Source organism: Janthinobacterium longum (assembly GCF_051380735.1).
GTDB lineage: Bacteria > Pseudomonadota > Gammaproteobacteria > Burkholderiales > Burkholderiaceae_D > Janthinobacterium.
This window is the reverse complement of the sequence record NZ_JBNYXQ010000002.1, coordinates 423,345-536,288: the sequence shown is the minus strand read 5'-3', so window position 1 is coordinate 536,288 and position 112,944 is coordinate 423,345. Positions and strand designations below refer to the sequence as shown.

Below are 112,944 nucleotides of genomic sequence, written 5' to 3'. Positions count from 1 at the left end.
CCACCAAGAACGTTTTGTATCGACGCCAATCCTTAGTGATTGGCGTCTTTGTTTGCGGACTACCCAGTCCTCACGTACGGTCTATTTCCGGCATCGTTCTAGTTGCGAGTTACATCCGAAGTTGGAGTGTTGAGCATGGAATTAGCGCCACGCATCATCATCATCGCCGGCCCTAATGGCGCTGGAAAGACGACTTTTGCACGTGAATTCCTCACGAGCGAGGTGGCGTGCCCAGTGTTCGTCAATGCCGATCTGATCGCAGCAGGACTCGCTCCTTTCGCACCAGAAACCGCCTCACTACAAGCCGGACGCCTGATGTTGCAAGAACTAAAACGTCACTTTGCTGCTCGCACCAGTTTTGCCTTTGAAACCACGCTTTCAGGTCGAGGCTATCTGCGCCAGATTGGTGAATGGCAAAAAGCTGGATATCGCGTTAAGCTTATTTTCCTGCAATTAGCGAGCGCCGAAGAAGCCATCGCACGCGTGGCGCAAAGGGTCAAGCAAGGTGGGCACCATATTCCCGACGACGTAATTCGCCGCCGCTTTGCTGCTGGCAAACGTAATTTTGAGCAGTTCTATGCGCCCGTCGTAGATGCTTGGGCCTTGTATGACAACGCCGGCTCCACGCCGGCTCTCATCGACTGGAGCGAACGACCATGAACAAACAACCCATTGATCAAGCTCAAGATCGTGATTTACGTCTTTCCGAGGTTGCGATGCAAAGGGCTGCGCAGCGTGCGCATGAACTGGCAAAAGCCACTGGCACAACAATCGTTGTCAGTCATCACGGCATCATAGAATACATGAAGCCAGCACCTGATGAATTTGCAACGCCCAAATAAGCACGATTATTGAAAATCCTTGTGTCGGTGGTTCGATTCCGCCCCGGGCCACCAAGAATATGTTTGACGAAACGCCCGCTTCTACAAGCGGGCGTTTTTGTTTTCGGGCCATGCTTGTGCATGTCAGACGAGGCCGGCAAGATTGCTGGCCAACAGGCTGAGCACGGCAACCACCGACAGCCTGCGGCGCAGCGGCAAGTACCAGCCAGGCACACCAGCATCGCGCAGCAAACGCCAGTCCTGCAGGTAGTGCGCGGCAAAGCCCAGCACCAGCAATGCGCTGCCAGCCCCATGTCCAAGCGCCAGTGCCAGCCAGCCCAGCAAGGCGGGGATCACGCTCCAGATAAAGCAGACCTGGCGCTTGCGCGCACTGAGCGCGGGCAGGCTCATGGCCACGCCCCAATGCAGCGCACCGACGAAACTGAGGATCACGGCGCCATAATTGAGCAACATGCGCTGCCACAGCGCGCCATGCAACGCATCGATGACGCTCGCCCCCGCCAGCACGACAAATGGCAGCAAGCCGCCATAGCCCAGCCACGCCACCGTGCGCGGCGCGCTTGCTGGTGCAGCGCTGTCAGCCTTCTCTTGCATTATTTCTCCCTGTACGCACATTGCGCCGCCTATTCGCCGCAAGCTGCCCGCGCCCCGATTCTAGCCAGAACACCGAGCCCGCATGCAGGCTATTTACGGTTCATGTCCGGTTCGCGACAGCAGCAAAATGAACCGCTACTGAACCGTTTTTATCTCGAATATCGAAGCGAACACGCTAGACATAGTGAATTGTTCGCTATAGTCTAACACTTCAGCAGTTCAATATCGGTTCACACCACATCGCCGGCGCATGGTGCGACGGCATAACCACTACTGGAGCAGACTATGAAAAAATTGATCATGGCAGTTGCATGCAGCATGACCTTCGGCATCGCCAGCGCAGCCGATATCGTCGACACGGCCAAGGCAGCCGGCAGCTTCAACACGCTCGTCACGGCGGTCGAGGCGGCAGGCCTGGTCGACACCCTGAAAGGCCCGGGCCCATTCACCGTCTTCGCGCCGACCGACGCAGCGTTCGCCAAGATCCCGAAAGCCAAGCTCGATGCGCTGTTGAAAGACAAGGCAGCACTGACCAAGGTGCTGACCTACCACGTGGTATCGGGCAAAGTGATGGCCGCCGATGTCAAGCCAGGCATGGTCAAGACGGTCGAAGGCGCGTCGCTGACGGTCAAGGCAGCCAAAGGCAAGGTCATGGTTGACAAAGCACAAGTCACCCAGACTGATATCGCCGCCGACAATGGCGTGATCCATGTGATCGACACGGTGCTGATGCCGAAGATGTAAGCCGGCCCTCGCCACACTGCGCACTGCGCGCTGGCGTTGCAATCGCGCCAGCGCGCAGCCGGCGCAGACCAACGCCACGCATTTGACTGGAGCCGCATGCCATGATGGACAGCCTTCCCGAGCAATTTCACGCCCTGGTGATCGGCGCTTCCGGTGCTCTGGGCGCAGCGTTTGTCGACTTGCTGCGCGATACTCCACATTGCGCTTCGGTGCAGGGATTGCACCGCAACAGCAGCATAAGGCTTGATTTCGCCGACGAAAACACCATAGCCGAAGCGGCACAGGCACTGGCCGGCGGCCCGCGCTTTCACCTGATTATCAATGCCACCGGTATCTTGCACGACGGCACGATCAAGCCGGAAAAACGTCTGGCAGACCTCAGCTATGCAAACATGCAGGCGCTGTTCCAGGCCAACACCATCGGGCCGGCGCTGTTGATGCGGCATTTCCTGCCGCTGCTCGATGGCGAACGCGCGATCATGGCGATGCTGTCGGCCAAGGTCGGCAGCATCGGCGACAATCGCCTCGGTGGCTGGTACAGCTACCGCGCATCGAAGAGCGCGCTCAATATGCTGGTCAGGACGGCGGCCATCGAACTGGCGCGCAGCCAGAAAAACAGCGTGCTGGTGGCACTGCATCCGGGTACCGTCAACTCGCGCCTGTCACGGCCGTTTCACGGCGAAGTAATTGGCCGCCCCGCTCACGTGGCCGCGCGCGACATGCTGGACGTACTCGACAAACTGACACCAAACGACACCGGCTCGTTTCGCAGCTACGACGGCGCCAGCCTGCCCTGGTAAGCGGAGGGCGCACGCCCTCAGGCGCGTTGCGCGATAATCTGCCGCGCCAATTCATGGCCGCTCAGCCAGGCGGCCTCGACGGTCCCACCATTGAGCCAGTCGCCGCACAAGCCCAGTTGCTGGTTTGCATCCCAACAGAACACCTGTGTGCATGACTGTGGCGTGCTGGCATAACGCCAGCGGTGCGCGCTCCAGCGCTGCGGTGCCGGCCCGCCCAGGCGGGCAAATGCGGCCAGCATCAGTGCGGCCACGCTGTCGCTGTCGAGTTCAATATGCGCCTCGCTCCATTGCGCGCTGGCGTGCAGCAGCCAGCTTTCGCGACCGGCGCGGCCAGGCTTGGCGCTGTTGCGCGCCACCCAGCGCAGCGGACCGTCATTGACGAACGCGGCGTCAAACCCCAGTGACAGCGGCGTGGCATACTCAAGCATCAGCGACCAGCACCCTTCCATGGCCGTTGCGCAAGCCAGTGCGGCCTGCTCCGGCGCAATGTCGCGCAGCAATGGCGCCGCCTGCGGCGCCGGCACTGCCAGTACTACCGCATCAAAGTGCTGGGCCAGCGGCGCCGCGTCCTGCACATGCAGGCGCCAGCCGGCTTCTTCACGGCGCAAGGCGCTGATGGTGGTGCCGGTGTACAGCGCCAGCGACGACGCCAGCCAGGCAGCAACCGACGACATGCGTGGGGCGCCGACGAAACGCTCGGTGCCGCTGTCGCCGGGCGAGCCGACGCTGGCGCCATCGGCGTCCACGCTGCGCAGTGCCGGCTGCCACTGCGCCGCCACGCCGGCCTCCTCCCAGCGCGCCACTTCGGCGCGAAATGCCGGTGCGCGCGCAGTGAAATACTGCGCGCCATGGTCGCATTGCCAGTCTTCGCCGCGGCGCGTGCTCATGCGCCCGCCGGCGCCGCGGCTTTTGTCGAACACGCTCACATGCAAGCGTGCCTGTTGCAGTGCCGAAGCACAGGCAGCACCGGCGATGCCGGCACCGATCACGGCGATATGGGGCGTGGCAGTCATTCTGATGTACTCCTTACATGCCAGCGGGCAAAGGCAGGGCTTCGGCGCGCGCCAGGCGTTCCAGCGCTTCTTCCAGCAACACGCGGGCGCTGCCCGCAGCATGGCTCAGTTGCTCATGCAGCAAGGCGTCGGCAGCATCGCGGGCCGCACATTGCTGGCTGTAGCGTTCGAAACTGTTGAGCATCAGCAGGATTTCCGACAGGTGGCGCGGACACTCGCAATAAATGCTGCTGCTCGCGGCCGCCAGCTCGGCCAGCGCCTGGTCGTCGAAGCGGCGCGGCGCAGGTGATGGCGATGGCGCCGCCTGCTGCGCCTGCACCGGTACCTGGGGCAGTTGCGGCAGCGCGGAATGGCATAACAGCACGATTTCAGCCACATCGGCAGGAGCGCGGGCCACCAGGCAGCCTTGCGTGCGCAACTGGCGGATGGTGGCGCTGGCGCAGAAACGGTACAGCACCACCACCGCCACACCCGACTGCGCGCGCAGTGCGCAAATGGCCGGCACCATGCCGTCATCGAGTTCGGACATTTCCAGCAGCACCAGCTGCGCGCCGCTCCCTGCCACGGCGGCACCCGCGCCATCGAGGTGGGGGATGCGGGCAACGATATCGAGCGCCAGCAGTTCGCGCCCGCCAGGGGCCAGGCGGCGGGCAAGCGCCGTTCCCACCAGCGCCACGCGCGGTGGCTGCGAAGCGTTTCCGGGCACCGGCACGATTGCCAGCTGGGACAGTTGTTCCAGCGACAAACGCGCCAGCGCGCCGATCGGGTGGCCCTGGTCCACCAACTGCTTCATCAGCCGCAGGCGACGCACTTGCGCCTCCGAATACAGGCGCTGACCGCGCGCGCTGCGGCCCGTGTCCGAAATGGCGTAGCGCCGCTCCCACACCCGCAGCGTTTCAACCGGCAAGCCGGCCAGCCTGGCGGCGACGCCGCTGCGATAGTGTGCTGCCTGGGGTTGCCCATCGTGGGCGGGAAGTGAGGAGTGCGACATAAAATGACCCGATATTGAACCGATGATTCTTCATTATATCGCTCAAACCACAAGCAAATGCACCGCTTATGTAAATATATTGAGACAAAATCGGTTCAATGATCAGTGCTGGCAGCACGCCGCAGCGGCAAGTCTCGCTCCGGCTCGCGGCTGAACGAATCGAGCAGCTCAACTGCCTGCTCAATTACCTGTCACTTCAGCCGGCGGCGCTCCAGGCGAGGTTCATGCCATCAGAAGCTGGGCGTACCGGCGGACACTTTCGGCACCTCGGTGGCCGGGATGGTATACGTGGTCTTCGTGTTTTCCTTCAGCATCTGCGGCATGGCGAGGATGGCATCTGGCGCCCGCGCAAGATCCATCAGCATCAAATCTGTCTGGGTGAGGTTGTAATACAGCTTGTGATCGAGATTGTTTTCCACCCACAAGGCTTTGCCGCAGGCCTTCCACTGCTTCGCGCGATTCAGGGCGAAGCCGCTGCGGTCCGTGAGCTGATAGTACATCTGGCGCGGATCGAACTGCTCGCCAAGGTAAGACAGCATCTGGCCCCAGCATTCCGGATACGGCGCGGTAGTACCGAAGTCGGTCAGCCTGGTCGTCCCACCTTGCACATATTGAGTGCCGACCAGCGAAAGCCCCGGCAGCATGGTGTTCGACCACATGCTCTGGTTCGCGAAGCGGCTATTGTGATCGGAGACGTAATACACGGGATTGCCGTATTTCGCCGTCAAGGTATTATCGAGATCAAAGGACTTCTGCTTTTGCGGCACGTAGCGGAGCTGACGCCGGATGCCCAGAAGTGTATCGTCCGGCAAGAAGACCAAGGTCAGGACATCCTGCTCGACATTCGCCTGATTTTTCTGGGTAATGACGATCTTGAGCTGCGCGTCGTAGAGCAGATCCGCGTCGCCGAGCATGACTTCGCGTTGCGTCGCGGTCGTCCTGGAGCCAGGAAATTTCGACTTGATCAGGGCCATGGCCTCTGAACGTTTCATGCCCAGCTTCATCCCTAGTACGTCGGGGTCCGCCATCTGACTCGACTGCGCCTGCGCAAAGTTAGTTGCAAACAGCAGGACGCACGTGAAAAGGGCCTTCGCGGGAGTTGGATACATGGCTCGATTCCTATAGTGTTGTTGATACGGATTACAGCAAACGTTCGTCGATCAGAATGCCGCCGCTCCTCATGCCTTCCTTGTGGCACAGCGCGATGAAACGGTCACGGAGATTTTGATCGAAGGGCAGCTCCCTGCATCGTGCCGGGAAGTTGTCCGTGAGCTCCTTGGCCCGTTCCACTGACATCCCTCTAACCTCGAGCATCTCGATGGTTGCCTGCTTGAGCAGCACCATTTGCCGTCGCGCGACGCGCTGCTCTTTCGGCTTGCGCACCGCACTGACGACGAAGCTCAGGATGAGCAGGACGAAGGCCGGAAGTATCAGGATGTACAGCGCGCTGAAGAACACTGCCAATGCGCCGAGCACGACGGCAGCGATCAGCAGGGGCTTGTTGACCCTGGAGCGCCGCTTGTTCAGCGTTGACAGTTCTCGCAGTTGAACGAAGGTTTCGAACAGTGACTTTTCCATGGTAGTCCTTTAGTAAGCAGGGGTTGTCGCCGCGATTTCATCCAGCAGGGTCTGGCGCTCTTGCGGCGAGAGTTTCGTGTCATCGAGCTGCTTGACCAGGCAGGCGTACGAAGTGAAGACGAAGGCTGTGTCCTGATGGGCGCACAGCAGGACATGATCTTCCATTTGCGCATCGCTCATCAGCGTGGTTTCTGGCATATAACGACGAAGATACAGGGACTTTCCGTACCATAAACCCAGCCTGGTACGCGGGTGATACGGGGTATTGATCACCTTGAAGAAAGCATCTTCGTCGAACTTGAAGGGCTTTTTGATGGCAGGCTTCAAGAACCTGCTCAGAATGGCCAGCGCACAGAAGGTGAAGAACAACCAGCGGACAAGCACGCCTGCAATGGTACCCATGTAGAACCACTGGTTGAGATGAAGCGTGCGCAGAATATCGACGAGCAGCGTGCCACTGACGAAAAAGTTGGCAAGCGTGCCCAGCGCGATGCCGCCGCCCAGCCACGCCTTGTTGACCTCGCCGCTTACCTTCTGCGGCATGCCGAAATAGTCGTCGGTCTTGACTGGCTTGTATTTCGTAATCGGCCACAGGAGACGCTCAAGGAACGAGGCGTCGCCGGGCAAATCCTTTTTGTTGCGCGGCCAGGGCGTCCAGTTGTAGCGCTGGCCAGTTGCTGTCTGCGCATCGGCCATGAGGACGCCAAGCCGCGCGGCAGAAAGCAGCGTGCGCGGCGTATTCTTGCCTATCCTGTCCAGGTAGGAGCGGATCGGGTAGTTGGCGGCGCGCAGGTCCAGTTGCGCTTCCGCAGACTGCAGGTCAGCGCCTGTTCCAGACCACGGGAGCGAGGGGGCGGCCTCGCCGCCGGGAGGTGCGCTGATGACCACTTGCGGCCTGGCCATGCGCTCGTACTGGAATACCCAGTATTCGGCTTCGATGCCGAGATAGATGACCGTACCCGGCAAGACGATCTGGTCTTCGGCCAAACTGAATCCAACGGTATGGCCGTCCGGCGCTTCGAACAATGCGGTAAAAAAAGTGACGATTCCACCGTCAACCTGTTCAAGCACGCTGTGGGTCTGCTGGTGCACCGTGACGCTGCTCATGGGGCCAACAACAGCCGTCACGGTGCCGGGAACGGTGCGTGTTTCGAACTTGGTGATAGTTTGACAAGCGACTTTCGTCGAGCGATAGACGAAGGGAACCAGCTTCGGGTGAATGTGTGGGGGAATCTCGTGGGTCATCGTTCAATGGCTCAGGTTGGGAGGCTGATGCGTGTTTCGACCAGGATCGCGAGTTCGAGCAACCTGCGATCTCCCTCTCCAAGGTGTTAGCAAAAAGAAATTAAGCAGATTATGGCATATTCCCCTTCGAGCAACTAACAATCTGAATACGCCGAGCAATACGATTCCTGGCTGATCTCGCCGCCGGCTTGATGACAAGGATGTCGGCCAGCGTGGACTGCGGCTTACCGCACAAGGTCGCCAGGACATCCCACAAGTACATCGGAAGCACTGATAAGCGCCAGTGGCGCCACCCGCGCTATTTGCTCAAAATTTCAGCAAACAGCTACGGGCTGCATGAAACAATGCTATCCGTTATTGACAGCAAACCTCGGGCCTCGATTTTCTTGATCAGCGCATTGAACTGCTTGCTGCCTGGTTCAGCGATGCAAACGGAATATCAGGCAGCCAGTTTCATCGGGCAGCCCCGCCACTACCACATCAAATCATCAGGAATCTGGAACGCCGCATACGGATCGTCTTCTTCCACCTGCGTGCCGGCCTGCTTGACGCGCACCACGATGGCCGGGTCGCGCTCGGCGATCTTGTCGGCAATCACGCGCGGCACCAGTTCCACCGCGCCCGCCAGGCAGACGATTACCAGGCGCCCTGCCACCAGATGCGCCTGCACGGCCGGTGTCACGTAGATGCGCTCGATCTTGTTGTTGAAAGTGAAGTTGTATGGCAGTTCGGCATGGTTGCCCTTGCTCTGGCGATTTTTCTTCACCATCTCGGCGATCTGCGCCACGATGGCTTTCTGGTTGGCCGCCGCGTCGCGCTGGGCGTTCAGTTCACGCGCGCGCTCGGCATTCTTGCGCTGGGTTTCCAGCGCGGCGAGCCGCACTTCATCGACGCTTTGCGTGCCACTCTTGCGCTCCTCCTTCTTCTGCTTGCTCTTGTCCTGATTGGCCAGCTTGACCTTTTTCTTGTCGACCAGGCCGGCCTTTAAAAACTGCTCTTGCAACGAAACCATGATGACTACTCCGTATTGAAGATGCGTCGGCATTGGCCAGCGCAAAGGCGTAAGCATAGCGCAGGACAAACGGCCGGCTAACAAAAAGAAACAAAATAGACCACTTTACCCGCCAAAGTTGTTGATAAATGTCATATAGTTAGTTACGTACCGCATATCAATGCGTACACTCAAGCCGCATTCACTTACCGCCTTCTTGCAAGGACCTGCCATGAAACAACTGATCGCTCTGTGTATCGCCGCCTCGTTTGCCAGCACGGGGTTTGCCCTCGCGCAGGATGCGGCTCCGGCCGCCAAGACGGCGCAACAAAACAAGATGACCACCTGCAATGCTGATGCTGCTGGCAAGAAAGGTGACGAACGCAAGGCGTTCATGAAGGTGTGTCTGAGTGCCAAGCCGGCGCCAGCGCCTGCTACCGGTACGGCACAGCAAAACAAGATGAAAACCTGCAATGCCGACGCCAAGGACATGAAGGGCGATGAGCGCAAGGCTTTCATGAAGTCGTGCCTGAGCGCACCCAAGAAATAAGCGCGCCGGTGCCACCACGAAGCCAGCCATCGGGCTGGCTTTTTTCATGATCAGGATGACATGCATTCCATTCACGCGTAGTATTTATCCAGCAACAAACACCCCTCATGTGAAGGATGGCAGCGTGGCGTCATCGAACGATCTCGCGCACTGGCGCGGCCAGATTTTTTCCCGCCTGCTGCAGGTAGTCGTGGTATTGGGCATCGTGACGGCAATACCCAGCGCCCTGCTGGCGGCCCGCGAAGGTATCTGGGCTATCGTCGCAATCGATATCGGCTCGATTGCCTGGATCATCGTCCTATGGCAGCGCAGCAATGTTCGCTACCGCTGGCGCGTTTCGCAGTTTCTTGGTGTTACCTACATTGTCGGTATCGGCCTGCTGCTGAAAATCGGGCCAGTCAGCCAGATCTACATGATGGTTATTCCCGTGCTCGCCGCATTGCTGCTGGGTTTGCAGCCGGCCTTGTATATGCTGGCTTTGACCACCACGTCCCTGTTCCTGCTCGGCCTGCATCCGGACATCAGCCTGCAGCTTGCGGGCGTGCCCGCGTCACTGCTGCTGCGCTCGCTGATCGTGGCCCTGAACTTTCTGTTCATTGCCGCCGTGCTGACCTTGTCAACCGCTTTTTTGCTGCGCCACCTGGAGCAGTCGCTCAACCGACTGCATGCCAGCACGCTGTTGCTGGAACGCGAAATTGCCGAGCGCAAGAAATCGGAACAGGATATCCACCAACTGGCGTTTTATGATGTGCTGACAGCATTGCCGAACCGGCGCCTGCTGATGGACCGCATCGGCCAGTTGCTGGCAGCAGCGCAGCGTGAACATACAGTCAGCGCGCTGATGTTCATCGACCTCGATCACTTCAAGCATATCAACGACGCGCGTGGCCACGCTACCGGCGACGCGCTGCTGCGGATCGCCGGCGAGCGCCTGGCGCAGCTGATGCGCAAGGCCGACACGGTGGCGCGCATCGGTGGCGACGAATTCGTGGTGTTGCTGGCGCACCTGGCGCCGGAAATGGAAGCTGCCGCCCAGGCGGCCGGCCTGGTGGCGGAAAAAATCCGCGCCGCCATCGCGCGCGATTTCGACATCGACGACCATTCTTACCACTGCTCGGCCAGCATCGGCGTCACCTTGCTGCCCAAGCGCGGCCAGCAGGCCCACGATTTGCTGCGCGAAGCCGACATCGCCATGTACCGCGCCAAGGCCGAGGGGCGCAACGGCATTGCCTTTTTTGAAGTGACCATGCAGGCTGGCGTGGAGCACCGCCTGACCATAGAGCGAGCATTGGCACACGCGCTCGATGCCAGCGAACTGCGCATGCATGTGCAGCCGCAGCTGGACCGTCACGGCCAGGTGACGGGCGCCGAGATGCTGATGCGCTGGCCACAGGCAGACGGCAGCATGATCGCGCCGTCGCTGTTCATCCCGATTGCCGAAGAAACGGGCCTGATCGTCAAGTTGGGCAACTGGGCGCTGCGGCAGGCATGCAAGGCGGTGGTGCAGCTGGCGCAGGCCGGCCACCACTTCGCGCTGTCGGTCAATGTCAGCCCGGCGCAGTTTCGCCAACCAGATTTTGCCGCCCGCGTGCGTGCCGCGCTGAGCGAATCGGGTGCGCCAGCCGGCGCTCTGGTGCTGGAACTGACGGAAGGGCTGCTGGTCGACAAGCGCGACGCAGCGCTGGCGCGCATGCGCGAACTGGCCGCGCTGGGCATCCGTTTTTCCATCGATGATTTCGGCACCGGCTATTCCAGTCTGGCTTATCTCACCTCGATGCCGCTGTACGAACTGAAAATCGACAAGAGCTTCATTGACGCTACCCCGCATGACGCCAGCAGCACGGCCATCGTGCAGGCAATCCTGGGCATGGCCGGCCACCTGGGCTTGCGGGTGGTGGCCGAAGGGGTAGAAACGCAGCAGCAGGCCGATTTCCTGATCGACCACGACTGCGACGGCTTGCAGGGCTATCTGTATGCGCGGCCGATGCCGATGGACGACCTGCTGAAGTGGCTGGCGCAGCGGCCCTGATCCGTCATTCAGCCGTGCCTTTCGTGCGCCTCGTGCCGCTCGCGCTCCTGATGAGCCTGGTGATCCTGATGAGCATGGGCGCCTTGCTCGTGTTTTTCCCCATGGTGATCCGCGTGTTGCGCGGCCGCATGGGCTTGCGCGACGCGCATGGCCTGCATGTCCTGATGGTTGCGCTGGGCCTGGGCCTGGTCATGGGCAGGATCGGCTTCGCCGTGCCTTGACGGCGCCTGCGGCATGGCTGGCGCCATGTGTACAGGGGCACTGCTTCTGTCCTGCTCCATGCGAGCAGCCATGGCGTCGGCATGCTGGCGCTGCATCTGCATCTGCACCGGCATCCGCTCAACGCCGCGCTGTTCATGTGCGCTCTGCACGGCTTCAGGCGGCGCCATTCTTGCCGCCTGCAAGGCATGCTGCTGCGGTGACTGGTGCGGGTCCTGGTGCTGCTGATTCTGCAACTGAAGCTCATGCTGCGCCGGCAGATTGTGCTGTTGCGCCGCGAATGCATGCATCTGCGGTGCGGTGGCCAGGTGCACCGGCTGTGCCGCTGCCGCAGGCAAGGGACGTGCGCCGGGAACCGCGTCGCGCGGCGTGAAGTGCGGCATGCTCATCATCGCCGGCACGCGCGGCACGCCATTGTTGACGAGCATATTCTGCGAGCGATTGACCTCGTTGTGATTGACCACGTTGTTGATGTTGTTGACGGTGTGGTAGTTGTTATTGCTGACGTTGATATTGTTGATATTGTTGACATGATTGACGACGGTGACGGACTTCGAAACATACGTCGCATTGTTGTAGACCACCGCAGGACGATGCCAGCCGCCACCGTAGCCGGAATACGGCCCCGGTCCGCCCCAATTGACGCCCCACGCATTCCAGCCTGGGTCATGGTGATGGCTAACCGCTGCCCCCACCAGCACGCCGATGCCGAACGACAGCGCGCCGGCCGTCACCAGCGTTTCGGTGCTGTACGCCGGCCTAGACTCGACCCAGCCCGGATACACCGGCACCGGCGCCCCGTAGACCACGGTCGGATTGTAATGCGGCACATAGACGATATCGGGCGCTGCCGGCTCGATCACGATGGTCTGCTGCGGCGGCGCGATGACCGCCGGACCATCGTAGACCGGCGGATACGACGTCGAACGCGTGACATAGGCAGGGTCGGGTTGCGCAGAACGCGCCACCGTCGACACCCGCAGGTGCTGCGAAGTTTTCAGGTTGCCCGACTGCTGGGCGCGCGAGCGCAAAAGCTGTATGGCATTCATCACATCCATGGGATCGTTGACGTAGGCCGTACCAAGCGCCGTGGTCCACTGGAGGTTGTTGGCCATCTGGCCCAGCACGGTGGGAAAGGTGGTCAGCGACTTGACACTGACGTCCCAAGGCTGGCCGGCTTCGGCATTTTGCAGCGCCGCCCCTTTCAACGACGGGTTCTGGCCCAGCCACTGATTGGCAGCCGAGATCTGCTCCGGATACGTGGCGCCGGCAAGCACCTGGCCCACCAGTTTATCGGGAAACAGGGCGATCGGCGCGACCATCTGCGCCAGCTGATCGGCGCTCGGCGGCGTGTACGGGGCCGGCTGCGGGGGCTGAGCCGGTTGCGGGGGCGTGGTGGCGACCGCGCCAGTTTGCTGCGGCACGCCGGTAGGCTTGTTGCAACCGGCAAGCACCAGCAAGCTCAGCATCAATGACGACGACACCGCTGTTTTGAAACGCATGGCATGAGCACCCATGATCCACATCCTTACTTGTTGAAAGCATGGATGGAAGAGTAGCAGGCTCGTGCCATTGAAACTGTTACCTGTTGTATCGTGCGTGTAACCTTGGTGACCAAGGCAACAGCCTGGCTGATCCGGTGGCGGGTGAACACACCCGAATTCGATCCGCTGGCCTATCAAATTACGCCGCCAAAATCCACGCGGACCTCGCCACGGGTCAGGACTGCACCTGCAAGACCTTGACGAGCTTGGTTTCCACTTTCTCGCCCGCACCAGAGATCGCATTCCTGCTTTCCTTGCGCAGCAACAGCAGATGGTCGCCAGAAACGCCATACTGGCGCGTCTCGTCCGTCTTTTGCGCAAAGTTGACCACCACAAAGGCGCGCCCGCTGACATCGACGCGGAAGCTGCTGGCCAGTGGCGTGCCATCGGCCGCGATCCACACGTCGATGCCACCGTCGAACTTCTTCACGTACTTGCGGTCTTTTTCGGGCACCTTGTCGATCGACAAGGTAAAGCTCAGCTTGCGCGCCGGCTTGCCCTTGTAGCTGTCCATCTTCTCGCCGCTGAACACGGCCTCGTCCAGCTCGCGCGACAAGGCGCCCGCCGCCGACACCATGCCGCGCAATTCCGTCCCTTTCAGCTCGCCCAAGGCGAAATCGTTGGAAGTCTTGGCCTTCGGGTCCCTGGCCTTGGCGCGCTGCTCGGCCTCCACCTTCGCCAGCAACTCCTTGCTGTACAACACCTGCAATCCCGCCGCACCGCTGTCGACCAACACGCTGGCCTGACCGCTGTCCTCCTCGGCATCCTTGCCCTCGCCTTCCCTGCGCCAGGTGCTTGACTCCACCTGTGCTTTCACGGGCGACTGCCCCTGCAACCTGGCCAGCGCCGCTTTCATATCGCCCAGCCCATCAGCCCGCGCCGCGCCGCAAACCCCACTCAACAGCCCGGCCGCAGCCAGGCATTGCCAACCACAACGTAACTGCATCGCCGTATCCCTTCAGGTCACACAGGGATGCCAAAACACCATGTTTTGGCCATCTGTTGCATTTGAACACAGGATGCACTGGTCAGGTAGAAACTCTTTCTGCTATAATTCGCCGCCTTGGCCTGGTAGCTCAGTCGGTAGAGCAGAGGATTGAAAATCCTTGTGTCGGTGGTTCGATTCCGCCCCGGGCCACCAAGAATATAGTTCACGCAACGCCCACTCATGCTAGTGGGCGTTGTCGTTTGCGGGATTCGCGTCTCAACTCTGGCCTGTTTGCAGAGCGTGGGCGCCAGAATATGCAAAACGGATTAAGCCACAATCGCCTGCACAGGCCCACCGGGCCAAGCGGGTCCGAAAAATGTCGAGGGCAAGGCGCAGCGACGACGACAGTACGCATGTACGGCCAGGAGCTGCAACGCAGCCATCGGCATTTTCTCGGGCTCGCGTATCCGGCCCGCCATTTTTAGGTTTTTACGCTTTTCGGTTGCGTTTTTACCATCTGACTCACGTAGCATGCGGCGGCACAACCTCCGCCCCATGCACAGTATCGGCGCCCATCCCCATGCCGCCACCACCCCCGCCATTGCCACCACCCCCGCCCTTATTGCCCGACCTGTCAGCATCCGCCTTGCCGCGCCCGGCACTGCCCTGCGTGCGTGTCGGCCCCTGCAGCGGAATTACCACATCGTCCGGCATCGGTCCAAGGTCAAGTGCGCTGCGGATAAAGCTGCGCAGGCTGACGACCAGTTCGGCTGTATGAATAGGGCGGCCCGCCGCCAGGTCACTGGCAGCTTGCCCGGCCAGCCGGCAGTGTTCTTCGGTGCCGAGCAGCAGTATGTCTGCCAGCGCCGCTTCGACCGCGTCACGGATGCGGCGCGCGCGTTCGGAAGTGGCTGCCGCGCTTTCCTGCTGCCCTTCCCCGGTTGGCGCACGCTCGCGCATGTCGCGCAAATGGGTCGGGTCGACCGTCAGCTGGCCGGTAAACGAGCCGCCAAGGGTGCGGTAGGCAGCCATCAGGGTTTTCACGCGCTCATTGATCTGCCGGTTCATCCGTTCGCGGCGCTGCTGGATGGTCTGCATCATCAGCATGCGGATGCCCACGCCCAGCAGGGTGAACACCGCCAGGCCGACGATGGTGGTCATGGCGGCTTCCCAGGAACTGAAATCCATACTACGCATTGCGGCCCCGACAGTAATTTGCGATGGCGCCAGTGTAACGGATCCCAGCGCGCCACCAGCAGCGCTGCCGCGCTAGCGCTCGAAGCGGAACACGCTGACAAGCTGCAACAGCTGGGCCGATTGTTCCTGCAATGAGGCGGCCACGGCGGCGGCCTCTTCGACCAGCGCGGCATTTTGCTGGGTCACGCCGTCCATCGCGCCGATGGCCTGATTGATCTGCTCGATGCCTGATTCCTGCTCCAGCCCTGCGGCGGCGATATTACCCATCATGCTGCTGACCTGCTGCACGCTGCTGACCACCTCGTCCATCGTGCTGCCGGCCTGCGCCACCAGGCGGCTGCCCGCCCCTACCCGTTCGACCGAGGCGTCGATCAGGGTCTTGATTTCCCTGGCCGCAGCAGCCGAGCGCTGCGCCAGCGCGCGCACTTCCGAGGCGACGACGGCAAAGCCGCGCCCCTGGTCGCCGGCGCGCGCCGCTTCGACGGCGGCGTTCAGCGCCAGGATATTGGTCTGGAAGGCGATGCCGTCAATCACGCTGATGATCTCGACAATCTTGGACGACGAAGCATTGATCTCGGCCATGGTGCCCACCACTTGCGCCACCACCTGGCCACCGCGCACCGCCACCTGCGCCGCCGACTGCACCAGCTCGTTGGCCTGGCGCGCGCTGTCGCCATTGTTCTTGACAGTGGACGTCAGCTGCTCCATCGAGGCAGCCGTTTCCTCGAGCGAGCTGGCCTGCTGCTCGGTGCGTGCCGACAGGTTCAGGTTGCCGTTGGCAATTTCCGCCGAGCCGGTGGCAATCGTGTCGGTGCTGCTGCGCACCTCGGCGACGATCTTGCGCAAGCTGTCCTGCATGTCCTGCAGCGCTTGCCTCAGGCGGCCGATTTCGGTCTCGTCACCGGACTGCTGCGACAACCGGGTACCAAGATCACCGTCGGCAATACTGGCCGCAAAGACGATGGCCTGGTCCAGCGGCTGTGTGATCGAACGCGAGATCATGTAACCCATGCCCAAGCCGAGCACGCCGGACAGCAAGGCTGCCAGCAGCATATTGCGGCGGGAGCTGATGTCTGTGGCGTCGCCCTCTGCTTGCGCAGCATCGGAATTTTTTTCGATCAGTTCGCTCAGCTCGGCCATGCTTTTCTCCAGCGTACGAAAGGACGTCATGAAGGTGCCGAAGCGCGCCTGCGCAGCGGTGGCGTCGGCCAGCGCCGCCGGCACGATGCTGGCACAGGCATCAAGGTAGGTGACGATATCGGGCCTTACGTGCTCGATGGCCTTGAGTATGGCCGGATCGGAGATGCCGCTTTCCAGCTCCTTGATGCGGCTGCGCAGCAAGGCCATATGTTCCTGCGTGTCCTCGCGTACTTGCTGCATTTCCTTGGGGTCCTGGCGCGCGCTGGCAAGAAAGGCGGCCAGCACGTCGGCGCGCAAGGCGTCATGGGCCATATCGGCCTGCAACTGGTTCTTGAGCGCCGCGCCGTTGGACTGGAGAGCGTCCATCGAGTCGTTCAACGTCTGCATGGCAGCATAGCCGATCACGCCTACCAGGGCGACAAAGACCAGGTTCGCGAGGTTGGAAAACAGCAGTTTTTTCTTGATGGTCAGATTCATGGCGCGCTCGCAGGTGGGATCAATGTCAGGTAGCCGGGGAATGGGCCAGCGAGTTAGAGCTTGAGTGACAGGCCGATGGTCCAGCTCCAGTCGGCCGTATTGCGGTTCAGCCCGCGCGAAATGGCCGTGTCCAGCTGGCACTGCTTGGTCAGCAAGTAAGCGGCCCCGACATCGAGCGTGACGACGTTGCCGCCGTTGCGGGCGCGTGCGATTTGCGGTGCAGCCACTTCGACAAAACTGCGCCAGCGCTCATTCCATTCTTTACCTACCACCACGCCCAGAATGCCTGCCGTATAACGGCGTCCTGTATCGTTCTTGTCGAACAGTACGCCGGGCATAATGCCCAGCGACATGTCTTGCGGCAGCTCCCACTCCGCCACCACGCGCAGCGAGGGGCGCGCACCGTTGCCGCGGAAACGGGCCGAGCCGGAGTCGAGATCGACATGGCCCAGCACCCCCATCGACGGCGTCAGGCCAGCTTGATCGATGGCGTGCCATTTGACGCCCAGCGACAGGTCGCCGTAGCCGCGTTCGGTGGACCGCGTGCCGGCACCCAAATCGTCAGTCCTGGCAATCAGGCGGCCATCGGTCTCGGCACGCAACTCGAACGTATCGCTGATGCCGTAGCGCAGCAAGGTAGGCGTGCTGAACGTGCGTTCCCTGACACCATCAGCTTTGTTGCGCTCGGTGGCCACGCTCGTTTCAATCTGGAAGCGATACTTGCCGACCACCGCGCTCGATTCGACGAAATCGGGCCGGTCAGTGGCGATCTGGTCATCCTCGGCGCCCACTTCGGCCGCAGGCGCCTGAAGGCTCCACAGACAGCTACTGAACAACAAGACTGCGCGCGCGGCTATGCTCAACTGCATGTTCATATTCGTCTCCCTATCGTCGCGGGTATGCGCTGGCGGACGGTTGTCGCCAGTTGCCGATATGAACTAATATTGATGCATATTTGATAGCTACACCAGCATAATCTGAGAATCGCGGCGAAATGCCACAGAGGAATCAGATTGTGTCGTTTATGCGCGGCAGCAACGTTTCAAGGAAGGCCACTCACCGCGCGCGTTCAAGCCTGGCGCACCTGTTCGTGCGGCTGCTTCCACAACTGCCGGTAGGCACCGTCGCGGTCGTGGTCATGCACTTGCTTCTGAATATTGAAGCGCCGCCCATTGCGCGGGTCGGTGCCACGGCCGGCAATATACAGCCAGTTTCCCTGATTGCTGTAGACGTCGTAATCGATCAGTTGCGCCTCGAACCAGGCGGCCCCGGCGCGCCAGTCGCAGTGCAGGTCATGGATCAGGTAACTGGCAACCACCTGGCGCAGGCGGTTTGACAGATAACCGGTGGCGCGCAGTTCCGCCATCGCTGCATCGACCAGCGGCTCGCCGGTGCCGGCCTGGCACCACGCCTCGAAGCGGCGCGCATCGTGGGGCGGCCGGGGCAAGCTCGTCAGGCCCTGTGCGCGGTACAGCCGTACGCCGTACTTCAGGTGCAGCAGGCGGAAATAGTCGCGCCACAGCAGCTCGAACCAGATCCAGTAGCTGCTGTCGCTGGCGCCATGCGCCGCCTCGAAATCCTTCAGCGCAGCATGGGCCTGGCGTGCCGACATGGCGCCGCAGGCCAGCCACGGTGAAAACTTGGTGGAATAATCGGTGCCGGAAAGGCCGTTGCGCGTGAGCTTGTAGGCATGCGCCAGCTGCGTGCCGAAATAACGCTGCAGATGGCCGGCGGCAGCGCTGGCACCGCCGGAAAACGCCGGCAAATAATACGGAAACGAAGAGCGGCCCAGCGCGTGCAGTTGCACCGCAGGGTCGGCCCGGAAGGCAGGCGGCACCGGCCAGGTTTCTGCCAGCCGTGCAAACTGCGGCGGCAAGGCCGGTAGCTGCGCGGGCCTTGGCAGCGGCGCCGGCGGCAGCACCTGGGCGCGTTCGACCAGCTGGCGAAAGGTGGTAAAGACGTCGGGCAAGTCGTGCGGCGCAAAAGGCAGGCTGGCCGGATCGAGCAAGGTCGATTGCCACACCGTGCTGACGTGCAGGCCGCTGGCCCGCAAGGCGGCAACTTGCTGCTGTTCTTCAGGAGCGGCTACCTCTTCGCAATGCACTGTGGTCGCGCCAACCGCCTCAGCCAGTGCCGGCAGCAACTGCACGGGGTCGCCCTGCAGCTCCAGCAACTGGCTACCGCACGATTGTAGTTGCTGCGTCAGGTCGGCCAGGCTGGCCGCCAGGAACTGCTGGCGATGGCTGGCGCAGCGCGGCACATGCCACGGCTCTGCGGGCGTGGCGGTATTGCCGTGGCAGTACACCAGCAACAAATGCTGCGCTTGCCGGCAAGCCTCGATCAGGGCCGGATTATCCTCGACGCGCAGATCGTTGCGGAACCAGTAAATATGGGTGTTAGGCCCTGGTGCGGCGCTCATGCTTTGCGCTTGCTGTCCTGGCGACAGCGATCCGAACAGTATTTCACTTCCTGCCACACCTTTTCCCATTTTTTCCGCCAGGTAAAGGGCAGCTGGCATTGCTGGCACAGCTTGCTTGGCAAATCAGATTTTTTTCGCATGCGCATGAAGTCCTTCCGACAAATGGCACCAGCGCCGTCCGGGTTGGTCAGGTGATTATCATACCTTGCGCCAGCCGGCGCCGCTGGCCTGCCATCTCAGCGGCCCTTGCCTTCTCCCTTCGGCAACACCTTGACCACCGCCATGTCCCGCGCCAGCCTGAACTCGCTGGCAAATGCACGCATGCTGTCTACCGTCAACGCACTGGCCAGCTGCTGGCTGTCTGCCAGGTAGCGCGCGTCGCCAAATTGCGTATAGCTCAACTGCAAGCGGTTAAATTGCGTGGCGCTGTCGCTGACCCGTTTGGCTTCGTCGCTGCGCATCCTGGCGATTTCTTCCTGCAGCATGGCCGTATCCAGTTGCTGCGGCAAGCGCTCAAGCACGCGCCTGGCCGACGCCCACAAGACGTCCAGGCGTTCTGGTGCGGCGGTAAACGACAGTTCGCTGTTGGCATGGTGCTGCGGATCCAGGCTCAGCTTGTAGTTGAGGCGATAGATGCCGGCCTCTTTTTCGCGCAGCTCCTGGCGCAGACTGCGATAGATGATGCGCGACACGATCGCCGTGCGCATGGCACGTTCCGGTGACCATTGCATCGCCTGGCTGCCTTCGGCGCGCACGCTGCCTTGTGGTTCGATGCCGATGGCCAAACGGCTTTCCCGATAGCCGGGGCGCTGCACCAGCGCCTTTGGTGCCTGTGCCGCTGCCTGGCGCGGAATGCCGGCCAGGTAGCGCCCGGCCAGTTCCTGCACCTGCGCCGCCTCGAGCGGGCCACTGACAAAATACGTCACCGGCTGGCGGCGCAACTGCAGCCATTGCCCGCGCACCGTCTGCAGACCCTGCTCTGTCATCAGTTGCTTCAGGGCGTCCAGGTCGGGATAGCCGTCCAGCGGCAATTCGCCATAGCGCAGCGAACTCATTTCGCGGCCGGCGCGTTCGCCGGCACTGTCCGGACGGCGTGCCGCCTGGCGCGCCAGTTGCTGGCCAGCGCTGCCCAAGGCGTCAAGGCCGATCTCGCTTTGCAGCTGGCGCGCCGCATACAAGCGCAGCAAGTCTTCCAGTTGCGCCGCAGGCACTTGCGCGGTGTAGCTGAGCTGGGTAGCGGTTTGCTGCTGCGACAATTTCACCTTGTGCTGCGCTGCCCAGCGCGCAAGCTCGCCCGGCGCCTGGCCGGGCAAGTCGGCATCGCGGCCCAGCTGGGCCGCCAGCTGCCATTGCCACGCCGGCGCACCGGGCATGCGGTAGCCTGCCGGCGCATGGGCAGCAAAGCGCACCAGTTGTTCCTTCTGCTCTTGCGCAGTTTGCTGCCATACCAGCACGTCGCCGTTGCCCAGGGTCCAGCGCTGCACGCCGCTACCCAGTTCGTCCTGGCGCACGATGTCGCCATCCGACGACAACTGCGGCAGGCTGGCAGTTGTCGCTGCTGGCGCTGCTTTCAACAAGGCTGGCAAAGGTTCCGTGGCAATTTTTTTCTGAACCGCCAGCACCTCTTGCTGCGATGGCAGCGCCAGCGCACTGAGGCCAGGGGCCAGCATGAACAGCGCGCGGTCCGGTGCGTTGACCCATTGCAGCACACGTGCATTGATATCGGCGGGGCGCAGGCCAGCCAGTATGCGGCTGATCTGTGCCTGCTTTTGCAGCGGGTCCTGCAGCGCCCGCCCGGCCTGCACGGCTTCACCCAGCAATTGCAGCCAGCCAGCGAGGTCGCGCGCTGCGCGTTGCTGCGGTCCCTTGTCGTTCAGGCGCTGCACATCGGCGATTTCGCGCGCAATCACGGCAGCATCGAGGCCATTGCGCCGTACCCTTTCCTGCAGCAGCAGGATCTGCTGCATGCCGGCCCGGTGGGCATCGACCGCCACGCTGGCGGCAAAGCCCAGCGACGCCGTCGAGGCGCCTAGCTCGCCCTTGCTGACGTTCAGCGACGACACGCCTGCCGGCAGGCTGTCGGCGCAATCACGCACCAGCGCACGCAGGCTGCGCTCGGCAATGCGGTCGATAATGCGTGCGCGCAAGCCGTCCTCGTCCTGGCGCTGGTCGACCGTAAAGCGCGTGACCCAGCCCACCTGGCTGGTGCCGCTTTCGGCATCTTGCAAGCGCGTGATGCGCAACTGGTCGCGCAGCGCGGGATCGGGTGAATTGCGCGCCGGCAAAGCGGCCGGCACCAAGGCGCCAAAGTGGCGTTCGATGGCCGGCTTCAGTGCCTGCGCATCGACCTTGCCGACGATCAGCAGGGCCATATTGCCGGGACGATACCAGTCGCCATAGAACTTGCGCAGGTTTTCCGCCGGCTGCTGGCGAATACTCGCCTCCGTGCCAATGGTCGGGCGCTGCGGATACAAGGAACCCTCGCGCAGCATGGCGCGGCGCTGGCGGTCCATCCGTTCGCGCACGCCGAGCTTGGTGCGCCACTCCTCGAGAATAATCTGGCGCTCGCGTTCAAGACCGTCAGCGGGAATTTGCGCACCGCCGGCAATCTCGGCCAATACGCCCAGGCCTGCGTCGACGCGGCTTTGCGGCGCCGTCAGGAAGTACAGCGTGCGCTCGAAATTGGTCTGCGCGTTGTAATGCGTGCCGATGCGCCAGCCCAGGCTTTCCATATAAGTCTTCAGACCTTCCGGATGCGCCCTGGTGGCATGAAACACCATATGCTCGACCATATGCGCCACACCGGACTGGTCATCTTTCTCGTCGAGCGAGCCGACCCGCACCAGCAATTGCAGCGCTACCTGCTTGCTGGCCTGCTGGTCTGCCCCCCCATCGCCATCGACGATGTAATAGTTCAGCCCATTGGCCAGCTGGCCGCGCTGCACCTTGCTGTCCCAGCGGAATGCTTCGGCGGTGGCGGCGATGGCTGGCGCCACGACGGCGATGCATAATGCAAAGAAAGCGATGCCGTGCAGCTTTTTGCGCTTCGTGATCATGTTAGAAACCATAGCCGATCTCCAGCGCAAAGGTACGGCCCCGTTCATAGGTAGCGTAGGTGTCGTTGACGGTCATCTTGTTTTTGGCATTGGTCAGGTTTTCGATGGTCAGTTTCACATCGAGGCGCTGGTTGCGCACCACGCGCGGATTCCAGTTGATGACGGTATCGATGGCATTGGCCTGCGGCAGCCGGGTCTTCTCGTAGTTTTCCAGGGTGGCGCCCTCGTAGACGAAAGTACCGTTGCGCAAGATCTGCTCGTAGCCGCCGCGCAGACGCAGGATATTGCTGATGGTCAGGCTGTGCGCAGGCCAGGTGCTCATGGCGCCGATGCGCAAGGTCCACGGACGGTTGTAATTTTGCGCTGGCTGGTCCGAGTAGCGGATGACCTTGCCATCGTAGCGGATCAGATCGTCGCGCAGCATGGCGCTGCTGTAGTTTTCGGCATAGCTTGCATAGTTCGATTTGACATCGCTTTTGTTGAACGCCACCCACAGCCGGTTGGCCACATCGCCGATCTTGAAGGCGCGCGCATTGGACCAGCTGATGGTGACGTCTCTGGTGACGCTGCCGCCGTCATTGCTGAAGATATAGCAGCTGTTGCTGTTGCAATCGGTCTGGCCCGAGCGCAGCAAACGCACTACCTGATCCTTGCCGTCACGGTGCGTGAAGCGCACGCTCAGGGGGCCGGCCAGCAGGTCCGATTCGTACGTGGCGCCGGCGGTCAACTCGTCGTCATATGGCGACTTCATGTCTTCCAGGCGGTTCAGGGGCTTGCTGGTGGTGGCTGCGCCCCACGCCAGATTGCTGGTGCGCGTTTGCGTGGTCAGCAGGGTATTGGCTTTTTCCTGCAGCGCATAGGCAAACAGATTGCGGCCGTAATAGCGGTTGGCGCCCACATCGAGGTACAAGGGATCGCTGACCTGCCAGCCCAGCTTGAGGCGTGGCGCGAAGTTGGCGCCGCCCGCCAGGCTGTCCTTGTCACCGCGCACGCCGACGCGCAAGCTCAAGCTGCGCCAGCTTGCTTCGTCTTCCGCATAGGCAGCCCAAGAATTGCTGGTGACGTCGAACTTGCCTGCATGATAGAGCATCAAGCGGTTGAAATACTGGCCGGCGTTGTAGCGCAAGGTCCTGGTGGCCGAACACGCTTCGGTATCGACGGTGCCGTCTGCCAGGGTGCAGCGCGAGGCAGCGCCGGTAGTGGGCAGGTTGGTGGGCGTCAGATAGTAAAAATGGTCTTTCAGGCGCTCGTAATTGGCTTCCTGATGGCGCAGTTCGGCGCCCACCGTTGAGCGATGCCGGGTCTGGCCAAGGCTGAATGGCTCGAATGCAGCGCGCAGCTTGTACTGCATGGTCTGGATTTCCTGGTCGATATCGCCGCGCGCACCCTCGCCACTGGTGGGGTTGGTGCTGCCAGCCGGGTCGCCCCAGTTCTTGTCGGTCGACCAGCGCCAGGCGCGGTAATAATCGACATCGCTGCGGCGCGACTGTTCGTTTTTCGAATACGAGAGCTGGTGCGTCAGCCTGGCCAGGTCGTAGCGCGATTCCCACTTGCCGCTCAGGTTCAGGCCGCCGCTATCGATGGTGTAGTTGCTGTCGCGGTAGTTTTCCATGAAATAGGTATTCGACGATGGCGCATACACCACCGTCACTTCGCCCTTGTGGCGGCTGCCGGCCGGCGAGTAGTCGGCTTTCAGCAGCAAGGTGTCTTGCTGGCGGGTCTGCGTGACTTCGCGGCTGGCGGTGGTGCCGCTGTTTTCGGTTGTAAAGCGCTTGAGCGGAATTTCGGACTTCCTGCGCATCACATTCATCAGCACACCCCAGCTATCGCCCGGCCGCGCTTCCACCGTGGTTTTATAGGTCCATTTTTTGAAACGCGGCTGCAAGTCGGCATTGCTTGAGTCTTCAAATTCTTCCTGGCGGGCCGGATCGATAAACAGCTTGCTCCAGCTCGAAGACGAATAACCGACCGACACATTGCCGCCGAATTTCTTGCGCGCCGAACAGACGGTAGCGCTGACCACGCCGCCCGTAAAACGGCCATATTCGGCCGAGACATTGGAGTCCTTGACGTCGATCTCGCACAAAATGCTGCCGTCGATGGCCAGCGCCTGCGCGCCGCCCGGGATCTGGTCGACGCTGGTGGTGGTGACCTTGTTGCCGGGATCGAGATCATTGGCAATCGAAATGCCATCGACCAGTATTTCATTCTGGTACGGTTTGGCGCCGTGGATGCTGATTTCGGCTGGCGCGATTTCACCGCCGGTGGCCGACGACAGCGACGCTTCGGCGTACTGGATATTCGGATTGAGTTTCAGCTGGCTGGTCATGTCGCCATTGATGGCCGGCATATTGCGGATCATTTCGCGGTCCATGCGCTCGACCGTCGGCAAGGTCGTCGCTTCAACGGTAATGCCAGACAAAGTGTGGGCCGGGCGCTTTTCGGCGGCCGAGCGCGCATCGCCGGCGGAGGCAGCGGCACGGGCGCGCAGGATATAGCCGCCCGAGGCCCCCATCACCACTTCAAATTTCGAGTCGGCCAGCAGGGACTGGAAGCCCGACGGCACATTATATTTGCCTTGCAAGCCCTTCGACTGCACACCCTGCAGCAAGGCAGCGTCAAACACCAGGATGACGCCGGACTCGGCAGCAAAACGGTTCAGCACATCGGCCAGCGGTGCAGAGCCCAGCGCATAGGTTTTCGCCGGCGCCGCACGCACGTTGGCGGCGACCGGGTCGGTAGCAAAGGCAGGCAGGATCACGCCAGCGCTGAGCAGGGCCGCCAGCAGGGGACGTAGTTTGCGTACAGGAAAAGAAACGGGGACAGCGCTATCGGCAACAGGATTCATTTTTCGTCTACAAATAATGGGCTTATCTGTAGGCCGTAGCAGCAGCGAAAAAGTACAGTCGCTGGCAAAGAATATTGGCTATGTCACCGAAAAGAGTGGAAACCATCTGAAATTGCCGACGTCTAACTGATCAGAATTCTTCTTTCAGGAGACGATCATGGACGCAGTTCAATGGCACACGTTGATCGGACAGTTCTCGCAATTGTCGCAGCGCCAGCGCCTGGCTGGCATCGCGCTGTTGCAGGGCAGCACCGGGCAGGATGCGGCCATCGCCCTGATCGAGCAGACGGCGCTGGCACACCTGCATTGCCCGGCCTGTGGCGCCACGCGTGTCCACCGGCACGGCCCTGCCCATGGCTTGCAGCGTTATCGTTGCGTGTCCTGCCGGAAAACATTCAATGCCTTGAGCGGCACGCCGCTGGCGCATCTGCACCACAAGACACGCTGGCTGGCCTACGCCAGTTGCCTGCTCGAATCGTTTTCCGTGCGCAAGGCGGCCGACCAACTGCAGATCCATCGCAACACCAGCTTCCGCTGGCGCCATCGTTTTCTTGCGCTGGCAAAAAACGACCGGCCGCGCTGCCTGCACGGCATTGCCGAAGCCGATGAGATGTATCTGCTTGAATCACAGAAAGGATCGCGGCACTTGACCCGTCCGGCACGGCGGCGTGGAGGTACAGCACGCCAGCGCGGAATATCGAATGAACATGTCTGCATCCTGGTGGCACGCGACCGCACCGGGCAAACCGTTGATTTCGTGGCCGGCCGTGGCCAGCTCAGCAAGGCAAAATTGCATGCCTGCCTGCCCGCAGTGATCGACCGAGAGATTCTGCTGGTCAGCGATGGCCATCCGGCGTATCCCGTGTTTGCCCGGGAAATTGGCGTCATGCACGCCGCAGTGAACTTACGGGCCGGCATCCGTGTGCGTGGCACGATCCATGTGCAAAACGTCAATGCGTATCACAGCCGCCTGCGCGGATGGCTGCGCCCATTTCATGGCGTAGCAACACGCTATCTGCCCAGTTATCTGGGCTGGCGGTGGATACTCGACGCCAGGAGAATCTTGTCCCCGGAAAGCTTGCTAAAAGCCACCATGGGATCCTTTCCACACTTGATGGTGACATAGCCAAGAATATTTTAGCGGGGACGCAATCGCCAGCCAGCCCCACTGCGTTCGGCGCGGATCGCCAGCACCTCGGCCAGCGTTTGCAGCGACACTTCCGGCGCATCGATCTGGTAGGTTCCGGAAACACGGCGGCTGGCAAGTAGCGGCGCCACCTCGACCGCCTGCCCCGAATGCAGGGCAAACTGGGCCGCAAACTCGGGCAGTGGCGTATCGAGCGCCATCAGCAAACCTTTGGTCCAGGCGTCGTCGGCCACCGGCGAGCGCTGTACTCGGCCGCAGCCGCTGCTGGCAAAGCGCACGCGCTGGCCGGCGTTCACCGTCACCACCGGGCCGCCGGGCGTTTGCACCTGGGCCGCATGCTGCTGCACCGTCAGCATGGTATGCGCGGCAAACTGGCTGATCGTCAAACGCGTGCCCAGCGGCCGCACCACGCCATCGCGCGAAATAATACGCAAGGGCCGCTTTTTCGCATCGCTGCCGGTGGTCAGCTGCAGCACACCCTGGGCCAGGTAGATAGTGCGTTTGTCACCATCGTAGTCCAGGCCCACGCGTGTGTTGGAACCGAGCCAGGCACGAGCGCCGTCCGGCAAGGTCACCAGGCGGCGCTCGCCGCGCGCGCTGGCCAGCCAGCGTATCGGCGCGCGCTCGGGTGCGGCCGGCAGCAAGGCCCAGCCCATGCCGGTGGTGAAGGCCACGCCGATGCAAGCCATCAACTGGCGCCGTGATTGACGTTCAGGTTTTCTTTTGCGCGATTCATGCACAGGCGTACGCAGAATATGGGCGGCCTGCAAGGGCGCACCGGCAAGCAGGCTTTGCAGCCGCTCGACTTTTGCCCACGCCTGCTGATGCGCGGGCGCCGCGTCAATCCACAGCTGCCAGCGGCGCAGCGCATCGGCACCGCCGTCTTCGGCCAGCGTCACAAACCAGTCCGCCGCCGCTTCCAGGTGCCGCTCGTCGACGTCCGCCGGGACTAAAGACATTTCAGACATTGCAGCACTGCCTTGCGCATATATTGTTTGACGCTGCTGACCGATACATCAAGCTCCAGGGCAATGGTCGCATAGTCAAGGCCGTCGATCTGCGCCAGCAAAAAGGCCTGCCGTACTTTCGGCCCCAGCCCGGCCAGCATGCGGTCGATGGCCAGCAAGGTTTCCAGCAGGATGGCGCGCTCTTCAGGTGACGGCTGCAGCGCTTCGGGCATCAGCGCCAGTTCGGCCAGGTAAGCCTGTTCCAGATCGCTGCGGCGGAAATGGTCGACCATCAGCCCGCGCGCAATAGTGGCCAGGTAAGATTTCGGTTGCGTGATCTCGGCAGCTTTGGTACCGGACTGCAAAAGGCGTACGAAAGTGTCCTGCACAAAATCGGCGGCGCGATGCGAGCAATGCCCTAGCCGCACGCGCAGCCAGCCATTGAGCCAGCCGTTGTGCTCACGATACAGACTCTCATAACTGACCTCCACCCGACACCCTCCGCCATTAAATGAGAACTATTATCATTTAAAACTGAGGCTGTCACAAGCTTTCGTTTACCACTTGTCACTTCCTGGCCACGAAATGCAATAGCAATTCATTGATCCAAGGCAAAGCACTGACGCCGGCACCGGCCTACAATCGTCGGCTTTGCCGATTCCACCATGCGCCACGCTCCCGAATTACTCCTGCCTGCCGGCTCGCTGGACAAGATGCACGCCGCCTTCGATTACGGCGCCGACGCCGTCTACGCGGGTCAGCCGCGCTACAGCCTGCGCGTGCGCAATAACGACTTTTCCACCTTGCAGGCGCTGCAGGAAGGTATCGACGGCGCGCATGCGCGCGGCAAGCAGTTTTTTGTTGCCAGCAATATCTTCGCCCATAACGCCAAGCTGAAAACGTATTTGCGCGATATGGAACCGGTGATCGCCATGCGCCCCGATGCGTTGATCATGGCCGACCCCGGCCTGATCATGATGGTGCGTGACAAGTGGCCGGAAGTCCCCGTGCACCTGTCGGTGCAGGCCAATGCCGTCAACTGGGCTGATGTGAAATTCTGGCACCGCATGGGCCTGACGCGCGTGATTTTGTCGCGCGAACTGTCGCTCGACGAGATCGAGGAAATCCGCCAGCGCTGCCCGGAAATGGAACTGGAAGTATTCGTCCACGGCGCGCTGTGCATCGCCTATTCTGGACGTTGCCTGCTGTCGGGCTACTTCAATCACCGCGATCCGAACCAGGGCACCTGCACCAATTCCTGCCGCTGGGATTACAAGGTGAAAAACGCCAGCGAGGATGCCAGCGGCGACCTGGGCGCGATGCAGGTGATAACGCTGAAATTTGAACAGGCACTGGAACAGGCGAATGGATTTTCCGCCCTGCACCAGCAGCCGCGCCACCCGCTGGCCGACCAGCCCTACCTGATCGAAGAAGCGCAGCGCCCGGGCCAGCTGATGCCGATCCTGGAAGACGAGCACGGCACCTACATCATGAATTCGAAGGACTTGCGCGCCGTCGAGCATATCGAACGCCTGGTGAAAATCGGCGTCGACTCGCTGAAGGTCGAAGGGCGCACCAAGTCGCTGTACTACGCGGCGCGCACCGCGCAAGTGTATCGCCAGGCAATCGACGACGCCGTGGCCGGCCGTCCGTTCGACATCTCTCTGCTGGGGCAATTGCAAGGGCTGGCCAACCGCGGCTACACCGACGGTTTTTACCAGCGCCACCATACGCAGACTCACCAGAACTATATGCGCGGCGCCTCCGAGACAGACCGCAGCCAGTACGTGGGCGATGTATTGAAAGTGGAAAAAGGCTGGGCCAGAGTCGACGTGAAAAACCGCTTTGCCGTCGGCGACCGCATCGAGGTTATGCATCCGTCGGGCAACCGCGATATCACCATTGCGCGCATGCTGAACGATGCCGGTGAAGACATCGGCGTGGCGCCGGGCAGCGGACACTTCGTGCGCATCGAGCTCGACGGGGCGCTGGAACGGGCTTTGCTGGCGCGTTACATGTAAGTGCATTGCAAGTGCGGTGGCAGGCCTGAAAATATAAGAGCAGCAGCAACATTGTTATACGATACGGCCAAGCCACGCCCGGGGCCGCTATCCGCATCCCGGTCGTCCCTGACACGTCCACCGGAATCGCCGATGCCACCTGCCACACCAGCCCTGATCACCAACGACGCCGTTGTCCTCGGCCTGCTTGCCATGACCCTGGGGCCCGTATTCTGGTCTGCCTCGCGCACCTCAGGCTTCTGGAAAAAATTCTATGCCTATGTGCCGTCGCTGCTGATGTGCTACCTGATACCGGCGCTGCTCAACACCTTCGGCATTATCGACGGCAACGCCTCTGGCCTGTATGCCATGGCGCGCGACTACCTGCTGCCCAGCGCGCTGGTACTGCTGTGCGTGGCCATCGATTTCGGTGGCATCATCCGCCTGGGACCCAAAGCCATTATCATGTTTCTGACCGGCACGCTGGGCGTGATGTTGGGCGCCCTGGTATCGTTCGAAGCCATGCGTTTGATTCACCCGGAAACGGTGGCCGGCGACACCTGGCGCGGCATGACCACCGTGGCCGGCTCGTGGATAGGCGGCGGCGCCAACCAGGCGGCGATGAAAGAAGTGTTCGAGGTAGACGCCACCCTGTTCGGCCAGTTTGTCGCCGTCGATGTGCTGGTGGCCAATGTCTGGACTGCCGTGCTGCTGTTCCTGGCCGGCCGTGCCGGCGCCTTTGACCGCTGGACGGGCGCCGACCTGTCCGCCATCAATGCACTCAAGGACAGCATTGAAAGCTACCGCGCCCAGCACGCGCGCATCGCCACCCTGACCGATGTGATGATCATCCTCGGCGTGGGCCTGGGCGTGACCGGGCTGTCGCACTTCATGGCCAGCCCCACCATTGCCTGGATCACTACCCTGCCCGCTGAATGGCGCTTGCAGGATTACAGCCTGACCTCGAACTTTTTCTGGATCGTGGTGTTCGCCACCACCTTCGGCCTGCTGCTGAGCTTTACCCGGGCGCGCAGCCTGGAAGGCGCCGGTGCCTCGACCATCGGTTCGGCCATGCTGTACGTGCTGGTAGCCACCATCGGCATGCACATGGACTTGAAAGCCCTGCTCGACAAGCCTTTCCTGTTCCTGCTGGGCCTGATCTGGATCGCCGTCCACGGCGGCCTGATGCTGCTGGTCGCCAAACTGATCCGCGCGCCTTTGTTCTTTATGGCGGTGGGCTCGCAAGCCAATATCGGCGGCGCCGCATCGGCCCCCGTGATCGCCAGCGCCTTCCATCCGGCACTGGCGCCGGTAGGCGTACTGCTGGCCGTGCTCGGCTACGCGCTGGGCACCTACGGCGCCTATATCACGGGCCTGATACTGCGCGCGATGGCCGCCTGACCTTGGCGCGTGACTTATTCCACAGGCAGCCCAAGGGCTGCCTGTCATATTGCGACTGCGGCTTTGATCTGCTGGACCGGCCCGGCTTCACAACGCAATGTGCAAGCCGCCGAGCGCAAAACTCAAGCGGTCACGCAGTCATCAACGCCACTTTTGATTTCTCGTCATACGTTAGATAGGCAAACCGGCACAATTGCAGAACATATTGACCTCTTTTTCAGGAGGAACCATGCTGGAACTGCAGCCCAAAGATTCGCGCGGTTACTTTAACCTTCCACAATTACCTGAAGGTGCAGCTTATTACACCTATGGCACCCCACCACTGGGAGCCGGCCAGTATGCTCATCCACAGTTGCTTTCCCTGCTCTTCATGGTTGAACGTCAATGGCAAAGTATCGATAGCCGGAAAATCGGTTTTGGAAATATCAGCTTGGCCGGTGGGGTAAGATATAGCGGCCATAACAGCCACAGAAGTGGGCGTGATATCGACGTTCGCTTGCTGCGCAAAGATAGAAAAGAAATTGCCGTGACCAGGTTTGACGCACAATATGACCGTGATGCGACTGCTCAGTTAATCAGCATTTTTTTTGAGTTCAGCGACATCGAGATTATTTATTTTAATGATCGTACGATCCCACGGATCAGGCCACTGATACGACACGATGATCATTTTCATGTCTCGATTAAATCGCCGAGAGGGTGACATGAAGCGCATCTTCGTTGTTATCTCTTTCCTCGTCCTCGGCGTTGCCACCGCTCAAACGGCACACAAGTGGATATTTTCTTATCAGCCTGTCAAAGGGCGCTATTTGATCTACGGTGGGGGGCTGGCTGATCCTTTACCACCGACCAGCAAAGACAAGCGCATCGCTTTCTGGATTGAAGGCAAAGCCGCAAAACAGCTATTCGATGCCATGGGTCCGGACTTGCGCAATACGTGCGGAGCGGACGGCGATTATCGGGTGCGGCAACGGGCCGAAGTGAGCTGTACTTACTATCCCGGAGATGGCTATCATTGCGACTTCGGTTTTGATTTGCTGACAGGGCGCAGCGTCGGTGGCTCGGTATGCTGAAACGCGCCAGCCTGCTGTTAGCCGCAACGCTATGCCTGCTGCTCGCACAGCATGCTCACGCAGTCTGGGACTATGTCCAGAAAGATATTTCTGGCTCCTGGACTATTTACGGTGCGTATCTCGATGCACCCGTGCCACCTGCTCCCGGCGATAACAAGGTAGCCTTTCGTTTGACAGGAACGGCCGCAAAAAACATGTTCGACGCCATGGGTCCCGATATGGCCGACGGCTGTGCCGACCCGACAATTCGCCTGCGCAACCGCGATATGCTGCTGTGCCGCCATCGCTTGCATGATGGCTACCGCTGTGAATTCGGTTTTGATTTGTCGACCGGGCTGAGCATCGGCGGTTCGGTGAGCGGCGCGCTATGCAAGCCGTGAGCGGGGGCGCAGCAGGTTTGATGAGCTGACCTACAACATTTCCGGCTTCATCAAGCTCTTGCGGCTGATGGTCCGGCCCGACACCATGAACTCGCCATTGCCCCGGTAATGCAGGGTTTCGGGCAGCTTGGGCGAGGTCGCCACGTGGGCTTTCACGCATTCAAAAATGAAAAATCCGCCTCTCGGGTTGCCCGCCACTTGCGCCAGTTTGCATTCGAAGTTGGCGTAGCATTCGGCGATGAGAGGCGCGCCGACTTTCTCGGCAGCTTGCGCCGTCATGCCGAAGGCGGTGAATTTATCGGTGTCTTCACCGCTGCAGTTGCCGATCGCCACCACTTGGTCGACCATGTCGGCGGTCGGCAGGTTGATCACGCATTCCATGCTGCGCTTGATCATCTCGTAGCTGTGGTTGGCATCGGAAATAAAGCAACCCAATAGCGAGGGCGTAAATTCCATCATCATGTGCCAGCCCATGGTCATGATGTCGCTTTCGCCCTTCCAGGTGGAGCTGACCAGCACCACCGGCCCTGGTTCCAGAAAGCGGCGGATATTGTCGACGGGGTAATCTTCTTTGTGATAATTTTTCATGGCAGCTCCTGGACTCGTCAGCCTCCAGCATAGCCCAACAGTAGCTGCCGGGCGCGCAGCTGAAACCACAATTCTTGCCATTCGTCGCAAATTTTCCCATTTGCTCAAATTGCAACCTAGAATACATGGATCAACCTTCCAAGGAACGCCATGCGCCACTTACTGCTGTTCGCCGCCCTCGTTGCCAGCCCGCTCGTCCATGCTGACGAGCAAACCAGACCAGTTACGGCGTTCAACGCAATCGATATCCGTGGCCCGATCAGCATCGAGGTGGAATCGGGCAAGGAGCACAGCCTGCTATTGCGCGGCGACCAGAAATTTCTCAGTGGCGTGATCACGGAAGTGGTCAACGGCGAGCTGAAAATTTCCATGAAGGACAAGAACATCAAGAAAACCGAGGGCGATCCGCGCGTGATCGTCACCATGCCGCAACTGCGCAAGTTGATCGCCGATGGCGCCGGTGAAAAGATACTGACCAAGCTCAATGGCCCGCGCGTCGATATCAGCTACCAGGGTGCGGGGCGCCTCCTGGCCGACGGCAAGATCGACTGGCTGCGCCTGAAAGCGCAGGGCGTGGGCGAAGTCGATACACAGGCCTTGCTGGCAAAAAACGTTGATGTCAATTTCGATGGCATCGGTTCGGTCAAGGTCTATTCCTCGGGCGAACTGAACGCCGTGGTACGCGGCATGGGCGAACTGGTGTACTACGGCAAGCCGAAGGTGGTGCATAAATCGGTAGCCGGCATCGGCAGCGTCAGCGCCGCAAAATAAGCCGCAGCCAGCTTCCTGCGGTGCGCCGCCATCGCTGATTTTTCACCACACTCCATGGAAGGGTCCGGCATTGCGCCGCGCCATTCATGGAGGACACCATGCCCGAAGGACCGTCTATCGTCATCCTGCGCGAACTGGCCATGCCGTTTGAAGGCAAGACCATCGCGCACGCCAGCGGCAACAGTAAAACCGTCCATATCGATGAACTGGAAGGCCAGCCGCTGCTGGGCGTCGCCAGTTGGGGCAAGCACTTTCTGCTGCGGCTGGCGGACCGCTCGCTGCGCATCCACTTCCTGCTGTTCGGCAGCTACCGCATCAACGAGCGCAAGGATGCCGTCGCGCGCCTGCAACTGATTTTCGATGATGGCGACGAACTCAATTTCTACGCCTGCTCCATCAAGGAAATTGGCGAGGATCTCGACGCTGAATATGACTGGCGCGTCGACGTGATGAACGACGCCTGGGATGCGGCGCTTGCGCGCAAGAAGCTGCGCGCCCGGCCCGACATGCTGGTCTGTGACGCATTGCTGGACCAGGAATTGTTTGCCGGCGTCGGCAATATCATCAAGAACGAAGTGCTGTTCCGCATCCGCGTCCATCCTTTATCCACCATCGGCGCCCTGCCCGCCCCCAAGCTGCGCGCACTGGTCGAAGAGGCGCGGCAATACAGCTTCGATTTCTTGCAGTGGAAAAAGGAATTCACGCTCAAGGCGCACTGGCTCGCCCATGCCAAAAAAATCTGCCCGCGCTGCCATATTGCGCTGCACAAGGCCTACCTTGGCAAGACCCAGCGGCGCAGTTTTTTTTGCCCCCGTTGCCAGAAGCAATACGGTAGTGACAATGCGCTATCATCTTCGAACAACCACCATACGAAGGAGACAGCATGAACACCGATGAGTACGGGCCACTGGTACTGCGCGACAACGCCGCTGGCCTGGTCACCCTGCGCCTGAACCGGCCGCTGCAATTGAATGCCTTGTCGGAAGCCATGCTGGCGGCACTGCAAGCTGAACTGGACATCATCGCCAACCAGCCCGAGGTACGCTGCGTGATACTGGCCGCCGATGGCAAGGCGTTTTGCGCCGGCCACGACCTGCGCGAAATGCAGGCCACGCGCGAGCTGGCGTATTACCAGGCGTTGTTTGCGCAATGCTCGCAGGTGATGCGCTCGATACAGGAGTTGCCGGTACCGGTGATTGCGCGCGTGCATGGCATCGCCACGGCGGCCGGCTGCCAGCTGGTAGCCAGCTGCGACCTGGCGGTAGCGGGCGCATCGGCGCGCTTTGCCGTATCCGGCATCAATGTGGGCCTGTTCTGCGCCACGCCATCGGTGGCACTGTCGCGCAATGTGTCGGCCAAGCGCGCCTTCGAGATGCTGATGACGGGCCGCTTTGTCGATGCGATCACGGCCGCCCACTGGGGCCTCATCAATACCGCCGTGCCCGACGAAGCGCTCGACGAGCAGGTAGCGCTGCTGGCGCAAAGCATCATGGACAAAAGCCCTGCTGCCGTACGCCACGGCAAGGCAATGTTTTACCGCCAGCGCCAGATGGCGCTGGCCGATGCCTATGCGTATGCGGGTGACGTGATGGCGAAAAACATGATGGAGGAAGACGCCAATGAAGGCATCAATGCCTTCCTGGAGAAGCGCTCGCCGAACTGGCGAGCGCAGGCGGCTGACTAACGGTTTTCCTTCATCTGCTGCTGCGCCGAGACACTGAGCTTGTTCAGGTCGTCCGGCCCCAGCATCGGCAGTTGCGACAGCAGGTGCGACAGCGTTGAACTGCCCTCCATGTCCAGTTCCGACGACTGCACCAGCACCGTGCCGGCGCCCGTGAAATCGATCTGCTTTTCTTCGCCCGACAGGGTAAAGCCCGTCAGCGCGCCGGCCGCCGAGGCCCAGCCCTGCACGTGGGCATAATCGTAGTGATACGACGGGCTGGGGCAATCGGCCCAACCCAGCACGGCCTGCTCGTCGACCCGGCACGGCAATTCCAGGAAATGCACCGGGCCATTCGAGGAAGCGATGACTTTGCCTGTGCCTATCATGGTCAGATAGCCGGGCAGAGTCGATTCCTGGCAGATCACGTCCTTGGTAAAACCCAGCAGGTTCTTGGCGCGGATGGTCATGTTGGCGTTGTCGAGGTCGTAGCAGGCCAGGTCATTGCCGTTGTCGCCCAGGATCAGCTGGCCTTGTCCGTTCGCGACCACGAAATGGTGTACATACTTGGGCGCATTGAAGGCGGTGCGCACGATCAGATCAAGCACGCTGCTACCCATGGCTTCGAAACGCAGCTCGCCATAAAAGGCGATCATCTTGCCCTTGCGAATGAAGATCTGTTCCTTGACATCGATCACGTACGAGAAGCGATTCAGGTTATCGTTTTTCGGCAAGGTGGAGGGATTGTAGATCGTCATGGCTTACCTTTCGCTCGCTTGGATATAGACCGTTCCCTGGCCCGTAAATTTCACCTGGTACGATTCGCCCGAAGCTTGCCCCACGAAGGTTTTCCAGTTCAGGTCTGTGACGATGGTCGAACTCAGTTGCCCCGTATGGCCGATATAGGCTTGCGGGTCGACAAACACTGGCACGTCGGGCGTCACCGGCAGGCCGATGGTATTGCCGTCGGACAAAATCGCCACTTCGCCCGTGCCTTGCAAGGTGGTGGTAAACAGGCCCTGGCCCGAGACCGCACCACGCACCACGCCCTGGATGCCACCCTGGTTGCCGAGGAACATGGTACCTGCCGTCAGGCGTGCGTCGAACGCCAGCAGCGTATCGCTTTCCACGTACAGGGTTTCGCCGCGCACGGGAATAATGGTGACGAACAGGCCGGCGTGCGCGTAGTACACGCTGCCGCTGCCCTTGGCGGCCATCATGGCATAGCCTTCATTGGTGACGGCGCGCATGGCCAGGCTTTGCACGCCCTGGCCCGCCAGGAAGGAACGGCTGAATTGCACGTCGCCCTGGTAGGACACCATGGCGCCCTTGCGTGCGAATACTTCTTCGTTGCTGAGTTTGACCTCGAGCATCTTTTCATTGATCTGCTGATAAACCGGCATCGCGTGGCTCCTGGCTGCTTAACGTTCGGCGGGCTGGATATACACCACGCCCTGGCCGGTGAATTTGTGCTGGTAGGACTCGCCCGAGCTTTGTCCTATCATCGTGCGCCAGTTGACGTCGAACACGAATTCCTGGCGGATATCGCCCTTGAAGCCGACAAAGGCGTCCGGGTCCACGCGCAGTGGTGTCGACGGCGTCACTTCCAGCATGATCAGGTTGCCCTGCGAAATGACGGCGATATTGCCGTTGCCCTCCACCGTGGTGGAAAACAGGCCCTGGCCCGAGCTGGCGCCGCGCAGGCCGGCAAAGCTGGTGCCGGTTTTCAAGCTGGTGTCGTAGGCCAGCAGGCTGCTGCTTTCAATGGTCAGCTTTTCGCCGGCCAGCGCCAGCACGGTGATCTCGAACGCATTCTGCGCAAAGAACACGGTGCCGTTGCCGGAGGCCTGCATCAGCTGCATGCCTTCATTGGTCACCTTGCGCTTGAGTGCGCCAAAAATGCCTTCGCCACCGAGCAGGGATTTTTCAAACTTGATGCTGCCCGTGTAGGCGACCATGGCGCCGGCGATCGCCAGCACTTTCTCGTCCTGCAGCCTTACTTCAAGCAGGCGGTCGGTATTGTTGCGGAAACTGGTCACTCGCGATCCTCCTGAAATGCCAGGCAACACAGCCATGGCTGAACCACAAGATACCGGCGGTAGTGCCTGCATGCAAGTGATTTTCTATCGTACGGACCCTGGCATCAGGTCCATATCCGATAAATCCAGTAACTTTCGTCGTTCCTGCTCGCCAGCGCCAGCTCGGTCGGGCTCAAGCCCGTAATCTCGCGCGTCTCGCGGCAAAAATGCGCCTGGTCGGCATAGCCGCCCTGGGCCGCCAGATCAGACCACGAAACCTTGCCTTCCAGCATGGCATCTCGCTCGTCCAGAAACAGCTGCTCGGCGCGGCGCATGCGGCGCAGGGTGCGCATGGGCTGGCCAGCCCAGGTCTTGATGCGACGCTCGATATTGCGCGCGCCGCTGGCCAATCCATTCGACGTCGCCTGCACACCAAGGCGCCGCACCCAGTCTTGGACGGCGCTGGCTGGATGGTCGTCCTGCTGGCGCGCCAGTTGCCAGCGCGGCGCCAGGAAGCTTTCCACCAGCGCCACCCTTGCCTCATCGCTGGGCGCGGCCAGCACGGCCTGCGACAACGCCTGCCAGTCGGCGTCGAACAGCTCGTCGAATGGACGGAACTGGTCCAGCAGCGGCGACATGGCCACGCCCGTCAAGGCATGCAGGGCGGCCGGATAAAACATGACGATAAACGAGTGCACGGGGCCGGGATTGTAGCTGACCAGAGGATACGAACGGGGGCCGCCAAACAGCGCCGATGGCATGCGTACGTCAGCCAAGCTCAAGCCGGGCGCAGCCGCTTCCAGCTCACCCGAGATGGTCCAGGCGATGCTGCACATCGGTGCGGCCGGAAAGCGATTGAGGCGCTGCGCCGGCGGCAGCGGTGCGCAAGCCGTGGTGTCGCGCACGAGAAAGGCGCGCACGCATGAAGCGAGCGCCAGGCGCGGCGCGATCAGGCGCGTGACAGGGGTGGTGGCAGTGGACATGGCAACGATTGTAACGAAAATCGGACTGCTTGCACGATGTCGTATACGTTCAAGACTTGCCCATTCAAGCGCGCTACAGTCATGTCATTGTCTCTTGCCACGAGGAATTTGCCATGCCACCACTCGACCAAACCGCAACACCGGCCACCGTTGCCGCCACGCGCAAACTGCGCCAGATACGCAACCTGCCCGGCCCCTTGGCCCTGCCCTTCTTCGGCAACAGCTTGCAGTTGAAACTGACGCGCATCCACCGCGACGTGGAAGGCTGGGTACGCCGCTACGGCCCTTATATGCGCGCCTGGTTCGGCCGCACCCTGGTGCTGGTGGTGGCCGACAGCGAGGCGGTCTCGGCCATCATGCGCGACCGCCCCGATGGTTTCCGGCGCCCGCTGTCGAGCTATATCGTGTCCGAGGAAATGGGCGGCATTCCCGGCCTGTTCCTGGCCGAAGGCAGCGAATGGCGCAACCAGCGCCGCATGGTCATGGCCGGCATGGCGCCCGGCGCCATCAAGGCGTATTTTCCGTCGCTGGTCACGGTGGCGCAGCGCTTGCAGCGGCGCTGGCAGGCTGCGGCCCTGCAAGGCCAGGCGATCAGTCTCGACGGCGACCTGAAGCGCTATACGGTGGACATTATCGCCGGCCTGGCCTTTGGCACCGAAGTCAACACGCTGGAAGCGGGCGAGGACGTGATCCAGCGCCATATGGATGCGATCTTGCCGGCCGTGGCGCGGCGCAGCCTGTCGCTGCTCCCCTACTGGCGCCACTTCAAATTACCTGCTGACAAGCAACTGGACCGCGATGTGGCGGCGCTGGATGTGGCAGTATCGGACCTGGTACGCCAGGCTCGCAGCCGCATGGAGCAGGACCCGGCGCGCCGCGTGCGCCCGCCCAATTTGTTAGAGGCGATGATTGCCGCTGCCGACGAGAAAGACAGTGGCGTCAATGACCGCGCCGTGGCCGGCAATGTGCTGACCATGCTGCTGGCCGGCGAAGACACGACGGCCAACACGATTTCCTGGATGATCTACTTGCTGCAGCGACATCCGCAGTCACTGGCGCGGGCGCGCGAGGAAGTACGCAGGGTGGCGCCCGACGTGGCCGGTTTTACCATCGAGCAGATGGACCAGCTGGACTATCTCGGTGCCTGCGCCAGCGAAGCGATGCGCCTGAAACCGGTAGCGCCTTTCCTGCCACTGGAAGCACTGCGCGATACTGTCGTGGGCGATATCGCCGTGCCGGCCGGCAGCCTGGTATGGTGCGTGTTGCGCCACGATACGGTGTCCGACGCGCACTTCCCCGACGCCCAGGCCTTCAAGCCGGAACGCTGGCTGGAGCAAGGGCTGGAGCAAGGGCGGGAAGGCCAGCGAGAGGCCAACAACAAGCGTGCCGCCATGCCCTTCGGCTCCGGCCTGCGCACCTGCCCGGGCCGCTACCTGGCATTGCTGGAAATCAAGATCGCCATGGCCATGCTGCTGGGTAGTTTCGATATCGCCGGCGTCGATACCCCGGATGGCGGCGAAGCGCAGGAGCTGATGGGTTTTGTGATGTCGCCGGTGGGCCTGTCGCTGCGTCTGGCGCCACCGCAGTGATACCATCGGCTATTGTGTCACCTTGCCACCTTATCACCTTGCCACCATCATGAACGACAGCCTGATCGATATTCGTCTGCGCCTGGCCGCCTTTGCGCAAGAGCGCGACTGGGACCAGTTCCATACGCCGAAAAACCTGGCCATGGCGCTGTCGGTGGAAGTGGCCGAACTGGCCGAGCACTATCAGTGGCTGCCGACCGGCGCGGACGCCGAACTCGACGATGCAAAACGCAGCGGCATCCGCCATGAACTGGCCGACGTGCTGATGTATCTGGTGCGCCTGGCCGACAAGAGCGGTGTCGACCTGCACGCGGCGGTGCTGGAAAAGATGGAACTGAACGCCTTGAAATATCCGGCCGGACAGGTGCGCGGCGATGCCCGCAAATATTCCGACTACTAGCGTGCGTGGCCGATGTGCGAATTGGCGTAGCATCATGGCATGCGTATACTTGCTTCCCTGCTCCTGATCGCCCTGCTGCCCTGCGTGCCCGCAGTGGCGCAAACGCCACCTGTGCAACAAGTCAAGGTCGACGCCACGCGCGACCCGGTCGACAAGTCCTACCGCAAGATGATGCAGGGCGTGGACCGCTTCGAGCGCGACCATGCGCTGGCGCCGCAGGCCAGCCTGCGCTTTCGCCTGCTGCCACGCCAGCCCGGAGTCGACATGCAGGGAGTGAAATTGCGCATCGCCGGCGACACTGTCAGCGTGCCGCTGCCCTTGCTTGAAGACAACAGCTTTGTGCCCGTGCGCAACCAACAGGCCCTGCGCGAAGACGCGGTGCTGATCGCCAACCGCAAGGCCACCACCATGAGCTGGCGCGCCCAGGTCATCACGCCGGGCATGCCGCCCGGCACGCGGCGCCTGGGCGATTTGCGCCTGGAATGCCGGGCCGGCATGGATTCGGGCCTGATCTCGAATGATCCTGTGATTATTTCCTGGCTGTCCAGCATGCTGTACAGCACCGACAAAGTTTGCTCCGTGCCGGACGGCAACTACCTGTTCTTTGCCGACCGCCCCCTGCTGGGCGTCACTCTCGTGCACGGCGAGCGCCGCCTGGCCCTGCCCTTCAAGATGCTGTATGCGGGCGGCGAACAGACACCCGCTTCGCTGCCGTATTGCGATTGCCAGGTATTGCTGGACCGCACGTATTACGCGCCGCTATGGGACCAGGCCTGGCCCGACGATACCTTGCTGGAGTTCGATTATATGGATGAGGTGGCACCATGAGGTGGCCTAGGTGGTTGACATTGCCGCTGCTGCTGTCCCTGGCCGCCTGCTCCGGTACGCGCGCCCTGCAAGCGAGCAAATCCGTGCCGCAAGCCACTCTGGAGCAAACCGTGCAGCCTGGCAGCAGCACCCGCGAACAGGTGCGCGCCGCGCTCGGTGACAGCACCTCGATACGCTTTGATAATGGCAATGAGGTGTGGATGTACACCTACCCGGATAGCTCTGACGGTGGTGGGGAATTTGTGATTCTGTTTGGCGCGGATGGGGTGGTGAAGAAGGTGCGCAGGGGTGTGGTTTATAAGTTGCCAAAGTAAGCCAGTGGCTCGCAGCAGAAAATTGGGGTCAGACGGGGTCGCCGAGAACCGCCGGGGGAATAAGTCCCAATGGGACTTATTCCGATCGCGAAGCGACTGACCCCTGATTTTTGTTGCGTAGTCGAATCAGTTTAACGCACTGCCAGCGCCCTCACCGCACCGCCACTGGCCCTGCGCCTTGGCGACGGCTTGAGCTTGAATACAAACATCGACCGTGCCACGCTGTCAGTACGCTGCGCCAGGCTGGCGGCGGCAGCAGCCGACTGTTCGACCAGCGCCGCATTCTGCTGCGTGATGCCGTCCAGTTGAATCACGGCCTGGTTGACCTGGCCTATGCCCTGTGTCTGCTCGCGCGTGGTCGACGAGATCTCATTCATCACTTCCGTGACGCGCGCCACCGAGGCGATTACTTCCTGCATGGTGGCGCCGGCATTGCTGGTCAGCACGGTGCCGGCAGTGACGGTGGCGATCGAATGGTCGATCAGATGCTTGACTTCCCTGGCAGCGGTAGCCGAGCGTTGCGCCAGGCTGCGCACTTCGCCAGCCACTACCGCAAAACCACGGCCGTGTTCACCGGCGCGCGCGGCTTCCACGGCCGCATTCAGGGCCAGGATATTGGTCTGAAAAGCAATCCCGTCGATCAGGCCGATAATATCGAGAATCTTGCGCGACGAGCCGCTGATTTCATCCATGGTGCTGACCACTTCCGTGACAATCGTGCCGCCCTTTGCAGCCACCGTGGAGGCCTGCTCGGCCAGGCCGGTAGCCGTGGCCACATGCGCGGCGCTGTTCTGTACCGTCGAGGTCAGTTCTTCCATGCTGGCCGCCGTCTGCTCGAGGCTGGAGGCCTGCGATTCGGTGCGGCCGGACAGGTCCATATTGCCGGACGCGATCTCGGCCGTGGTAACGCGGATATCTTCGAAATTGGCGCGCACGTCGCCGATAATGCTGTGCAGATTGATATTGGTCTGGCGCAAGGCCGCCATCAACTGACCCATGTCGTCATCGCGCACCTTGTCGATCACACCGGTCAGGTCGCCACCGGCCATCTTGCGCGCCACCATCACCGCCTCGCCCAAAGGCTGCACCACCGATTTGTGCAGATACGCCCAGAACACCAGCATGATCACCGAGGCCATGGCGGCCAGCGCGATCAGCCAGCCGCGCGTGGCGGCATGGGTATTGCTGTCGATATTCCACACGGCGCCGCCCAGTACAAACATGGACAAGCAGAAAAAGATGGCGTTGACGGCCATGCCTTGCGACAGGCTGGGCTGGCTCAAGGCTTTCAGTCTGGCGCCCAGACCCTGGCCAACCACGCGGCCCTTGCGTATAGCCAGCCTGGCCTGGTTGCCATCCTTGAAGCCCTTGTACAGCGCTGCCGCTTCGGCCACCTGCTCGCGCGTGGGCTTGGTGCGTACCGACATATAGCCGACCGGCCGGCCGTTTTCGATTACCGGCGTGATATTGGCGAGCACCCAGTAATAGTCGCCGTTCTTGCAGCGGTTCTTGACCATGCCGGTCCATGGCATGCCACTATGGATGGTGCTCCACAGGTCGGCAAAGGCTTCGGCTGGCATATCGGGGTGGCGCAGGATATTTTGCGGCGCACCAAGCAATTCCGATTCGGAATATCCGCTGATTTCAATAAAATACTGATTGGCATAATTAATGTTTCCCTGTAAATCCGTCGTGGAAACAATCGTCATGCCGTCATTTAAAATAGTTTCCGTCTGCGTGACAGGCATATTCAAGCGCATTCTCGCTCCTTTGTTTTTTTAATAGCATAGCCAAATTATAAAAACAATATACCACATCAGGCTTGGCAAACATAACGAAAGTCCGGTTATGATGCAATCTTAAAAATAACATAAATATACAACAGGTAGTTATTTATATTTTCTTTTAATTAATTAAATTGACTTTATTAACATATAAAATATTAATAAATAACGCGAACATGATTGCATATAAATCATCAATATTCAAGCAGGTGTCAGACGAAAAAAAAGGCGCCCGAAGGCGCCTCTGGTCACTGCATGTGTTGCTGCAAGATTACTTGTAAGTCTTGCGTGGTGCTTTCGGACGCGGTGGCGCGGGCTTGCGCTCCGAGGTGCCGTCGTCGAGCGAGATGCGCAGTTGCTGGCCAGCCACCCAGACCGATTTCAGGTGGTCGAGGATTTCCGGCGGCATGCCTTCCGGCAAGTCCAGCACGCTGTGCTTGTCAAAGATATCGATGCGGCCGATATGCTTGGCTTCCAGGTTGGCTTCATTGGCGATGGCGCCGACGATATTGCTAGGCGTTACCATATGATCGCGGCCCACTTCGATACGGTAGGCCGTCACACCCGGACGTGGACGCTCTTTCTTCGGCGCCCGAACAGGCACATCAGCAGCTGGCGCTTCTGGCGCGCTGTCCTTGAAGGCAGGCGTGGCCTTGGCGGCAAACGGCTTGCGTGCTGCAGCCGCAGGCGCCACGTCAGGTGCATCGCCATCGCGGCTGATGCGCAGTTGCTGGCCGGCGACCCACACAGTTTTCAGCTGGTCCAGCAATTCTTTCGGCATGCTGTCCGGCAAATCAAGGACGCTGTAGTCGTCGTAGATTTCGATGCGGCCGATATTTTTCGAATCGATACCCGCTTCGTTGGCGATGGCGCCGACGATATTGCCCGGTTTCACGCCATGCTGATGGCCCACTTCGATACGGAAAGTTTGCATGCCGGCGTCAGCCGGGCGTTGGACGCGTTCCTTTTTCGGGAAGGCCGGGCGTTCGCTGCGCTCGCCACGCTCGGGACGCTCGAAGCGGTCACCGCGTTCAGGACGGTCGTTGCGTTCGAAACGCTCCTGGCGTACCGGACGGTCATCCTGCCAGGTCGCCTGTTCGCGCGCCTTGTTCTTGTCCAGCAGCAGCGGCACGTTGCCACGCGCCATTTTCGCCAGGGCAGCGGCAATTTCGATGGCCGGAATATTTTTTTCGCGTTCCAGGTCTTCGATCAGCGACTGGAATTGTTCCAGTTCGCCCAGCGCCAGCGTTTCGCTGATCTGTTCCTTGAACTTGGCGATGCGCACGTCGTTGACGGCCTGGATGGTCGGCAGTTCGAGCATGCCGATCGGCTGGCGGGTCGAGCGTTCGATGGCTTTCAGCAAGTTCTTTTCACGCGGGGTAATAAACAGAATTGCTTCGCCGCTACGGCCGGCGCGGCCGGTGCGGCCGATACGGTGGGTATAGCTTTCCGGGTCGTGCGGCACGTCGTAGTTGACCACATGGCTGATGCGTTCGACGTCCAGGCCGCGCGCGGCCACGTCGGTGGCGACCAGGATGTCGATCTTGCCGTCTTTCAGTTGCTGGATGGTGCGCTCGCGCTGTGCCTGCTGGATGTCGCCATTGATGGCGGCAGCCGAGAAACCGCGCGCGAGCAATTTGCCTGCCAGCTCTTCCGTGCCCAGCTTGGTGCGGGCAAAGATGATCATGCCGTCAAATACTTCCGCTTCCAGGATGCGGGTCAGCGCGTCGAGCTTGTGCATGCCCGACACCAGCCAGTAGCGCTGGCGAATATTGTCGGCCGTGCCGGTCTTGGCAGCTACCGTCACTTCAGCCGGATTGAGCAGGTAAGTGGTGGCGATGCGCTTGATGACGGACGGCATGGTGGCCGAGAACAGCGCTGTTTGATGGCCGTCCGGCGTTTCTTTCAGGATGCGTTCGACATCGTCGATAAAGCCCATGCGCAGCATTTCATCGGCTTCGTCGAGCACCAGCGTTTTCAGCTTCGACAGGTCGAGCGAACCCTTGTCGAGGTGATCGATGACGCGGCCAGGCGTACCGACAATCACGTGCACGCCGCGGCGCAATGCCGACAGCTGCGGGCCATAGCTTTGGCCGCCGTAGATTGGCAGCACGTGGAAACCCGGGATATGGGCAGCGTAGACCTGGAACGCTTCGGCAACCTGGATGGCCAGTTCGCGCGTCGGCGCCAGCACCAGGGCCTGGGGTGAATTTTGTTTCAGATCGATGCGCGACAGGATAGGCAGGGCGAAGGCAGCGGTTTTACCGGTACCCGTTTGCGCCTGGCCCAGCACGTCGCGGTTGGCGAGCAACAATGGAATCGTCGCCGCCTGGATAGGCGACGGTGTTTCGTAACCGACGTCCTTGAGCGCGCGTATCAGCGGCTCGCTCAGGTTCAGATCGGAAAATAAGGAAATTGGTGTATCAGACATAAAATTGCTCACAAGTTCGCTCGAATCGCCCAATGCGAAAGAGTGTATCTGCTAGTTTACTCTTTACTGGCCCGTACCGGGTGGAACAGCAGCGCAGATCGCCAATTTTTGCCATCCAAAACGCAGAAAAATCGGCGATCCGCACGCAATTGGTGCAAATACCAAGCAATCTTACCTATTTTGCAATATATTCAGGCCTTGCTACAGATGCTCGGGAGAAAGTGTTGGCGCCTCAGCCGCATGGCGCAGGAACTCCAGCAAGTCCGTATTGAGCTGATCCTTGTGGGTGGTCGCCAGGCCATGCGGCGCGCCCGGATACACCAGCAGCCGGCTGCCAATGATCAGCTCGGCCGTGCGCCGCGCGGAGGCGGCAATCGGCACGATCTGGTCGTCGTCACCGTGGATGACCAGGGTCGGAAGGTCGAATTTCGCCAGGTCTTGCGTAAAATCCGTTTCCGAAAACTGCTTGATGCACAGATAAGCGGCCGGCATGCCGGCTTGCATGCCCAGCCGCCAGAACGCGTCGCGCACGCCTTGCGACGGCTTGGCGCCGGGCCGGTTATAGCCATAGAAGGCCTCGCTCAGGTCGCGGAAGAACTGGCTGCGGTCGGCTTGCACGCCGCTGCGGATATCGTCAAACGCGTCGATCGGCAAGCCCAGCGGATTGTCCGGCGTCTGCAGCATCAGCGGCGGCACGGCGCCCACCAGCACGGCGCCGGACAAGCGCGCCGTGCCGTGACGGCCGATATAGCGCGCCACCTCGCCGCCACCGGTGGAGTGGCCGACCAGGGTAGCACCTTTCAGATCGAGCGCCTCGATCAGTTCGGCCAGGTCGTCGGCATAGGTATCCATGTCGTTGCCGTCGAAAGGCTGGCTGGAACGGCCATGGCCGCGCCGGTCGTGGGCGATCACACGGTAGCCATGGGAAGCGAGGAAAAACATCTGGTCTTCCCAGGCGTCGGCCGACAGCGGCCAGCCATGGCTGAACACCACGGGCGCGCCGCTGCCCCAGTCCTTGTAGTAGATCGTCGTACCGTCAGCGGTGCGCAGGGTATTGCCCGCGACTGCCTGCCCGGTCGTGCTGCGTGCGTCGGTCATGCCGGCCTCCTTGTCCTTGTCTTTGGGCTGCCGGTTGGCAGCCCTCGCGGCCATTGTGGCCCGATTCGCCTTCTGCACGCCACGCGCTACGCTCAGGAAATATGATCCGTAGAGTAAGATTGCTGCCAATGCATCATCGTCATGCCACGTCCTCGTTCAAATTTTGGAGTTTTATGCGTACCTTTCCGCCCCTTGCCCTCGCCGCCAGCCTTGCCCTGATCAGTACGGCTGCCAGCGCCCAGAAATTGCCAGTCGTCGCCGAGGCGCCGCTGCGCGCCCACCTGTCCTTTCTTGCCGACGACCTGCTCGAAGGACGCGGCACGGGCCAGCGCGGCGGCGACCTGGCAGTACGCTACCTGGAAACCCAGGCGGCGCTGGCCGGCTTGCAGCCTTTGAAGAATGGCACGTATCGCCAAGGGCTGAAGATCGTCGGCAGCAAGCTCTTGCCAGACAGCACGGTGACGTTCAACGCCGGCGGCAAAACCATCGCACCCAAGCTTGGCGAGGGCATCGTGTTTGGCGCGTCAAATGGACAGGAAAAAGTGGCGTTCGAGGCGCCGGTGGTATTTGCCGGCTACGGCATCGACGCGCCCGATGAAAAATGGAACGACTTCAAGGGCGTAGACCTGAAAGGCAAGCTGGTGATCATGATGGTCAACGATCCGCAACCGAGCGCCGCTGAACCGAAGCGCTTTGCCGGCAAGTCGCTGACCTGGTATGGCCGCTGGGTTTACAAATACGAAGAAGCGCTGCGCCAGGGGGCGGCCGGCGTACTGCTGATCCACACGACGGAGTCGGCCTCCTACCCCTGGTCGGTACCGGCCAACGGCTTCGGCCATGAACGTTTCAATCTGGCCGGCACCGGCAATGCAATGGAGGGCTGGTTGCAGGAAGACACGGCGCGCGCCCTGTTCCAGGCCGCCGGCCAGGACCTGGACGCACTGCGCGCCAGGGCCGAAACGCGCGAGTTCCAGCCAGTGGCCCTGAACGCCACCGTCAAGGTCAAGCTGAACAGCGCCATCCGCAGCATCGAGCAGTTCAATGTGGCCGGCATCGTGCCCGGCACCGATCCGAAGCTGAAAGACGAGGCGGTGATTTATTCGGCGCACTGGGATCACCTGGGCAAGGATGACGAGGGCAATGACAAGTCAGCTGCCGGCAGCGACCATATCTATAACGGCGCAATCGACAACGCCTCGGGCGCGGCAGCGTTGCTGGCGATGGCGCAAGTGGCCGTCAAGCAGCCGGCGCGGCGCACGCAGATCTTCCTGTGGCCGGCCGGCGAGGAAACCGGCATGCTGGGCGCCAACGCCTGGGTGCGCGCACCGTTGTGGCCGCTGGCAAAGACCGCTGCCGACCTGAACCTGGACAGCATGAATTTTGTCGGCAAGACGCATGACATCGGCGTCGCCGGCGCCGAGCGCAGCAGCCTGTACGCCAGCGCCGCCAAGGTGGCCAAACGCATGGGCCTGCGCCTGGCGCCGGCCATTCCCGATTTGTCTGGCGCCTTTTACCGCGCCGACCACTTTGCCTTTGCCAAGGCCGGGATTCCCGCCTTTAACGTCGGCTCGGCCGTGTTCTCGGGTGACGGCTCGTTCGACTTCGTCACGAATCCGAAGGAATCAAGCGCGCGCCTTGTGGCATTCAAGAAAGATTACCATCAGGTAACGGATGAATATAGCCCCTCCTGGGATCTGTCGGGCATGGTACAGCAGGCGCAGTTCACCCTGAACCTGGGCTACGAAGTGGCGAACGACAAGACCATGCCGGTATGGAACAAGGACGAGGCGTTTGGCAAGGTCAAGCGCTAAAAGCAGACCCATCGATTATCTGACAAGGACAAGCATGTCATTACAAAAAGGCCAGAAACTCAAACTCGACAGCAACGTGACGGCGGCAGACCTCGCTGTCCGGTGTACCGTCAAGGCCCCCTTCCATATCGACGTCAGCTGTTTTGGCCTCGATGCAAACGGTAAATTGTCCGACGAGGCGTATATGGTGTTCTACAACCAGACCGCCTCGCCCAGGGAAGAAATCCGCCTCGTTGCCGATGTGCCCGACAGCCAGTTCATGCTCAAACTGGCCAGCCTGCCGGCGCAGATCGACAAGCTGGTATTTGCCGCCGCCATCGATCCCGCGCACAGCCAGACCATGCGCGACCTGGGCAGCCTGGAGTTTCGCCTGGGCGAGCATGTGCTCCTCTTGAGCGGCGGTGATTTCAGCGGCGAAAAAGCCATTATGATCGCCGAGCTGTACCGGAAAGATGGCGACTGGCGCCTTGGCGTCAACGGCCAGGGTTTCAGTGGCGGCCTCGACGCCCTGCTGGTGCACTTCGGCGGCGCCGTGGCGCCTGCCAGTGCCGTTCCCGCGCCGGCAACAGCGCCACCAGCCACAGCAGCGCCCTCAGCACCCGCCAGGGTCTCGCTGGAAAAACGTTTCGAACAAAAAGCGCCGCAACTGGTCTCGCTGGCAAAAATTGCCGGCGTCTCGCTGGCCAGGAACCAGCTGGAGCGGGTGCGCGCCAAAGTGGCGTTTGTCATCGACGCGTCCGGCTCGATGTACACGCAGTATGAACGCGGCCAGGTACAGGAAGTGGTCAACCGTGTGTTTCCGCTGGGCGTGCATTTCGATAACGACGAGGAGCTGGAAACCTGGGCCTTTGCGCTCAAGAGCAAGCAGTTGTCGAATGTTACGTTCGGCAACTTCAAGGACTATATCAAGAAAGACAAAGGTGGCTGGCAGAAATGGATGAGCGACCTGCAGTCCCAGTACAACAATGAACCGGTGGTCATCCGGCAAGTGATCGAGCATTTTTCCGGCCTGACGCCGCCCGGCCCCGACGCCGAAAAGAAAGGCTTTTTTTCGGCGAAAAAAGTATTTCCGAAGGGCTTTGCTCCCGCCATCGCCGACAAGACGCCGGTCTTCGTGCTGTTCATTTCGGACGGCGGCGTGTCGCACAACGACGAGATTCAGTTCCTGATCCGCTGGGCCAGCACTTTGCCGATTTTCTGGCAGTTTATCGGTATCGGCGGATCCGGCTATGGCGCGCTGGAAAAGCTGGACGAGATGACGGGCCGCCATATCGACAACGCCAACTTCTTCGCCGTCGACGACTTGCGCCAGATCTCGGAAGCCGAGCTGTACGACCGCATGATGAAAGAGTTCCCGGCGTGGCTGAAGCAAGCGCGCGCCAAGGGTATGATCGGCAATTACGAGTTATAAACGCTCAAATCGCCATAATCCGTTTCAAGTCGGCAAACGCCGTTTCATACAGATGCTGGAAGGCACCGACCATGACGTCTTCCACGCCTTCGGCGGCGTCGAACTGACTTGACCATTCGGCCACGCACGATGAAGCACCCGGCTCGCCGGTGACGCGCAGGGTGGAACGGTAGTTTTTGACGGGAATCGGGCCCGAGACGATGGTGTAGCTGTAGCTTTTGTCCGCCTCGCTGAAGCTTTGCAGGCGTTCGGCAATGATGGCGCCGTCGGTGGTTTTCAGGCGGCGCACACGACCGCCCTGTTCCGGCAAACTGGTCTTGATCGAACTCGACCACTCCGCCAGCGACTGAAAGCCGCCGATAAAATCCCACACGCGTTCGGCACTTGCCGCCAGTGTTACAGAAACAGTTACTTGGGCCATCTTTGATTCGGTTCCTCATCCAGGTTTGCCGGGCGCCGAGTCGGGCCGGGCCGGCCGGAATGCCCGGCACGGGCGCTATTTTAGCGCCCGTGCCGCTTTGCTGCCGAAGCGACTACAGATTTTCTGACAGGAAAACCAGGGTATTGCCATGCGCCTGCACCGACGAACGCATGTCATAGCTGTCGCGGTAGTTGCAGTTGAAACCGTGCTCGGCATCCGGATAAATATGGATTTCCACTTCCTCGCGCTGCTCAAAGCGCTCGGCAATCGCTTGCACGGCATCGGTCGGAATATGGCTGTCCTTGCCGCCAAAATGCATCAGCAGCGGCACTTTGATTTCGTCGGCCAGGTCGAGCTTGTTCTGGATCCCGCCGCCGTAGTAGGCGACCGCAGTGTCGACCAGGCCTGCAGCTGCTGCCTGGTATGCCAGGCGACCGCCCATGCAAAAGCCGAGCGAGGCAAGCTTGCCGTCAACTTCAGGACGCGCGCGCAGCACGGCCACGGTGGCGGTGATATCGGCCAGCGCGTGTTCATTGTCGTTCGATTGCATCAGCTCGACAGCGCGCTTCCAGCCCGCCTCGTCGTAGCCCAGTTCGATATGCGCGCCGTCACGCCAGAACAGGTCGGGTACCAGCACCACATAGCCGTCGGCCGCGTATTGCTCGGCCACCGTGCGGATATGTTCATTGACGCCAAAAATTTCCTGCAACAGCACGATGCCCGGGCCCTTGCCGAGATGCGGCACGGCCAGGTAGGCCTGGAAGGTGGCGCCGTCGGCGCCGGTGATATCGATCCACTGCGTAGTGATGCTCATGAAGACTCCAGTTCTGTGAGGGAAAGAAAAACAGAAAAGCATCTTACTGGTTTTTTCCACTTTCTGCGCCCGCCCTGCCCCGCCGACTGTTTGGCGACTCGCCTACCCAGACTGCCGTACCAATGTATGGTTGTGTTGATTGGATCACAGTGTCTGAAAGTGCGATAAAGCAAATCCGACGCTTCTTACCTATATAGAAATAGTAGTATGCACGTTTGGGTCTAGCGTTGAAGTAGATTGTTAATTTCTTCTTTGGTATGCGTATAATTTTTCTTCTGCGGGAAAAAATCAACACGCTTTAGCGTCTTCGAGTCTAGCAATGGCTGTAAATCACCGTCTTTTACTTCCCAGAACTTTACGAACTGAATTTTCTTAAGGCTTGGGATGAAATTGAGTGAATCTAATTCTGATGCAAAAAACGTTTCCAGATTATTATTACCAGAGAGAAACGAATAATCCCTGATGTGTTTGCATTTTTCTATGGAAAATTTTTTTAGTTCTGTGAGTTCGCTTAATTGGCTGATGTCAATAAGTTTGGCACAGTGACTTATCTCAACATCGCCAAGAGTTTTACTTGCTTGTAGACCTTCGAATGACTCTAGATTGCCTCCACTCAGCCTTAGCGTTTCGAGTTTGGGCGCCAAAAGGAAGTTCAGGTCCACATTTTTTATACCGGCGAGTAATAAGTCACTAACATTGTCAATAGGCAAGCTTTCTATTTTGTCGTGTACTTTCGTAAAGTATAGCGTTTTCAGCGAAGTAAGCTTTGTAAAGTCTAACGCATCTTTCAGATAAGGAGTTGTTAACGCTTTTAAAGAGGAGCATGTATAGAGTGGTGAGAAATCAACATTTTTAAGGTTGATGTCTTGCGAGATATTAAGAGTTTCTACTGATTCACTAAGCGCGAGTGGACTCAAGTCCAGTGCGGTTGAACTGGCGACAGAGTTATCTCTCATGATTCTGATATTTCTATAGCCTTTTTTTTGTGCCTGCTTTAAACCCTCCAGGAAGAAATGTTCCGATATTTCAAATGCATCAATATTTTCGTTATAGGAGAATTTTTTCATTTTATCTTGTGACAGGCGACAATGGCCTATCAATACATTTCGCGCATATACAGCACCGGACCGGACCTTGAAATGCCGAATACGACGCGGCCCACGGTGCTGGGCAAATACGGCAAGCCTGTCACCGACACATCGACGCTGCCGGCTGCGCCCGGCGCCTGCAGTACCAGGCGGCCGCTGCCGACCAACTCGCCGCCACTGAAGATAAAACTCTGGCCATTGACCTGCAAGGCGCTGCATACCAGCGATTTGAGGCAATTGGCCAGCATCACCTGCGCGCGGCTGAAGCTGCTGGCGCGGTCGCCCAGGTTGACGCGCCAGCCGGCACTTGTCCAGTACTGCGACTGCAGGCTCAGGCGGGCCGGCAACTGGTACGCACCAAAGCTGTTGGGTACAAAGATGCGACCGGTCAGCACCGTCACTTGCGCTTCTTTGCCCAACTCGGCAGGCAGCGACGTAACGAGGACGCTGCCGGCATAACTATAGCTGGCGCGCAACAGCAAGTCAGTTGGCGGCGCCAGCGCAGTCCCGCCTGGCGTCAGCGAGAACGCGCCGGGAAAGCTGTAGGCGAGATTGCGCGTACCCACACCACTGGTGAAATTTGCCAGGCCAATGCCGGTTACTGCGGCAGGCGTGGCAGGGCCATCGGTCAGGCTGCTGCCTGCCGGAGTGGCCGGCGGCGAGTCGACCAGCCCGGTCGCTGCATCGTAGCCGCGCAGCGCTACCTGCGTAGCATTGATGGCCGCATAGCGGGCATCGAAATTGACGGTGGTGGTGTCATCGGCTTTCCTGGCCGTCACGCGTAGCGGAAATGGCTGGCGCGAATACACCGCCCGCGTGCTCGGACACACCAGCGGCGCCACGCAGGTATAGGGAAACGGTGGCTGGTTACTGGCCGCATCGACCAGTTCGGTGACAAAATGATGCGGCACGAAGGTGACTGGCGCACTGCTGCCGGTGCTCTGCAAGGCGCTGTCCATATAGCCAGTTTGCAAGGTGGCGGTAAACTTGATTTGCCCCACCTCGGGCCAGATCATGGAACTGGCCGTCGCCACGCCATTGCTGGGCCCGCTATTGCTGCTGAGAAAACTGACGCTGCCGCTGGCGGCAGGATTGGCGCTGCCGCTAAAAATCGGCTCTACCAGCGTCCTTCCCAACAGCACTTTCTGCTCTTTGCTTTCGCGCCCGAAATTGCGTGTCACGACATTGCTGGCATTCACGGCCGACACCGTGATGCTGGTAGCCGACGCCGCCGGCAAGGCCGGCAAGCCGGCGCGCTGGGTTGGCGCGATGGCCGAGAACAGAAATGCTTTCGGCGCCACGATGACGCTGCCGCTACCACTCATTACCAGGCCGCTGTCGCTGCCGCCAGGCGAGCTGTAGGTGGCGTTCAGTCCCAGCAGGCCGACATCGGCATACAGCATCAACGGCCTGGCTTCGCCGTTGGCATCGAATTGCAGCGCGACATCGGCGCCTGCCGTGGTGCAGGCGCTGGTCGCGTTGCCAGCCAGCGCCACGTAAGCGCCAGCCGTGTTCTGTATGCGCGCCGGCAGCGTGCCAGTACCAGGATCGGCATAGTTGCACTTGAGCTTGATGGTTTTGACTTGGTTCTTGAACAGCGGCACGCAGGCGCTGGGATTGCTGGGAGACGCCTGCAAGGAACTGATGGTGATGGCCGCGCTGTCTTCCGCATAACGCGGATTGCCGCTGACCTGCAGGCCGCTCGGCTTGAATTGAATCTGGCAATTGCTGACGCTGCCGGTACTGCTGTTCTTGCACACCAGCGCATTGCTGGCGCCCGGCGTGCTGGTCAGGCTGAGGGTAGAGGTACCGCCAGCCGTATTCGATACGTACAGGTCAGCACTGCCACTGCTGCCGGTAGATGCCTGCACCGCGCCTGGCGCCACAACTACTTGCGCGCCGCTGGTGTACGCGCTGCTGCAGTCGGCGTTGGAGCAGGCGGTCACCGTGACTTTTTCCGGTGCGCAGCTCAATGCTTCGGCGGGATGGGCAATCTGGAAATGATGGGGGCCTGAGGGCGGTCTGGCGCCGCATTGAGGACTGTTGGAACCAAACAGGTAGCCGCTGCCATTGGCAACGCAGATACATGGAATAATCCATGACAAGGGAGATTTGCAAGTAATGGTCTGCTGCACCCGTCCGTGCCATTCGAGCGTGAGGAAATCGACAAGCGCGTTGCCTGTAATGGTAGTTTCGCTGGCCTTCAGAGTGACCGAACCGCCTTCCACGTTGCCATTGAGGGTGCTGGCCGATGCAAGGATCAGATTACTGCTCACGTCGACATCGCCATTGATAACGACTGACGAATCGGTAACCACATTTCTGGCGGAAATACTGCCGGTAATGTTCGACCTCGACGCAATGCTGATGTCATTGGTGGCAGTCAGATTGCCGCGTATCTGGACCGGACTGGCCCATGCCTGGCTCGGGCTGCCGCCAAGCCTCATCGATTCGGCCGTGATATCGGCCACGATCACCTGATTGCCCTGAGCGCCGGCGAAAAAGCCAGCCGTGCTCACCAGAGTGCCGCCACTGATGTTCAGATTGGGCGGATAGGTATTGCTCACGTCGAGATTGCCCCTGACTGTCAGCATGGCGGTGCCGCTCATCGTCAGGCCCTGGTTATACTCGATAGTCACGTCCCGGTTGACGGTGACGCGCGCGCCGCTGGCAATCACGGCAACATCGGTACTGCCCATCTGCAGCGACGCGCAGGTATAGACTGCGCCGCTATTGGAGCAGCCGGTAACGGCGCTGCCGTTGAAATTGAGTGTGGCAGCCTGGAGCAGGCTGGTGCTCAGCAGAAAAAGCAGGCCAACAAGAGCAGGCGGAATACGCACGATGGTCGGTAGTCTCATGTAAGGAAGGCTGGGCGATAGGCGAATACAGATATTAAGCAGGCAGCAACACGCATGTTGCTGCATTATGGCAGCATTTATACCTCCAGCGCGATCGCATGAAGCCGCAATCCATCCAGCAACTCCCCTTACGCACGGTCGATATCATCATCTACCCCGGCTTCAAGGCCCTCGAAGCCATCGGTGCCATGAAGGTGTTTGATTATGCCAACACGCATCTGCGCCTGCGCAATTTGCCAGGTGGCTATGACATGCGCATCGCGTCCACCGCCATCGGTCCGGTGGAATCCGATACGCTGATGAGCTTGCATGCCAGCAAAGCCTTGTCGAACACCAACTTGCCCGACCTGGCGGTGATTGTCGGCTGCCACCATGTCGAGCAGGTGCTGGACGATATCCCGGCGATTGCCGCCTGGGTGGCGCAGGCCGCGCCGCGCATCGATACGCTGGCGGCGCTGTGCACGGGCTGCTTTTTCCTGGCCGAAGCGGGTGTGCTTGATGGCAAAACTGCCGCCACGCACTGGAGTGCGGTGGACAGCCTGCGCAGCCGCTATCCGCGGGTCAACGTCAATGCCGATGCGATCTTTGTGCGGGAAGGCAATGTATGGACCTCGGCTGGCGTGACGGCCGGCATTGACCTGGCGCTGGCACTGGTCGAAGAAGATTTCAGCCGCGAAATCGCGCTGGAGGTGGCCCGCGACCTGGTGGTGTATCTGAAACGCCCCGGCGGCCAATCGCAGTTTTCCGTCCATCTGTCGAGCCAGATGACAACGCACCCGACCATCCGCCAGTTGCAGGCCTGGATCATGGATCACCTGGCCGACGACCTGAGCGTGCCGCAACTGGCAGAACGGCTGGCCATGAGCGAGCGTAACTTCACGCGCGTGTTCCAGCGCGAAACGCAGACCAATCCCACCGAATTTATCGAAACGGCGCGCTTTGAAGTGGCGCGCCGGCTGCTGGAAGAGAATGTATCGTCGTTGAAACAGGTGGCCGCGCAGACGGGTTTGCACAGCGAGGAAAGGCTGCGCCGGCTGTTCCAGAAGAAACTGGGCGTCACGCCGCGCGACTATCGCGAGCGCTTTTCCAGCACCAGAGGCTAACCGCTAACTGTTAACGCGACTTGCCCGAACTGTCCAGGCGTACATGGCGCGCCGCCAGTTCCTGGCGATGCCATTGCAGCGGTGTAAATACCAGTGCGCACAACAGCCAGGTGGCAAGCAACCCCAGCCAGAGGGCGGGCGCAGCGAGAATGGCGGCGTCGCGCCACCACAAGGCCAGCACGGCGGACAGGCTCGCGCCCAGCAATACGGGCAACATGCGCCGTAAAGTAAGCAGATAGGCAGTGGCGAACATCAGGGCTCCCGGCATCAAGATTTATGCAGCGACGCCCTGACATTAGCAGGGGTGGACGCCGAAGTACAGCGCGCCGCCCCTTGCCCGCCGCAAGTGTTGCGGCTTTAGTACAGCACCACCGAACGGATCGACTCGCCGCTCTTCATCAAATCGAAGCCTTCATTGATGCGTTCGAGCGGCAAGCGGTGGGTGATCAAATCGTCAATATTGAGCTTGCCTTCCATATACCAGTCGACGATCTTCGGCACATCGGTACGGCCGCGCGCGCCGCCAAAGGCCGAACCGCGCCACTCGCGGCCAGTCACCAGCTGGAACGGACGGGTCGAAATTTCCTGGCCGGCCGCCGCCACGCCGATAATAAAGGACTTGCCCCAGCCCTTGTGCGTGCATTCGAGCGCCTGGCGCATCAGGGTGGTGTTGCCGACACACTCAAAACTGTAATCGGCGCCGCCGTCAGTCAGTTGCACGATGGCATCGACCACGTTTTCCACCTCGTTCGGGTTGATAAAGTGCGTCATGCCGAATTTGCGCGCAATTGCCTGGCGCGCCGGGTTGATGTCGATGCCGATGATTTTATCGGCGCCAACCATTTTTGCCGCCTGGATCACGTTCAGGCCGATGCCGCCCAAGCCGAACACGGCCACATTGGCGCCTGCCTCGACCTTGGCCGAGAACAGCACCGCACCCACGCCAGTGGTCACGCCGCAACCGATATAGCAGACCTTGTCGAACGGCGCATCTTCACGGATCTTCGCCAGGGCAATTTCCGGCACCACGATATAGTTCGAGAAGGTGGACGTGCCCATGTAATGGAACAGCGGCTTGCCGTCCAGCGAAAAACGGCTGGTGGCGTCCGGCATCAGGCCACGGCCCTGGGTACTGCGGATTTTCTGGCACAGGTTGGTTTTTTGCGACAGGCAGAACTTGCACTCGCGGCATTCCGGCGTGTACAGCGGAATTACATGGTCGTCCTTTTTCAGCGTTTTCACGCCAGGGCCCACCTCGACCACGATGCCGGCGCCTTCATGGCCAAGGATGGCCGGGAAAATGCCTTCCGGGTCGGCGCCGGACAAGGTGTAGTAATCGGTATGGCAGATGCCGGTGGCTTTCAGTTCGATCAGCACTTCGCCTTCGCGCGGGCCTGCCAGGTCGACTTCTTCGATGGTCAAGGGGGCGCCGGCCTTCCAGGCCACGGCTGCTTTGGTTTTCATGGTTTGCTCCTGCTCGGTTTCAGATGGTGCATTATGGCCTGCCAGCACCACGCGCGGAAAGGCACGTGGCAAAATTGTCTGAAAACGCCGCGCCGTTGTCCGATCGTGCGGCAACGAACGGTAGCGGTTTGCGGCAGGCGTATGCTCGTGACAGTTCACGCTCGCTTGCGAAGCATCAAGTCTGCCAGCGAAAAATGAATGATTGTATTCTAACGCCGTCCCATCCCTTGACAGGCGGCTGCGTCGTTCCATCCCTGGAGACTGACATGCGCAATCGAACTTCCCTCGCTGCATTCAAACAATCGTTGCTGACGCTGCTGTTGCTGTTCACCCTGGGCCTGCTGGCCTCATGTGGCGGCCATGACGATGACAACGATCCGGCGCCCGGCCCCACCACCGGCAGCCTGGTCGTGACCATCAACGGCCTGCCCACCGGCGTGAATGGCGCCGTTACCGTCACCGGGCCGGCGTCGTACAGCAAGCTGCTGACGGCCTCGACCACCTTGAACGACCTGGCGCCCGGCGCCTATGCCCTTGCCGCCGCCAATGTGGCCAACGGTACGGGCAGCCTGGCAGCCACGCCGGCCACCCAGCAAGTGCAAGTTGCCGCCGGCGCCGCCACCAGCGCCAGCGTCGCCTACGCGGCCACGGCGCCGCTGGCGCTGGCCTTGCAGGAGGTCGCCAGCGGCTTGCAGGCACCGACATTCCTGACCGCGCCGGCAGGCGACAGCCGCCTCTTTATCGTCGAGCGCGCCGGGCGCATCCGCATCGTCGACAATGGCAACCTGCTGGCCACGCCGTTCCTCGACATCAGCAGCAGTATCAGTACCGATGGCGAACGGGGCCTGCTGTCGATGGCGTTTCATCCGCAGTACGCCAGCAACGGCTACTTTTTCCTGTACTACACCGACCTGAACGGCAATATCGTGATCGAGCGGCGCCAGGTCTCGGCCGGCAACCCGAATGTCGCCGATGCGCAGGCCAGCGTACAGATCATCTCGATTCCCCACCCGGGTTTCAGCAACCACAACGGCGGCCTGCTCAGCTTTGGCCCGGACGGCTATCTGTATGCGGCCACCGGTGACGGCGGCGGCGCCGGCGACCCATCGGGCAATGCGCAAAACACCAACCTGTTGCTGGGCAAAATGCTGCGCCTGGACGTCAATGCCAGCAGCAGCGCGCAACCATACGCCATCCCGGCCGGCAACCCGTTTGTCCATATGGCCGGCAAGCGCGCTGAAATCTGGGCGTATGGCCTGCGCAATCCTTGGCGCTATGCCTTCGATACCACCGCGCAACTGCTGTATATCGCCGACGTGGGCCAGGGCCAGCGCGAAGAGGTCAATGTGGCATCCATCGGCATGGCTGGCAACAACTACGGCTGGAACATTATGGAGGGTACGCAGTGCTATAACAGCGCCAATTGCAATCAAACGGGGCTGGTGCTGCCCAAGCTCGAATACGGCCATGACAGCGCGGGCGGCTGCTCGATTACGGGAGGTTATGTGTATCGTGGCACGGCGCTGCCGGAACTGGCCGGCCACTACTTATATTCGGACTATTGCAGCGGCTGGCTGAAGAGTTTTACCTACAGCAATGGCAGCGCGTCGGCCGTAACGGACTGGAGTATCGCCAACGTGGGCAATATTGTGTCGTTTGGCCAGGATGCGCAGAAAGAGCTGTACATGCTCAGCAGCAGCGGCAAGGTTTACCGCATCGTGCGCAAGTGATCGCGCAGGTGTTTTTTGCGACGCATGGCGGGGGAAGCGACTAAAATTGCCTTTCCCGCCGCGTCTGGCGCATCTGCATAGAGAGACCCATGGCCCGTTTGATACTTGAATTTCCCGAAGACCAATACTGCTATTCTTCGCAATTGACGGTGCGCACCACCGACATCAATGCCGGCAACCATCTCGGCAACGATTCCATGATCTCCATGATTTCGGAGGCGCGCGCCCGCTTCCTGTTCGAATACGGCGTGCGCGACATCGAAGCCGACGGCACCGGCATCATCGTCACCGACCTGGCTACCACCTACCGCGCCGAGGCCCATGCGCGCGACCAGCTGCTGTTCGAAGTGGGCGTGATGGACTTTAACAAATATGGCGGCGACATCACCTTCCGCATCACGCGGCCACGCGACAATACCCTGATCGCAATGGCCAAGTCCGGCTTTGTATTTTTCAACTACAAGCGCAGCCAGGTCGTGCCCATGCCGGAAGAGTTCGGCAACAAATTTACCCAGGTTAACTGGATCGATTAAGCTTGTTCACCGGTATATTGAAGGTCTTGCTGAACCACTCGTCGATCATCAGCTTTTCATAGCGCAGCCGCTCGCCGGTGGCATAACGGTTCATGTGCGTCAGGTAAGACATGTCGGACAACTGCGCCTTGTCGCTCCTGATCACCTTGCCGTCCTGTTCCAGCTCATACGACAGGCTGATGCGCGGCCAGTCGGCGCCACCCGTCAGCACGCGGATCTCGTTCGCGGATCGCACGCGCGGATCTTCGCGGCCCGCCAGGTCGACATCGGTAACAACGATCTTCAAGCGCTGGCCAGCCGGCAAGGACACGCCCAGTTTGTCGAAGTGGCGCGTCAGTTCGGTCAATGCCTCTTCGCGCTTGCGCGGGTCGAACGATATATCGGTGAACTGGTCCGGCTTGTCATACAGCACTTCGGTATTGCCCACCGTGGATGCGACGGGAGCTTGCGCCCACGCAGCGCCGCCTGCCAGCACGACAGTTCCGGCCAGGAACAGACGCGCGATTCTCTTTTTCATGATCATTCCTTTCGAAAAACATCGGTATCGAATATACGCGCATGTTCCTTCACGGCCACCACAATTCATACCTTGTTACGAAGTTGCACGGCTGCGCCAGGGTGCGACCGGCGCCCTGTTCCGGGCCTTTTGCCAGAATTTCCGTGCAAAACAAAGTATTGTCCTGAAAATATGATTGCCCGGGAAATAAAGTATGGATGACAATGTTTCCAGCCTCTTGAAACATTGTTGCACTGAAACAGGACAATTAATCTTGCCTGTTGTTAATGCCATGCACTCAGTCTACAATCGACAGAATGCGCCCGGAAAACGCGCAACGCCAGTGGTGGCGCCCAGGGATGCCTGGCGCATGGCGATCTGTCATGCCCTTTAGCGGAACTCGCCCTTATGTCATTTTTGTCTTCAGCCTCGCCCAAGTTACCGCCGTGGAAAGTCTTGCTTGTCGACGATGAACCCGACATCCACGACATCACCAAGCTGACCTTGTCCCGCTTCCGCCTGGAAGGCCGTGCCCTCAGTTTCGTGCATGCCTACAGCGGCGCCGAAGCCAAGCAGGTGCTGGCCCGCGAGGCCGATATTGCATTGGTGTTTCTGGACGTAGTGATGGAGCGCGAAGACAGCGGCCTGGAAGTGGCGCGCTGGATGCGCGAAGACCTGGGAAACCAATTTACCCGCATCGTGCTGCGCACCGGGCAGCCGGGCCAGGCACCGGAAGAGCGCGTGATCGTCAACTACGATATCAACGATTACAAGGAAAAAACCGAGCTCGACCGCACCAAGCTGTTCACTACCACCTTTGCCGCCCTGCGCGCCTACCGCGACATCATGCAGGTCGAAGAAGCGCGCCGTTCGCAGCAGTATTACCGCGAAGGCCTGGAGCGCGTGATCGCCGCCTCGGCGCATATTTTCAAGCAGCGCAACCTGCGCGACTTTGCCAGCGGCCTGCTGCAGCAAGTGGTTGCCCTGCTGCGCCTGGAAACGAGCATGCTGCTGCGCCTGCGCGGCGCCAGCGCCATCACCGGCCAGCAAGACTATGAAGTGCTGGCGCAGATCGGCGACACCGACGACGCCATGCTGAGCCCGGCCCTGCTGTCACAGCTGGACGAGGCCAAGAGCAACAAGATTTCACGTTTGCACGGCGACACCTATGTCGGCTACTTCCCCAACAGCAGCGGCAAGGCCTCGCTGCTGGTGCTGAAAGGCGTGGAAGAAATTTCCGACCTCGATGCGAAGTTGCTGGAAGTGTTCTGCTCGGGCGTGGCTATCGCCTTCGACAACATCCTGCTGACTCAGGAAATCACCGACACCCAGGCCGAACTGATATTGCGCCTGGGCGACGTGGTCGAGTCGCGCTCGCACGAAGGCGGCAACCACGTGCGCCGCATGGCCGAGGTATGCCAGTTGCTGGCGCAGGCGTCGGGCATGTCGGAAGAAGAAACCATGGTGCTGCGCCACGCCGCACCGATGCACGACATCGGCAAGATCTCGACCCCCGACGCAGTGCTGCTAAAACCGGGCAAGCTCGACGCCGCCGAATGGGAAATCATGAAACAGCACCCGTCGGTCGGCATGTCCATCCTCGACGGCTCGCAGCGCCCGCTATTGAAAGCCGCCGCCGTGATCGCCCACCAGCACCATGAAAAATACGACGGCAGCGGCTACCCGCAAGGCCTGGCCGGCGAGCATATCCACAAATACGCCCGCATCGCCGCCGTCGCCGACGTCTTCGACGCCCTGATGCACAAACGCTGCTACAAGGAAGCCTGGCCCCTGGAGCGCGTAGTCAGCTACCTGCGCGAAGTGAGCGGCAGCCACCTCGACCCGCAATATGTGGAACTGCTGATTGCCAATCTGGACGAAGCTCTGGAACTGAACAAGCGGTTTCCGGATTAGCCTGGATTGCAGTAAACGTGGGCGATAGGCAAGCACAACGACAGAGGGGGTCATACAACGCGTCTGATGCCTCGCAAATCGCCTCTGTGTCAGGAGCTGCTGCTCAAAATCTTTCTGCTTCGGGGCCTAGCCGCCTAGGCCGCCTAGGGCCGCCTAGGATCAGGTCCGCCATTCCGACACAAGTACAGCGTTGCCAATACAGCTTGCTGCAGATCGAGACGGCCAAAGCTGAGAGCGTGTACGAATGACGGATCTGGCCCTGTCCACGCTTGGGCGCTTCGGGCCAAGCGGGCCTGAAAAATGTCGAGGGCAAGGCGCGGCGGCGACGACAGTATGAATGGTCGGCCAGGAGCCGCCTGAGAGCATGTACGGATGACGGACCTGACCCTGGCCGCCATTTACGCTCAGCTTCCCTCTGCCATTGCTGTCAAGAGATCTCTTACGGTGCCGTCTCGTTCGGCGAAGCGGAACGGTTTCACCTCGTCGACGATAATCTCGTCCTCCGATTCATGAGCGATAAGTTGGGCCATCACGTCGTCGGCAAATTTTTCCAGCGGAACGCTGTAGGGCGAGTCCTTCAGGCCAGCCATCAGGTCAGTCGCCACTTGCGGAGGGACGATTTCGATAACCTGCACGGCGTCTCTCAAGAGGGCGCGCAGCGAGAGTGTATAAGAATGCAAAGCCGCTTTGCTCGCCGAATAGGTGGGCGCGGCGGGATAAGGCACAAAGCCAGTGCCAGAGGAGACAACCACGATGGCGGCTGCGGGGCGGCCCTTCAAATGGTCCACCAGCGCGTCGATCATGCGAACAGGGCCCAAAAAATTGGTTTCGACTATCTTTTCCCCGTGCGAAAGATCGCGAGCGATGGTCACATCTTCCGCTCCCGAAACCCCGGCGCAATTGACCAGCACATTGAAATCCGGATGCTCGGCGATCAGTTGGGCGGTCACAGCCGCAATCTCTTCGCGGTTCGTGACGTCCAACACGTAGAACTTCATGCCTGGCCGTCCCGCCACCGCTTCCTCCAGTGCCTCGCGTCGTCGGCCCGCAATGATTACGGTATTACCAAGATCATGCCAGCGATGCGCCAGCGCCCGACCGATGCCGGTAGCCCCACCGGTAATAAAAATCGTGTTTTCTTTGTGGTTCATATGATCTCCATTTAAACGAGTTCAAATGGTAGGGACACATCGCCCTGCACGCGAGCCAAATCCTGCTTCACCTTTGCCTATTTCTGGCGAAATGATTGATTGATCGGTTGCGCTCGACATGAGATATTAAGGCGATGGACAGGATCATTTCATATTTGGCCGCTACAGTTGCCGCCAACGCTAAAGAAGGCCTGACGCCAACCGCCATGCCGAATGTCAGTTTGTACAAGGTCAGCCAATGCGTGGAACTGGTACCGGAAATCTATCAGCCGGTGGTCAGTCTTATACTTCAGGGCGAAAAGCAATTGTCGATTGGGAGTGAGGTTCTGACCTATAGTGCGGGGCACACCTTTACAACGGCGCTGGATATTCCAGCGCTGGGCGTAATTACCCAAGCGAGTGCTGAGCTACCATATCTCGCGATACGACTCGATGTTGATCCGGAAATCGTCTCGGAGCTGGCATTCCGCATGCCTGATCTTGCACGAACAGCTGATCAAAAAGGGTATGGCGTCGATCCAGCCAGCCGGGATCTGCTCGATGCCTGGAGCCGGATGCTGGGTCTGATTGGCCGGGCCGACGAGGTGCCTGTCATGGCCCCACTGCTGGAGCGAGAGATTGTGTACCGGCTATTGCGCGGCCCGCAGGGCGCGGTGCTAAGGCAACTCGCTGCGACCGACAATCGGATGTCGCAAATCAGAAAGGCGTTGGCCTTTATCAGACAGAACCATGCCCTTCCCTTGATGATAGAGGACATTGCGCGATTAGTCGGCATGAGTTACTCCGCCTTTCACCGCCGCTTTAAAGCTGCAACTGGCGTAGCTCCACTACAGTATCAAAAAAATATTCGGCTATGCGAAGCGCGGCGTTTGCTTCTGACCGAACCGACAACCGTGAGTGCAGCTGCATTTTCAGTCGGTTACCAAAGCGTGTCTCAGTTCAGTCGAGAATACAGACGAATGTTCGGCACGCCGCCCATGCAAGAAGTGAGAATTAATCGCTTAAATTGATTGTTCACACGAATCGGCGCAGATTCGCGCACTGTTCAACAACCACCTCGTGCCGAGGCGTAAAGCAGAAATCCGCAGACCCGTTCTGCGGGCTGGCTTGCCGGTTTAAGTTGACATTGCGTAGATCGGCTGAATCCAACAGCAAGCAGCAGGAATCCGGGGTCAAGTCCGCCATTCCGACACAAGCCCAGCGATGCCGCTACAAGTTGCTGCTGACCAAGAGGGACAAGGCTGAGAGCGCGTACAAATGACAAGACGATGGTCCACATTCGAGATAACGGCCTTCGTCCCTGCATCGAGCTTCAACCCACGGAACACCCACTGGCCATGGAACAACGAAATGGAATCACCGTCGAACGCGTCGCTGAGCCTTACTCAATTATGATGCACACCACAGACGAGTAACGGTCAACAGCAGTCACTCATAAAATAGCCAAGTGCCCCCTGAGCAATACTCCAGCAAAACATGCTTTGGCCCAAGCCCCAACACGGGCGCTTCGGGCCAAGCGGGCCTGAAAAATGTCCAGGGCAAGGCGCGCGACGACGACAGTACGAATGGTCGGCCAGCAGCCGCAACGCCGCCATCGGCATTTTCTCAGGTTCGCGTCACCGCCCCGCTGTTCAACGTATTTCAAACACTCTTCGGTTCAAGCGGAAAACGGATCGTGTAGTGCAACCCCATTCCTGGCGCACTGCTGACCTTGACCGTACCGCCCAGCGGCCCCGTCACCAGGTTATACAAAATATGCGCCCCCAGCCCGCTGCCGCCGGAACCCCTCTTGGTCGTGAAGAACGGGTCAAACAGATGCCCCAGGGTGGCACCATCCATGCCCATGCCATCGTCGCTGTAGTCCAGCACCAGCATCTCGCCCTCGCTCCTGGCACTGATCCTGATATTGCCCGGTTCGCCTTCCACAAAACCGTGAACGAGTGAGTTGACCACCATATTGGTGACGATCTGCGAGATCGCGCCCGGGTAGCTGCGCAGTTGCAGTTCGGGTGCGCACTCGACTTCCACCTTGATCGGCTTGCCCTTCAGCTTGGGCTGCAGCGACAGCAGGATTTCATCGAGGTATTTGCGCAGGTTGAAGCTGCGCATGTCGTCCGAGGACTGGTCGACGGCCACCTGCTTGAAGCTGCGCACAAGCGCGGCGGCGCGCTGGGTGTTGGTGGTCATGATGCGCAGGGTCTGGTCGATAATGCCGAAAAACTCCTGCAAGCCGTCTTCATTGAGCTGGCCTGCTTCCAGGTCTTCGCGCGTCAGTTTCAGTTCCTGCACCAGGTGGCTGGTGGCCGTTACGCAGATGCCCAGCGGGGTATTGATCTCATGCGCCACGCCGGCCACCAGGCGGCCCAGCGAGGCCAGTTTTTCCTGGCGCACCAGTTCCGACTGCGCTTGCTTCAAGGCTTCCAGCGCGCTGTTCAGGGCCGCATTCTGCTCTTCCAGCGCTTCCTTGGCCTGGCGCATGGCGCGGTCGGCCTGCATGCGTGCGATCGCCACTGCCACATGGCTGGCCATAAAGGCCAGCACGTCCAGTTCGGCCTGGCCGTACACCACTGAATTATCATAGCTTTGCACGATGATCACGCCATACGCGCGCTCACCGAGCAGCATCGGCGCCCCCATCCAGCTGGCGATATCCACGCTGCCCAGTGGCTCGTTCATTTGGCCGCTGGCCACCAGCGCCGCATAGCTGTCGGCATCGAGCAAGCAAGGCTGGCGCCGCGCGAGGATATAGGAACTCATGCCGACGCCATAATGAAAGCGCTTGACGGGCGCCTGCGCATCTTTTTCATCGACAAAATACGGGATGGTGATCTCGGCACTATCCGGGTGGTACAGGGCGATCAGGAAGTTCCTGGCCGTCACCAGCTCGCTGATGATGGCATGCAGGCGCGTGTACAGGGTGGTGGCGTCGGCCGCCTGGGCCGACAGGTTGGCGATTTCAAACAGCGCATGCTGCAGGTTTTCCGCGCGGCGCCGTTCGGCCACTTCATGGGCCAGCAAGGCCGTGCGCTCCTGCACCGCCTTTTCCAGCCGGTCCATGCTTTGCAGGCCTTGCAGCGCGCTCGACACATGGGTGGCGATCAGCGCGAACAGGGCCTGGTCTTCCTGGCTGAAGCGATGTTCGACGTCATAACTCTGGATCACGATGGCGCCCAGCACCTGGTGCTGCTGGTCCAGCAGCGGGCAGCCTACCCAGTGTTCGGCCGCAGTGCCGCCGCCCCAGGAGGCGCCGCCGTCCACGTGCATGGCCGCGTCGCCTGCCGTCATCACCAGCTGCTTGCCGTTCAGAATCACCCAGGCCGTGGGCGACTGCTCTGCCCTGGCCAGCCGCACCGCCTGGCCGACATCGGGCGCACTGTCGAATTCGTCGACAAAATAAGGAAAGCGCACGGTGCCTTCGTCGCGGTCGCTCAAGGCCACGTAAAAATTGGCGGCATACATGATACGCCCCAGCGCCGCATGCACGGCTTGCAGGAAGTCGGCGATATCGCTGCAGGTGCTGGAACGCTGGCCGATTTCCAGCAATATGGTTTGTACCGCTTCCAGGCGGGTGAGACGACTTTCCATAGGATTCCCTGACTACTGCTGAAATAATTCCAAAAATCAATGTTAGCAGTTCAATTGCCCCTTGGCACGCTAAACAGGCAAGGATTTGCAAGCATGAACAGACAGTGGCAGACTGGCGACTCTTCCACGCACGGTTTCCCCATGACCACACCGCTACGCGCCGCAATCCGCCCTTACACACTTGCCGGCCTGATGTTGTTTTCCGCCTTTGGCATGCCGCCCCTGTGCGCCGCACCGGAGCGCGTGCCCGCAGCGCAGACGGCCGATGGCGGACGCTATTTCGGCCCGCTGGTCGACGGCAAGATGCAGGGCCACGGCCGGCTCGAATACGCAAGCGGCGCCTACTATGAAGGCGGCTTCGAGCGCGGCGTGTTCAGCGGCCAGGGTGTCTTGCGCCAGCCTTCCGGCGTGCGCTACGAGGGCCAGTTCCGCCTCGGTGCGTTTGAGGGCCAGGGACGCTACACCTCGCCCAAGGGAGAGGTGTACAACGGCCATTTCACCAAGGGCAATTTCGAAGGACAGGGCAGCTACCAGGGCGTTGACGGCAGCTATGTCGGCGCGTTTCGCAACTGGAAGCCGCACGGCGCGGGAGTACTGACCGACAGCGAAGGCATGGTATTCCAGGGAAACTTCGTGCAGGGCCAGCCGCAAGGCAAGATGCAGGTCAGCACACCGGACGGCATCATCTATGAAGGTGAACTGAAGGACTGGAAGTTCGATGGCGAGGGTATACTGCGTACCGCTGAAGGTGATGAATACAAAGGCCACTTCAGCAATGGCCTGTTTGACGGCGCCGGCACGCTGCGCTATGCGCATGCCCAGCCCGACGGGCGCACCAGTGACAGCGGCAGCTGGACCGAAGGCCAGCTAGACGACCCCGTGCTTGAGAAGCTCACGCGCGACAATATCGAACTGGCCTTGTATAACCAGCCGGCCCTGCTGGAAAAAACCCTGAACAGCGTGCTGCCGCACGACCCGGCGAAAAAGATCAATCTGTATTTCCTCGGTGTCGGCGGTGATGGCGCGCAGGAAGTGTTCCGACGCGAAACCGACTTCGTGCAGCACCAGTTCGACCGCGACTATGGTACGGCCGGGCGTTCGATGGTGCTGGTCAACAGCCGCAATACGGTGGCGCAGCAGCCGATGGCTACCCGCACCAGCATCCGCGCCAGCCTCGACGCGCTGGGCGCCAAAATGGACAAGAACAACGACGTGCTGTTTCTGTTCCTGACCAGCCACGGCTCGGCCGACCACCAGTTGGCGCTGGCGCAAAACGGCATGGACCTGCACAGCCTGCCCGCGCAGGAGCTGGCCGGCATGCTGAAACACAGCGGCGTCAAATGGCGCGTGATCGTCGTCTCGGCCTGCTACTCGGGCGGCTTTATCGCTCCCCTGAAAGACGACCATACCCTGATCATCACGGCCGCGCGGCCAGACCGCACTTCGTTCGGCTGCGACGATCAAGCCGATTTCACCTACTTCAGCGAAGCGTATTTCAAGCAAGCCTTGCCCAAAAGCGCAGGCTTTGCCGAGGCGTTCGAGAAGGCCAAAACCCTGGTGCGCGCACGCGAAGCACAAGACTTCAAGGACAGCAGCGAAGGCGAAGAGGAACACTCCGAACCGCAAATCTACCAGGGCAAGGAGATCGCCCGGCAACTGAAAAACTGGCGCGACCAGCCCCGTTAAATTCGGTACAATGCCTGCAGCCATGAAAAAATTCTTCCTGATCCTGCTGCTGTTCGTGCTTCCGCTCCAGATGTCCTGGGCTGCGGCGAGCGCCTATTGCCTGCACGAAGAAGGCAAGGCGGCCCAGCACCTGGGCCACCACAGCCACCAGCACAAGGCCAGCGCCGACGACGCACAGCAGCTTGACGCCGGCAAGGACCTGAAAGCCAAGACCAAGGCCCACAGCGACTGCAATGTCTGCCATGGCATCGGCCACGCCTGGCTGCCGCCCGGCGCCAGCATGCCCGTGTTCGACGCGGCCTCGTTGGCCATCGATACTTCCTCTTTCCTGTACATCTCGCATATTCCAGATGGGCCCAAGCGGCCCGACTGGTCGCCGGTCTTCGTCTAGACCGGCGGGATTGTTTCACTGTTACCGCATGCACCCCGCTTGATGCGTGTGCATGGCGGCGCCTCCCGTCGAATTGTCATCCTGTTTTTAGGAGAATTCGATGTACCGACTTATCTATTGCTTATTGCTGGGCATCACCGTGCCCGCCCACCTCCATGCCGAGGCGCAGCAGGAAGCGCCCGCGCCCCTGACCCTGTCTGCCGCCCTGCAACTGGCCGAGGCTGGCAACCCCACCCTGTCGGCCGCGCGCCACGAGCTGGCGGCCCAGGGCGGCGCGCTGCAACAGGCGCAAGCCCTGCCCAACCCTGAACTGCAAAGCGTGCTCGAAGATACGCGCCGCGCCACGCGCAGCACCACCGTGCAATTGAATCAGCTGATCGAACTGGGCGGCAAGCGCGGCGCGCGCGCTACCGCCGCCCTGCGCGGCCAGGACCTGGCGCAAGCAGCCCTGGCCACGCAAATGGCCGACACGCGCGCCGCTGTCAGCACCGCGTTTGTCGACGTGCTGGCCGCCCAGGAAAGCTTGCGCCTGGCCGACAGCGCGCAGGCGCTGGCAGCGCGCGCCAGCGAGATCACGGCGCGCCGCGTGGCGGCCGGCAAGGCTTCGCCGGTGGAAGCGACGCGGGCCAGGGTTCACGATGCCAGTGTACGGCTGGAAGGCAATCTGGCGCGCAGCAACCTGGCACAGGCACGCCAGCGCCTGGCCGCACTGTGGGGCGCCGGCACGCCGCGCTTTACCGAGGCAGATGGCCGGCTCGATATGCTGCCGCCGCTGCCCTCGACGGCCGAGCTGGCGGCGCGTTTGCATGCCTCGCCGGGCGTGCAACAGGCGCGCAGCCATCTGGCGCAGCAGCAAGCCATGCTGGACGTGGAACGGCGGCGCGCCACGCCCGACGTCACCGTCAGCATCGGCATGAAACGCTCGGAGGAACTGGGCCGCAACCAGGCGATCATCGGCCTGGCCTTGCCGTTGCCGCTGTTCGACCGCAACGCCGGCAACCAGCTCGAAGCCCTGCGCCGCAGCGACAAGGCCGGCGATGAACTGGCTGCCGCCCAGGTGCAGCTGCAAGCGGCGCTGGCGCAGGCGCGCGAGCGGCTGGCCACGGCAAGGCTGGACGTGGACAGCCTGCAAAACGAGATCGTGCCCGGCGCGCAAAGCGCCTACGACGCGGCCAGCAAGGGTTTCGAGTTCGGCAAGTTCGCCTTTCTCGATGTGCTCGATGCCCAGCGCACCTTGCTGCAAGCGAAAAACCAGACCCTGCGCGCACTGACCGAAGCGCACCACGCGGCCGCCGAACTCGAGCGCCTGCTGGGCGCCCCCGTGACTCCGTAAGAAAGCGACCATGCATATCCAACTGAACAAAAAACAGCTGCTGGCGATTGCCGCCATCGTGATTGCCGGCATCGTGCTGGCATTCATGATCCTTGGCACCGGCGGCGCTGGCAAGGAAGAACACGCGCACGATGAAGAAGAACAAGCAGAACACGGCCATGCCGAAGCGAAAACCACGCCGCCGGTCGAAGGCCTGTTGCTGCTTAGTAAAGAACAAGCCAGGGCGGCCGGCGTGGTGATCGCCACCGCCGCGCCGGGCCGCATCCAGACCAGCGTCGCCCTGCCCGGCGAAATCCGCTTCAATGAAGACCGCACGGCGCACGTGGTGCCGCGCCTGGCCGGCGTGGTCGAGGCCGTGCATGCGGACCTGGGCCAACTGGTGAAAAAAGGGCAGGTACTGGCCGTGATCGCCAGCACCGAATTGTCCGAACAGCGCAGCGCACTGTTGTCTGCACAGCGGCGCTTGTCGCTGGCACGCGCCACCTACGAGCGCGAAAAGATGCTGTGGCAGGAAAAGATCTCGGCAGAACTCGATTACCTGCAAGCCCAGCAGGCATGGCGCGAAGCGGAAATCGCGGTGCAGAACGCCCAGCAGAAACTGCAGGCGCTGGGCGCCGCAGGCAACAGCAAAGGCCCACTGAACCGCTACGAAATCCGTGCGCCGTTCGACGCCATGGTGCTGGAAAAGCACATCACACTCGGTGAAGCCGTCAAGGAAGACGCGAATATCTTTGTGCTGTCCGACCTGTCGATCGTATGGGCGGAAATCGCCGTGCCGGCCAAGGACCTGGCCACCGTGCGCGTTGGCGGAAAAGTACTGGTAAAAGCTTCGGCCTTCAATGCCAGCGCCAGGGGCACCATCACCTATGTCGGCGCGCTGCTCGGTGAACAGACGCGCACGGCCAAGGCGCGCATCAGCCTGCAAAACCCCGACATGGCCTGGCGCCCGGGCCTGTTCGTCAGCGTGGAAGTGATCGCTGGCGAGCGCGACGCACCGGTCACGGTGCAGAGCACGGCGATCCAGTCGGTGGAAGACCAGCCTTCCGTGTTCGTGCAGCTCAAGCAAGGCTACCAGGCCACGCCGGTGACGGTGGGCCGCAGCGACGGCCAGTTGACGGAAATCACCAAGGGACTGGCGGTGGGCACGCCCTACGCGGCGCAGGGCAGCTTTACCTTGAAATCCGAGCTGGGCAAGGCGTCCGCCGGCCACGAGCACTGATCGCCGCCGACAAAGGAAACCATTATGTTTGAACGTTTGATCCGCTTTGCCATCGCGCAGCGGTCGCTGGTGATGCTGGCCGTGGCCGCCATGACCGCTTTTGGCATCTACAGTTATCAACAGCTGCCGATCGACGCCGTGCCCGATATCACCAATGTGCAGGTACAAATCAATACCGCTGCCCCCGGCTACTCGCCGCTGGAAACCGAGCAGCGCATCACCTTTCCGATCGAAACGGTGATGGCCGGCCTGCCGAAGCTCGAAGAAACCCGTTCGCTGTCGCGCTACGGGCTGTCGCAAGTCACGGTGATTTTCAAGGACGGCACCGACATCTATTTTGCGCGCCAGATGATCAACGAGCGCCTGCAGGAAGCGAAAGAAAGCCTGCCGGATGGCATCACGCCGAAAATGGGACCGGTCTCCACCGGCCTCGGTGAAATCTATTTGTGGACGGTGGAAACCAAACCGGGCGCCAAAAAACCCGATGGCACGCAGTACACGCCGACCGACCTGCGTGAAATCCAGGACTGGATCATCAAGCCACAGTTGCGCAATGTGCCAGGCGTAACAGAAATTAACGCCATCGGCGGCTATGCCAAGCAATACCAGGTGGCGCCGCATCCGGACAAGCTGGGTTCCTACGGCATCAGCCTGCAAGAAATCGTGGCGGCGCTGGAGCGCAACAACAGCAATGTGGGCGCCGGCTATATCGAACGCCAGGGCGAACAACTGCTGATACGCGCGCCGGGCCAGGTGGGCAGCGGCGACGATATCGCCAATATCGTGGTGGCCAACCGCGAAGGCGTGGCGATCCGCATCCGCGACGTGGCCGAGGTCGTCATCGGACGCGAACTGCGCACCGGCGCGGCCACCGAGAACGGGCGTGAGGTGGTGCTGGGCACCGTCTTCATGCTGATCGGCCAGAACAGCCGCGCCGTGTCGCAGGCGGTCAATAAAAAAATGCTCGAGATCAACCGCAGCCTGCCGCAAGGCGTGCATGCCGTCACGGTGTATGACCGCACGGTGCTGGTCGACAAAGCCATCAATACGGTGAAAAAAAACCTGCTGGAAGGGGCAGTGTTGGTGATCGCCATCCTCTTTATGTTCCTGGGGAACATAAGGGCCGCATTGATCACGGCGATGGTGATTCCACTGGCCATGCTGTTCACGTTTACGGGCATGGTGCAGTACCACGTCAGCGCCAACCTGATGAGCCTGGGCGCGCTGGACTTCGGCATTATTATCGATGGCGCCGTGGTGATCGTGGAAAACTGCGTGCGCCGCCTGGCCCACACGCAGCAAAAGCTGGGCCGGCGCCTCACCCTGCAGGAGCGTTACGAGGAAGTCTTTGCCGCCTCGCAGGAAGCGCGCCGGCCGCTGCTGTACGGCCAGTTGATCATCATGGTGGTGTATCTGCCGATCTTTGCCCTGACGGGCGTGGAAGGACGGATGTTTACGCCGATGGCGTTCACGGTGGTGATTGCGCTGCTGGGCGCGATGCTCCTGTCGATCACCTTTATTCCCGCTGCGGTGGCGCTGTTTATCGGCGACAAGGTGGCAGAAAAGGAAAACGCCATCATGCGCGCCGCCAGGCGCTGGTATGCACCGGCGCTCGATAAAGTCATGGCCAACACGCCGGTGGTACTGGTGTTCGCGGCGGTGGCCGTGCTGCTGTCGGGCCTGCTGGCAACGCGCATGGGCAGCGAATTCGTGCCCAGCCTGAACGAGGGCGATATCGCCATCCAGGCGCTGCGCATTCCCGGCACCAGCCTCTCGCAATCGCTGGCGATGCAGCAGCAGCTGGAAACCACGCTGATGGCCAGGCACAAGGAAATCGAGCGCGTGTTTGCCCGCACGGGAACGGCCGAAATCGCGTCCGACCCGATGCCGCCGAATATCTCGGACGGCTATATCATGCTGAAACCGCGTGGGCAGTGGCCACAACCGAAGAAACCGCACGCGCAATTGCTGGCAGAAATCGAGGCGACGGCCAGCAGCCTGCCAGGCAGCAACTATGAGTTTTCGCAGCCGATACAGCTGCGTTTCAATGAGCTCATTTCCGGCGTGCGCAGCGACGTGGCGGTGAAACTGTACGGCGACGACATGGCCGTGCTCGACAAGACGGCGGCCAGCATTGCCGGCGTGCTGGGCAAGGTGGCCGGCGCCACCGAAGTCAAAGTCGAGCAGACCAGCGGCCTGCCGATGCTGACGGTGCAGATCGACCGCGAACAGACGGCGCGCTATGGCTTGAACATGGCCGACGTGCAGGCGGCGATCTCGACCGCCATCGGCGGCCAGCAGGCCGGCACCGTGTTCCAGGGCGACCGCCGTTTCGACATCGTGGTGCGCTTGCCCGACAGCCTGCGCAGCGACCTCGAGCAGTTGCGCCGCCTGCCGATCGCCCTGCCCCAGGGCACCAGTACGGAAGGCCGCGCGCGCTTTATTCCGCTCGGTGAAGTGGCCAGCCTGCAAGTGGCGCCGGGGCCGAACCAGATCAGCCGCGAAGACGGCAAGCGCCGCATCGTCATCAGCGCCAATGTGCGCGGGCGCGATATCGGCTCGTTCGTGGCCGAAGCGACGCAGCAGTTGCAAGAGCAGGTCAGCATTCCGGCCGGCTACTGGACCAGCTGGGGCGGCCAGTTCGAACAGCTGCAGTCGGCCACCACGCGCTTGCAACTGGTGGTGCCACTGGCCTTGGGTCTGGTGTTCATCATGCTGTTTGCCATGTTCGGCAATGTAAAGGATGGCTTGCTGGTATTTAGCGGCATTCCGTTTGCGCTGACGGGCGGCATCATCGCGCTGTGGCTGCGCGACATACCGCTGTCGATTTCGGCGGCGGTGGGCTTTATCGCCCTGTCTGGCGTGGCCGTGCTGAACGGACTGGTGATGATCGCGTTTATCCGCCAGTTGCGCGACCAGGGCTTGCCGCTGCAGGATGCGATCCGCGACGGCGCCCTGTCGCGCTTGCGGCCGGTGCTGATGACGGCGCTGGTGGCCTCGCTGGGTTTCGTGCCGATGGCGATTGCCACCGGCACCGGCGCCGAAGTGCAGCGCCCGCTGGCCACGGTGGTGATCGGCGGCATCTTGTCGTCGACGGTATTGACCTTGCTGGTGTTGCCGTTGTTGTACCGGCTTGCTTACAGGAAAGCTGAAAACCGCTAAGGACCGGGGTTTAGATCACGGTTTCCGGTAACCGCCTTCGATCCAGTTGGCCGCCGCGGTCGCGTTGAACTTGAACGCGGCCGGGGCGCGGACCTTGGCGATCTGTTCGCCGTCGGCGTCATACGCGCTCAGCTCGGCATACGGGTGCTCTTCGTCGGGCACGATGTCGAACATGACCTTGACCTGGCCTTCGTCGGTAGCCACATACAGGCTCTTGTGCAATTGCGCGTGCAACTGCTGCTCGTGGCGGCGCAGCACTTCGGACGCGGTTTTCACCAGCGTGTTGAAGGCGTTGACGTCGAGCGGCTTGGGGTTTTTCTTGTCGCGGCCCATGGTCCACGGGCCGACCAGAGCCGGCTCCGGTTCGCCATCCTTGATCATGGCCACCGCCCAGCCTTCGTCTTCCTCGTTCTTGATTACGCGCGCGGTCCAGCCGTTGCCGGTCCACAGGCGCGGCTCCTGAATGGGCGCGTCGCTGTCTTGCTCATCTGGCTCGGAAAACTCGGGAAGATCGGTACTCATGGCGGTGCTCGTGATGGAAGGTGGGGCATGCATGATAGACGAAATCGCCCGCCCGTGCCGCGTTTGGCACACTGCGAACAGCGTGCCGCCCCACCTTTTCACACCCCGCTCAGCACATCGACATGGCGGGCCGCGCCGGCCAGGTCAAAGGTGGCCCCGGCGGGGTCCAGCGCGGGTCGATGGCCGGCAACGGCACGCGGTAATTGTATGGATTGATGATGATCGGCGGTATCGCCGATGGCGCACCGACAGGCTCGGCGCAAGACTTGACGGCGCTACGCTGGCGCGTAATTCGATGGTGTGGCAGGGATAGCGATTGATCCCCGTTCGCTGCAGTCACAAGCATGGTGCCCTCCTTGCAAATGTGAGTGTTCAGTATAGGTCGCCATGCGCGTATTACAAGAAAAGAAATCTTGTCCGATACCACTATCGCAGCGCCGTGCATGCCATCCATGCCGCGAAAACGACCGCCTGTCGCACGTGGCTGGCGACCGGCAAGGTGCGCCGCTACAGTAGCCACATGTTTCTTCACAACCCATCTTCAAAGAGGCCTGCCATGAAAAAATTTCTTACCTTCGTCCTGGTCTTGATGCTGGCCTGTTTATTCCTCGACAAGATCGGTGGCAGCGACATGCACATGCAGTTCAACGGCGACGACTTCGACGGTCCGCTCGAATCGCTGTTCGGCCTGGTATTTGCCGGCGGTGGCCTGCTGATCGCCCTGATCGCGCTGGTCTGCGCCGCCGTGGTGGCGGGCGTGGTGGTAGCAAGCGTTGGCCTGTTCATGGTTGCCGGCATCGTTATCGGCGGGGGCGCGCTGGTGCTGGTACTGCTGGCCTGCAGCGCGCCGGTGCTGCTGCCGCTGCTGGTGATTGCCGCCATGATCTGGTTGTTGTCGAACCGCAGCCGCAAGCAGGCGCGGGCGCGGCGCGCAGGCCTGTGATCAGCTGGACATGAACTGGCTCAGCACGCCCCCGGAGCCGGCGCCGTCATGATGCTCCACCCGGTTGCGGCCACCCCGCTTGGCACGGTACAGCGCTTCATCGGCGCGCACCAGCACCGCATCGCAATCGGCATCGGTGCCACTCATGGCCGCCATGCCGATGCTTACCGTCACATACAGCAACGCGCCACCGTCGATGCTGACCGAACTGTCGGCCACTCGGGCGCGCAACCGTTCGGCAAACACCGCCGCCGACGCCATGTCGGTGCCCGGCAACAGGATGGCGAATTCCTCGCCGCCCACCCTGCCCGGCACGTCAACCTTGCGCAGCGCCTGGCACAGTAGCGAACCCAAGTGGCGCAGCACCACGTCGCCCACCGCGTGGCCATATTCATCGTTGACGCGCTTGAAATGATCGATGTCGAGCATCAGCACAGTGGCCACGCTGGACAGTTCGCGCTGCAAGCGCGCGTGTTCGTTGGCCAGGGTCGTCATGAAATGGCGGCGGTTCGGCAGCCCGGTCAGGAAATCGGTGGTGGCCAGCTGCAATAGCTCGGCATTCATGCGCTTGCGCTCGGTGATATCGAGCGAGGACACCATCACGAAGTCCAGGCTGTCTGCGTGGCCGGGCATCACCAGCAGGCTCAGTGCGTTTTGCCGCACCGCCCCATCGAGGCGTAAAAAACTGCTCTCGCATTCGTATAGATGGGCGCCTCCGGCCAGCGCCAGCAGTGCTGCACCAAACGCGGGCAAGGCGGCCTCGTCAAAATTTTGCGCCAGGCCCAGCTTGCCGCGCCGCTGGTCGTCAAGCTTGGCCCGCACCTGCGCCAGCGCCGCGCCATTGGCGTCGATAATGCGCACCAGTCTGGCCAGGCGCTTGAGTTCCTCCGGATGCTGCTGGAAGTAAGCGGGCAAATCCTGCACGCCCGACTGTTTGATCACGTTGAGCGCCTCGCGCACGGCCGACCAGTCCTGTTCCCACAAAGCCACCGGCGCATGGTCGTACAGGCTGCGAAAACGCGCTTCGCCGGCACGCAGCGCCTGCGCCACCTGCGCCTGTTCGATCGCCATGCCGGCCAGGTGCGCCGCTTCGCTCAACCGCGCCAGGTGCGAGGCACCCGGCGCCAGCGGCTGGCGGTGGTAGGCCATCAGCACCCCCAGCAGCTTGCCCGAACCGCCGCGCACCGGTTCGGCCCAGCACGACTGGAGGCCGGCCTGCTCGGCCAGTTCCATCTCGCCGGGCAATTTTTCGGCCGCACGCAGGTCGGGTACGCTGACGCGCTGGCCGCTGCGCACCGCCAGCGCCGCCACGCCATGCACGCCGCGCTGCATGTCGACGCCATGGCCATGGCTGGACAGGTTGAAAAACGCCGGCAGCGTGGGGGCCGCGCCCAGCACCAGGCGACGCCGCTGCTCGTCGAACAGCAGGATGCTGCAAAGCATGGCCGGATGATCGGCCTGCACGCCCAGCACCACGCTTTCCAGTATCCGATCAAGCGGCGCGCCGATGGCCAGCATTTCCAGCACCTGGCGCCGCGTCGTTTCGCGCCGCTCGGCCAGGCTGCGCTCGCTGATATCGCGGAAGGTCCACAGCCTGGCCTGCTCATTACCGAGCTGCATGCTGCGGATATATTGTTCGATCACCCGGCCGTCGCGCAAATGCAGCAGGTCGCGCTGTTCGCAGTGGTCGTGCGGCGCCTCGCGGCGCGCGTCGAGAAAAGGCGTGGCCTGCTCCAGCTGCCCTTGCATATGCAGCACCAGCGCCACGTCATCGGCCTGCCAGTCGAGTGTGTCGGGTACTTGCCACAGGTCGCGAAAGCGCCGGTTCGACGTGAAGATGCGGCCATCGGCGTTGTCGACCAGGATGCCGTCGAGGGTGGAATCGAGGATGTTGCGCAGCATCGCCTGGCTACGCTGCGCCGCCTCGGCCATCGCCAGCACGCTGGCCTGGCCCTGCTCGAGCTGGCCGGCCAGTTCGCTGGCGCGTGCCAGCGAGCGCTGCGCCTGGTAGCGGCTGGCCGCCAGCAGCCAGGTGGCCAGCGCCAGCACCAGGCTGGCGCACAGGCCGGTCCAGGCCACCACGCGCGGGCGCGCCAGCAGGTCGCGATCAAAACCTGGCAACGCACGCACGCGCACGCTCCAGACATGGCCGGCGATGGTCAGGGCCTGCGTGGCCGACAGCCCTTCCGACACCACCTTTGCGCCGGGCATGCTGTCATGCAGCAGGGCACTTTCGTCGAGCCGCTGGCCGTCGTAGATTTCCAGCTTCAACAGGCGCGACGACTCGCCCCCCACGCCCTGCATCAGGTCGTTCATGCGAAATGCCGCGTAGACCCAGGCATGCAGGGCGGCGCGGCGCTGCTGCACGCTGGTGTAGGCACGGCCAGACTCGAAGAGCGGCAGGGCCAGCAAAAAACCGTCGATCTTCCCCTGCTCGCCGCCATCCTGCAGCAACCTGATCTTGCCCGTCATGGCCACCTGGCCCGTATCCCGCGCCTGCTCGAGCGCTGCACGGCGCACCGGTTCAGCCAGCAGATCGCGGCCGATCACGCGCACATTCTGTTCGCTGGGCGGCTCCAGGAAGGTGATCGGTGCGCGCATGGCGCCGGGCGCGGCGGGCAACAGCGGCAGGTAGCCGATGCCCTGGATGCCGGGAAAGTGACGCGTGATGTCCTGTACTGCAAGGTAGGCATGGAATTCTTCGGAGCTGACAGTCTTGGAGCCGGCGTACAGGCCCTGCACGCCTCGCAGCACTTCGGTATAGGTGCGCATGCGGCTGTTGATGCTGCCGATCAGTTCGCGCACGCGAAAATCGAAATCGGCGCGCACCTGCTGCTCGCTGGCGTCGCTGGCATTGCGCCAGGCGCCATACGTCAGGCCCAGGCCCAGCAGCAGCACCAGCAGCGCCAGCAGGCGTGGCCCCGTGCGGCGGGAAAGGCGGGTAAAAAATGACGACGGCAACGCACGTTTGTCCATGGCTCGCTGGTGGTAGCTGATCGGGCATCCCGCCACCTCAAGCCAGCAGGCGCCTCACCTGGCACCATGACGTCCTACCATCAGTAGTGGATAAGAATGATAGTACGTTACCAATGCCTTGCAAACGTCATTTTGTATCAAAAAGACCACAATTTATCAGACAAAACCAGGCCGTCAGGGCACCGCCAGTCCGGCCCTGGCAGCGGCATACTGCCGGTATCCATTGGCGCGCAGCGCGCAGGCCGGGCAGGTCCCGCAGCCATAGCCCCAGTCATGCAGCTGGCCCCGTTCGCCCAGGTAGCAGGTATGCGTGTCGCTGCGGATCAGGTCGACCAGGGCCTTGCCACCGAGGCTTTCCGCCAGGTCCCAGCTTTGCGCCTTGTCCAGCCACATCAGCGGCGTTTCCAGCTTCAGGCGGGTGGCCATGCCCAGGTTCAGGGCCACCTGCAGCGCCTTCATGGTGTCATCGCGGCAGTCGGGGTAGCCCGAGAAATCCGTTTCGCACATGCCGCCCACCAGCACCGTCAGGCCGCGGCGATAGGCCACGGTGGCCGCCACCGTCATGAACAGCAGGTTGCGGCCAGGAACAAAGGTGTTTGGCAAGCCGTTTTCCTGCATCACGATTTCCACGTCCTGCGTCATCGCAGTGTCGGAAATGGCCGATATCAGCGACAGGTCGATCATGTGATCGTCGCCAAGACGGTCGCGCCACTGCGGCGAGTGCTCGCGCATTTTGGCCAGCAGGCCCGGGCGCACGGTCAGCTCGATCGCATGGCGCTGGCCGTAATCAAAGCCGATAGTTTCCACACGACTATAGTGTTCCAGGGCCCAGGCCAGGCAGGTGGTGGAATCCTGGCCACCGCTAAACAGCACCAGTGCCGTATCAGTTGCTAACATAATATTCTTTCTCAATTGGTTACAAGCTTGACCAAGCTGTGTTGGGCGCAGGAAACTGCCGCCAGCGAGCCTTATTCGTACGCCATCGCTTCCCCTATTCCGGTAACATACGGTCGGCATTTACCGGCCATACACTTATCTGGAGCACCATGTTTTCTGCACGTCCCCTAAGGCTTACAGCCACCGGCAAGTCGATACAACCACGAATTTTGGCACAACTGCTGACAAAAGTGATGGGACAACTGACATTGGCTGCTGCCGGCAGCGCCATGCTGGCCTTTCCCATGGCCCATGCGCGCGCACAGGACGAGCTGCCAGCTGCCGTGCCCGTCGCGCAGGACGCTGTCGCCGAGCCAGTTGCCGACACCACACCGGTCGCCCCCGCGCTGCAATATGATGTGCGCGTCAATGCACCGGGCGACCTGGAAGAGCTGCTGGAAAAAAATCTCGACCTGGAACGCTTTCGCGGCAATCCGCGCATGGACCGCGAACAGTTGCAGCGCCTGGTGCGCGATGCGCCCGAGCAAGTAAAAAACCTGGTCGCCACGGCCGGCTTCTATACCCCCGTCGTCACGGTGAATGTCGACATGGGCGGCAGCCGGCCCGTGGTGACGGTCAATGTCGAGCCGGGTGAAGCGGTGGTGATCGACAAGGTCGAACTGGAACTGCGCGGTTTCGACGCAACCCCGCCACTGGCGGCCAGCGTGCCATTCGATACTGAAGGCCTGAAACGCAGCTGGCCCCTGAAAACGGGCGCCACCTTCCGCCAGGCCGAATGGGAGTCGGCCAAGCGCGCGCTGCTGCGCGAAGTGGTGCAGACACGCTACCCGCGCGCCCAACTGGTCGATACGCAAGCGGTAGTCGATCCGGAAACGCACAAGGTGTCGCTGCTGGTGATCCTCAGCAGCGGCCCCGAGCTGCGCTTTGGCGAGCTGCGCATCGAAGGCCTGAAACGCTACGATGCGAGCATTATCCGCAACCTGAACAAGATCACCCCGGGAGAGTACTACAGCGAATCGGCGCTGCAGCTGTACCAGGCGCGCCTGCAGGACACCGGCTACTTTGCCAGCGTGGAAGTAAGCGCCGACATGAGCAGCATCCTCGGCGAGCAGATCGAGGCGGGCCAGGCAGTACAGGAAGGCGAAAGCGTGGCCAGCGCCCAGGGTCAGCATGGCCCCGCGCCGCAACTGCCACTGGTCGTGCGCGTGACGGAAAACAAGCAGCAGAATGTCAGCGCCGGTATCGGTTTCAGTACCAATACGGGAAATCGTGCCCAGCTCAACTATGACAACCTGAATGTCTGGGGCACGCGCTTCAAGAGCGCGATCACGATGGAAACCAAGAAGCAGGCGGCGCACACCAATTTCTACTTCCCCACCACCGAGCGCGGCTACAACGACAGCATCGGCGCCTCGTTCGAGCGCAGCGATATTTCCAACGAAATTACGGCCGTATCGACGATTGCCGCCAAGCGCAACTGGGGCGGCACCAATCTGGAACGCAGCCTGACGTTCGAATTCCTGAGTGAAGATAAAACCGTGGTCGGCCTGGAACAGACGCGCAGCAAGAGCTTGCCGCTGACCTATGCCATTACCAAGCGCAGCCTCGACAGCCTGCTGTTCCCTACCAAGGGCTATGTGATCAACGCCCAGGTCGGCGGCGCGCTGCTGCCGGTGCTGACCGACGAGCGCTTCGTGCGCGTGTCCGGCAAGGGCGTGTATTACAAGCCGCTCGGTGAAAAAGGCGAGCTGATCGTGCGCGGCGAAATGGGCGCACTGGGCTCGAAAGAGAAACAAGGCGTGCCTGCTGTCTACCTGTTCCGCGCCGGCGGCGACCAGTCTGTGCGCGGCTATGCCTACCAGGAACTGGGCGTCAGGGAAGGCGACGCGATTGTCGGCGGGCGCTACCTGGCTACCGCCAGCGCCGAATACCAGTACTGGTTCAAGCCCAAATGGGCGATTGCCGCCTTCTATGACGCCGGCAATGCGGCCGACAGTTTCAAGGATGCACTGGAACTGAAATCAGGCTATGGCCTGGGCGGGCGCTACAAGAGCCCCGTCGGCCCCATCAATGTCGACGTGGCGTATGGCCACGCTGTTCAAGCTTACCGTTTGCACTTTTCTCTGGGATTCACTTTCTGATGTCCGATCTTACCAACGAGTCCTCCTCCGCCTCGCCACCACCACCGCCTGCGCTCAAGAAACGGCGCTGGCCGCGCTACCTGTTGATCGCCGTCGCCAGCCTGGCCGTGCTGCTGGGCGGCGCCTACTGGTTCCTGGGGCGCGAATCGACCCTGCAACTGCTGGTACAGAAAGTGGCCAGCGCCAGCGGCGGCGAAATTGAAGTGTCCGGCGTGTCCGGCTCGCTGTATGACCGCATGCACCTGGGCCATGTCAGCTACCGCAACAAGACGCAGCACATCACGGCCGACAATATCGACATCAACTGGTCACCGTTCCAGTATTTTTCGGAAGGCATCGCGATTTCCGAACTGCATGTCACCAGCCTGACCGTACAGACGCTGGCCAAGTCCGACGAGCCGTCGACCATGCCCGACAGCCTGGCCTCGCCATTCAAGATCGCCATCAGCGAAGCGCGCCTCGACAAGGTCACCCTGATCGGCGACGCCGGCAATACCGTATTTGAAAAGATCCGCTTTGCCTTGTCCGGTGACAAGACCGAATGGCAGCTGAAAGAAGCGTCGGGCGTGACGCCGTTTGGCCTGGCGAAAGCCGACGCCACCATCGCTGCCGTGAAGCCGTTCAAACTCAAGGGCACGGCCAGCCTGACCCAGGCGGTGGCACCGGCCGGCGAAAAACCGGCGGCCCTGAACCTGGCGCTCGGTGGCGACCTGAACCTGCTGAACATCACTGCCAAGGGCAGCGCCGGACCGGCCACGGCCGACGCGCAACTGGCGCTGGCGCCGTTCGACCCCGTGATCATCCTGCGCTCGGCCAAGGTCAAGGGCAGCAATATCAATCCGGGCAAGTTCGATGCGACCTTGCCACAGGCCGATCTGAGCCTGGAGCTGGACGCGGCCATCGGCTCCAATCAAAGTGTGTCGGGCAAGCTGGCCATCGTGAACCATGCCACGCCGGGCCCGCTGGACCAGCAAAAGCTGCCGCTACGTCAATTCGACGCGCGCCTTGGCGGCACGCTGACGGCTACCACCCTCGATTCCGCCATCATCGACTTCGGCAAGGCCGGCAAATTCACCGGTAGCGGCAAGATCGACCGCGACGCGCCCGACGCCGGCATCGGCCAGGCGAAAGTGGCGCTGCATACCGACAAGATCGACCTGCAGCAAATCTACAGCAGCATCAACAGCACCAGCATCGCCGGCGACATCACGCTCGACAGCGACGGCAAGACGCAGACCGTGCGCGCCAAACTGGGCGAAGCCAAGCTGCGCCTGGACCTGGAAGCAAGCCTGGCCGATTCGCTGGTGAGTCTGAGCAAAGCCACCTTGCAAGCGGGCAAAAGCAGCATCAACGCCACCGGCCAGCTCAGCCTGAAGGACGATCAGCCGTTCAAGGCCGTCGCCACCACCAGCCGCCTGAACCCGGCCGACTTTGGCGCCTTTCCCGTCGCCGACCTGAACCTCGACATCCGCGCGAATGGCCGCATTAATGGCTCCCCTGCGCCGCAGTGGCTGGCCAACGCCGACTTCACGGTACGCCCCAGCAAGCTGCTCGACCAGCCTTTGTCGGGCAAGGGCAAGCTGACGGCCGATGCGCAGCACTTCAGCGGCATCGACGTGCAGCTGGCGCTGGGCAAGAACACCATCGCGGCCAAGGGCAACTTTGGCGGCGCCGGCGAAAAACTGAACTGGAATGTCGATGCGCGGCAATTGTCTGCCGTGCAGGGCAACCTGGTCGGCGCGATATTGGCCAGCGGCGTGGTGCAAGGCACGATGAAAGAGCCGCGCACCACCTTCGTGGCCGATGCGAAAGGCCTGGGCTTGTCCAGCAGCAAGCGCCCGGCGCCCGACAGCGTGATCCACGCCAGCGGCGACATCGGCCTGACGGGGCCGAAGCAGTCGCCGGAAGTAAAAATGGCAGGCACGGTGCAAAAGCTCAACCCGGCAGCGTTTGGTGACTTGCCTGTTGGCAATATCAATGCGGACTTCAACGGCAGCGGCAATCTGAGCGCGGACTGGCGCATGGCGTTGAACCTGGCGCTGCGCGAATCGACGCTGCAGAATGCGCCACTGGCAGGCTACGCCAGGCTGACAGCGACAGCAAAACGCGTCGACAACGCCGACGTGGAACTGCGCCTGGGCCCGAACAGCCTGGTCGCCAAGGGTGCGCTGGGCGGCGCTACCGACAAGCTGAACTGGAAACTCGATGCGCCGCAGTTGGCCACTCTGGGCCCGCAATTTGGCGGCGTGCTGCATGCGTCAGGCGTGGTCTCGGGCAAGATGGACGCGGCTGCCGCACAACTGAGCCTGGACGGCAACAACCTGACCTTCTTCGGCGACCAGCGCCTGCAGGTCATCAAGGGCAGCGCCAGCGTCGGCTCCGGCCAGGGTGCGCAGGACCCGGTAGCGGGCACCCTGGAAATCACCGGCTACAGCACGCCCACTTTCAAGCTGGCCACCGCCCGCCTGGCCAGCACCGGCACGCGTGGCAGCCACACGATCAATCTGGCGGCGCGCAATGACGACTTCGACGCCACCATTGCCGCCAGGGGCAGCCAGAGCGGCGCCAGCTGGACCGGCAGCATCGACAGCCTGCAGAACAAGGGCCGCTATGCCTTGGCCCTGCAAGCACCGGTGCCGGTCAAGGTTGCAGGCCCCGCCGGCGGCGGCGTGGCCGGGCTAGCCAATCCTGACCAGATCAGCGTGGGCAATACCGTCATCAAGCTGCCAGCCGGCAGCATCACCATGCAAAGCCTGGCCAAGAATGGCCCGCGCTGGACCAGCGCCGGCCAGGCTACCGGCGTGGCCTTGAACTACCTGGCGCAGTTTGCGCCTGCCCTGCGCGAAAACGCGCGTGGCGACCTGACCCTGGGCGCGCAATGGTCGCTCGACATGCAGGCCGCCACCGCCAGCCAGAAAGAACCGGCGCTGGCCGGCATGCTGCACGTGTTCCGTGAAAAAGGCGACGTGACAGTCGGCGTTGACCAGCCACTGACCCTGGGCCTGCGCACGCTGGACGCGCGGGTTGATGTCGCCAATCAGCAATTGCGCCTGGCCGTGAAACTGGACGGCACGCGCGCCGGCCAGAGCGATATCAACGCCACCGTGCAAATGCTGGGCGGACGCATCAGCAACAGCAGTGCGCTCAGCCTGACGGGCACGACCAATATCGCCTCGCTGGCGTGGGTGGCGCCACTGGCCGGCCAGCCTGGACTGGAACTGGGCGGCGCCCTGAAAGTGGCGCTGACCGGTAGCGGCACCATCGGCGCGCCATCGCTGAACGGCGATATCGCCGGCACCGGCCTGGTGGTCAACTGGGCCGAGCAAGGCCTGAAACTGCGCAATGGCGTGCTGCAGGCGAAACTGGCCGGCGACCAGCTGCAACTGCAGCGCCTGAGCTTTGACGGCGGCAACGGCAAGGCGCAGCTCGATGGCTGGGTACGCTTTGCGAATGGCGAAGCGACGATGGAACTGAAATTGCTGGCTGACCGCCTGACGGCGCTGTCGCGTCCGGACCGCACCCTGATCCTGTCGGGCAACGCCACCGTGCTGCGCAGCGACAAGCTGTTCAGCCTGGAAGGCAAGTTCAAGGCCAACCGCGCGCTGATCGAACTGGCGCCGGAAGGCACGCCGACGCAAAGCGATGACGTGGTGGTGCTGGGCAAGAACAGCCGCGCCACCAAGGGGGCGCCCGAACTGCCCCTGAATGTTGACGTGGAGTTTGATCTTGGCAACGCCTTCCACCTGCGCGGCATGGGCATCGATGCCAACCTGGCCGGCAATATCCGCGCCCGCGTGCAGAACCGCAATGCGCCGCGCGTCACCGGCAGCATCCGCGTCAACAACGGCCTGTATGCGGCGTATGGACAGAAGCTGTCGATCGACCGGGGTGTGATCAATTTTACGGGCGCCTACGACAATCCTTCGCTCAATATCCTGGCCGTGCGCAAGCGTCCGGAAGGCGAAGCGCTGTCGGAAACCAATGTGGAAGCGGGCGTGGAAGTACGCGGCACGGCGCAGGCGCCAACAGCCAAGCTGGTGTCGACGCCGAACGTGTCGGACAGCGACAAGCTGGCCTGGCTGATCCTGGGCCACGGCGCGGAAACGGCGGCCGGCGATGAGATGGCCCTGTTGACCACGGCCGCAGGCGCCCTCTTCGGCGGCTCGGGCGGCGGCATGCAAGGCAAGCTGGCCAGCTCGCTGGGCCTCGATGAAGTGGGCCTGTCGCAAGCGGCCGGCCTGGAAAGCACCGTCGTCACGGTCGGCAAGCGCCTGTCCTCGCGCGCCTACCTGACGTTCGAGCAAGGCGCCAGCACGGCGTCGAGCCTGGTCAAGCTGCGCTACAAGCTGAACCGCCGCTTTACCCTGCAGTTCCAGACCGGCACCAACAATGCGCTGGACATCTTGTATACGTGGGCGTTTGATTGACCGCATGCTGTAGCTGAAAACACAAAGGGCGCCTCGGCGCCCTTTTCTGTTGCTGCTGTTTTCTACCGCTTACTCGGCGACATCGAGCCCGCGCTCGATCATGCCTTCGACATACGCGCGCAGATACTGTTCCAGCGCGGGGCCGGACAGCACATTGGCCGTCAGCGCGCCGTGCGGCGAGCCTTTCAATACACCATCGTGGTAGACGCGGGCGATCCAGCCGACGTCGCTGCCGGGCGTGTACTCGAGTTCATAGTCGAACGATTCCCCGCTGACTTTGCGGGTGTAGTTTTCCTTGATTACTGCCATCTGGAACAGCCTTTCTGACGAAATACGCTACGGTGAAAATCAGGCGCAACAGGCATCCGTGGCGGCGCTTTGCCTGAAGACAAAGAACGACCATACCACGAGATGCCCGCACTCACGCCTTATTGGCCGCTTTTGGCCGCCACTGGCGTGCGCGGAGGGGCGTTTTTCACGTATTTTTCCAGCCAGTTGTTGCTTTCATACAGCATGTGCATGATCGATTCGCGCGCGCGGTAGGCGTGGCTTTCGTTGGGCAGCATCACCAGGCGGGCCGTGCCGCCCAGGCCCTTGATGGCCTGGAACATGCGCTCGCTCTGGATCGGGAAGGTGCCCGAGTTGTTGTCCTGCTCGCCATGGATCATCAGCAGCGCATCCTTGATCTTGTCGGCATAATTAAATGGCGACATGGCCTGGTACACCGTCTGCGCCTGCCAGAACGGCCGGTCTTCGGACTGGAAGCCGAACGGCGTCAGGGTGCGGTTGTAGGCGCCGCTGCGGGCAATGCCGGCACGAAACAGCCGCGTATGGGCCAGCAGGTTGCCGGTCATGAAGGCGCCGTAGGAATGCCCGCCGATGGCGATGCGGTCACGGTCGGCCACGCCACGGCGCACTACTTCGTCGACAGCCGCTTCGGCGTCCGCCACCAGTTGCGGCAGATAGGTGTCGTTCGGCTCCTGTTCGCCATTGCCGACGATGGGGAAGGACGGATTGTCGAGCACGGCGTAGCCCATCGACAGGAAGGCGGCCGGGCCCCAGTAGCTGACGGCATTGAATTTGTACGGCGAGCCCTTGGTCTGGCTGGCGGCGCTGGCCGTCTTGAATTCCTGCGGGTAGGCCCACATCAGGGTTGGCAGCGGTCCGTCGCGCTTGGCGTCATAGTTCGGCGGCAGCATCAGGGTCGCCGTCAGGTCGACGCCGTCGGCGCGCTTGTAGCGTATCAGCTCTTTCTGCACGTCTTTCAGTTGCGGCAGCGGATGCGGGAAATGCGTCAGCGGCGTCAACGCGGTGGCGCCCGGTTTCAGATTGCGCACATAGTAGTTCGGCTGCTCGGTCGGCGACTCGCGCGTCGACAGGAAACGGCCGCCGTCTTCGTCCAGCACGGCCACCACGTTTTCATAGTACGGTGCGGCGCTCTGGAACAGGCGTTCCTTTTTCTTCGTCACCAGGTTCAGGCGGTCGATAAAGGGGCGGTCGCCGTCCTTCGAGGCGCCGGCGCCGTCGAGCAGGATGGTGTTGTCCAGCCCGATCTGGATGCGCGGCAAGCCGGCCGCATCGGGCCGCATCACGGGCTGGCCGGGATCGTTGTAGCGGTCTTCGAACGAGCCTTCATAGATCAGGTCAGCGCTCTGGTCGGCGAGTTGGTCCGGGTAAATGCGCCACTGCTTGACGGCGCGCGTCTTGTACCACGCTTCGCTCAACAGGGCCAGGTCGCCACGACCCCAGGCAATGCCGCTGTAGCGCGTGGCGAGCCTGGCCAGCACGGCCGGCTTGGCTGTAAACGGCGCGGCCTGGGTATAGACAATATCGCGGATCTCGGCGCTCCTGGCAGGGTCGCCGCCGTCCTGCGCTTCGGCCCACACCAAAGTAGCTGGCGCATCGACGCGCCAGCTGACATTGCGCACGCCGGGCGAGACGGCGTCATTGCCTGGTGGCAGGCCTTCTTCCAGCGGCAGGGTGGCCACCACATGTACCACCTTGCCCGCCAGGTCGCGCACTTCGATCTTGCTGCCGAAGTCGCGCGCCGGCACGATATACGAATACGGGCGCTCGATGGTCTCCGTCAGCAGAAACTTGCCGCCCGGCGCCACGGTGGCGCGCGAAAACGCTGCTGGCTGGCCCACCAGGCGCTGCTTGCCGGTAACGTCCAGCAAGGCCAGTTGCACCGTGATGTAGTGTTCGAACAGCTGCGCGTCCTGCTCATTTTTCAGCAGGTCGGGATAGGTGCGCAATTGCTTGACGGCGCCGCCGGGCAGGCTGTCCTGGATGGCCGGGCCGGTCGGAATGCCGTTCACGGCAGGTGGCGCGCCCAGCTTGGCCGGTTTCAGCTGCACCAGCAAGGTCTTGCTGTCTGGCATCCACGAAAAACCGCGGCCGGACACGCCCGACAAAGGCTGGCTCGACAACTTGCGCGCAAGCTTGCTCTGCACGTCGAGCAGCCACAGTTCCACGCCGGACTCCTTGATACCCTTGCCGGCATCGGCATACACCACATTGCTGAACGCCAGGTAGCGCTGATCGGGCGACCAGGCCAGGTCGGCAATACGCGGCGAGGCTGGCAGGCCACTGACCTTGAATTCTTTTTGCGTATCGATGTCGAGCAGGCCCAGCCCCGTGTAAAAACTGAAGCGGCTTGCCGAATAAGTGCGCGGGTTGATGCGCAGGCCAGCCAGTTTCAGCTCGGGCTGCGCCACTTCGCTGATGCTCGGCAAGGATGGCGTCGGTAGCATGGCAGCCAGGTTGCGCTTCGGGCTCAGGCTCAGGGTGGGCGCGTGCGGCGCGTCGACGATGGCTTGCAGGGCGGCCGGTGGCTGTTGATAGCCGCTTGGCTGGGCGGTGGCCATGGAGGAAGCGGCAATCAGGCCAACGGTAACAGGCAGCAAGGGAAAACGGGGGGACATGGCGCTCCAATGAGGGTCGATAAAGAGAGGCTGTGGACCAGCGCGCGCGCTCGTGACGGCGCACCGGGACAGGGCATAGTGCTGACCTGCCATCAAAATGTCAATAAGCAACATTTCATCACCGGCCATGGCCATGGCGATCTGGCTTACAATCGTTGTTTTACCGCTTGCTTATCATCCATGGAAACCACCACCCTTGCCCTGCTGTGCCTGGCCCCGCTGCTGGTCTGGCGCATTTATTCGCGCCTGAAAAAACTGGTGGCGCGCCAGAAGTCGCAGCTGTGGCGGCACCGCCTGGTGGCGTTCGGCGTGCCCGCGCTGATCGTGTTCCTGGCGACAACGACAAAATTCGAGATCCTGCCGCTGTCGAGCCTGGGCGCCGGCGTGCTGGCCGGCGGCTGGCTGGGCGTGCTGGGCATCAGGCTGACGCGCTTCGAACAGGTCGGCAAGGATTATTATTTCACCCAGCACCGCTACTTGGGCCTGGCCGTTACCATGCTGTTTATCGCCCGCCTGCTGTACCGCGGCATGGAGATCTACCTGAACACGCGCCTCGACGTGCCGGTGCCGCCGCCCCCGTTCGGCCAGAGCCCGCTGACCATGGCCGCCTATGGCATGGTCACCGGCTACTACGCCGCCTATGCATGGGGCCTGCTGCGCTGGCGCCAGCGCAGCAAGCCTTTGGCAAGCGTGGAGTAATCCGCATCGGCTATTTCTTCAGCTGATAACTGCCGCGCAAGACAGGCGCCTCGCCGGTATTTTCGGACATGCCTTCGACATTGCCGAAATACACCTCGAGATTCTGCTTGGGACGGAAATTGCGCAGCTTGACCTGCAAGGTGGTCGGATTGATCTTGGTAAACGTACCGGGGAAGCACAGGCTGATCAGTTCGTCCGGCTTGCCCTTGACCAGGTTCAGGGTAAAGTCTTCAATGCCGTTTTTCCAGGTGTTGCCAGTCTTCAAAATGTACGAGACCCATCTGGCATTGACGAAGCCACTCTCGCCCTGCTTCCTGGCGAGCTTGTTCCAGCTCGCATAGAAGGCTTTGTCGCCGCAGTATTTTTTCTCGAAATCGTTGCCATCGCCCAGGTAGGACGCACCCGGGCCAGCCGCCACGAACGGCGCATATTGATGGCGCACGCGTACCGTTTTACCGGCCGGAAATTTCTGCTGCCACACATAGCTGATCTTCACGCTCCAGGCAGGCACCCAGCTTTCCTCATCGTACAGCTTGGCCAGCAAACCTTCGCCTATCATGGCTTTTTGCTGCGTGGCAGTGAGTGGTGCGACCTTCTTGTCGAACAATGTGAACAAGGGGAAGTAGGCGATCTGCGCCTCGGACAGGCCCAGCGCTTTCAGGCGCGCCGTCACATCCTTGCCACCGATTAGCGCCGCAACCATGGTCTGGTAGTCGCGGCGCTTGCCGTCAACCTCGATCGAAAACTGCTGCGGCTGGCCGTAATAAGTGGGTGACGGATGGTAGCCGGCCTCGTAGGCGGGCAGCGGGAAGAAGATCGTCTCTTCGACGTCGCTGGCCGATTCGTTGAGGAATTCGTATTCGACCTTGATCAGGTCCGGGCTGACGGTCAGCACTTCCTTTTTCATCGCCACGGCGTCGGTCTTGCCGACGACAATGCCGCCGGCGCTGACCGAGCCGATGCCGTCATTGGCCATCGCCGGCACTGATGCAGCCAGCGCCAGCACCAAAGCGAGCTTGATCAAGCCTGCTTGCCGGCGGCCGGTTCCTGGCGCCGCTGCAGTACGAAAATCGGTTGCGCCCATTGCATGTCCTTTTTCTTTTTGCTGGTAATCAAAGTCAGTTCGGATGGATCGTAGACGTCGGTATTGTGCGTCAGCGGCGTGGTCATCAGGTACTGTGCTTCGGTGTTTTTCAGGAACTCGCCGACCAGCTGGATATTGCGGATATCGAGGTGGGCAAACGGTTCGTCGATAAACACGAAGCCGCCCGAACCGCCTTCCGATTTCAGCAAGCCGATCAGCAGTACCAGCGACTTCATCACCTGCTGGCCGCCTGACGCTTCACCATCGTTCATGCCGATAATGCCCTTGCCGTCGAACTTGAAGCGCACATGCAGGCCCGCCTGCGACAGTTGCACGTCGTCGTTTTCCAGGCGCACCGGATCGGCATGCACTTCGATGCCGGCCAGCTCGCCCAGCTCCTTGATGTTCTTGCTGTAGGTCTTGATGGTGTAGCGCAGCCGCTCCATATAGGCGCCGCGCGCGTTGCCGGTCGCTTCGATGGCGCGGTTGTTCTGGTAGCGGCGTTCATCGGTTTCCGACTGGCGCCCATTGAGTTGCTCGGACAGCCGGTGATGCTGGTCGATCACGGTGGCATCGAGTTCCCAGTCGTCGCGCGCCAGGCTGTTTTGCAGGCTGGCCACGCGAAGGTCGACCTGGTGCGCATTCTGGTGTTCGGCCACCAGCGCGGCGCGGCGTGCCGGGCGGCGCCAGCTACGCGGCAAGTGGCGCCAGGCGCGGCGCAGCGCCAGCAGGGCGCGCGCATGGTCGGCGCGCTGTTCGATCTGTTTCTTGTAGCCCAGGCGCGAACCGGCTTCCGCTTCCGCCAGGGCCTGGCGCGCGTTCTGCCAGACGGTGTCGGCGCGGGTGCGCGCGACAGTCGCGTTCTTGGTCAGGTTCTGCAATTCGCCCAGGCGCCCACCTACCTCCAGCCGTTCTTCCTTGAGCGGTTTCATATTGCGCAGTGCTTCGGCAAATTCTTCCTGGCGGGCACTGAGTTCCTTGGCCGCGTCGACGCCGGCGATACGCGCTTTCAAGGCACCCACTTCGGCCGCCAGTTTCGAGATACCCAATGTCAGCGTATCTTCCTGTGCTTCCAGGCCAGGCAGCGAGCGCAGCAGCGCTTCCAGGCGGCCGCTGCGGCCGGCCTGGCCGAAGCGGTAGCGCGATGCTTCGACAAATAGCGAGCGGCCGCCACGGCGTTCGCGGTGATAGGCCTCGGGCGTGATCCACTCGTCATGGTTGCCCAGTTTGAAACCGGCTTCGACCGAGTCGACACGCGTAATGCGCGACAGCTGTTCGATCAGCCAGTTTGGCACCGGTGCGGAAAACTTCACCACCGCCAGCAGGCTGTCGTCCTTGGTGGTGGGCGCGGTGACCAGCTCGGGCACGATAAAGTGGCGATAGCGTTCTTTTTCGGCCAGGCGGTAGGCGGCCGGGCCGTCCTTGGCCTTGTCCAGCAGCACCACCGAGGCATAACCACCGAGCACGCCTTCGACGGCGCCCTGCCAGCGGCTGTCAGTCACTTCGACGATATCGGACAGCATGGCGTGGCCGATGCCCGCGTCGCGCAGCGCACGGCGCATGCCGCGTACATTGTCCGGCTCCGGCATGGCGGTCTTGCCCTGCAGCGCGGCGATCGTCGCCTGCTCGCCGGCAATCCGTGCCGACAGCGCGTCGCGCTGCTGGCGCTGAGCCAGCAAGGCCGCTTCCTGCTGTTCCAGCTGGGCGGCCACGGCGGCGATATCGCTGCCCGAATCGGCCGCCAGCTTTTGCAGGCGCTCTTTCTGTTCCAGCAGGCTGTCGAGCGGTTTGAGCTTCGCGTTGATCATCCCGAGGCGGCTCTGCAGGCCGATCGATTCCTGTTCCAGCAAGGTTTCGTTCATCTGCGCATCGGACAGGGCTTTCGCCTGCGCCGCCAGGGCATTGCGCTTATCCATCAACAGCGGATCGTTCAGCACCATCGGTTTGCGCGCATCGCGCAATTGCCGGCTGGCGGCGGCTGCTTTTTCGCGCGCCTCGTGGTACTGCAGGCTGGGTAGCACTTCCTCGAGCAGGTTGCGGCGCTCCTTGTGCAGGCTTTCCCACTGATGGTAGTTGGCCACGCGCAGGCGCAAACCTTCCAGGTTGGTTTTCGACGCTTCCAGTTCCGTTTCGAAACGCTTCAGTTCCACTTCCGTGTCGCGCTGGTGGCGCTTGGCTTCGTCGTAGGCGTCCAGCACTTCCTTGTCACCGAACACCTGGAATACCAGGTCAAGCAACTGGCGCGGCGCGTATTCGCATAATTTGTCGGTCTCGCCCTGCTCCAGTGCCAGCACTTTCGACATGGCCGGCGACAGGCCGGCATTGGCCAGGCGCTTGCGGTAGTTTTCCACGCCGAGCCAGTCATTCGCGTCGGAAATATCTTCGATCTGCACATTACCCGGACGCATCAGGTACTGGCGCTTCCAGTCGCCGCCGTTTTTCTGTATCTGGCAGAACAGCGTGACTTCATCATCGCTGAAAAAGCCCGAACTGCGAAACGGCCGGTTCGACAATTGCTTGCCCACATTGCGGTTGTCGACCACGGCGCGCAGCCAGGCCGTCTGCTGGCCCGAGTGGCGCGCATAATGTTTGTAGGTGCGGCCCATCGAACAGTCGAGGCCGAACAGGGTGCGCAGCGCGTCGAGCAAGGTGGTCTTGCCGGAACCGTTCTGGCCGGCAATCGTGATGATCTTGGCGTCGAGCGGAATATTCTTGATGCGCTGCCAGTAATCCCAGTGCACCAGTTCAAGTGATTTGATATGAAACATGGCTGCTTTCAGTGTGGGAGTTCGGGCGCAGGCTCGTCGCCGCTGCCAGCGAGCAGGTCGTCTTCCAGGCCCAGCGCGACCAGCCGCGACGGCGCGCGCTTGAAGACGTCGGCCAGCGCGCCATTGATGATGCGCTCTTTCAGGACATCGGTATCCATCATCAGGTCCAGCAAGGGGCCTTCGACGATAAAGTCGCCGCGCCGCTCGATAAAGCCCAGCTTGGCCAGCGTGCCCAGGTTCATGTCCATGCGCGTTTTCTTGCCCAGCTTGTCGCCGAAGTCGGCCAACAGGGCCTTGTAAGCGATACCGATCGAGGCGTCTTCCGCGCGCGGCAGCGGCTTGTCGGTGCCGAACATGTCATTCTGGTCGTCGTCCGCGTGCTGGTGGGTTTCCTGGCGTTCGCGCTTGGGCAAAATGATCTGCGCCCACAGCACAACCAGCAGGGCCACGCCATCGCGCGCCAGGCCAAAATTATTGTTCTGCCACACGTCGCGCGCGCCGAAAATTTTCGGCTCGATGGTGCGCGACAGGGCCAGCGTGACATGGTCGGCATACACGTTGTCGAGCAGTTTCAGGCCGCAGGCCAGCAGGCGCGCATCGATCTCGGCGCGGAACAGTTCGTCCGACAGCACGCGCTTGACCAGCTTGTCGTCGCGGCGCAGGGTCTGATGCGTGAGCAGGCGCGCAATCAGGATTTGGGAATCGTCATTCATCGGCAGGGCTGCTATCTAAATCAAGGGATATATTCAGTGACAACGAGGCGATCGACATGGCCGCCACATGCGGGTCGTTCAATTGGACCATCTCGTCGGTCGGCGTAAAGGTGATCGGCAGCCGGGCCAGTTCGGCCGTCGCGCCCTGCAAGCTCGCTTCGGACACATCGCCCAAAAGCGGCAGCATCGAGGCGCGGTACGACGCCACGGCAAAGCTGGCCGGCAGCAGCGAATCCTGCACCGGCACCGACTTTGGCCCTTCTTCACCGATGCTGGGGAAGTTGCCCAGGCTGGCAAAGTTCGATAAGCGCTCCAAAAGGTCATCGAGTTCGAGTTGCATGGCAGGTCCGTCGCTGATGGTGGTGGGGGCGTCTTCGCCGCTCGGCAGGCCGGTCTGGGCCACGCCGGCCGCACGTTCGGACAGCAATTCCGTTTCGGCCACGTCGATCATTTCGGCCGGCGTGGCAAACAGCGGCACCACCGGCTGGTCGATGGCGCCTTCGGCCAGGCTGGCCAGGTCTTCGTGCTGCAGCAGCCAGCGCTTGATGTCGGTAGTCGACAGGCCCGACTGGCCCAGGTGCACGCGCTGGCGCTCGATCTGGTTCAGCGCACGCGAGAACATGCCCTGCATGTTCAGCAATTTGCTTTGCGCGCGGCCAATGGCTTGGGCCGCCTTGTGCGTGGCGCCGTCGGCGTTTTCGTCCGACGTGATCGCCACCAGGATCTCGGAGCCTTTTTCAACCCAGTCGCAAGCCATATTCCATTTCGCCTGCGCCGTGCGCAGACGGAACTCGGAACCGGAGGCGATGGCGTCGGAAAACTCGTCCGTCAGGTCGACCAGGCGGCCCAGCAGATGTTGCAATTGCTCCACAGACACACCGCCAACGGCTTGCGCACCGGCCACCTGTGACAGCAGAAAGCCCATCTCGGCTTCGTCTTCGGTTTGTCCCAGGCCCAGCAGGCTGTCGATGGCGGACAACACATTGCGGGCCATCGGCGTCACGCGATACACCCCTTGCTGCGCATCCCAGGCCAGCAGCTGGTTGCTGCGCAGGCGCAGCAGCACCGTTTCCAGGCTTTCCGGCAACAGGTAGGCCAGGCGCGTATTGATATCGGCGCGCGTGTAGGACGAGGTGGCGGCGTCGGCCGCCAGTTCGCGCAGCACCAGCAGGCGTACCAGCACGCCGTCGAAACCGCCGTGGAACAGCGCCGTAAACACCTGCAGCAGGGGCTGCGCGCGTTTCAGATGAAAGACTTGTTCGATCTCGTCAGCCGAAATATTCGGCTGGAAATGCGCTTGCAAGGAATCGTGGTGCTCCTGCTCGGTCTGATTTGCATCCGCAGCCACGGCTGCACTTGCCATTATTTCAATCATTCTATTCCGGATGAGTGTTCAGCGGGCGGCGCAGCGGGCCAGGAGGACGCTGCGGGGCGGGGGCGTCAGTATATCAGTTCTGATATGCAATTTGACCGATGGCAGGCCGGGCCAGGCAGCGCTGGCCACAAATGCAACAGCGCTTACTTCTTGGTGATTCTCTGCAAAGTCTGCTCCACATAATCGCCGTCCTCATCCTCGAACGTCACCTTGACCGGATACCAGTCCAGCGACGGCGACAGCCACAGGTCCACTTGCTGGCCCTTCTTGTCGGTCGGCGGCGCCTTGGTCAGGTGCACGGCTTCCACCAGGCCCTGGCCGGTGCCGATGATCTCCTGCTTGACAACCTTGAAGATCCACGGCTCGGCGTCGTGGCGGCCGGCCACAAAGAAAGCCCACTGGGAGCCGGGCACGAATTTTTCAGGCGCGGCGCGGGCCACGGCCGTCAGCTGCCAGACGGCGCTGTTGCGGTCTTGCTCGCCGCCCTTGAGCGCATAGCTTTTGTCGCCTTCGCTGAAAACTATGGTCTTGCTGTCGCGCTTGAAGGTGGTGGTGACCGCCGCCTTGCGGAAGCGTTTTTCCACGAATTGGGCTGGCGCCAGGCCATATTCATCGACCGTGCCGTCGCTGCGCTGCTCGAGGATCTTGCCGAACAGGGACGCTTTCGTTTCGGCCAGCAGCGAATACTTGCCGTCGCCGGCGCGCCAGTTGCTGACGGACTCGCCGGACAGCGAGATGCCCTTCTGTTTGGCCTTGATCGAATACACCAGGTCGGCTGATGGCGCCAGCTGGAAGGGGCGCTTGATAACGGGATGTTCGTCAGCGTCGCTGGCGGCGATCGCGGACGAAAAAGTGGCGGCCAGCAGGCCGGCGGCAAGTAAATGCTTGGGGGATGTAAAAGTCATCTCATGATCCTGTCACAGTGATTTTGGAAACGGTCTGCGTGGTGAGCGCGCCGTTCGCTTCTGTATTGCGTATTTGTACCGGATACCATTGCAGCGACGGCGCCAGCCAGATATCGAGCTGCGACGAATAGCTGCCCCGCTTGGGCGGCCGACGCAGATGCCAGGTCTGCAAGCGGCCCATGCTGGTGTCCAGCGTTTCCTCGCCGACCAACTGGAAGCGGAACACGGTCGCTTCCTTCTCTTCGCCGACCAGGATGTCGATATTGCCGGCCAGCTGATTGACGTCGGCGCGGCCGATGGCGGCCAGCTGGAACGGCAGACTGGCTTTGTCTTGCGCCCCTTCCTGCCAGGGCGCGGTGGCGGTAGTGGCGGAAAAGCGGATGGTCTTGCCGGCTGCATCGAAATGCGTGGCCGTTTGTGCGCGGCCGCGGCGCTTTTCCGTCGCCTTGATGGGCACCACGCCGGTGGCGTCGATCGCTCCTTCGCTGCTCAGCACCAGCAGGTTGATGCGGGTAATCAGCATGCTCAGGCCCACTTCCAGGTTCAAGCGATAACTGTCACCCTTATTCTGCCACGACATGGCCGCCACGCCCGTCCACTTGGTACCATCGGCATCGCGGCGGTCCACCTGCAGGTCGAATTCGGCCGACGCGGGCACATTGGTCTTGTAGCGCCGCACTTGCTCCACCACCGGTGGCGGCGCTGGCGCAGCGGTTTCAGCAGCCGGCGCCATGGCCGGCAATTGCGCCAACGCCGGCGCCGGGCTTTCCGGCATGGACGATGGCGGTGGCGCAACCTGCAGCGGCAAGGGCGCATCGGGCACAACCACTTGCGGCAAATCGATCACCGGCAAGGCCGGTATTGGCGGCGCGGGCGGTGGCGGCAAGGGCACCGGCGCTGCCGGCTCAGCCTGGGGAGACGGCACGTCGGGCACGATGGCCAGGCTGACCAGCTGCGCCTGCTCGTGCACGGGCGCCCTGCCCGCCTGCCCGCCCAGCCAGTGCAGCGCAAGCACATGCAGCACGCCGATTACGGCGACAAAGAGCACGGTGCGGCGGCGCGGCGGCACGAAAAAAGAGGCGGACGTCATGGCCTCTAGTGTAACGCCTGCACCCGATATGCGCTTTCTTGCTGCAGATCAACATCCTCGCGATTGCCTGAAAATGACGGCGAAAAATGTCACCGTGATTTCGTCAGCAGCAAGCTGATATCTGCTACGCTAGGACCATCGACCTACCAGGAGACTCTCGCATGGCAAATCCGCAAATGCCCCCTATTCCGGGCGCAGCAGCAATGACCGATACGCTCGACTTCGTCAAGAACCTGTGGGGCAGCATGAGCGTGCCTGGCATGGGTGTTCCCGGCATGACAGCGCCCAGCATGTCGGTCGAAGAACTGGACAAGAAAATCAGTGATCTGAAAGCCGTCGAAGCGTGGCTGAACCTGAATATCAGCATGCTGCGTGGCAGCATCCAGGCGCTGGAAGTGCAGCGCGGCACCATTGCCACACTGAAATCGATGGGGGCCTCAATGGCCGCCGCCATCACGCAGCCGGGCGCCAGCGAGAAAAATCTGTTCGATTCCGTGCCTTACGCTTCAGCCTTCTTCCAGCAGACGCCACCAGCGGCCAAGCCGGCCGAGAAAGCGCCACCGCCACCACCGCCGCCACAGGAAGCGCCAGCGGCGCCAGCCCAGCAAGCGAGCCCGGCGGCCGACCCGGCGGCCCAGCTGGCCAATCCAGCGGCCTGGTGGAATTTGCTGCAGGATCAGTTCAAGCAGGCGGTGTCGACCGCCATGACGCCGGAGCCGGCCAAGGACAAACCAGACGCTGCGGCCAAGCCCAAGCCACGCGCCAAGCCAGCTGCGGCGGAAACGGCCACCAGGACCAAGGCGCCAGTCAAGGCCAGGGCACCGGCCAAACGCGCGGCCCCCAAAGGCAAGCTGTAAGGGATTCTTCTGAACAGTCAGGGTCAGACCCCCACGACCGTCAGCTCAAGCCTCCGAGTTGGCGGCATTGAGGGTCTGAGCCTAATGCCGTTCAGTTAGTGCCCCTACACTGCCAGTAAACCGGCAAAACGGATTGAGGCGCCAGTCTCCCGCACAGGCCTATCGGGCCAAGCGGGTCCGAAAAATGTCGAGGGCAAGGCGCAGCGACGACGACAGTACGCTAGTACGGCTAGAAGCTGCAACGCAGCCATCGGCGTTTTCTCGGGCTCGCGTCTCCGGCCCGCCGTTTCTAGGTTTTTACGCCTTACGCATTCAATGCATTAGACAGCTTAACTGAACGGAATTAGGGTCTGACCCAAGTATTTCAAAGTTCGCGCGGCGAACCCGGTCATGCGATGGATCAGGCGATACGATGAATGCGGATCGCCTCGATCATATTGTCGTCCTGGCGCTTGACGTCGCCGATCGTGATCAAGCCTTCGTCGGCCAGCGCCTTGGCGTGCTCGTACGAGGACTGGAAAGTTTCCAGTGTGTCTCCCTTGGCGGCGACCGGGCGTACCCAGGCGATGCTGCCGACCTTCATTTTTTTGTAGACTTCATTGACCACATCACGCATAGTTTCTTCCTTATTGTTGTAAAGCAACTCCAGCACGGAGCAGGCTGTTGCCTGCACCACGCTGGCGCGTAGTTTATCATCCGGCACGCCCGCGCATGTTTTTTACGGCTTTTTCGGGCACCGGCGCTACCTTTTCCACCACCGGCGCGGCCGCTTCGCCTTCCGCAGGCGCTGCCGGTGTCAGCTGCATCAACTGCTCCATCAGTTGCGCAAAGCGCTGCTGGCCTGGTGCAATTTTGTCTACATACAGCAAGACGTCGATGGCTTCCGCCGCCAGCTCCGCGTGATAGCCACGCTGCTGCAAGCAGGAAACAATGATCTGCGCCGAGTTGAACAGAATGCGCAGGTTGTTCGGCAGCTTGTCGCGCGCCGCGCGCATCCACGCCACCGCCTCGTCCAGCTTGTCGGTCTTCCACAGCAGCACGCCCTTGTTCATCAGGTCCGACGCTTCCTTGCGCGAGGCAATGATCAGGCTGGTGCCTTCGTCGCCCATCTTGGCCTTGTCGAAGATTTTCTGCACTTCATCCTGCACCACCTGGTTGTCGTGGTTGTTCTTCACCACGTAGCACAGCAAATTGGCCGGCGCGTCCTTCACGCCGACGGCAAACAGCAAGGTGGCCAGTTCCATGCAAACGGCCTTGTCGGGCCGCGCCGGGTCTTCCAGCAGCATCGCCTCGAGTTCGTCGCCACATTTGCGCGCGTGCCGGTAATCGCCCGTTTCATGGTGCACCATGCCCTCGGTGATCTTGGCGCGCAGGCCGATCTCTTCGGGTGGAAACTCGCGCCGCGCCAGCATCAGCCACAGCAGCGCTTCTTTTGCCTCTTTCTTCAGGCCGCACACGCGCGCCAGGCCAAGATAGGCGTCTGCCGTCTTCATCACGGAAAATTCGCCGATCGCCACGCATTTGCGAAACGCCTTTTCGGCCAGGCCGACATTGCCGATCTTCAGCGCCGCCTGGCCCAGGTTGCGCTGGCGTGGCACCGAATTGGGCGACAGCCGCGCCGCTTTTTCCAGTACGCCGCAGGCCTCTTCATGCTGGCCCATCAACTGGTAGGCCACCGCCATCTGGTCGTAGGCGTCGATGTAATAGCGGTTTTCGACGATCACGCCCTGGAATATCTGCCGTGCCGCTTCGTGTTCGCCGTTATTCATGCGTATCTTGCCCAGCCCCGCCCGGGCCCAGCTGTAGTCGCGCTCGGCCAGCACTTTTTCATAGATGGCGCGCGCCTTTTCCGGCTCGCCGCTTTTCAGCAGCAGGCTGGCCTTCATGCGCAGCAAATCGAGTTCGTGCAGCTTGTTCTGTGCGATCTGCGCGTCGCAGAGTTTGGCCGCGCGCAGGTAATCCTTTTCCAGGCAGGCCTGGTCGATCTCGCGAAACACCTGTTTTTTATGCCACACGCGGTTCAATCGCGTCAGCAGCACGCCTTCGGTGATCGGCTTGATCAGGTAGGCGTCGGGCTGGTGCTCGGCTGCGCCCATCACCGACTCCACGCTTTTCTCGGCCGACACCATCAGCCACACGCTGGACGGCGCCGTCAGGTTGCGCACGCGCGTCTCTTCCAGCACTTGCTGGCCGTTCTTGCCTTCACCCAGGTTGTAGTCGCACAGCACCACGTCGTAGCGCGTCTTGGCCAGCAGCTTCATCGCTTCGCTGCCGCTGGCAGCCTGGTCGATATGGCGGGCACCCAGGTTGCGCAGCGATTCACGCAGCAGGATGCGGATGCCGACAAAATCGTCGACCAGCAGATAATGCTTGTCGGCCCAGTCGGTGGTGCCGGCTTCGTTGGGGCGGGAGGTCTGGTCCATCGTGAGTGCCCGGTTCACGGCAGGCGCAGGATAAAGCAGCCGCCGCCGAGCACACCGCCATTTTCAAGGGCGATGCTGCCGCTTTGCCCCCGGTGTTTGTGCATCTTCGCCACTTCGCTGGAAAAATACAGTCCCAGGCCGGTGCTGTTGGTGGAAAAATTGACGCCGGCCAACAAGCCATCCATGGCCGCCCCGCCCGCGTCGAGCAGCGCCTGTGTATAGCCGTCGCCGTTATCTTCCACGCGCAGTTCCAGCAGGCCCTGGTGCTCGCGCGCAGACAGGCGTATCGTGTCTTTCGTATAGCGGATGGCGTTGTTGATGGCATGGGCCAGCACGCCGATCACCAGGTCCTCGTCGAGGGTCCAGATCAACTCTGGCGGAAAATCCGTCTCCATGGCGATACCCTTGGAGGCGAGCAGGATTTTTTCCTGGTCCACCACCTGCCCCACCAATTGCCCCACCAGTTGCGGCTGCACATCGAAGGGGTAGCCGGGCTTGCCCACCTGCTTGTACAGCGCCAGCAACTGGATCAGGTTGTCGTTGAGGCGCTTGGTCTGGTACAGCATCTGCGCCATCTGCAAAAAAGCCGGATCGGCAGTGACCTGGTCACTGGCCTTGGCCTGCTCGGCCGCCAGCAGGGATTCCAGCGTGCCGCTGACCACGCTGATGGAATTTTTCATGTCATGGACGGTCGACGCCAGGAACAGGAACAGCTCGGGCGTGCTGTGTTGGTCTTCCACTGCATCTCTCCTCGGGCGCCGGCGGCAAGGCGCCGCGGCTAGCTTGCCACCGGCAAATTATACCGCCCGCCGCCGCATGCGCCACTACTGCGCGCGCCGTCGCTCCTTGAGCACAAAACGGCCGGGATCGATCGCCGCCAGCAACTGGCTTTCCAGCGGCAGCGGCTCGCCCTCAAGCTGGCAGGCCAGCAGTTCGGCTGCCAGCGGTGCCCAAGTCAAACCGCGCGAAGCATAGCCCAGCAAGCCGAACAGGCCGGGCCAGCGCGGCACGTCGCGCAACTGCTCGCAGCGGCGCGGCACGCCGGGGTCGGGCAAGGCACCCACCAGCGGCATGCGGTCCGGCGCCATGCAGCGAAAGCCCGTGCGCCCGGCCAGCGGCGCCTCGAACGGCGGCACGCCGAGGATGGCGGCGGTCTTGTCGAGATTGTCCTGCTGGCTCGATGGCCGCAGGCTGGCGTCGTCATCTTGCGCATCGTAAGTGGCGCCGACGCAGACCACGCCCTCATGCGGCGGCGTCATGTATGACTCGCGGCAGACGACAAAGGGGTGCGTCGGCAGGCTGGCCTGATCCAGGTGCGTGACCTGGCCGCGCACGGCATACAAGGGCAAGCCGGCAGCCTGCGTGAAATGCACGGCGCCCGTGCCGGCAGCCAGAATCACGGTCGGTGCGGTGGCGATCACCACACCGGCTGCATCGAGCACCAGCCATTGATGGTCAACCCGCACCAGGGTCAGCGCGCTGCTGGAAAAAAGCCGCGTCAGGCGCTCGCCGCAGGCGTCCAGCATGGCGGCGCAGGCAGAAGAAGGGCGCGCCCAGCCGCCCTGCGCAAACCACCAGGCGCCGTCCGGCGCGTTGGCGCCCAGCATGGCACTCGCTTCGTCCGCTTCCAGCCAGCGCGCAAATTCGGGCGGGTAATCGCCGCTGGCGGCGATGCGGCGCTGCACCTGCGCATGCTCGCTGTCACGCGCCAGGTGCAGCACGCCACAACTGGCGCCGTCGAACGCGGTGCCGACGCCGCCCAGGGTGGCCCAGTAGCGCAACGCGTACAGATAGGCGGCGCGCACCAGGCGCGTGGGGATATTGTCGTCGCTCGACAGCAGCGGCATGAAGATGCCGGCCAGGTTGCCCGACGCCTCGCTGGCCGGCTGCGCATGGCGTTCGACCAGGGTTACTTGCCAGCCGCGTGCGGCCAGCCGTTCGCAGGCGGCGCTGCCGGCCACGCCCGCGCCGATCACGATGGCGCGCCGCTCGATGACGGGTACGGCCTCGACCGGCTTTTGACCTGCACGGAACACGGCGCGCAAGCGGCTGTCGTCAAACGCAAAGCCTAGTCTGCCGAGCGCCATGCGTTGGGCGTCATCGAGCTGCAGCGCCTGCATGCGCGCGCCATCGCTCATCAGCCGCGCCAGCACCGCCATCGACGGCGGCACCCATGCCAGCACAACCTCGTCGACGCGCACCGCCAGCTGCGCCAGGCTGGCGCCCGGTTCGCCGATCAGCAGATCCAGCGTGACCTGGCCATCGCGCGACACCATGCGGTGCAGGCCGCGCACATGTGGCGGCCACTGCTCGCGCCACGGCGAAGGCAGCTGGCCGGCGTTGACCGGGCGTGGCGCCAGCGCGATATAGTGCAGCCGCCTTGCGCCATGAGTGATGCAGGCGGCCAGAAACCGCGCGCCATCGAAATCGGTGTCGAGCACGACCATCGCAGCGCCCGTCATTTGCGCCCCGTACGGCAAAAACAGGTGGGCGCATGGTCGTCGATCATGCCGATGCCCTGCATGTAGGCGTAGATAATGGTCGAGCCGACAAACTTGAAACCACGCTTGGCCAGGTCCCTGGACAACCGGTCCGACAACGCTGTTTTGGCGGGAAACTGGCCCGGCTGGAAGTGGTTGACGATGGGCTGGTTGCCGACATACGCCCACAGAAAACTGTCCAGCGTCTGCCCTTCTTCCAGCAGGCGCAGATAGGCTTGCGCGTTGGTGATGGCGGCCGCCACTTTCAGGCGGTTGCGCACGATGCCGGGGTCAGCCAGCAGGGAGGCCACCTTGTCCGGGCCATACGCGGCGATTTTTTGCGCATCCCAGCCGTCGAAGGCGGCGCGGTAAGTGTCGCGCTTGTTGAGGATGGTCTCCCAGCTCAGCCCCGCCTGCGCGCCTTCCAGATTGAGCATCTCGAACAGCGTGCGCTCGTCGTGGCAAGGCACGCCCCACTCCGTGTCGTGGTAGGCCAGGTAGCGGGGATTGGCCGGGTTGGCCCAGGAGCAGCGCTCGACGGTGATGGTCATGTCTATTTCTTGGAGGGGAGCAAGTATCAGTATAGTTTATCGGCCGTGCAGCAGTTGGCCCAGCACGCGCAAACCATCATTGATTTCATCGGCAGCGAGCGCCGCAAACCCCAGCAGCAAACCGGCCGGCGTGGCGCAGGCGGCGCTGGCGCAGGGGTCGGCATAGTGGCCCAGCGGGCGCAGTTCGATGCCCCGCTCAAGACCGCCGCGCGAGACCGTATCTTCATCGTGCGTGCCGCGAAAATAGGCGCACAGTTCCAGGCCGCTGTCAGCCGGGCCGCAATACAGCTGGTCGTCGAGTTCACGCGCCAGGCCGCGCAGCAGCACGTCGCGCCGCCCGGCATTGCTGTCGCGCGTGCGGCGGATATGACGCGCAAAATGCCCTTCGGCGATAAAGTCGGCCAGCGCCATCTGCGGCACGATGGCCGTGTGGCGGTCGACCACTGCCTTGGCCTGCACCAGCGCTTCGGCCAGCGCCGGCGGCGCCACCATATAACCCAGCCGCAGCCCCGGAAACAGCACTTTCGACAACGTGCCCACATAGATCACGCAACCGGCCCGGTCCTGGCTTTGCAGCGAGGCCAGCGGCGCACCGGTGTAGCGGTATTCGCTGTCGTAATCGTCTTCCACCACCCAGGCCTTGTGGCGCGCGGCCCAGTCCAGCAGGGCCAGACGGCGCGGCAGGCTCATGCTCACACCCAGCGGCAACTGGTGCGACGGCGTCACGTACGCCAGCTTCGCATGCGGGCAGTGCGCCGCACCATACGCCACGTCCAGCCCTTCGCCATCGACCGGCACCGGAAACACCTGGGCCCCGGCGGCGCGCAAGGTGGCGCTGGCGCCACGGTAGCCGGGCGACTCCATCCACGCCGCATCGCCGGGCGCCAATAATATGGTCGACAGCAGGAACAGCGCCTGCTGCGAGCCCGAGGTGATGACGATCTGCTGCGGCGTGCAGCGCACCCCGCGCGACGCCTGCAGGTAGACGCACAGCAGTTCGCGCAGCGGCAAAAAGCCGGCCGGGTCGCCATAGCCGAAGCGGTGGTCGGGCCGGCGCCAGCGCCGTGCTTCGAGCCGGTTCCATACGTCGAACGGAAAGTGGTCGATGCGCGGCATGCCGACCCGAAACGCGCGCAAGGGACTGCGGTGAAACGCCACCGTCTCCATCGCTGTCACCACGCCCTGCCCGCGTGACGACAAGGGGCGCAGCAGGCCAGGCCGGGCTGGCCGCGCCTGCGCCACCGGCACCGGTACAGCGTGGCTGACAAACGTCCCCTTGCCCACCGCCCCAGCCAGATAGCCTTCGGCCATCAGCAGCGCATAGGCATTGAGCACGGTCTGTCGCGACACCGGTAACAAGGCGCAAAACGCGCGCGTCGGCGGCAGTTGCGTGCCCGGCGCCAGGCTGCCGTCGAGGATGGCAGTTTTCATGGCCGCATACAGCTGGCGGAACAGCGGCGTGGCCAGCGTGCGGTCGAGCGGTAGCGCGGCAATGACAAGGAAGGCGTTCATGATGGAAATTGGTAGCTTCAATTTAGTCTTTATTGGCTGTTTTAAATAGCCAACCGTATCACTACAATAATGCATTCTTGTTCCGTCCGGAGAGCCATATGCAGCAATTTTTCGCCACCGTTGCCTGGCAGCGCGACGGCCAGGATTTCGGCGGCCAGCGCTACAGCCGCGCTCACGCCTGGCAGTTCGCCCATGAACGCTGCCATATCGCCAGTTCGCTGAAGGCCGACGTGGTGGTGGAGGCGCGCTGATGTACACGCCGAACCGCTTTCGCGAAACGCGCCTGGAGGTGCTGCATGGCCTGATGGCGGCCCATCCGCTCGGTGCGCTGGTGCGCGTGGGAAAGGACGGTTTGATCGCCGACCATCTGCCGTTCGAGATCGCGCCGCCCACGCCCGAGGCACCGTTCGGGATTCTGCGCGCCCATGTGGCGCGCGCCAATCCACTGTGGCGCACCGGCGGCCTGGATACGCTGGCGATCTTCCAGGGGGCGCATGCGTACATCACGCCGGCCTGGTTTGCGGAAAAACAGCGCAGCGGCGAGGTGGTGCCGACGTTTGATTATGCAGCGGTCCATGCGCACGGCAAACTGCGCGTGATCGATGAGCCGGCCTGGCTGCTGGCCTTTTTGAATCGCCTCACCGACCGCCATGAAGCGGCCCAGGCACAGCCGTGGCAGGTCGGCGATGCACCCGCCGCGTATATCGACAAGCTGCTCAAAGCCATCGTCGGCATCGAAATTGCCATCACGCGCCTGGAAGGAAAATGGAAAACCAGCCAGTACCTCAGCGCACTGGAGCGGCCCTGACACTTGCAAAAAAAGGCCGCTTGCGCGGCCCAAGGAGGTAAGGAGTCAACCGGAAGTTCCGGCCCTGTCCGGGCAAGCAGCTCAGGCCAGATGGCTTTGCGTCACCCAGCCGCGATTGGCAACCGTCGCCTTCGGCTTCTGGGGGATGCCGCTGCTCTTTTCGGCCTGTTCGATAATGCTGCGCATGGTATCGCTGGCAGCCGGGCCGGGCGCGAACGCGTAGTACTCATCGTTGATGGGCAGGCCCGTCATCGCGTCGACCAGCACCGGGTCGGCGGCCAGGCCGGTATCGCGGCTGGCGATCACCAGGCTGGCGCCTTCGGGCGCGAAGTTCTCGTTGCCCCAGGCGATAAATGCCAGCAGCACCGGCTTGAAGGCGCGGCCCGACTTGGTCAGCACATAGTCGTAGCGCGGCGGCTTGGCGCAGTACAGGCGGCGCGTCATCAATCCCCCTTCCACCAGGTCGGCCAGGCGCCGGGTCAGAATGGTGGGGGCGATCTTGAGGCTTTTTTCAAACTCGTCGAAGCGCGTCTTGCCATAAAACGCTTCGCGCAGGATAAGGATGCTCCACCACTCGCCGACCTTGCCCAGGCTGCGCGCAATCGGGCAGGGTAAATTATTGAAGTTGGTATGTTTCATGATCATTCCTCACATGGTGACTGAACAACAACTAAATTACTCCACCAAAAATTGTCTGGTGCGCATGGTGATGGTGACGGGAGAAATCTGCATGGCACGCACCTTTGGCGGCCATGCCGGGCGTTACGTTGATGGTGGTGGTGTTCGAACCGTGCAGGCCCGTTGCTGCCTTGCCGGTCACGGGCAGGCAGGCAGCGGCAGCGAAAGGGGAAAGTTCAGCACGTAACATGGCACCTCCTGATGTTTCGGCATCAATGAACAGCCGCTCTTGTGGAGAGGCCTGAGGATAGTCACGGTATTGGTGGCGTTTTTTGGGGCACGCAAACCAGGACAACATTACTACAGCTGGCATTCAGGGCTGCCGGGCATCGAGCAGCCTCGCCTGAATGGCAAACAGTTTTTTCGTCAGCGACATTGCTTTTAATCAATGTATGTCTCGATTATTCGTTATCCTTGGAAAAGCTGCTTCTTCTGGCGGCGAAACATCTTTTGAATCGCGAGAAAAACAGAAAATAATTTGAATGCAGTGCATAATAAAGAACCAATTGTTTTTATGCCAAGCCATCCATGCCATGCTTATGACCAGTGAAAACGGCAAGAAAAACATCCTGATCGTGGACGACTCCGCCTTCGAACAGCGCATGCTGACGGAGCTGCTGAGTGACGAACCCTATCGTTTCAGCGTGGCCTACAATGGCTACCAGGGTTACCAGCTGGCGCTGGCCACGCATCCCGATCTGATATTGCTCGATGTGCGCATGCCCGAAATGGATGGCTACACAGCCTGCCGATTGCTCAAGGCCAATCCCGAGACCGAACATATTCCCGTGATTTTTCTCAGTGGCGCAGATGCCGCCGATGAGCGTGTGAGAGGACTGCAGGTGGGCGGGGTTGACTTTATTTCGAAACCATTCACGCCAGCCGAACTGGCCGCGCGCATCCATGTCCACCTGGGCCTGGTGCGGCGCACCAGCAGCAGCGCGCCGGGCGATACGGCGGAACACCGAAAGCAGCCGCAGCATCCCGACCTGGTGTTCGTCAACGCCGTCAAGCAGCTGATACTCGACAATTTAGGCAGCATGCCCAGCCTGGCCGAAATCGCCCGCAGCGTCGGTACCTACCGCGAAAAACTGTCCCTGATGTTCCGCAAGCACACGGGCATGACCGTGTTTGCGTTTATCCGCGAAGCGCGCATCGCGCGCGGCGTGGAACTGCTGCAGCAGACCGACATCGATGTGCAGGATATCGCGCTGCTGATCGGGTTTAACAACGCAGGCAATTTTGCCACTGCCTTTCGCGAACGCATGGGCGTCACACCCACCGCCTACCGCCAGGGCCTGCTGGAACAGCGCAACCGGCCGTCCAAAAGCTCCGTGCGACACTGAGCCGCCACTACTTGCCGGTCACTCAGATTGCATCGGGCAAAGCGCTGGCACGCCTTGCCTGCACATGCCACCAGTACCACGACACCAGCGCATTGATCCAGTAAGCCGCATACAGCACGGCCGTCAGGTACAGGCCGCGGCTGTAATACAAGGGTACGGAGACTGTATTGACCAGCAGCCAGAAGCCCCAGGTTTCCAGGCGCCGGCTCATCAGCAGGAACTGCGCAATGATGCTGAACACCAGCACTGCCGAATCGATGAACGGCGCGTAGGCATTGGTAAACGTATGCAGCAGCATGCCGTAGATGGCGACCGCGACGACGCCAGCCGGCACGATCCACGCGAGGCTGCGCCAGCCGGTGCGCGTGATCGGCAAGGGCTTGCCAGCTGCGCCGCGCCGCCACTGCAGCCAGCCGATGGCGCAGGTAACGATAAAGAACAGTTGCAGCATCACGTCTGCATACAGGTTAACCTGGTAGAACAGCACGGCAAACAGCACACAGCCGACCATGCCGATCCACCAGGAATGAATGTTATTGCGGCCGGCCAGGATAATGGAAGCGGTCATCAGCACATTGGCGGCAATTTCGAGCGGGGCAGTCAAGCGGTTTTCCTTTGCGGTGAGGGGCGGAGCAGCGCTGCCACTATAGCCGATTTGCCCTTCAGCTACCCTCCTTCACCCGTCCCGCCAGCAACTGCTGCAAGTGATGCTTGCCGGCCCGCCGCGCCGCGCGTGGCGAGGCCTCGGATTGATGCGCGCCGGCGCCGCCGCGCAGTTTCGCGGCCGCCACCAGCGGGTTGCGTGGCTTGGGTTTTTTCAGTTTCAGTTTCATGGTGCTTCCTTTCGACGGCTTGCGTCCAACCGGCCTTGCCTGCCGCGCATGAAAAACGCGCGCCAAAAAACAAAACCCCGGCGAGTTTCCTCACCGGGGTTCGAAGGAACGCCGGCTCGGGATCGATGACCCCGAGCAGCATGCACGGGGCTAGTGGTGATTCAAATTGTGGCTAGCCTGGTGTTGCATGCTGTTTCCTTTCATTGTTGGGTGGATGAACTGACCGAGCTGCGATTCTGCGCCACTGACGCAGGCCCTGTCAATCGGGCACATGATAAAACGACACGCTGTCGTAAAAAACATGATCTTGCCTTGCTTCATTTTTCATGGGTATTTCTATATATTGTTGATGACCTGAGCTTGTGCTACGCGTTCTGCGTTTCCCGGGATGCTGGAGTGATGATGACGACGCGTTTGGCGACACTGATAATGTTCATGCTGGTAACGAGTTCTGCGGCGCGCGCCGACGAGCTGTTTCCGGCGCAGCCGGCCACTTTCAACGCCTGCTATGAGGCGGGACAGCACTGGATACGCGCCAGGATGCCCGAGCTCAATGCCAGCGTCCAGCCTTCACGCGAGCAATTCAATGCGGCCCTGGCGGCGTGTACCGCGCGCGTGCCGGCAGCTGCGCAATGGAAGTGGCCGGTCGAATTGGCTTACCTTGGCAAGGCTCCGTACAAGAATTTTTTTATGCAGGATGGTCGAGGCGACTGGTTCGTCGCCAGCTATACCGAGTCGTCCGATTCGGCGCTGACCTATCTGCGCATGCCGAAAAACGGCAAGAAGGCCGAGTTGACTTCGTCGGTGCCGCTGAACGGCTATTTTTTCGGTTTCGACTTCGCCCCCTACGAGATGAACAAGGCCGGCCGCGCCTTCGGATCATTGACGGCTTTTCTGACGAAGCAGGCGTCGACGCTGTACTTCGAGCTGCTTGGGCGAGTCGACGGCGCCGGCCGACTGCTGCTGCAAAGCCAGCGCGAGGTGATCGCCTACGATACGCAGAACAAGACCTGGTTCTGGAGGAAGTGCCTGTTGCAGCTGGCGCCCGCGCCAGACAACGACCTGCCGAAAATCATCGAGAAGTGCCGGACCACCGATGCTGCAAACGTCGCCTCCCTCGTGTCAGGCACTGCCATTTCCACGCGCGCCCCGACCAGCAAAACCTTGCAGTGGAACGGCAAGTCTTTCGAGGAGGGCGAGCCCACCGCATGGCTGGCCGAGCGCAACGCCCCTCCGATCAAATTCCCCGCCATCCTGAGCCGCACTGTCAAGGGCGAGGCGACCGGGCAGGACGGCCTGCAGTTCCGGCGTATCACGCAAACGCAGGGGCCCAGGGGCCGCAACCCGGTGGTGACGAATGAAACGATCGAGATTTTGAAAGGCCTGCCCGCTGAAGCGGCGCGCAAGATCAATGCGGACATTGCCAGGACTGTTGCCGGCGCGACCGACGGCACGATTGAGCCGGAAGTGAGGGACGAACAAGGCAGCAAAACCCTTTACTACGGCGAAATGATCTCGAGGGCGCAATTGGCAAGCTTTGCGCGCGGTTTTGTCGTCGTGCGTTTTTCTTCATCGACGATGGCGCCCCTGCACCGAAGTTACGATGACACGGCATATGTCTTGTATGACGCACGCTCCGGCGTGCGGCGCGACATGGCTGCGCTGTTCAACACGCCGCGCGAACTGGACCTGTTTGCTTACGGCGCCACGGCCAGGTTCAAGGCGCCCTACCTGTTTCCAAAGCGATGGAGCGTCAAGGACGCCGGGCAGTCGACCGGATCGCTCATCGTGATCCCCAGGCCGGCCGGGCTTGAGGTGCTCGCCGGCGACGGCGCTGGCGGCCACTATGTTGAAGACTCGCTGGGCATGGTGCCCAACGCCGACATCGCGTCAACCTTGCGGACCGGGCAGCTGCAACCGCGCCTGCAATGTGCGCCCGGGATGGAGCGTCCCGAGGAACAGCGCCTGTGTGCGGAAAAACTCGTCGGCGACTACGAGACCTTGCTGCGGCGATGGCAATCGCGCCTGGAAGACGTGGCGGGGAATGCCGCCGCAGCCGACAAGCTGAGCGAGGAGCACGCGGCGTTCCTGGAAAAAATCGCCGCATGTCCCGACAAGGACCGTGCTTGCCTCAAGCAGCGCCTGGACGAGCAGTCAGCGGCTTTACACTAAATATCGCGCACGCCATCACGCCATCAGCGAGCCCCGCCAGGCGCTTGCCCAGCTTCTCCGCCCTGCCCGGTCTGCACTTTTTCTGCAGCCTGTTCCTTGGCGATGCGCGCATCCAGTTTGGCTTCATTTTTGGCCGCATAGCTGCGGCAAGCCTGCGCATCGATCATGGGATTGGGCGACACGCCCATCACCAGTTGCGCAAGCTTCTGGTCGGCGCCGGAATGATCGGGATGGGCGGAAATAAGGATGTCGCATGGCAGGCGCGCGAAGTCCTGCATCACGCGGCGAAAGGCCGGTGTCAGGTCGGCATGGCGCTCGTCGGCCAGGTAATGAAAATCGTCGGCCGCCACCGGCGTCAGGCTGGCACCAAACACCACGTTCAGGCAGTCGGTGCGCGCTTCATCCTCGCACGATACCCAGGTCCAGCTGGTGCTGCCCGGTGTGTGGCCGGGCGTATGGCGCGCCGTGACGCTCACTTCTCCCAGTTGCAGCACCTCGCCGTCGGCAATCTCTCGCACGTTTTCCACGGCCGGCATGCCGTCGATTTCGCCGGCTTGCGGATCGTCGCTCAGCACCGCGCCCGCGCGCAAGGCCTGCGCACCGAGGGGACTGGCAACGACTTGCGCACCGCTGTCACGGGCCAGCGCAGCGATGCCGCCCGAATGGTCGAAATGCGCTTCCGTGTTCAGGATGAACTTGATGTCCTCGATGCGAAAACCCAGTTCAAGGATATGCTCCTTGATGGCCGCCACCGATTGCGGCAGCGCGCCGTCGATCAGGATCAGGCCATCGCGCGTATGGATCAGCACGACACTGAGGCCACCAACGCCCACGTAATACGTGTCGCCATGGATGCGTACCGGCTGCTGCGGCCGGTTCCACTGCTCGGCATAGGGCGAGGCGATGGCGCGGGTCAGGGGATCGTCGGCGGCCCGCGCCAGGGCAGACGATGACAGCGGCAGCATGGCCAGCGCGATCAGCAATGTGGAAAAGGCGAAAGGCGGCATGCGGCTCCAGTCAGATAATTTTTTTC

The 112,944-nt window shown here is 61.6% G+C and carries 99 protein-coding genes and 2 tRNA genes (1 of these 101 cut by a window edge); 44 read left to right on the top strand and 57 right to left on the bottom strand.

All coding sequences use genetic code 11. The features are described 5' to 3' along the window. The 3 genes from ACQ4WM_RS10685 to ACQ4WM_RS10675 form a co-directional block, all read left to right on the top strand. A tRNA-Phe gene (locus tag ACQ4WM_RS10685) sits at positions 1-6 on the top strand; it begins 70 nt to the left of the window's first position. 129 nt (positions 7-135) lie between these two features. Then, positions 136-660: an ATPase gene (locus ACQ4WM_RS10680; protein WP_436546640.1), complete on the top strand. Its 525-nt coding sequence runs from the start codon at positions 136-138 to the stop codon at positions 658-660. Further along, on the top strand, positions 657-842 hold the full coding sequence (locus ACQ4WM_RS10675; protein ID WP_436546639.1) for a hypothetical protein: 186 nt from the start codon (positions 657-659) through the stop codon (positions 840-842). Before ACQ4WM_RS10680 ends, ACQ4WM_RS10675 begins: the two co-directional genes overlap by 4 nt. Positions 843-965: 123 nt before the next feature. Here ACQ4WM_RS10675 and ACQ4WM_RS10670 read toward each other — a convergent pair whose 3' ends face one another. Next, positions 966-1,436: a DUF3429 domain-containing protein gene (locus tag ACQ4WM_RS10670; protein WP_436546638.1), complete on the bottom strand. Its 471-nt coding sequence runs from the start codon at positions 1,434-1,436 to the stop codon at positions 966-968. A 285-nt stretch (positions 1,437-1,721) separates the two neighbouring features. Here ACQ4WM_RS10670 and ACQ4WM_RS10665 point away from each other — a divergent pair, with 285 nt between their 5' ends. Both ACQ4WM_RS10665 and ACQ4WM_RS10660 read left to right on the top strand, forming a co-directional pair. Further along, on the top strand, positions 1,722-2,180 hold the full coding sequence (locus ACQ4WM_RS10665) for a fasciclin domain-containing protein (RefSeq protein WP_436546637.1): 459 nt from the start codon (positions 1,722-1,724) through the stop codon (positions 2,178-2,180). 104 nt (positions 2,181-2,284) lie between these two features. Continuing rightward, a complete protein-coding gene (locus ACQ4WM_RS10660; protein WP_436546678.1) occupies positions 2,285-2,980 on the top strand; it encodes an SDR family oxidoreductase in 696 nt (231 codons plus the stop codon). A 17-nt stretch (positions 2,981-2,997) separates the two neighbouring features. Here ACQ4WM_RS10660 and ACQ4WM_RS10655 read toward each other — a convergent pair whose 3' ends face one another. From ACQ4WM_RS10655 to ACQ4WM_RS10630, 6 genes are all read right to left on the bottom strand, one after another. Then, the gene (locus tag ACQ4WM_RS10655; protein ID WP_436546636.1) at positions 2,998-3,993 is read right to left on the bottom strand and encodes an NAD(P)/FAD-dependent oxidoreductase; all 996 of its coding nucleotides are present in this window, start codon (positions 3,991-3,993) and stop codon (positions 2,998-3,000) included. A 13-nt stretch (positions 3,994-4,006) separates the two neighbouring features. Then, positions 4,007-4,984 (bottom strand): MerR family transcriptional regulator, encoded by a 978-nt coding sequence (locus ACQ4WM_RS10650; protein WP_436546635.1) that lies wholly within the window; start codon positions 4,982-4,984, stop codon positions 4,007-4,009. Between the two features lie 230 nt (positions 4,985-5,214). After that, positions 5,215-6,093, bottom strand: a complete 879-nt coding sequence (locus ACQ4WM_RS10645) for a hypothetical protein (RefSeq protein ID WP_436546634.1) — start codon at positions 6,091-6,093, stop codon at positions 5,215-5,217. 31 nt (positions 6,094-6,124) lie between these two features. Then, positions 6,125-6,562 (bottom strand): hypothetical protein, encoded by a 438-nt coding sequence (locus ACQ4WM_RS10640; RefSeq protein ID WP_436546633.1) that lies wholly within the window; start codon positions 6,560-6,562, stop codon positions 6,125-6,127. Between the two features lie 9 nt (positions 6,563-6,571). Further along, a complete protein-coding gene (locus ACQ4WM_RS10635; RefSeq protein ID WP_436546632.1) occupies positions 6,572-7,807 on the bottom strand; it encodes a hypothetical protein in 1,236 nt (411 codons plus the stop codon). Between the two features lie 472 nt (positions 7,808-8,279). Further along, on the bottom strand, positions 8,280-8,819 hold the full coding sequence (locus ACQ4WM_RS10630; protein ID WP_436546631.1) for a DUF2058 domain-containing protein: 540 nt from the start codon (positions 8,817-8,819) through the stop codon (positions 8,280-8,282). Positions 8,820-9,030: 211 nt separating this feature from the next. On the opposite strand from ACQ4WM_RS10630, the gene ACQ4WM_RS10625 reads away from it, so the two are divergent. After that, positions 9,031-9,348 carry a PsiF family protein gene (locus ACQ4WM_RS10625; protein ID WP_436546630.1) on the top strand — a complete coding sequence of 106 codons (318 nt, stop codon included), beginning with the start codon at positions 9,031-9,033 and terminating at the stop codon, positions 9,346-9,348. A gap of 124 nt (positions 9,349-9,472) precedes the next feature. Next, a complete protein-coding gene (locus tag ACQ4WM_RS10620) occupies positions 9,473-11,377 on the top strand; it encodes a putative bifunctional diguanylate cyclase/phosphodiesterase (protein ID WP_436546629.1) in 1,905 nt (634 codons plus the stop codon). 8 nt (positions 11,378-11,385) lie between these two features. Here ACQ4WM_RS10620 and ACQ4WM_RS10615 read toward each other — a convergent pair whose 3' ends face one another. Together ACQ4WM_RS10615 and ACQ4WM_RS10610 are read right to left on the bottom strand one after the other, a co-directional pair. After that, complete coding sequence (locus ACQ4WM_RS10615; protein WP_436546628.1) at positions 11,386-13,113, bottom strand: DUF3300 domain-containing protein; 1,728 nt, start codon at positions 13,111-13,113, stop codon at positions 11,386-11,388. Positions 13,114-13,315: 202 nt separating this feature from the next. Further along, the gene (locus ACQ4WM_RS10610) at positions 13,316-13,996 is read right to left on the bottom strand and encodes a hypothetical protein (protein WP_436546627.1); all 681 of its coding nucleotides are present in this window, start codon (positions 13,994-13,996) and stop codon (positions 13,316-13,318) included. 209 nt (positions 13,997-14,205) lie between these two features. On the opposite strand from ACQ4WM_RS10610, the gene ACQ4WM_RS10605 reads away from it, so the two are divergent. Next, positions 14,206-14,281: transfer RNA gene (locus ACQ4WM_RS10605), tRNA-Phe, on the top strand. 309 nt (positions 14,282-14,590) lie between these two features. On the opposite strand, the gene ACQ4WM_RS10600 is transcribed toward ACQ4WM_RS10605, so the two are convergent. From ACQ4WM_RS10600 to ACQ4WM_RS10570, 7 genes are all read right to left on the bottom strand, one after another. Continuing rightward, entirely contained in the window at positions 14,591-15,265 is a 675-nt protein-coding gene (locus ACQ4WM_RS10600) for a hypothetical protein (RefSeq protein ID WP_436546626.1), read from the bottom strand. A 72-nt stretch (positions 15,266-15,337) separates the two neighbouring features. Then, on the bottom strand, positions 15,338-16,882 hold the full coding sequence (locus tag ACQ4WM_RS10595) for a methyl-accepting chemotaxis protein (RefSeq protein ID WP_436546625.1): 1,545 nt from the start codon (positions 16,880-16,882) through the stop codon (positions 15,338-15,340). 53 nt (positions 16,883-16,935) lie between these two features. Then, positions 16,936-17,757: a transporter gene (locus tag ACQ4WM_RS10590; protein ID WP_436546624.1), complete on the bottom strand. Its 822-nt coding sequence runs from the start codon at positions 17,755-17,757 to the stop codon at positions 16,936-16,938. Between the two features lie 194 nt (positions 17,758-17,951). Next, entirely contained in the window at positions 17,952-19,301 is a 1,350-nt protein-coding gene (locus tag ACQ4WM_RS10585) for a DASH family cryptochrome (protein ID WP_436546623.1), read from the bottom strand. Beyond that, the gene (locus tag ACQ4WM_RS10580) at positions 19,298-19,441 is read right to left on the bottom strand and encodes a DUF2256 domain-containing protein (protein WP_436546677.1); all 144 of its coding nucleotides are present in this window, start codon (positions 19,439-19,441) and stop codon (positions 19,298-19,300) included. Before ACQ4WM_RS10580 ends, ACQ4WM_RS10585 begins: the two co-directional genes overlap by 4 nt. A gap of 96 nt (positions 19,442-19,537) precedes the next feature. After that, on the bottom strand, positions 19,538-22,357 hold the full coding sequence (locus ACQ4WM_RS10575) for a M16 family metallopeptidase (protein ID WP_436546622.1): 2,820 nt from the start codon (positions 22,355-22,357) through the stop codon (positions 19,538-19,540). 1 nt (position 22,358) lies between these two features. Next, entirely contained in the window at positions 22,359-25,205 is a 2,847-nt protein-coding gene (locus ACQ4WM_RS10570; protein WP_436546621.1) for a TonB-dependent receptor, read from the bottom strand. Between the two features lie 157 nt (positions 25,206-25,362). Between ACQ4WM_RS10570 and ACQ4WM_RS10565 the strand changes: the two genes are divergently transcribed. Further along, positions 25,363-26,331 carry an IS1595 family transposase gene (locus ACQ4WM_RS10565; RefSeq protein ID WP_436546620.1) on the top strand — a complete coding sequence of 323 codons (969 nt, stop codon included), beginning with the start codon at positions 25,363-25,365 and terminating at the stop codon, positions 26,329-26,331. Between the two features lie 11 nt (positions 26,332-26,342). On the opposite strand, the gene ACQ4WM_RS10560 is transcribed toward ACQ4WM_RS10565, so the two are convergent. Continuing rightward, positions 26,343-27,311, bottom strand: coding sequence for a FecR domain-containing protein (locus ACQ4WM_RS10560; protein ID WP_436546619.1), 969 nt, complete (start codon positions 27,309-27,311; stop codon positions 26,343-26,345). Beyond that, the gene (locus ACQ4WM_RS10555; RefSeq protein WP_436546618.1) at positions 27,302-27,790 is read right to left on the bottom strand and encodes a sigma-70 family RNA polymerase sigma factor; all 489 of its coding nucleotides are present in this window, start codon (positions 27,788-27,790) and stop codon (positions 27,302-27,304) included. The genes ACQ4WM_RS10560 and ACQ4WM_RS10555 overlap by 10 nt, the downstream gene beginning before the upstream one ends. Before the next feature lie 174 nt (positions 27,791-27,964). Between ACQ4WM_RS10555 and trhP the strand changes: the two genes are divergently transcribed. The 5 genes from trhP (at position 27,965) to ACQ4WM_RS10530 (ending at position 32,153) form a co-directional block, all read left to right on the top strand. Next, the gene (trhP, locus tag ACQ4WM_RS10550) at positions 27,965-29,320 is read left to right on the top strand and encodes a prephenate-dependent tRNA uridine(34) hydroxylase TrhP (protein WP_436546617.1); all 1,356 of its coding nucleotides are present in this window, start codon (positions 27,965-27,967) and stop codon (positions 29,318-29,320) included. Positions 29,321-29,452: 132 nt separating this feature from the next. Further along, on the top strand, positions 29,453-30,700 hold the full coding sequence (locus tag ACQ4WM_RS10545; protein ID WP_436546616.1) for a DUF819 family protein: 1,248 nt from the start codon (positions 29,453-29,455) through the stop codon (positions 30,698-30,700). Positions 30,701-30,929: 229 nt separating this feature from the next. Continuing rightward, positions 30,930-31,403 carry a penicillin-insensitive murein endopeptidase gene (locus ACQ4WM_RS10540; RefSeq protein ID WP_436546615.1) on the top strand — a complete coding sequence of 158 codons (474 nt, stop codon included), beginning with the start codon at positions 30,930-30,932 and terminating at the stop codon, positions 31,401-31,403. A 1-nt stretch (position 31,404) separates the two neighbouring features. Beyond that, entirely contained in the window at positions 31,405-31,773 is a 369-nt protein-coding gene (locus tag ACQ4WM_RS10535; protein WP_436546614.1) for a hypothetical protein, read from the top strand. Next, positions 31,767-32,153 (top strand): hypothetical protein, encoded by a 387-nt coding sequence (locus tag ACQ4WM_RS10530; protein WP_436546613.1) that lies wholly within the window; start codon positions 31,767-31,769, stop codon positions 32,151-32,153. The genes ACQ4WM_RS10535 and ACQ4WM_RS10530 overlap by 7 nt, the downstream gene beginning before the upstream one ends. Positions 32,154-32,183: 30 nt before the next feature. Here ACQ4WM_RS10530 and ACQ4WM_RS10525 read toward each other — a convergent pair whose 3' ends face one another. Further along, on the bottom strand, positions 32,184-32,741 hold the full coding sequence (locus ACQ4WM_RS10525) for a flavin reductase family protein (RefSeq protein ID WP_436546612.1): 558 nt from the start codon (positions 32,739-32,741) through the stop codon (positions 32,184-32,186). A gap of 150 nt (positions 32,742-32,891) precedes the next feature. Here ACQ4WM_RS10525 and ACQ4WM_RS10520 point away from each other — a divergent pair, with 150 nt between their 5' ends. From ACQ4WM_RS10520 to ACQ4WM_RS10510, 3 genes are all read left to right on the top strand, one after another. After that, the gene (locus ACQ4WM_RS10520; RefSeq protein ID WP_436546611.1) at positions 32,892-33,512 is read left to right on the top strand and encodes a head GIN domain-containing protein; all 621 of its coding nucleotides are present in this window, start codon (positions 32,892-32,894) and stop codon (positions 33,510-33,512) included. Between the two features lie 98 nt (positions 33,513-33,610). Further along, positions 33,611-34,399, top strand: coding sequence for a DNA-formamidopyrimidine glycosylase family protein (locus tag ACQ4WM_RS10515; RefSeq protein WP_436546610.1), 789 nt, complete (start codon positions 33,611-33,613; stop codon positions 34,397-34,399). Continuing rightward, positions 34,396-35,196 (top strand): enoyl-CoA hydratase, encoded by an 801-nt coding sequence (locus ACQ4WM_RS10510; RefSeq protein ID WP_436546609.1) that lies wholly within the window; start codon positions 34,396-34,398, stop codon positions 35,194-35,196. Before ACQ4WM_RS10515 ends, ACQ4WM_RS10510 begins: the two co-directional genes overlap by 4 nt. Here ACQ4WM_RS10510 and ACQ4WM_RS10505 read toward each other — a convergent pair. From ACQ4WM_RS10505 to ACQ4WM_RS10490, 4 genes are all read right to left on the bottom strand, one after another. Continuing rightward, the gene (locus tag ACQ4WM_RS10505) at positions 35,193-35,930 is read right to left on the bottom strand and encodes an AIM24 family protein (RefSeq protein ID WP_436546608.1); all 738 of its coding nucleotides are present in this window, start codon (positions 35,928-35,930) and stop codon (positions 35,193-35,195) included. The two genes, ACQ4WM_RS10510 and ACQ4WM_RS10505, sit on opposite strands and share 4 nt — an antisense overlap. A gap of 3 nt (positions 35,931-35,933) precedes the next feature. After that, a complete protein-coding gene (locus tag ACQ4WM_RS10500) occupies positions 35,934-36,575 on the bottom strand; it encodes an AIM24 family protein (RefSeq protein ID WP_436546607.1) in 642 nt (213 codons plus the stop codon). A gap of 18 nt (positions 36,576-36,593) precedes the next feature. Beyond that, positions 36,594-37,211, bottom strand: coding sequence for an AIM24 family protein (locus tag ACQ4WM_RS10495; RefSeq protein ID WP_436546606.1), 618 nt, complete (start codon positions 37,209-37,211; stop codon positions 36,594-36,596). Between the two features lie 104 nt (positions 37,212-37,315). Beyond that, positions 37,316-38,173, bottom strand: coding sequence for a helix-turn-helix domain-containing protein (locus ACQ4WM_RS10490; protein ID WP_436546605.1), 858 nt, complete (start codon positions 38,171-38,173; stop codon positions 37,316-37,318). A gap of 113 nt (positions 38,174-38,286) precedes the next feature. Between ACQ4WM_RS10490 and ACQ4WM_RS10485 the strand changes: the two genes are divergently transcribed. The 4 genes from ACQ4WM_RS10485 to bamE are packed head-to-tail and all read left to right on the top strand — an operon-like array spanning position 38,287 to position 41,304. Beyond that, complete coding sequence (locus ACQ4WM_RS10485; protein ID WP_436546604.1) at positions 38,287-39,762, top strand: cytochrome P450; 1,476 nt, start codon at positions 38,287-38,289, stop codon at positions 39,760-39,762. 49 nt (positions 39,763-39,811) lie between these two features. Further along, positions 39,812-40,162: a nucleotide pyrophosphohydrolase gene (locus tag ACQ4WM_RS10480; protein WP_436546676.1), complete on the top strand. Its 351-nt coding sequence runs from the start codon at positions 39,812-39,814 to the stop codon at positions 40,160-40,162. Positions 40,163-40,201: 39 nt separating this feature from the next. After that, positions 40,202-40,990 carry a hypothetical protein gene (locus ACQ4WM_RS10475; RefSeq protein WP_436546603.1) on the top strand — a complete coding sequence of 263 codons (789 nt, stop codon included), beginning with the start codon at positions 40,202-40,204 and terminating at the stop codon, positions 40,988-40,990. Positions 40,991-41,004: 14 nt separating this feature from the next. Continuing rightward, positions 41,005-41,304 carry an outer membrane protein assembly factor BamE domain-containing protein gene (gene bamE / locus ACQ4WM_RS10470; RefSeq protein WP_436546602.1) on the top strand — a complete coding sequence of 100 codons (300 nt, stop codon included), beginning with the start codon at positions 41,005-41,007 and terminating at the stop codon, positions 41,302-41,304. A 131-nt stretch (positions 41,305-41,435) separates the two neighbouring features. On the opposite strand, the gene ACQ4WM_RS10465 is transcribed toward bamE, so the two are convergent. From ACQ4WM_RS10465 to ACQ4WM_RS10455, 3 genes are all read right to left on the bottom strand, one after another. Further along, positions 41,436-43,064, bottom strand: coding sequence for a methyl-accepting chemotaxis protein (locus tag ACQ4WM_RS10465; protein ID WP_436546601.1), 1,629 nt, complete (start codon positions 43,062-43,064; stop codon positions 41,436-41,438). Positions 43,065-43,359: 295 nt separating this feature from the next. Further along, positions 43,360-45,519, bottom strand: coding sequence for a DEAD/DEAH box helicase (locus ACQ4WM_RS10460; protein ID WP_436546600.1), 2,160 nt, complete (start codon positions 45,517-45,519; stop codon positions 43,360-43,362). Positions 45,520-45,720: 201 nt separating this feature from the next. Then, positions 45,721-46,617: an alpha/beta fold hydrolase gene (locus ACQ4WM_RS10455; protein ID WP_436546599.1), complete on the bottom strand. Its 897-nt coding sequence runs from the start codon at positions 46,615-46,617 to the stop codon at positions 45,721-45,723. Positions 46,618-46,790: 173 nt separating this feature from the next. On the opposite strand from ACQ4WM_RS10455, the gene ACQ4WM_RS10450 reads away from it, so the two are divergent. Both ACQ4WM_RS10450 and ACQ4WM_RS10445 read left to right on the top strand, forming a co-directional pair. After that, positions 46,791-48,428 (top strand): M28 family peptidase, encoded by a 1,638-nt coding sequence (locus ACQ4WM_RS10450; protein WP_436546598.1) that lies wholly within the window; start codon positions 46,791-46,793, stop codon positions 48,426-48,428. A gap of 34 nt (positions 48,429-48,462) precedes the next feature. Next, positions 48,463-49,839 (top strand): VWA domain-containing protein, encoded by a 1,377-nt coding sequence (locus tag ACQ4WM_RS10445; RefSeq protein ID WP_436546597.1) that lies wholly within the window; start codon positions 48,463-48,465, stop codon positions 49,837-49,839. Positions 49,840-49,843: 4 nt separating this feature from the next. Here ACQ4WM_RS10445 and ACQ4WM_RS10440 read toward each other — a convergent pair whose 3' ends face one another. The 4 genes from ACQ4WM_RS10440 to ACQ4WM_RS10425 form a co-directional block, all read right to left on the bottom strand. Beyond that, entirely contained in the window at positions 49,844-50,260 is a 417-nt protein-coding gene (locus tag ACQ4WM_RS10440; RefSeq protein ID WP_436546596.1) for an SRPBCC family protein, read from the bottom strand. A gap of 112 nt (positions 50,261-50,372) precedes the next feature. Continuing rightward, positions 50,373-51,074 carry a dienelactone hydrolase family protein gene (locus tag ACQ4WM_RS10435; RefSeq protein WP_436546595.1) on the bottom strand — a complete coding sequence of 234 codons (702 nt, stop codon included), beginning with the start codon at positions 51,072-51,074 and terminating at the stop codon, positions 50,373-50,375. Between the two features lie 221 nt (positions 51,075-51,295). Next, the gene (locus ACQ4WM_RS10430; RefSeq protein ID WP_436546594.1) at positions 51,296-52,141 is read right to left on the bottom strand and encodes a hypothetical protein; all 846 of its coding nucleotides are present in this window, start codon (positions 52,139-52,141) and stop codon (positions 51,296-51,298) included. 29 nt (positions 52,142-52,170) lie between these two features. Continuing rightward, positions 52,171-55,020 carry a DUF6701 domain-containing protein gene (locus ACQ4WM_RS10425; RefSeq protein ID WP_436546593.1) on the bottom strand — a complete coding sequence of 950 codons (2,850 nt, stop codon included), beginning with the start codon at positions 55,018-55,020 and terminating at the stop codon, positions 52,171-52,173. A 98-nt stretch (positions 55,021-55,118) separates the two neighbouring features. Between ACQ4WM_RS10425 and ACQ4WM_RS10420 the strand changes: the two genes are divergently transcribed. Next, on the top strand, positions 55,119-56,123 hold the full coding sequence (locus ACQ4WM_RS10420) for a GlxA family transcriptional regulator (RefSeq protein ID WP_436546592.1): 1,005 nt from the start codon (positions 55,119-55,121) through the stop codon (positions 56,121-56,123). 10 nt (positions 56,124-56,133) lie between these two features. On the opposite strand, the gene ACQ4WM_RS10415 is transcribed toward ACQ4WM_RS10420, so the two are convergent. Then, positions 56,134-56,376 carry a hypothetical protein gene (locus ACQ4WM_RS10415; protein WP_436546591.1) on the bottom strand — a complete coding sequence of 81 codons (243 nt, stop codon included), beginning with the start codon at positions 56,374-56,376 and terminating at the stop codon, positions 56,134-56,136. A 104-nt stretch (positions 56,377-56,480) separates the two neighbouring features. Beyond that, positions 56,481-57,587 (bottom strand): S-(hydroxymethyl)glutathione dehydrogenase/class III alcohol dehydrogenase, encoded by a 1,107-nt coding sequence (locus tag ACQ4WM_RS10410; RefSeq protein WP_436546590.1) that lies wholly within the window; start codon positions 57,585-57,587, stop codon positions 56,481-56,483. Between the two features lie 266 nt (positions 57,588-57,853). Here ACQ4WM_RS10410 and ACQ4WM_RS10405 point away from each other — a divergent pair, with 266 nt between their 5' ends. Together ACQ4WM_RS10405 and ACQ4WM_RS10400 are read left to right on the top strand one after the other, a co-directional pair. Then, positions 57,854-59,317 carry a PQQ-dependent sugar dehydrogenase gene (locus ACQ4WM_RS10405; RefSeq protein WP_436546589.1) on the top strand — a complete coding sequence of 488 codons (1,464 nt, stop codon included), beginning with the start codon at positions 57,854-57,856 and terminating at the stop codon, positions 59,315-59,317. An 89-nt stretch (positions 59,318-59,406) separates the two neighbouring features. Next, positions 59,407-59,850, top strand: coding sequence for a thioesterase family protein (locus tag ACQ4WM_RS10400; RefSeq protein WP_436546588.1), 444 nt, complete (start codon positions 59,407-59,409; stop codon positions 59,848-59,850). Here ACQ4WM_RS10400 and ACQ4WM_RS10395 read toward each other — a convergent pair. After that, positions 59,834-60,367 carry a DUF3016 domain-containing protein gene (locus ACQ4WM_RS10395; protein WP_436546587.1) on the bottom strand — a complete coding sequence of 178 codons (534 nt, stop codon included), beginning with the start codon at positions 60,365-60,367 and terminating at the stop codon, positions 59,834-59,836. The two genes, ACQ4WM_RS10400 and ACQ4WM_RS10395, sit on opposite strands and share 17 nt — an antisense overlap. A gap of 387 nt (positions 60,368-60,754) precedes the next feature. On the opposite strand from ACQ4WM_RS10395, the gene ACQ4WM_RS10390 reads away from it, so the two are divergent. Further along, entirely contained in the window at positions 60,755-62,260 is a 1,506-nt protein-coding gene (locus ACQ4WM_RS10390) for a DUF3369 domain-containing protein (protein ID WP_436546586.1), read from the top strand. 404 nt (positions 62,261-62,664) lie between these two features. On the opposite strand, the gene ACQ4WM_RS10385 is transcribed toward ACQ4WM_RS10390, so the two are convergent. Next, on the bottom strand, positions 62,665-63,411 hold the full coding sequence (locus ACQ4WM_RS10385) for an SDR family oxidoreductase (protein ID WP_436546585.1): 747 nt from the start codon (positions 63,409-63,411) through the stop codon (positions 62,665-62,667). 134 nt (positions 63,412-63,545) lie between these two features. Between ACQ4WM_RS10385 and ACQ4WM_RS10380 the strand changes: the two genes are divergently transcribed. Beyond that, entirely contained in the window at positions 63,546-64,421 is an 876-nt protein-coding gene (locus tag ACQ4WM_RS10380) for an AraC family transcriptional regulator (RefSeq protein ID WP_436546584.1), read from the top strand. Between the two features lie 258 nt (positions 64,422-64,679). After that, entirely contained in the window at positions 64,680-64,826 is a 147-nt protein-coding gene (locus ACQ4WM_RS10375; RefSeq protein ID WP_436546583.1) for a DUF2199 domain-containing protein, read from the top strand. 226 nt (positions 64,827-65,052) lie between these two features. Here the strand turns inward: ACQ4WM_RS10375 and ACQ4WM_RS10370 are convergent, their stop codons facing one another. After that, a complete protein-coding gene (locus ACQ4WM_RS10370; RefSeq protein ID WP_436546582.1) occupies positions 65,053-66,996 on the bottom strand; it encodes a GAF domain-containing sensor histidine kinase in 1,944 nt (647 codons plus the stop codon). Between the two features lie 141 nt (positions 66,997-67,137). Here ACQ4WM_RS10370 and ACQ4WM_RS10365 point away from each other — a divergent pair, with 141 nt between their 5' ends. The 5 genes from ACQ4WM_RS10365 to ACQ4WM_RS10345 all read left to right on the top strand — a co-directional run bounded on the left by ACQ4WM_RS10365 (position 67,138) and on the right by ACQ4WM_RS10345 (position 74,787). Next, complete coding sequence (locus ACQ4WM_RS10365; protein WP_436546581.1) at positions 67,138-68,682, top strand: C13 family peptidase; 1,545 nt, start codon at positions 67,138-67,140, stop codon at positions 68,680-68,682. Positions 68,683-68,704: 22 nt separating this feature from the next. Beyond that, positions 68,705-69,073: a cation efflux protein, CzcI family gene (gene czcI / locus ACQ4WM_RS10360; RefSeq protein WP_436546580.1), complete on the top strand. Its 369-nt coding sequence runs from the start codon at positions 68,705-68,707 to the stop codon at positions 69,071-69,073. Positions 69,074-69,173: 100 nt separating this feature from the next. Then, positions 69,174-70,406 (top strand): TolC family protein, encoded by a 1,233-nt coding sequence (locus ACQ4WM_RS10355; RefSeq protein WP_436546579.1) that lies wholly within the window; start codon positions 69,174-69,176, stop codon positions 70,404-70,406. Positions 70,407-70,416: 10 nt separating this feature from the next. Further along, positions 70,417-71,625: an efflux RND transporter periplasmic adaptor subunit gene (locus ACQ4WM_RS10350; protein ID WP_436546578.1), complete on the top strand. Its 1,209-nt coding sequence runs from the start codon at positions 70,417-70,419 to the stop codon at positions 71,623-71,625. Between the two features lie 24 nt (positions 71,626-71,649). Then, positions 71,650-74,787, top strand: a complete 3,138-nt coding sequence (locus ACQ4WM_RS10345) for an efflux RND transporter permease subunit (protein ID WP_436546577.1) — start codon at positions 71,650-71,652, stop codon at positions 74,785-74,787. Between the two features lie 15 nt (positions 74,788-74,802). On the opposite strand, the gene ACQ4WM_RS10340 is transcribed toward ACQ4WM_RS10345, so the two are convergent. Together ACQ4WM_RS10340 and ACQ4WM_RS10335 are read right to left on the bottom strand one after the other, a co-directional pair. Next, positions 74,803-75,309 carry a hypothetical protein gene (locus ACQ4WM_RS10340; protein WP_308923686.1) on the bottom strand — a complete coding sequence of 169 codons (507 nt, stop codon included), beginning with the start codon at positions 75,307-75,309 and terminating at the stop codon, positions 74,803-74,805. A gap of 109 nt (positions 75,310-75,418) precedes the next feature. After that, positions 75,419-75,655 (bottom strand): hypothetical protein, encoded by a 237-nt coding sequence (locus ACQ4WM_RS10335; protein WP_436546576.1) that lies wholly within the window; start codon positions 75,653-75,655, stop codon positions 75,419-75,421. A 210-nt stretch (positions 75,656-75,865) separates the two neighbouring features. Here ACQ4WM_RS10335 and ACQ4WM_RS10330 point away from each other — a divergent pair, with 210 nt between their 5' ends. Further along, a complete protein-coding gene (locus ACQ4WM_RS10330) occupies positions 75,866-76,252 on the top strand; it encodes a hypothetical protein (protein WP_436546575.1) in 387 nt (128 codons plus the stop codon). On the opposite strand, the gene ACQ4WM_RS10325 is transcribed toward ACQ4WM_RS10330, so the two are convergent. Continuing rightward, positions 76,253-79,228: a diguanylate cyclase gene (locus ACQ4WM_RS10325; protein ID WP_436546574.1), complete on the bottom strand. Its 2,976-nt coding sequence runs from the start codon at positions 79,226-79,228 to the stop codon at positions 76,253-76,255. 174 nt (positions 79,229-79,402) lie between these two features. Beyond that, positions 79,403-80,125 (bottom strand): 7-cyano-7-deazaguanine synthase QueC, encoded by a 723-nt coding sequence (gene queC, locus ACQ4WM_RS10320; protein WP_436546573.1) that lies wholly within the window; start codon positions 80,123-80,125, stop codon positions 79,403-79,405. Positions 80,126-80,358: 233 nt separating this feature from the next. On the opposite strand from queC, the gene ACQ4WM_RS10315 reads away from it, so the two are divergent. Together ACQ4WM_RS10315 and ACQ4WM_RS10310 are read left to right on the top strand one after the other, a co-directional pair. Continuing rightward, positions 80,359-82,266 carry an autotransporter assembly complex protein TamA gene (locus ACQ4WM_RS10315; protein ID WP_436546572.1) on the top strand — a complete coding sequence of 636 codons (1,908 nt, stop codon included), beginning with the start codon at positions 80,359-80,361 and terminating at the stop codon, positions 82,264-82,266. Beyond that, positions 82,266-86,693 (top strand): translocation/assembly module TamB domain-containing protein, encoded by a 4,428-nt coding sequence (locus ACQ4WM_RS10310; RefSeq protein ID WP_436546571.1) that lies wholly within the window; start codon positions 82,266-82,268, stop codon positions 86,691-86,693. Before ACQ4WM_RS10315 ends, ACQ4WM_RS10310 begins: the two co-directional genes overlap by 1 nt. Before the next feature lie 69 nt (positions 86,694-86,762). Here the strand turns inward: ACQ4WM_RS10310 and ACQ4WM_RS10305 are convergent, their stop codons facing one another. Beyond that, positions 86,763-87,002: a hypothetical protein gene (locus tag ACQ4WM_RS10305; protein ID WP_436546570.1), complete on the bottom strand. Its 240-nt coding sequence runs from the start codon at positions 87,000-87,002 to the stop codon at positions 86,763-86,765. A 119-nt stretch (positions 87,003-87,121) separates the two neighbouring features. Next, positions 87,122-89,617, bottom strand: a complete 2,496-nt coding sequence (locus tag ACQ4WM_RS10300; protein ID WP_436546569.1) for an alpha/beta hydrolase family protein — start codon at positions 89,615-89,617, stop codon at positions 87,122-87,124. Positions 89,618-89,797: 180 nt separating this feature from the next. Between ACQ4WM_RS10300 and ACQ4WM_RS10295 the strand changes: the two genes are divergently transcribed. Further along, positions 89,798-90,316 (top strand): CcdC protein domain-containing protein, encoded by a 519-nt coding sequence (locus ACQ4WM_RS10295; protein ID WP_436546568.1) that lies wholly within the window; start codon positions 89,798-89,800, stop codon positions 90,314-90,316. Positions 90,317-90,326: 10 nt separating this feature from the next. On the opposite strand, the gene ACQ4WM_RS10290 is transcribed toward ACQ4WM_RS10295, so the two are convergent. From ACQ4WM_RS10290 to ACQ4WM_RS10265, 6 genes are all read right to left on the bottom strand, one after another. Then, positions 90,327-91,400: a DUF4424 family protein gene (locus ACQ4WM_RS10290; RefSeq protein ID WP_436546567.1), complete on the bottom strand. Its 1,074-nt coding sequence runs from the start codon at positions 91,398-91,400 to the stop codon at positions 90,327-90,329. After that, positions 91,337-94,168, bottom strand: a complete 2,832-nt coding sequence (locus ACQ4WM_RS10285) for an ATP-binding protein (RefSeq protein WP_436546566.1) — start codon at positions 94,166-94,168, stop codon at positions 91,337-91,339. The genes ACQ4WM_RS10290 and ACQ4WM_RS10285 overlap by 64 nt, the downstream gene beginning before the upstream one ends. Positions 94,169-94,176: 8 nt before the next feature. Then, positions 94,177-94,881 carry a hypothetical protein gene (locus tag ACQ4WM_RS10280; RefSeq protein WP_436546565.1) on the bottom strand — a complete coding sequence of 235 codons (705 nt, stop codon included), beginning with the start codon at positions 94,879-94,881 and terminating at the stop codon, positions 94,177-94,179. Further along, positions 94,874-96,244 carry a hypothetical protein gene (locus ACQ4WM_RS10275; RefSeq protein WP_436546564.1) on the bottom strand — a complete coding sequence of 457 codons (1,371 nt, stop codon included), beginning with the start codon at positions 96,242-96,244 and terminating at the stop codon, positions 94,874-94,876. The genes ACQ4WM_RS10280 and ACQ4WM_RS10275 overlap by 8 nt, the downstream gene beginning before the upstream one ends. 155 nt (positions 96,245-96,399) lie before the next feature. Next, positions 96,400-97,161 carry a DUF3108 domain-containing protein gene (locus ACQ4WM_RS10270; protein ID WP_436546563.1) on the bottom strand — a complete coding sequence of 254 codons (762 nt, stop codon included), beginning with the start codon at positions 97,159-97,161 and terminating at the stop codon, positions 96,400-96,402. Position 97,162: 1 nt separating this feature from the next. Then, on the bottom strand, positions 97,163-98,251 hold the full coding sequence (locus ACQ4WM_RS10265; RefSeq protein ID WP_436546562.1) for a DUF3108 domain-containing protein: 1,089 nt from the start codon (positions 98,249-98,251) through the stop codon (positions 97,163-97,165). Between the two features lie 161 nt (positions 98,252-98,412). Here ACQ4WM_RS10265 and ACQ4WM_RS10260 point away from each other — a divergent pair, with 161 nt between their 5' ends. Next, positions 98,413-99,108 carry a PhaM family polyhydroxyalkanoate granule multifunctional regulatory protein gene (locus tag ACQ4WM_RS10260; protein WP_436546561.1) on the top strand — a complete coding sequence of 232 codons (696 nt, stop codon included), beginning with the start codon at positions 98,413-98,415 and terminating at the stop codon, positions 99,106-99,108. Between the two features lie 400 nt (positions 99,109-99,508). Here ACQ4WM_RS10260 and ACQ4WM_RS10255 read toward each other — a convergent pair whose 3' ends face one another. From ACQ4WM_RS10255 to pdxR, 6 genes are all read right to left on the bottom strand, one after another. After that, positions 99,509-99,724: a hypothetical protein gene (locus ACQ4WM_RS10255; protein WP_436546560.1), complete on the bottom strand. Its 216-nt coding sequence runs from the start codon at positions 99,722-99,724 to the stop codon at positions 99,509-99,511. Between the two features lie 76 nt (positions 99,725-99,800). After that, positions 99,801-101,531: a response regulator gene (locus ACQ4WM_RS10250; protein WP_436546559.1), complete on the bottom strand. Its 1,731-nt coding sequence runs from the start codon at positions 101,529-101,531 to the stop codon at positions 99,801-99,803. Between the two features lie 14 nt (positions 101,532-101,545). Beyond that, positions 101,546-102,271, bottom strand: coding sequence for a sensor histidine kinase (locus tag ACQ4WM_RS10245; protein WP_436546558.1), 726 nt, complete (start codon positions 102,269-102,271; stop codon positions 101,546-101,548). An 84-nt stretch (positions 102,272-102,355) separates the two neighbouring features. Then, positions 102,356-103,993 carry an FAD-dependent 5-carboxymethylaminomethyl-2-thiouridine(34) oxidoreductase MnmC1 gene (gene mnmC1, locus ACQ4WM_RS10240; RefSeq protein WP_436546557.1) on the bottom strand — a complete coding sequence of 546 codons (1,638 nt, stop codon included), beginning with the start codon at positions 103,991-103,993 and terminating at the stop codon, positions 102,356-102,358. Next, positions 103,990-104,556 (bottom strand): DNA-3-methyladenine glycosylase I, encoded by a 567-nt coding sequence (locus tag ACQ4WM_RS10235; protein WP_436546675.1) that lies wholly within the window; start codon positions 104,554-104,556, stop codon positions 103,990-103,992. Before ACQ4WM_RS10235 ends, mnmC1 begins: the two co-directional genes overlap by 4 nt. A 42-nt stretch (positions 104,557-104,598) precedes the next feature. Continuing rightward, a complete protein-coding gene (gene pdxR / locus ACQ4WM_RS10230; RefSeq protein ID WP_436546556.1) occupies positions 104,599-106,074 on the bottom strand; it encodes a MocR-like pyridoxine biosynthesis transcription factor PdxR in 1,476 nt (491 codons plus the stop codon). Between the two features lie 98 nt (positions 106,075-106,172). Between pdxR and ACQ4WM_RS10225 the strand changes: the two genes are divergently transcribed. Both ACQ4WM_RS10225 and ACQ4WM_RS10220 read left to right on the top strand, forming a co-directional pair. Next, the gene (locus ACQ4WM_RS10225; protein ID WP_436546555.1) at positions 106,173-106,325 is read left to right on the top strand and encodes a hypothetical protein; all 153 of its coding nucleotides are present in this window, start codon (positions 106,173-106,175) and stop codon (positions 106,323-106,325) included. Then, positions 106,325-106,882, top strand: coding sequence for an FMN-binding negative transcriptional regulator (locus ACQ4WM_RS10220; protein WP_436546554.1), 558 nt, complete (start codon positions 106,325-106,327; stop codon positions 106,880-106,882). Before ACQ4WM_RS10225 ends, ACQ4WM_RS10220 begins: the two co-directional genes overlap by 1 nt. A gap of 81 nt (positions 106,883-106,963) precedes the next feature. On the opposite strand, the gene ACQ4WM_RS10215 is transcribed toward ACQ4WM_RS10220, so the two are convergent. After that, the gene (locus ACQ4WM_RS10215; protein WP_436546553.1) at positions 106,964-107,521 is read right to left on the bottom strand and encodes a winged helix-turn-helix transcriptional regulator; all 558 of its coding nucleotides are present in this window, start codon (positions 107,519-107,521) and stop codon (positions 106,964-106,966) included. On the opposite strand from ACQ4WM_RS10215, the gene ACQ4WM_RS10210 reads away from it, so the two are divergent. Together ACQ4WM_RS10210 and ACQ4WM_RS10205 are read left to right on the top strand one after the other, a co-directional pair. Further along, positions 107,520-107,747 (top strand): hypothetical protein, encoded by a 228-nt coding sequence (locus ACQ4WM_RS10210; RefSeq protein WP_436546552.1) that lies wholly within the window; start codon positions 107,520-107,522, stop codon positions 107,745-107,747. The genes ACQ4WM_RS10215 and ACQ4WM_RS10210 overlap by 2 nt on opposite strands. Before the next feature lie 346 nt (positions 107,748-108,093). Continuing rightward, positions 108,094-108,906: a response regulator transcription factor gene (locus ACQ4WM_RS10205; RefSeq protein ID WP_436546551.1), complete on the top strand. Its 813-nt coding sequence runs from the start codon at positions 108,094-108,096 to the stop codon at positions 108,904-108,906. 22 nt (positions 108,907-108,928) lie between these two features. Here the strand turns inward: ACQ4WM_RS10205 and pnuC are convergent, their stop codons facing one another. Continuing rightward, the gene (gene pnuC, locus ACQ4WM_RS10200; protein WP_436546550.1) at positions 108,929-109,510 is read right to left on the bottom strand and encodes a nicotinamide riboside transporter PnuC; all 582 of its coding nucleotides are present in this window, start codon (positions 109,508-109,510) and stop codon (positions 108,929-108,931) included. Positions 109,511-109,568: 58 nt separating this feature from the next. Beyond that, on the bottom strand, positions 109,569-109,739 hold the full coding sequence (locus ACQ4WM_RS10195) for a hypothetical protein (RefSeq protein ID WP_436546549.1): 171 nt from the start codon (positions 109,737-109,739) through the stop codon (positions 109,569-109,571). Positions 109,740-109,949: 210 nt separating this feature from the next. Here ACQ4WM_RS10195 and ACQ4WM_RS10190 point away from each other — a divergent pair, with 210 nt between their 5' ends. Beyond that, positions 109,950-111,911 carry a hypothetical protein gene (locus ACQ4WM_RS10190; protein ID WP_436546548.1) on the top strand — a complete coding sequence of 654 codons (1,962 nt, stop codon included), beginning with the start codon at positions 109,950-109,952 and terminating at the stop codon, positions 111,909-111,911. 23 nt (positions 111,912-111,934) lie between these two features. On the opposite strand, the gene bla is transcribed toward ACQ4WM_RS10190, so the two are convergent. Beyond that, entirely contained in the window at positions 111,935-112,918 is a 984-nt protein-coding gene (bla, locus tag ACQ4WM_RS10185; protein WP_436546547.1) for a subclass B3 metallo-beta-lactamase, read from the bottom strand. Between the last annotated feature and the right edge of the window lie 26 nt (positions 112,919-112,944).

What these genes read in the sequence shown, in the direction of transcription:
- ACQ4WM_RS10255 (WP_436546560.1), bottom strand. Translation starts at nt 99,724, where the DNA reads ATGCGTGATGTGGTCAATGAAGTCTACAAAAAAATGAAGGTCGGCAGC.
- ACQ4WM_RS10265 (WP_436546562.1), bottom strand. Translation starts at nt 98,251, where the DNA reads ATGACGTCCGCCTCTTTTTTCGTGCCGCCGCGCCGCCGCACCGTGCTC.
- ACQ4WM_RS10675 (WP_436546639.1), top strand. Translation starts at nt 657, where the DNA reads ATGAACAAACAACCCATTGATCAAGCTCAAGATCGTGATTTACGTCTT.
- ACQ4WM_RS10565 (WP_436546620.1), top strand. Translation starts at nt 25,363, where the DNA reads ATGGACGCAGTTCAATGGCACACGTTGATCGGACAGTTCTCGCAATTG.
- ACQ4WM_RS10670 (WP_436546638.1), bottom strand. Translation starts at nt 1,436, where the DNA reads ATGCAAGAGAAGGCTGACAGCGCTGCACCAGCAAGCGCGCCGCGCACG.
- ACQ4WM_RS10315 (WP_436546572.1), top strand. Translation starts at nt 80,359, where the DNA reads ATGGGACAACTGACATTGGCTGCTGCCGGCAGCGCCATGCTGGCCTTT.
- ACQ4WM_RS10290 (WP_436546567.1), bottom strand. Translation starts at nt 91,400, where the DNA reads ATGGGCGCAACCGATTTTCGTACTGCAGCGGCGCCAGGAACCGGCCGC.
- ACQ4WM_RS10435 (WP_436546595.1), bottom strand. Translation starts at nt 51,074, where the DNA reads ATGAGCATCACTACGCAGTGGATCGATATCACCGGCGCCGACGGCGCC.
- ACQ4WM_RS10625 (WP_436546630.1), top strand. Translation starts at nt 9,031, where the DNA reads ATGAAACAACTGATCGCTCTGTGTATCGCCGCCTCGTTTGCCAGCACG.
- ACQ4WM_RS10285 (WP_436546566.1), bottom strand. Translation starts at nt 94,168, where the DNA reads ATGTTTCATATCAAATCACTTGAACTGGTGCACTGGGATTACTGGCAG.
- czcI (WP_436546580.1), top strand. Translation starts at nt 68,705, where the DNA reads ATGAAAAAATTCTTCCTGATCCTGCTGCTGTTCGTGCTTCCGCTCCAG.
- queC (WP_436546573.1), bottom strand. Translation starts at nt 80,125, where the DNA reads ATGTTAGCAACTGATACGGCACTGGTGCTGTTTAGCGGTGGCCAGGAT.
- ACQ4WM_RS10525 (WP_436546612.1), bottom strand. Translation starts at nt 32,741, where the DNA reads ATGAAAAATTATCACAAAGAAGATTACCCCGTCGACAATATCCGCCGC.
- ACQ4WM_RS10250 (WP_436546559.1), bottom strand. Translation starts at nt 101,531, where the DNA reads ATGGACCAGACCTCCCGCCCCAACGAAGCCGGCACCACCGACTGGGCC.
- ACQ4WM_RS10500 (WP_436546607.1), bottom strand. Translation starts at nt 36,575, where the DNA reads ATGCCGGTTTATCAGCAGATCAATGAAAAGATGCTCGAGGTCAAACTC.
- ACQ4WM_RS10460 (WP_436546600.1), bottom strand. Translation starts at nt 45,519, where the DNA reads ATGTCTGATACACCAATTTCCTTATTTTCCGATCTGAACCTGAGCGAG.
- ACQ4WM_RS10510 (WP_436546609.1), top strand. Translation starts at nt 34,396, where the DNA reads ATGAACACCGATGAGTACGGGCCACTGGTACTGCGCGACAACGCCGCT.
- ACQ4WM_RS10575 (WP_436546622.1), bottom strand. Translation starts at nt 22,357, where the DNA reads ATGATCACGAAGCGCAAAAAGCTGCACGGCATCGCTTTCTTTGCATTA.
- ACQ4WM_RS10335 (WP_436546576.1), bottom strand. Translation starts at nt 75,655, where the DNA reads ATGCTTGTGACTGCAGCGAACGGGGATCAATCGCTATCCCTGCCACAC.
- ACQ4WM_RS10365 (WP_436546581.1), top strand. Translation starts at nt 67,138, where the DNA reads ATGACCACACCGCTACGCGCCGCAATCCGCCCTTACACACTTGCCGGC.
- ACQ4WM_RS10535 (WP_436546614.1), top strand. Translation starts at nt 31,405, where the DNA reads ATGAAGCGCATCTTCGTTGTTATCTCTTTCCTCGTCCTCGGCGTTGCC.
- ACQ4WM_RS10330 (WP_436546575.1), top strand. Translation starts at nt 75,866, where the DNA reads ATGAAAAAATTTCTTACCTTCGTCCTGGTCTTGATGCTGGCCTGTTTA.
- ACQ4WM_RS10420 (WP_436546592.1), top strand. Translation starts at nt 55,119, where the DNA reads ATGAAGCCGCAATCCATCCAGCAACTCCCCTTACGCACGGTCGATATC.
- ACQ4WM_RS10545 (WP_436546616.1), top strand. Translation starts at nt 29,453, where the DNA reads ATGCCACCTGCCACACCAGCCCTGATCACCAACGACGCCGTTGTCCTC.
- ACQ4WM_RS10305 (WP_436546570.1), bottom strand. Translation starts at nt 87,002, where the DNA reads ATGGCAGTAATCAAGGAAAACTACACCCGCAAAGTCAGCGGGGAATCG.
- ACQ4WM_RS10415 (WP_436546591.1), bottom strand. Translation starts at nt 56,376, where the DNA reads ATGTTCGCCACTGCCTATCTGCTTACTTTACGGCGCATGTTGCCCGTA.
- ACQ4WM_RS10225 (WP_436546555.1), top strand. Translation starts at nt 106,173, where the DNA reads ATGCAGCAATTTTTCGCCACCGTTGCCTGGCAGCGCGACGGCCAGGAT.
- ACQ4WM_RS10590 (WP_436546624.1), bottom strand. Translation starts at nt 17,757, where the DNA reads ATGAACATGCAGTTGAGCATAGCCGCGCGCGCAGTCTTGTTGTTCAGT.
- ACQ4WM_RS10210 (WP_436546552.1), top strand. Translation starts at nt 107,520, where the DNA reads ATGATCATTCCTCACATGGTGACTGAACAACAACTAAATTACTCCACC.
- ACQ4WM_RS10215 (WP_436546553.1), bottom strand. Translation starts at nt 107,521, where the DNA reads ATGAAACATACCAACTTCAATAATTTACCCTGCCCGATTGCGCGCAGC.
- trhP (WP_436546617.1), top strand. Translation starts at nt 27,965, where the DNA reads ATGCGCCACGCTCCCGAATTACTCCTGCCTGCCGGCTCGCTGGACAAG.
- ACQ4WM_RS10645 (WP_436546634.1), bottom strand. Translation starts at nt 6,093, where the DNA reads ATGTATCCAACTCCCGCGAAGGCCCTTTTCACGTGCGTCCTGCTGTTT.
- pdxR (WP_436546556.1), bottom strand. Translation starts at nt 106,074, where the DNA reads ATGAACGCCTTCCTTGTCATTGCCGCGCTACCGCTCGACCGCACGCTG.
- ACQ4WM_RS10585 (WP_436546623.1), bottom strand. Translation starts at nt 19,301, where the DNA reads ATGAGCGCCGCACCAGGGCCTAACACCCATATTTACTGGTTCCGCAAC.
- ACQ4WM_RS10635 (WP_436546632.1), bottom strand. Translation starts at nt 7,807, where the DNA reads ATGACCCACGAGATTCCCCCACACATTCACCCGAAGCTGGTTCCCTTC.
- ACQ4WM_RS10195 (WP_436546549.1), bottom strand. Translation starts at nt 109,739, where the DNA reads ATGAAACTGAAACTGAAAAAACCCAAGCCACGCAACCCGCTGGTGGCG.
- ACQ4WM_RS10540 (WP_436546615.1), top strand. Translation starts at nt 30,930, where the DNA reads ATGCTGGAACTGCAGCCCAAAGATTCGCGCGGTTACTTTAACCTTCCA.
- ACQ4WM_RS10345 (WP_436546577.1), top strand. Translation starts at nt 71,650, where the DNA reads ATGTTTGAACGTTTGATCCGCTTTGCCATCGCGCAGCGGTCGCTGGTG.
- ACQ4WM_RS10375 (WP_436546583.1), top strand. Translation starts at nt 64,680, where the DNA reads ATGGTCCACATTCGAGATAACGGCCTTCGTCCCTGCATCGAGCTTCAA.
- ACQ4WM_RS10450 (WP_436546598.1), top strand. Translation starts at nt 46,791, where the DNA reads ATGCGTACCTTTCCGCCCCTTGCCCTCGCCGCCAGCCTTGCCCTGATC.
- ACQ4WM_RS10655 (WP_436546636.1), bottom strand. Translation starts at nt 3,993, where the DNA reads ATGACTGCCACGCCCCATATCGCCGTGATCGGTGCCGGCATCGCCGGT.
- ACQ4WM_RS10275 (WP_436546564.1), bottom strand. Translation starts at nt 96,244, where the DNA reads ATGGCAAGTGCAGCCGTGGCTGCGGATGCAAATCAGACCGAGCAGGAG.
- ACQ4WM_RS10385 (WP_436546585.1), bottom strand. Translation starts at nt 63,411, where the DNA reads ATGAACCACAAAGAAAACACGATTTTTATTACCGGTGGGGCTACCGGC.
- ACQ4WM_RS10615 (WP_436546628.1), bottom strand. Translation starts at nt 13,113, where the DNA reads ATGGGTGCTCATGCCATGCGTTTCAAAACAGCGGTGTCGTCGTCATTG.
- ACQ4WM_RS10205 (WP_436546551.1), top strand. Translation starts at nt 108,094, where the DNA reads ATGCTTATGACCAGTGAAAACGGCAAGAAAAACATCCTGATCGTGGAC.
- ACQ4WM_RS10595 (WP_436546625.1), bottom strand. Translation starts at nt 16,882, where the DNA reads ATGAATCTGACCATCAAGAAAAAACTGCTGTTTTCCAACCTCGCGAAC.
- ACQ4WM_RS10355 (WP_436546579.1), top strand. Translation starts at nt 69,174, where the DNA reads ATGTACCGACTTATCTATTGCTTATTGCTGGGCATCACCGTGCCCGCC.
- ACQ4WM_RS10295 (WP_436546568.1), top strand. Translation starts at nt 89,798, where the DNA reads ATGGAAACCACCACCCTTGCCCTGCTGTGCCTGGCCCCGCTGCTGGTC.
- ACQ4WM_RS10300 (WP_436546569.1), bottom strand. Translation starts at nt 89,617, where the DNA reads ATGTCCCCCCGTTTTCCCTTGCTGCCTGTTACCGTTGGCCTGATTGCC.
- ACQ4WM_RS10445 (WP_436546597.1), top strand. Translation starts at nt 48,463, where the DNA reads ATGTCATTACAAAAAGGCCAGAAACTCAAACTCGACAGCAACGTGACG.
- ACQ4WM_RS10560 (WP_436546619.1), bottom strand. Translation starts at nt 27,311, where the DNA reads ATGTCTTTAGTCCCGGCGGACGTCGACGAGCGGCACCTGGAAGCGGCG.
- ACQ4WM_RS10610 (WP_436546627.1), bottom strand. Translation starts at nt 13,996, where the DNA reads ATGAAAGCGGCGCTGGCCAGGTTGCAGGGGCAGTCGCCCGTGAAAGCA.
- ACQ4WM_RS10405 (WP_436546589.1), top strand. Translation starts at nt 57,854, where the DNA reads ATGCGCAATCGAACTTCCCTCGCTGCATTCAAACAATCGTTGCTGACG.
- ACQ4WM_RS10410 (WP_436546590.1), bottom strand. Translation starts at nt 57,587, where the DNA reads ATGAAAACCAAAGCAGCCGTGGCCTGGAAGGCCGGCGCCCCCTTGACC.
- ACQ4WM_RS10390 (WP_436546586.1), top strand. Translation starts at nt 60,755, where the DNA reads ATGTCATTTTTGTCTTCAGCCTCGCCCAAGTTACCGCCGTGGAAAGTC.
- ACQ4WM_RS10270 (WP_436546563.1), bottom strand. Translation starts at nt 97,161, where the DNA reads ATGACTTTTACATCCCCCAAGCATTTACTTGCCGCCGGCCTGCTGGCC.
- ACQ4WM_RS10350 (WP_436546578.1), top strand. Translation starts at nt 70,417, where the DNA reads ATGCATATCCAACTGAACAAAAAACAGCTGCTGGCGATTGCCGCCATC.
- ACQ4WM_RS10485 (WP_436546604.1), top strand. Translation starts at nt 38,287, where the DNA reads ATGCCACCACTCGACCAAACCGCAACACCGGCCACCGTTGCCGCCACG.
- mnmC1 (WP_436546557.1), bottom strand. Translation starts at nt 103,993, where the DNA reads ATGACGGGCGCTGCGATGGTCGTGCTCGACACCGATTTCGATGGCGCG.
- ACQ4WM_RS10425 (WP_436546593.1), bottom strand. Translation starts at nt 55,020, where the DNA reads ATGAGACTACCGACCATCGTGCGTATTCCGCCTGCTCTTGTTGGCCTG.
- ACQ4WM_RS10430 (WP_436546594.1), bottom strand. Translation starts at nt 52,141, where the DNA reads ATGAAAAAATTCTCCTATAACGAAAATATTGATGCATTTGAAATATCG.
- ACQ4WM_RS10530 (WP_436546613.1), top strand. Translation starts at nt 31,767, where the DNA reads ATGCTGAAACGCGCCAGCCTGCTGTTAGCCGCAACGCTATGCCTGCTG.
- ACQ4WM_RS10465 (WP_436546601.1), bottom strand. Translation starts at nt 43,064, where the DNA reads ATGCGCTTGAATATGCCTGTCACGCAGACGGAAACTATTTTAAATGAC.
- ACQ4WM_RS10280 (WP_436546565.1), bottom strand. Translation starts at nt 94,881, where the DNA reads ATGAATGACGATTCCCAAATCCTGATTGCGCGCCTGCTCACGCATCAG.
- ACQ4WM_RS10395 (WP_436546587.1), bottom strand. Translation starts at nt 60,367, where the DNA reads ATGAAAAAGAGAATCGCGCGTCTGTTCCTGGCCGGAACTGTCGTGCTG.
- ACQ4WM_RS10400 (WP_436546588.1), top strand. Translation starts at nt 59,407, where the DNA reads ATGGCCCGTTTGATACTTGAATTTCCCGAAGACCAATACTGCTATTCT.
- ACQ4WM_RS10455 (WP_436546599.1), bottom strand. Translation starts at nt 46,617, where the DNA reads ATGACCGACGCACGCAGCACGACCGGGCAGGCAGTCGCGGGCAATACC.
- ACQ4WM_RS10515 (WP_436546610.1), top strand. Translation starts at nt 33,611, where the DNA reads ATGCCCGAAGGACCGTCTATCGTCATCCTGCGCGAACTGGCCATGCCG.
- ACQ4WM_RS10600 (WP_436546626.1), bottom strand. Translation starts at nt 15,265, where the DNA reads ATGCGTAGTATGGATTTCAGTTCCTGGGAAGCCGCCATGACCACCATC.
- ACQ4WM_RS10475 (WP_436546603.1), top strand. Translation starts at nt 40,202, where the DNA reads ATGCGTATACTTGCTTCCCTGCTCCTGATCGCCCTGCTGCCCTGCGTG.
- ACQ4WM_RS10505 (WP_436546608.1), bottom strand. Translation starts at nt 35,930, where the DNA reads ATGACGATCTACAATCCCTCCACCTTGCCGAAAAACGATAACCTGAAT.
- ACQ4WM_RS10260 (WP_436546561.1), top strand. Translation starts at nt 98,413, where the DNA reads ATGGCAAATCCGCAAATGCCCCCTATTCCGGGCGCAGCAGCAATGACC.
- ACQ4WM_RS10520 (WP_436546611.1), top strand. Translation starts at nt 32,892, where the DNA reads ATGCGCCACTTACTGCTGTTCGCCGCCCTCGTTGCCAGCCCGCTCGTC.
- ACQ4WM_RS10630 (WP_436546631.1), bottom strand. Translation starts at nt 8,819, where the DNA reads ATGGTTTCGTTGCAAGAGCAGTTTTTAAAGGCCGGCCTGGTCGACAAG.
- ACQ4WM_RS10650 (WP_436546635.1), bottom strand. Translation starts at nt 4,984, where the DNA reads ATGTCGCACTCCTCACTTCCCGCCCACGATGGGCAACCCCAGGCAGCA.
- ACQ4WM_RS10370 (WP_436546582.1), bottom strand. Translation starts at nt 66,996, where the DNA reads ATGGAAAGTCGTCTCACCCGCCTGGAAGCGGTACAAACCATATTGCTG.
- ACQ4WM_RS10490 (WP_436546605.1), bottom strand. Translation starts at nt 38,173, where the DNA reads ATGTCCACTGCCACCACCCCTGTCACGCGCCTGATCGCGCCGCGCCTG.
- ACQ4WM_RS10570 (WP_436546621.1), bottom strand. Translation starts at nt 25,205, where the DNA reads ATGAATCCTGTTGCCGATAGCGCTGTCCCCGTTTCTTTTCCTGTACGC.
- ACQ4WM_RS10580 (WP_436546677.1), bottom strand. Translation starts at nt 19,441, where the DNA reads ATGCGAAAAAAATCTGATTTGCCAAGCAAGCTGTGCCAGCAATGCCAG.
- ACQ4WM_RS10340 (WP_308923686.1), bottom strand. Translation starts at nt 75,309, where the DNA reads ATGAGTACCGATCTTCCCGAGTTTTCCGAGCCAGATGAGCAAGACAGC.
- ACQ4WM_RS10440 (WP_436546596.1), bottom strand. Translation starts at nt 50,260, where the DNA reads ATGGCCCAAGTAACTGTTTCTGTAACACTGGCGGCAAGTGCCGAACGC.
- ACQ4WM_RS10380 (WP_436546584.1), top strand. Translation starts at nt 63,546, where the DNA reads ATGGACAGGATCATTTCATATTTGGCCGCTACAGTTGCCGCCAACGCT.
- ACQ4WM_RS10325 (WP_436546574.1), bottom strand. Translation starts at nt 79,228, where the DNA reads ATGGACAAACGTGCGTTGCCGTCGTCATTTTTTACCCGCCTTTCCCGC.
- ACQ4WM_RS10480 (WP_436546676.1), top strand. Translation starts at nt 39,812, where the DNA reads ATGAACGACAGCCTGATCGATATTCGTCTGCGCCTGGCCGCCTTTGCG.
- ACQ4WM_RS10640 (WP_436546633.1), bottom strand. Translation starts at nt 6,562, where the DNA reads ATGGAAAAGTCACTGTTCGAAACCTTCGTTCAACTGCGAGAACTGTCA.
- ACQ4WM_RS10220 (WP_436546554.1), top strand. Translation starts at nt 106,325, where the DNA reads ATGTACACGCCGAACCGCTTTCGCGAAACGCGCCTGGAGGTGCTGCAT.
- ACQ4WM_RS10660 (WP_436546678.1), top strand. Translation starts at nt 2,285, where the DNA reads ATGGACAGCCTTCCCGAGCAATTTCACGCCCTGGTGATCGGCGCTTCC.
- ACQ4WM_RS10310 (WP_436546571.1), top strand. Translation starts at nt 82,266, where the DNA reads ATGTCCGATCTTACCAACGAGTCCTCCTCCGCCTCGCCACCACCACCG.
- ACQ4WM_RS10665 (WP_436546637.1), top strand. Translation starts at nt 1,722, where the DNA reads ATGAAAAAATTGATCATGGCAGTTGCATGCAGCATGACCTTCGGCATC.
- ACQ4WM_RS10680 (WP_436546640.1), top strand. Translation starts at nt 136, where the DNA reads ATGGAATTAGCGCCACGCATCATCATCATCGCCGGCCCTAATGGCGCT.
- bla (WP_436546547.1), bottom strand. Translation starts at nt 112,918, where the DNA reads ATGCCGCCTTTCGCCTTTTCCACATTGCTGATCGCGCTGGCCATGCTG.